An 89805-nucleotide genomic window follows, 5' to 3' on the forward strand; every position below is an offset into this window, starting at 1 on the left:
CATGAATTAGAACAAGAGTTTAACGATTTGAAACAAGCTGGATATCAGCATGACATTCGACTACTCGATAAAGATCATACCAGTGAAGTCATTCAATCGGATTTTTATCAAGGTGCACTCATCGACATGGGCAGCGGCCACTTACATCCGCTCAATTTAGTATTAGGTGAAGCGCGTGTCGCTCGTGAAATGGGCGTACAAATTTTTGAAAATAGTCCAGCAGAGCATATTTACAAAGGAGATAAACCTGTCGTAAAAACCGCTAAAGGCGAAGTGCACTGTCGTTTTCTAGTACTTGCTGGCAATGCTTACATTGGCCATAAACTTAATGATTATGTAGGCGGTAAAGTATTACCCGCGGGGAGTTATTTATTAGCCACTGAGCCGCTAACCCCAGAGCAATGCCAGGCTATCATTCCACAAAACATGGCCTTTGCCGACATGCGGGTAGCATTAGATTACTTCCACTTATCAGCAGATAACCGCTTATTATTTGGCGGGTTATGCACCTATTCTGGCAAAGATCCACGTAATATCGAAGCGGCACTACGACCTAATTTAGAGCATGTTTTTCCGCAGTTGAAAGGGGTTAAAATTGATTATCAGTGGGGAGGCATGATTGGCATAGGCGCAAATCGAATGCCGCAAATTGGCCGATTACCCAATGCTAAGAATATATTTTATGCTCAAGCGTATTCTGGCCATGGCGTCAATGCCACACATATGGCTGCCAAACTGATAGCAGAGGCGATTACAGAGCAAGCTGAACGCTTTGATATTTTTGATAAAATAAAACACATGACTTTTCCTGGAGGGCCGCACTTTCGCTCGCCAATGCTCGCTGCAGGGATGCTTTACCATAGATTTAAAGACATCTTTTAATATTGACGGCTCCTGCTTCACCGCACTTGGTAAGAATGCGCTAGTGAAGTAGGAGTGAGTACTGCGCCTAGTTCAAGGTTGTCCTCTAGTAATAGGCAGTGTTTCACAGGATCCCCACTCCGCCCAGGAACCGTCATATAACATGACATTTTGAACACCAGACACTTTAGCCGCAACAAGCAAAATACAGGCTGTAATCCCTGAGCCACAGCTAAAAATAAGCTGCTCGGCATTACTCTGTATTGTTCGCTCAAATAGCGCGGATAATTCCACTGATGATTTTAATTTATAACCATCAAGTACCTGTGCAAAGGGCAAATTTACCGATCCTGGAATATGGCCGCTTCTCACCCCTGCCCTCGGCTCAGAAACCTGCCCCTTAAATCTTCCCTCAGCCCTAGCATCAATGATAGTGAAACCTTGTTTGTCAAAGTTACATAACATAAATCGACTATCACACACGCCCACATTTTGCGGTATGGCCTTAGCATTACCTAATCTGAGTGGCGCAATATATTGATCCGCTGTGGGTAAGCTTTCAGCCATCCATTGTGGTAAACCACCGTCAAGGATAAACACTTTTTCAAACCCCATGGTTTTAAAAGTCCACCAAGCTCTGGGAGCGGAGTACATTCCTTGATTATCATATATCACCACCACACTATCCTGATTAATCCCCAGTTTTTGCGCGGCCTGTGTAAATTGCTCTGCTGTTGGCATAGCATGCGACATAGATGATTGATGATCAAAAAAGTCCTGCTCTAAGTGCATATTTAGCGTGTTTGGAATACACCTAAACTGTTCATAAACTAAAGGCTCTTTACCTAACACCACGTCCATACTGGCATCCAGCAAAATAAAATTGGAGTCATCTAAATGCTCGACTAACCAGGCTGTTGAAACAGTAATGTTATTCATGATTTTTTCCTTGAGAAGAGGACTGTATAAATCTGTGGGTCAACCAACTGAAATAGCTAAATAAGGCAATACCAACGCCATCAGCCAGTAAATCGGCACCATCTAAAGTACGGCTTGGAATAAAGCCCTGACTCATTTCTTCTACCAGCACAAACACAGCGACCAAGGATGATCCAAGATATAAACTGATGCTACCCCATTTGATGGTTTTAAACTTTAAAGTTAAATTAGCCAAAAAGGTTAAGGTGCCAAATAATAAACAATGCCCAACTTTGTCACCATAAGGTATATGTTTGATTAAGTCGAAAAAGACACTGGCCCCTCCGGTATTGGCAAGATAAATAATCCACACAATAAAGCCTAGAAAAGCGCCTGCCGTTAATGCCGATAACAAATAAAACCGTGATGAAAGCATTCTGAACGCATCCTGTATCATAAGATGATGTCTATCCTAGTATACGAAAAGCAAAAATGTGCATGAATCTTAATAAATATAACCTCATTCTGATTAAAATATAAACAAACCATATCCATTCAAAATCTTTTATCTTGATACAAAGCCATATTCATAGCCCAAAAGCCTAGCGTTTGCTAAAACTCAAGACCATTGTTTAATATAAATTTATCCTAAGATAGATAACAAAAAGCCCTATGATGAAAGATCATAGGGCTTGTTTTATATTTAATTAATCACAAGGTGGTATTGAGCAACTTACAAAGCAATCCAAGTGGCTTTAATTTCCGTGTACTTGTCGAAAGCATGTAACGATTTATCTCGGCCATTTCCAGATTGCTTGTAACCACCAAATGGCGCTGTCATGTCGCCGCCATCATAATGGTTTATCCATACCATTCCGCTGCGTAACGCTTTGGCTGTCTTGTGCGCTTTAGATAGGTTTGATGTCCACACACCGGCAGCTAGACCGTAAATGGTGTCGTTAGCAATTTGAATAGCTTCATCCATACCATCAAATTCAATCACAGATAAAACCGGCCCAAATATCTCTTCGCTAGCTATGGTCATTTTGTTATTCACTTCAGAGAATATGGTTGGCTGCACGTATACACCGCCCGTATCCGCCATCACCTGTTTACCACCTTGTACTAAGGTTGCGCCTTCATCTTCACCGGCTTTGATATAACCTAAAACGTTTTCCATTTGCTGAGTATCAACCATCGCGCCCGTAACCGTATTAGGATCTAATGGATGACCTGGTTGCCAAGATTTTAATTCGTCAGCAATAAGTTGAATCAATTCATCTTTGATGCCTGATTCAACCAGTAAACGTGAGCCTGCGGTACAAACTTCACCTTGGTTAAATGCAATAGCAGATGCGGCAGCCTGCGCCGCCGCTTTTAAATCCGGTGCATCATTGAAAACGATATTAGGGCTTTTTCCACCCGCTTCTAACCACACACGCTTCATATTAGATTGCCCAGCATAAATCATCAGCTGCTTGGCAATTTTGGTGGAACCAGTAAATACCAAAGTATCGACATCCATATGTAAGGCTAATGCTTTACCAACTGTATGACCAAAACCGGGCAAAACGTTGAGCACACCTTTAGGAATACCCGCATCCAACGCAAGTTGCGCCATTTTAATCGCAGTTAAAGGTGACTTTTCAGAAGGTTTTAATACCACACTATTACCCGTCGCTAACGCTGGACCTAACTTCCAACACGCCATAATCATCGGGAAGTTCCACGGCACAATAGCGGCCACAACACCAACAGGCTCACGGGTGATCATGCCTATCTCATTGTGTGCAGTAGGGGCTATTTCATCATAAATTTTGTCGATGGCTTCGCCGCACCATCTGATTGCTCGGGCTGCGCCAGCTACGTCAACCGCTTTAGCAAACTGAATAGGTTTACCCATATCGAGGGTTTCAAGTAAAGCAAGCTCATCTGCATTTTGCTCTAAAAGCTCAGCAAAACGGATCATTACGGCTTTACGTTTTACAGGAGGAAGTTGCGACCAAGTACCGGCTTCGAAAACGGCTTTAGCATTGGCCACGGCCATATTGGCATCTTGATAATCGCAACTGGCGACTTTAGCTAGCATGCGGCCATCAACGGGGCTAATACAATCAAAGGTTTCACCTGATTGTGCAGATTGATACACACCATTAATCATGGCGTTGCCATTAATAGTGAGACTTTTTGCGAGTTGTTCCCATTCGCTACGATTTGTTGGAGAGCTCATTGCCACCTCGACATCCTATATGTGCATGTTTGGCTGTAATCAAAATCAATTAGCCAAACAACCTGACTGTAATTACAGAGTGTAATTGATGCTTCAAATTATGCTGAACCGATGAAAATTTCAATATATTTTACAAAAATGTCCAATTTACTTTAATTTTTTACTAAAACCTCTTCCATGTTCATTATATTTGATATAGCGTAGCAAATATTGACCATCAATAGATGTATTGACTACAAAAAAGTGTGCTGAATGACACCATTTCAGTGCGATTAAGAACAAGGAATTAGCAATGCAACAACAGCCACCGCAATCAAACAGTTCATCGATATCCAAGCCAGACATGGCAAACTATTGGATGCCGTTTACTGCCAATCGACAGTTTAAAACAAACCCAAGGTTACTGACACAAGCAGAGGGTATGTACTATACCGATGATCGTGGTCAAGCTGTGTTAGATGCGACTGCCGGTTTATGGTGTTGTAATGCGGGTCATGGTCGCAAAAAGATTTCTGAGGCTGTAAGCAAACAAATTAGTCACATGGATTACGCCCCTTCATTTCAATTAGGCCATCCATTGGCATTTGAATTGGCCCATAAACTCACCCAACTTAGTCCTGATGGCTTAGATAAAGTGTTTTTCACTAACTCAGGTTCTGAATCTGTTGATACCGCATTGAAAATGGCCCTGTGCTACCACCGTGCGAATGGTCAACCTTCGCGCACTCGCTTTATAGGCCGAGAGCTAGGTTATCACGGTGTAGGTTTTGGTGGGATCTCAGTGGGTGGTATTGGTAATAATCGGAAAACTTTTAGTGGCCAGTTATTACAAGGAGTCGATCATTTACCCCACACCTTAGATATTGCTAACAATGCGTTTTCAAAAGGCCTACCGAAAAATGGCATTGAAAAAGCTGAAGTGTTAGAGCAACTGATTACCCTACACGGCGCAGAAAACATTGCCGCCGTTATTGTTGAACCCATGTCAGGTTCAGCTGGGGTTATTTTACCCCCTGATGGTTATTTAAAACGCTTACGCGAAATCACCCAAAAACACGGGATTTTATTGATATTTGATGAAGTCATTACCGGATTTGGTCGATTAGGTGCAGCGTTTGCCAGTGATTTTTGGCAAGTTACACCAGATATCATCACCACAGCTAAAGCGATTAACAATGGTGCTATTCCCATGGGCGCGGTGTTTGTTAGCAACACGATTCATGATACCTGCATGCAGGGCCCAGAAAGCATGATTGAGTTTTTCCATGGTTACACATACTCGGGTCACCCTGTTGCAGCCGCTTCAGCATTAGCCACTTTAGAAATATATCAAGAAGAGCAACTTTTTGAGCGCGCTAAAAACCTTAGCCAATACTTTGAAGATGCGGTTCACAGCTTAAAAGGCTTACCTAACATCATCGACATTCGCAACATTGGCTTAGTTGCCGGTATCCAGTTTGCCCCCAGCGAAAAAGGGGCTGGTAAACGAGGGTATGAGATATTTGACCACTGCTTTAGAAATGGCACTTTAGTGAGAGCCACCGGCGACATTTTGGCTCTCTCGCCACCGCTAATTGTCGAAAAATCGCAAATTGATGACATGGTGAATAGTCTTTCAGATGCGATCCTCGCAGTGGGTTAACTCTTACTGATTAGATCACTAAACAGCACAAACACAAATACATTTACACTATTAATAGAAAGGTTTTTTATGCTCACTTTATCTCATTACGTCAATGGCAAGCACACAGAAACAAGCCAACGCCAGCAACCTATTTATGAACCCGCTAGTGGTGAGCTTCGCGGCCATGTGTCGTTAGCATGTAAACAGGAAGTGAGCCATGCCGTTGAGATTGCAAAACAAGCATATCAAACATGGTCGCAGGTTACTCCGCTCAATCGCGCGCGTGTGCTATTCAAGTTCAAAGCATTAATGGAACAAAATATTGATGAGCTAGCAGAGCTAATCACTCGCGAGCACGGTAAGGTATTAGAAGATGCAAAAGGCGAATTAGTCCGTGGTTTAGAAGTGGTTGAGTTTGCTTGTGGTATTCCACACTTACTAAAAGGTGAGCATACCCAGCAGGTTGGCGGCGGCGTAGATTCATGGTCGGTGAATCAATCTTTAGGGGTTGTCGCGGGAATAGCGCCATTTAACTTCCCAGTGATGGTGCCTATGTGGATGTTCCCTATTGCCATAGCTTGCGGTAACACCTTCATTATGAAGCCTTCTGAAAAAGATCCAAGCTCGGTAATGCGCATGGCGGAGTTACTCACGGAAGCGGGTTTACCTGATGGGGTATTTAACGTCGTCAATGGTGACAAAGAAGCTGTTGATACGCTGCTTACTCACCCAGATGTTCAAGCTGTTAGCTTTGTCGGTTCAACGCCAATTGCCGAATATATTTACAGTACAGCATCAGCGCACGGTAAACGCGTACAAGCATTAGGTGGCGCTAAAAACCACATGCTATTGATGCCAGATGCAGATTTAGATCAAGCGGTTAAAGCGCTTATGGGCGCAGCTTATGGCAGCGCAGGTGAACGCTGTATGGCCATTTCAGTGGTGTTAGCGGTTGGCAATAGCGGTGATAAGTTAGTTGAGGCCTTACTGCCTCAAATTGAAAACCTTAAAGTCGGTAACGGCTTAACGCCAGAAATGGATATGGGACCGTTAATTTCAGCTCAGCACCTACAAAAAGTACGCGACTATGTTGCAACAGGTGTCGCAGAAGGGGCTACACTGATTGCCGATGGCAGAAATTTATCGGTAAAAGATCAACAACAGGGTTACTTTTTAGGGGCATGCTTGTTCGATAACGTCACTCCTGAGATGACCATTTACCAACAAGAAATTTTTGGCCCCGTATTAGCCATTGTGCGTGTAAAAGATTATGCGCAGGCGCTTAACCTCATTAACAAACACGAATTTGGCAACGGCACTGCTATCTTCACTCAAAATGGTGAAGCTGCAAGACATTTTTGCCACCATGTTGAAGTTGGCATGGTTGGGGTTAACGTACCTATTCCTGTCCCAATGGCATTCCATAGCTTTGGCGGTTGGAAACGCTCACTGTTTGGCCCTCTGCATATGCATGGACCAGATGGCGTTCGTTTTTACACCAAACGTAAAGCCATTACGGCAAGATGGCCAAAAGCATCGGTTACCACTGAAGGCTCGGCGTTTATTATGCCAACAATGAACTAAACTTGAGACCATAAACATGACAAAACTGATCAGTGATATCGAGAGCTTTGCAACCTCATCAGCTGAAATAGATCAATACCATTTACCTGATGAAAAAAGACTTAAAGGCAACCCATTGCAAAGCGTGCAAAATCATTATGCTAGCCCATGCGCACAATTTAATGTGGGTATTTGGCAAAGTGATATTGGCTGCTGGAATATTAGCTATACTGAGCATGAATATTGCGACATTTTGGAAGGTACTAGCATCATAACCGATGTTAATGGCACCAAGCTGACTGTCAATGTGGGTGACAAGTTTGTCATTCCCGCAGGTTTTAAAGGCACATGGGAAGTGGTAGCCCCTTGCCGAAAGGTTTATGTCATTTTTGAAGCTCAATAAGCACTTACCACGCATATTTAGTTTTTTAACGCAAAGAATAGCTTGCAAATTGCACCAATACGGTTCAAAAATAGTACAAATTAAAGATGATGATGTAACTGTAACACCCGCCACGGAGTATAAAACCAAAACCTGTGTTTTTGGAAAAGTTGGCACCACCAGTTTTACCCTACGAAAACTGAGTATATAACTATAATTGGAGAAGATATCGTGTCTAAAACATTCACAAAAACAAGACTAGCGCTATTGGCCGGCCTTACCCTTTCAGCTTCAGTGCTTTCAAGCTCTGCAATGGCTGAATTCTCGGGTGAAGTTTCAGTAACAAACGACTATCGCTTTCGCGGTGTATCTCAAACCGCTGGTGATCCAGCATTACAAGCAGGCGTAGATTGGAGTGCTGAAAGCGGCTTCTTCGTAGGCGCTTGGGCAAGTAACATCGACTTTGATGAAGAAGATTATAATGGCCCAGATATCGAGTTAGATATCTATGCCGGATACTGGGGTGAAATTAACGATAATGCTAGCTGGGATGTCACCTTATATCGTTATAACTACCCAGGTGAAAGTGATTTAGATTACCTAGAAGCAACTGTGGGAGTTGACTTTTTTGGTGCTAGAGCCGCTTACTGGTATACCAATGATTACGGTGGAAGTGATTTAGACTTGCACTATATCGACTTAAACTATGGTTGGGAATTTGCGGAAAACTGGAGTTTAGACTTCCATTACGGCTATAACTTCGGTGATGCACTCGACGATGGTGAGGGCTTTGATAGCTACTCTGACTACTCTGTCGGCGTATCGACTGAAGTTGCAGGCTTTGGACTGTCACTGGCTTATCTAATGACCGATTTAGACGGTGATTATCAAGTTGATGATGGCGTGTTCAAAACTAAAGACACCTTCCTTGCGTCTGTAAGCTACGCATTCTAAAAAACCATGTTACTTATAAAAAAGCTTACTCAATTGAGTAAGCTTTTTTTTCAGATAAACTTTAAGCCATGATTATTTACGGCTGGTGTAATCGCCCCAAGCAAGCCATTTATAAGTGGTTAAAGCATCCAGTGCCATAGGCCCTCTGGCATGCAGCTTTTGGGTACTTACCGCCACCTCGGCACCTAAACCAAATTGAGCGCCATCAGTAAAACGCGTGCTAGCATTAACATATACCGCGGCTGAATCCACTTGATTCATAAAGTAACTTGCCGCGTGAATGTCATCGGTTAATATTGCTTCAGAGTGCCCGCTTGAATGCTGACGAATATGAGCAATAGCCCCATCAATATCGGCAACCACTTTAATGCCTAAGGTTAATGATAACCACTCGGTAGAAAACGACTCATCGTCGGCAGGTGTGATATCAAACCCTAATCCACTTAAATACCCCTGTGATTGCTCGCACACATAAAACTTCACCCCAAGGCTATGTAGATGTGCTGCCACCTGAGGCACAAATGCTGCTGCAACCTGTTGATCGATTAACAAGGTGTCCAGTGCATTACACACGGTTGGACGTTGCACTTTAGCATTGGCAATCACTTCGACGGCACGGTTCAAATCAGCTTTTTTATCAACCAATAAATGGCAAATACCGATACCACCAAGAATGACTGGAATACTTGATTGTTCCGCGCATAAGCGTTGTAACGTCTGGCCGCCGCGAGGAATGATCATATCGACATATTTATCTAAGCGCAGCAAACCACTTACAATCGCCCGCTGTGGCGATTCAATTAATTGCACCGCATCTTGCGGTAAGTTCAAGCTATTAAGCGCGCCCCGAATAACATCACTGAGTACTTTATTCGACTCTATGGTTTCTTTACCACCGCGTAAAATAACCGCATTACCGGTTTTTAGTGCTAATACCGCAATATCAACAGTCACATTCGGGCGGGCTTCGTAAATCACGCCAACGACCCCAAGAGGAACGCTTCGCTGGGTCAGTCGCAATCCATTATCAAGTATCTGGCTGGCCGCTTCTTTACCGATAGGATCGGCAAGGGCTATTACATTATCAATATCGCCAATAATGCCGGCTAATCTAGCTTCATCAAGCAGTAAACGGTCAATCATGGCATCTGTTAAACCATTGGCTTTGGCAGCAGCAACATCTTTAGCATTGGCAGCTAAAATGGCACTGGCATTATCAGCTAAACGTTCACTGATGGTACTCAATAAATTATTTTTCTGGGTAGATGTTAACGTGGCAAGGGTAAAACTTGCCGCTTTCGCACGTTGACCTAAACCTAACAAATATTGATTGATTTGCGCTTGGCTGGCGTCATCCTGATTAACTGACATGAGTTTTCTCCTTGTTTTCTAATACAACCATGTCATTGCGGTGCACAGCAGCATCCCCATAGTCATACCCTAAAATGTCTTCGATTTCATTGGAATGTTTACCGCTGATTTTACGTAAATCAGCGGCGCAATAACGGCTTATGCCCTTACCCAAAACTCGCGCATCTGTATTAACAATTAAAATGGTAGCGCCTCGGTCGAACTCCCCGTCAATGCGGGTTATCCCTTTAGACAATAAACTGCGTCCACTTTCAACAACTGCGCGAGCGGCACCAGCATCGACAACCAACTTACCTTGGCTAGCAGGGCCAGCTAATATCCACTGTTTGCGGCTTTCTAATGGCGAATCAATCGCACTAAAGTGGGTACCTACCGACTCTCGTAGGGCAACTTTATTGATGACATCGGGATGATGACCTGACGCTATCACCACCTCAATTCCCGCACGTCTGGCAATATCTGCCGCCTCAAGTTTAGTGGCCATTCCGCCTGTACCTAAACCAGAAACCGAACCACCCGCTAATAAGCGTAAGCTGTCATCAATATTAACCACTTGTTTGATCAACTGCGCATCGGGATTTGTGCGAGGGTCTGCATCAAACAAGCCTTTTTGATCGGTAAGCAAAATCAAGAGGTCTGCATCACACAACAACGCCGCACGAGCCGATAAATTATCGTTATCGCCGACTTTGATTTCATTGGTTGCTACGGCATCATTTTCATTAATGATAGGAATAATATTGTTATCTAACAAAGCATTTAACGTATCACGTGCATTGAGGTAGCGCTCTCTGTCTTGCAAGTCAGCACGGGTTAACAGTAGCTGACCCACATACAAACCATATAAACTAAACAGTTGCGACCAAGCGAGAATTAATTGGCTTTGTCCCACAGCGGCAAGCAATTGTTTGTGCGCCATGGTATCGGGCAAAATGGGGTATTGCAGATGTTCACGTCCCGCGGCAATTGCACCTGAAGTGCATAACACAACTTCGACACCAGACTTCATTAAGTTAGCCATTTGTCTGGCTAATTCAACCATATGTGCCTTGTCTAATTTCTTGCTGCCAGAAGTCAGTACACTGGTGCCCAACTTCACTACCACGCGGCGATAACCCATTTAGCCTTCTCTCTAATTTGATTGATAATATTCCGAACTATTTTTATACCCAATTCAACATTGAATTCCTAGATAAAGCTGCAATCAAATGGGTTTTAGTGAGTTTTATTTGTGATCTGCCATAAAAAAGGGTTATGCATTGCATAACCCTTAATTAAATAGCGCTAATCTAGTGACATTAGCCGTAAATAAACTTCACTAAGAACAACAAGGCAATAAATACCACTCCGGCATTTAAATCTTTAATACGACCCGTTAGCAGCTTTATCACTAAATAAGAAATAAACCCGAAACCAATGGCGTTCGCAATAGAGAATGTCAACGGCATCAATAAACAGGTCACTACGACAGGGGCCGCTTCAGTCAAGTCATCCCAATCAACATTGATAAGACCAGACATCATTAAAATGGCGACATAAAATAACGCACCCGATGTTGCATACGCGGGCACCATTCCAGCCAGTGGCGAAATAAACAATGCCGCTAAAAATAAAATACCCACGACAACTGCGGTTAAGCCTGTACGTCCACCAGCACTCACACCCGCTGTACTTTCGATATAACTAGTGGTGGTTGATGTTCCTAATACCGCACCGGTAATGGTGGCTACACTGTCTGCGGTTAATGCACGTTTCACGCGTGGTAAACGACCTTTATCATCCAAGAAACCACCACGTTGAGCCACAGCAACTAACGTACCCGATGTATCGAATAAATCGACAAACAGGAACGCAAAAATCACTGAAATCATACTAATTTCTAATACGCTAGATAAATCCATTTTCATGAATGTTGGCGCAATAGAAGGCGGCACTGACATTAAGCCATTATATTGCACATCACCAAAAAGCAATCCTAATACAGTCACTATCATAATGCTTAAGATTACCGCTGCTTTCCAGCCACGTTGCACCATAGCAATGATCAAGAAGAACCCGAGTGATGCCATCACAGCCGGAAACGAAGTGATGTCGCCCATAGTGACTAACGTGGCAGGACTTGCCACCACAATGCCCGCACTTTTTAAGCCAATTAATGCTAAAAAGAGACCAATACCCGCAGCAATACCAAATCGCAATGACATTGGAATACTGTTTACAATCCACTCACGAATTTTGACCAGAGACAACACAAGGAAACAGACACCTGACATAAACACCGCGCCTAATGCGGTTTCCCAGCTGTAACCCATCTCGCCTACTACTGTGTAAGTAAAAAAGGCATTCAGTCCCATACCTGGCGCTAACGCGATAGGGTAATTTGCTAACAATCCCATGATCAAACAGCCAATCGCCGCAGCTAAACAGGTTGCTACGAATACGGCGCCATGATCCATCCCTGCATCAGCAAGCATCATAGGGTTAACAAAGATAATATAAGCCATAGTTAAAAACGTAGTCAGTCCGGCAACCACTTCTTGTTTTAACGAGGTATTGTTTTGTTTTAGTTTAAATAGTTTTTCTAACATGGAACCATGTTCCTTGGGTGAGGGTTAATTAATATTGTTATTATTTTTGAGCAGCTCCGATAAATGACCCCGAATGCTCAAAAGAGGGAGATTATATCCCCTAACATGCCATAAAATCACACTTTGGTGGTAAAAACACCTTATAAAGCCTGAAAACAGACTTTTGATGACAGATTAATCACAATGGTCAATTGTTGACAGAAAGCAGGAGTTAACGGGTTTCAGAACAAAATTGGGTTGGTAGGTATCTTTTTATAACAGTAATTAAAGCCTCATAGACGTTAGATTAACTTCAAGTGCAAATGATCCCGCGAGACGCAGCAAGCACCTCCCTGTGGGCTTAACCAAAACATCCTTGTTTTGGATACTCGCTGGCTCATCAGCACCTGAAATTTTGTTTCTTCGATTAAGCTTTATTGATGACAGTAGCAAAAGCTAAATCAGTAAAGCTTAGGTAACTTCAAGTATAGAAAATTCACTTAACACATTGTCTAAGCTGACTGATTCATATCAGTAAGACCTGCTCCTAAATACATTACCTGCTAGAATCGATAAACCTTTGTCTCGCTATCAGTAACATTGAAAAGCCCCTTTAATGTGAGCTAGGTTCGAGATGATTCTAATGAACTACAAATCAGCGCCAATGGTCCATTCATCATTTCAGTTTTGATCAAACTCGCATCATGACAACAACTGATAGAGAACGCGAAACCATGTAAGTAATCAGCCAGCAAATCTAAACCGTCTTTTTCCACTTTTTTGAGTAAAGCTAAAGGAGCAATAATAGTTTGATAACGCTCAGTAAACACTTGAGCTGGTCCGTGTGATGTCATACTCAGCATAGTTTGTAGTAGCCCGTTGTACTCACGTAACAGCTCGATATAACTGACACATAAACTTTTTAACTCGCCTTGCCAATTAAAACTTTCCTGAGGCTGATAGATCTCCGCCACAAGCGATGTGGTGAGCGCTTCCAACAAAGCATTCTTGTTTTTGAAGTAGTAATAAATCGCCATAGGATCCACGTTTAATTGCGTTGCTAATGAACGGATACTTGGGACTTTTCCATCCATTTTCATCAAACACTTAGCTGTTTCTAGGATGCTATCAGCACTTAACTGTGACATCTCCCCCGCTGGTCGTCCACGTTTTTTTTCATTGACAGCCATTTGTACTTCCCGATATACTCAAAATATTCTACATAGTAGAATTAATTTTAAACTATATTTTGACTTCGATCAACCACGACCAATTTAATGAGATACTTTTATGGCAAACATCGTTTTTATTGCAACCAGTCTTGACGGTTTCATCGCAGATAAACAAGGCAAACTCGACTGGTTAAATTCGGTACCAAATCCAGACAATATTGATACTGGTTTCTTTGCGTTGATGAAACGAGTTGACGGCTTGGTGATGGGACGCAATACACTCGATGTAGTTCTGAGTTTTGATTGCGATTGGCCTTACACAAAACCAGTGTTCGTATTGAGCAACACTATGACGAAAGTGCCACAAGGCTATGAAGACAAAGTATTCTTAGTCAAAGGTGAATTGAAAGACATTATCGCGGAGCTGAATACTAAGGGATTTTCTGATCTATACATCGACGGTGGCGTGACTATTCAAAACTTCCTCAAAGAAGATCTGATCGATGAAATGGTGATCACTCGCTTTCCTATCCTACTTGGCGGCGGCGCACCTTTGTTTGATGAACTAAAACAGCCATTGAACTTCAAAGTTACTAAGAGTGAAGTATTGCTAGAAACCTTAGTTCAAACCTCTTACATGCGAGAGAAATAATCTCAATTTCTGCATCTAAAAACGCCCTTCACAACAAAGTGAAGGGCTTTTGCCGTCTATTTGAGCAGCAGGGATCTGATATTGTCTTTTGCCTCACCCTTTAATTTATAAATTGAAAAGTTCTCTAATTGTCTAACTAACAATACTAGATGTAACTCATTTGGGGTCAAAAGTGAGTTAGTATCTAATAACTAAAGTGACTATTCGTATTATGATAAGTCTGGGTTAACGCTATAGTCACTTGTTGTATTTAATATACCGACTATTTAGTTGTAATATCATTTTTTACAAGTAGATCTTCATTCTCAACATTACTACAAGTTCTAAGCGTACCATTTAAAGCTGAATCAGAAGCTTGCTTTGTTGTTACTCGCGCGCTTAACTTATTACCTATTATTGATAGTTTACTCTCAATAATAGGTCTAATTTTATTACCGATGGGGGTTCCGATACATATACCAAGAAAAGCAGGTCCAAGGGCTGGGATTTGATAAATTAAAACAAACCATCCACCAACTTGACCAGAAATTGCAAAAAAAATAAATAATATAATGTTACCAATTACATATGTATACGCAACATGCCTAAATTTCAATAACATACTAAGAAGAATAAATAAAACTGTAACTCCTAAAGAAAACATAACCATTATTTAGACCCTCCGTGGATTCATATTAAACATAGTCACTTATTAACTGACTTTCCCAATGATTTAAGTTACTTGAATTATTGATTTATAGCACCTTACATTTCCTATAGCATTGATGTAAAGCGATAAATTGTCATTAAAACCCCAAAATAAACCGAAGTTTCCTAAATAGCATAAGTTAGTTTTTTATTGAATCGAACGTAAGCGCTTTTCATTAGAACTTTGGTTCTAAACACGCTTCGGGGGCGAACTAAGCTAGTATTTTAAGAATAATCTTATTCGACTCAATCTTGAAAACCTGCAGGCAAAAAAAAGCCTACTCATAGAGTAGGCTGACATGTATCAAGCATCCAATTGGGGAAAAGGAAAGCTAGTATCACTTGGGGGAGTGATAAGGGAATCAATCAAGTTGATCAATTACCCGAGTCAAAACGTCAAAACGACGAAAAAAGGTGGTGAATAGTCAAACGGAAATAAGTAAAGCGAGTTAAAACTTCATGGCGAATAGACCGCCACGCAAAACCTCTGGGTTAATCCAAGTGTTTTGCCAATAAATTTTGCCATTGCCTAAATAAGACATAATAAACTCTCCAAATTAAAGTTGTTAAACCTAGTAGTGGCTCTGGTCCGTGGAACTTACTTTTTCTCAATCCATTGAGACAACTTTCTTTCACTCGTTTCCTTGGAGATAACATCCATCCTGGATTTACTAGTATTGACGGCGTCACGCCAGCCAACGAGAGCAATTATACGAAACTGTAATTAAATTACAAGTATTTTTTGATCTTAATCATAAAAAACCTTTATTAAGTAATATCATTACGAAATAAAGGTTTTAACATTTCAAGATCAACTTATTAACAGTTATGTATAACACTGTTATTTAAATAGAATGTTGCAAATTTTTAATCTTTGGCAAAATGTAATAAAGCAACCAAAGGTTGTGCTGTCGGTTTACCGTATAACGGGTCACCTTCTGTCGCACTACCAGCAATGTCGATATGGGTATAACTCAATGGCAAATCACTTTGTAAGTGATGTAAGTCTAACCCTGAGGCCTTAAGCAAAAAGGCTGCCGGATATTGATGACCACGTGCAGTCACTGATGACGGACCATTATTGGAGGAGATCACATCAGCAGCGCCATTTTTATCTGCCACTTTATCGAAGTCTTCCGGGCGTAAATAAGACACTTCAAAAGGCTCTGCCCATTGTTGGCCAATCTGCTGAAGCTTTGCTGCCACACCTTGTTGCTTGGCCACGGCATTTTCAACTAACGCGCTATATCCGCCGTAAGCTCTTACCACATGGCCCGTTAATGTCGCCACTGAAAACAAACTCGGGGCAGTAGCTTGGTTAGCCTGAATACGTAAATGCGATAATAAGTCAGCTAATACTAGACGACCTTCGGCATCTGTATTTCCAATACGTACCCGCACTCCGGCATGGCTGGTAATAATTTCATCGGTGACAAATGCCTCGCTGCCTATGCTATTACGCACTAAACCCAATTCAGCAATCACTTTGATCCCTTTAGGTTTAAGCAGTGATAATGTTTTCATTAACCCCGCTACTGCAGCGGCGCCGCCTTTATCGCGACTCATTCCCGCCATACCGCCAGCAATTTTAATGTCTGCTCCGCCTGTGTCATACACCACACCTTTACCGGCAAATAATAACGTTCGGGTAATTTCACCTTCCCCGGTATAAGTGAGTTTAACAACACGAGGATGATGCCTAGCAACATCAAATGAACTGCGACCAACTGCACTCAGTAATGGGTAATCTTTCAGTAAAGTGGCTTTATCATCAACAACGGCAACCTCAAGACCGCTGTCTTTAAACGACGCAACACAATAATCGGCAAAATGAATCGCGCTCATGCGCTCAGGTTCGGTACCACATAAGTCTCGAGCCAACACTCTGCCAGCTTCGAGGGCATTTAACACATCACTTTTAGGTTGACTGCTCATTACGCCAATAGCATTAAACGCAGGTGATAATGACTGTGCTTCCCTTGTTTCAAGCGGTTGCCATAACGCTTGGCCGCAAGCCAGTGCCGCAACTTCGGTGGCAAAGCTGAATCTTTGATCTTTTGATACTGCCACTATCAACAAAGGTTTTTTAGCGCCAGCATCTTTGGCTATCGTAATACCTTCTTTGGCAGCTTTAGCATAAATACGCACGTCGGCGTAATCATCATCTCCGGTGACAGGCGAGATAATCAATCGACCTCCGGCTAAGCCTGGGGCAAATAATAACGTGGCTTGTTTACCTACTCGATGATCAATGTGTTTGGCATGCTCAGCCAACAAAGTAATTTCTTGTTGGGCAACATCATTAAGATCAGGTGTGACTACCACTACGGCATCAAAACCTTCTCCGTCAAAAATCGCTTGATCGTTATTTACATCAATTACAGGCACCTGAAACATGATTTATCCTTATTCTTGTGGTCACTATGGCGATAGCAGCAGGTGAACTTTTTTAAGATCACGTCAGCTTTTAAAGTTAATTAATATTTACATAATAGCGTTTATACGTCGAAGAAAAACCCACTGTGTCACAATGGCATTTAAACAGCCTATGGTAGAATAATGTCATATTTATTCAAATTGAGGACGTTCCGTGACCGCATTAAACCAATTATATCCACAACCTCTATGGCAATGGTTCGAACAAATTTGTGCTATTCCCCACCCTTCTAAGCATGAACAAGCATTATCAAATCACATTCAACAGTGGGCAAAAGGTAAAGGCCTGAGCGTTGTTGAAGACAAAGTAGGTAACCTGATTATCCGTAAGCCAGCAACACCTGGAATGGAAAACCGTAAAATTGTTGTGCTACAGGCTCACATTGATATGGTGCCGCAAAAAAATGCTGACAAAGTGCATGACTTTGAAAAAGATCCGATTGAAGCCTATGTTGATGGCGACTGGGTAAAAGCAAAGGGCACCACCTTAGGTTCAGATAATGGCATTGGTATGGCGTCAGCTTTAGCTGTTTTAGCCAGCGATGACATTAAACACGGTCCTTTAGAAGTCTTATTAACCATTGATGAAGAAGCTGGCATGACTGGCGCTTTTGGCCTAGAAGCCGGTTATTTAGATGCAGAGATTTTGATCAACACTGACTCAGAGCAAGAAGGTGAGATTTACATGGGCTGTGCTGGCGGCGTGGATGCACAGATATCCGTTCCCCTGTCATGGCAGGCGCCTGAGTTAAGTAATCAATCATTTAAGCTGACATTGTCAGGCATTAAAGGCGGTCATTCAGGGGTAAATATTCACCTTGGTCGCGGTAATGCTAACAAATTACTGGCGCGTTTCTTATTTAAATATAGCGATGAATTAGCCCTTGAACTCGTTGATTTCACTGGTGGTTCGCTGCGCAATGCCATTCCCCGTGAAGCCAGCATTAGCTTTATGTTACCAAGTGAAAATGTTGATGCTTTAAAACACGCTATCAGTGATTTTCAAGCCGTAGTCCGTGCAGAGTTAGCCATTGCCGATCCAAGCATGTTACTGACCCTCGCTGCAATTGACGCCCCAGCTAAAGTGATGGGAGAAGATGCGCAAAACTGTTTAATCGATTTCTTACATGCTTGCCCCAATGGCGTGATGCGCATGAGCGATGAAGTTGAAGGCGTAACAGAAACATCATTAAACGTTGGTGTGATAAATACTGAGCAGGAAAGCGTTGAAATATTATGCTTGATCCGCTCATTAATTGATTCTGGTCGAGATGAAGTGCAAGGCATGTTAAATGCTTTAGCCAATCTTGCCGGTGCCAGCATTGAGTTTAGTGGCGCCTACCCAGGATGGAAGCCAGATAACAGCTCGCCGGTTATGGCCATAGTACGTGACACTTATAACGATATTTATAAAAAAGACCCAACCATTATGGTGATCCATGCAGGTCTTGAATGTGGCTTATTTAAAGAGCCCTACCCAAGCATGGACATGGTATCGATTGGCCCAACGATTCGCTACCCGCATAGCCCTGATGAAATGGTTAACATTGAAACCGTTGGTCAATACTGGCAGTTACTGTTAGCCGTATTAGAGCGCATTCCAGAAAAGGCTTAAACGGCTTTTTATCGCTAACAAGATTTTGATATTCAAAATCAGCCTGAGTTAGCAAAATCTTAGAACTGCAAATCGAGTTGGGTAACTGACTTAGTTTGCAGTTTTTTTTCATTTGATTCCCCCACATCAGCCAAGCCAACACTGACACCTAATAATCTTATGCCTCTGCCATTAGTGCGAGATAATGCTTGTGCTAATAAATCATAAAACAAATTGACCGACATTTCTGCGCTGCGATGCTCTATGGTGGTTTGCTTAAAATCATTAAATTTAATCTTTACCACTTGCTTATTTATCTGCCTACCTTTGGCGCTACGGCTAACTCGGCTATCTAATTCTTGGATCAATTGCGGCAATACTTGATGGCATTGCGCTAGGGTAAAAATGTCTTTTGCGAGAGTGGTTTCTACCCCTACAGACTTGCGCACACGATTGTGACTAATAGGCCTTAAATCAATCCCATTAGATCGTTCAATCAATACACCACCAAACTTGCCAAAGGCTTCAAGTAATTTGTTTTTGGGATACTGCTGCACATCGGCACAGGTTTCTAATCCCAATAGCGACAGCTTTTGTGCCGTCACCTTGCCGACACCCGGAATTTTCTTTAGCGGCAAAGTGCGAACAAATTCAGGAATATCATCAGGGGTTATCACATACTGACCATTAGGTTTATTTAAATCGGAAGCTATTTTGGCAAGAAACTTAATTGGCGCGACGCCCGCCGATGCTGTTAATCCGGTTTCAGCTTCAATGTCTGCTCGAATAGCTTTTGCGATTAAGGTCGCACTGCCGTGGTGTAATTGGCAATCAGACACATCAAGAAATGCCTCATCTAAGGATAAAGGTTCTATTACATCGCTATATCGGTTGAATATCTCTCTTATCTGCTGCGATACCTCTTTATAAACCTGCATGCGGCCGGGCACTAATACCAAGTTAGGACATAACTTTAATGCGTGATAGCTAGACATGGCTGAACGAACACCAAATTGACGAGCAGCATAATTGCAGGTACTGATCACGCCACGCCGATCACTGCGTCCACCGACGGCAATCGGTTTATCACGCAATTCAGGAAAATCACGCATTTCAACAGCGGCAAAATAACAATCCATGTCGATATGAATAATTTTACGCATAGTGGTATCAACAGTAATCAGAGTGGTTTCAATAATACTGTATATAAAAACAGTATTCAATGGCGATGTATCAGATGGGTGAAAAGTTCATACTATGTCGATGTAACACCTATATAATATAAAAAATCAACATATTACATAGGACGTTTACGGATGTATGTTCCAGAAAAGTGGAAAATGGAAGCCACCAGTGACATTCAGCAATTTATTCAACAACATGGTTTTGCCATGATTGTTTCAAGCGATTTAGAAGCATCACACTTACCGCTTATTCTTGAGCCTAACACTGCGAAACAAGGTGTTTTATATGGCCATTTTGCACGCTCAAACCCACACTGGAAAAACATCGTCGGCCGCTCTGTGTTATGTGTATTCAATGGTCCGCACGCGTATATTTCACCAACTTGGTATGACGCCTATCCAGCTGTGCCGACTTGGAACTACATTACAGTTCATGCCAAAGGAGTGGTTGAGTTAACCGATGAAGCGACTACCCTAAAGATGCTCAATGCCACCATCAGTAAGTATGAGCCCAGTTTGCTTGAAGCGACTGATGAGAGTGAGGGTTTTATTCCCAAAGCATTCGAAGAAAAATTAGCTAAAGGTATTGTCGGGTTTAAAATTGTGATTAACGAATTACAAGCAAAACAAAAGCTAGGACAACATAGAAGTAATGCAGATCAACAAGGCGTGGCGAATGGGTTAGCAAACTCAACTGATTTAGATGCTCAGCAGCTATTTAACTACATGAAAGCGAATAATATTGGCATCGGCTGATATGGTACAAAGTGACTGCTACAAGTGCGCTATTGATTCTAAATAAAAAGCCCACCATCTTGCGATGTTGGGCTTTAATTTGAAATGTAGATTTAAGCTATTACATTTTAGTTTGCAAATAGTTTTGTAAACCAACACGTTCAATTAAACGGAGTTGCTTCTCTAACCAGTACATGTGATCAGACTCAGTATCATCAAGTAAAACCTCTAAGATTTCACGGGTTTGATAATCGCCTTTTTCTTCACATAGCTTGATCACTTTACGTAAATCATCAGCAACTTTGTATTCATACTGTAAGTCATTTTTCAGCATTTCAGTGACATCTTTACCGATGTTTAATGCTTCACGGCTAGCAACATCTGGTGTGCCTTCTAAAAACAGAATGCGTTGTACTAATTTAGCTGCATGGACTTTCTCGTCGTCAGACTCATGAAGAATACGAGTATATAACTCATCAAATCCCCAATCTTCGTACATATGAGCATGGACAAAATATTGATCCATTGCTGATAGTTCGCCGGTTAATAAACTGTTTAGTGCGTCAATGACTTCTTGATTGCCTTTCATAATCTTGTCCTATTCATCTTAAAATTGTGATTGAAGTGACGGTTTAATACTGGTTGAGTCATCAATACAGGTACTTCAACCCAATCTAAATGTCTTGCTTCATCTCCACCTTTAAGTAGCTGTTCAAGCTAATCGAGGTGACATAATTTTGTGCTATTAATCTTTAATCTGGGATTGAAGATAATTTTGGATGCCCGTTTGGCCGATAAGCTCTTGCTGAGACTCAATCCAATCTAAATGCTCTTCTTCATCTTCAAGTAAGTCTTCAAGTAAATCACGTGTCACGTAGTCTTGTTCTGTTTCACACAATTTGATCACGTCACGTAGTACCGCAATTTGCTCTGTTACCGCTTCTTTGTCGCAGCTCAACATCTCTTGCGCTTCTTCACCAATGCGCAGCTTATCGAGTTGTTGTAAATTGGGTAATCCTTCAAGAAACAACACTCGCTCGATCAGTTTATCGGCATGTTTCATATCCTGAATCGATTTTTTATATTCTTTTTCGTTAAGCTTTTCTAAACCCCAATGCTTAAACATACGCGCATGTAAGAAGTATTGGTTAATCGCTGTCAGTTCGAAGGTTAATACGCGATTTAACTGACTAATGACTTTTGGGTGACCTTTCATAATGATGTCCTTGATAGAAAACTTGATCTGGATCAATGTCGAACAGGATAGTGCAACAGACCATTAATTGCAAATTTTCCTTTAAATTCATACACATAATATTGATAACCATTATCATTATAACTTAGGTTTGTAACTTAAGTTAAATCTCGGCCATAAAAAAAGCCTTCAAAATGAAGGCTCTTTACAATGTATGCTCGCTAAAATTTAGCCAGTGATACGTTTATGTAACTCTTGCACCGAGTTTACATTGGTACGGTCATCGGCAGCATGTGCAAGACATGTTGCAAACGCAGCATTCAATGTTGTGGTGTAATTCACTTTATAACGTAATGCACCGCGACGAATTTGACGTGAGTCTTCAATCGCTTGACGACCTTCAGTGGTGTTAACAATGTAGGTGTATTCATCATTCTTGATACGGTCAAGAATATGTGGACGACCTTCATGTACTTTGTTCACCAAACGAGGGTTTATACCCGCTTCACCTAAAACGACTGCAGTGCCGTGGGTTGCATCAATCTCGTAACCCAGCTCAATTAACTTCGCGGCAAGAGCTGCGACACGCTTTTTATCACTGTTACGAACAGATAATAAAGCACGTCCAGATTTAGGCACTTCAGATGTCGCACCTAACTGAGCTTTGGCATACGCTTCAGCGAAGGTCTCACCCACACCCATCACTTCACCTGTTGAACGCATTTCAGGCCCTAATAAAGGGTCAACGCCAGGGAATTTATTGAAAGGTAGCACCACTTCTTTTACTGAAAAGAAGGGTGGGATCACTTCTTGAGTGAAGTTTTGCGATTTCAAGCTTTGACCAGCCATCACTCGTGCAGCAATTTTAGCTAATGGTACGCCAGTCGCTTTAGACACAAATGGCACGGTACGCGCTGCACGTGGGTTAACTTCAATCATGTAGATTTCGTTATCTTTGACAGCAAACTGTACGTTCATTAAGCCAATCACGCCTAACTCAAATGCTAACTTAGACACTTGCTCACGCATTTGCGCCTGAATCTCAGCGCTCAAGCTGTATGGCGGTAATGAACAACCAGAGTCGCCAGAGTGAACGCCTGCTTGTTCAATGTGCTCCATGATTGCGCCAACCACGACAGTTTCACCATCACATACCGCATCGATATCCACTTCAATCGCATCATCTAAGAAGTGATCAAGTAATACTGGTGATGCGTTAGAAACTTTAACGGCTTCTTTAAAGTAGCGTAGTAAATCTTGCTTGTCGTAGACGATTTCCATCGCACGGCCACCGAGTACATACGATGGACGAACCACTAGCGGATAACCAATTTTTTCAGCTTCAATAACCGCACTTTCAACGGTTGTTACCGTTGCGTTTTCAGGTTGTTTCATGCCAAGACGTTGAATCGCTTGTTGGAAGCGCTCACGGTCTTCTGCGCGGTCAATAGCATCAGGGCTAGTACCAATGATGGGTACGCCTGCGGCTTCTAATTCACGGGCTAACTTAAGTGGAGTTTGGCCACCATACTGGACGATAACGCCCTTTGGCTTTTCGATACGAACGATTTCTAATACGTCTTCAAGTGTTACTGGCTCGAAGTATAAACGATCTGAAGTATCGTAGTCGGTTGAAACCGTTTCAGGGTTACAGTTAACCATGATGGTTTCATAACCGTCTTCACGCAAAGCTAACGCCGCATGAACACAACAGTAATCGAATTCAATACCTTGACCGATACGGTTAGGACCGCCACCTAATACCATGATTTTTTCACGGTCAGATGGGTTCGCTTCACACTCTTCTTCATAGGTTGAGTACATGTACGCGGTATCGGTTGAGAATTCCGCCGCACAGGTATCTACGCGCTTATAAACAGGGTGAATTTCATGACGTTGACGTAGCTTACGAATTTCGCTTTCATTCACGCCAAGTACTTCTGCCAAACGCGCGTCAGAGAAGCCTTTACGCTTTAATTGGCGTAAGAAGTTTTGCTCTAAACCAGACATGCCTAGCTCGGCTACCTTAGCTTCTTGGGCTACCAAATCTTCGATTTGAATCAAGAACCAGTGGTCGATATTCGTTAGGGTGAAAATATCATCACGGCTTAAGCCTGCACGAAATGCATCAGCTATGTACCAAATACGGTCACAACCTGGCTCTTTTAATTCATGACGAATTGTTTGCATGGCTTCTGGCGATTGTAAATCGACAATCGGGTCGAAACCACTACGTCCAACTTCAAGGCCACGTAATGCTTTTTGCAATGACTCTTGGAAAGTACGGCCAATGGCCATAACTTCACCCACAGACTTCATTTGCGTGGTTAAACGGTCATTCGAACCGGCAAACTTTTCAAAGTTAAAGCGTGGAATTTTAGTCACAACGTAATCGATGGCAGGCTCAAACGATGCTGGTGTTTTACCGCCAGTAATATCGTTACTTAGCTCATCAAGGGTAAAACCAACCGCTAACTTAGCCGCAATTTTAGCAATCGGGAAACCCGTTGCTTTTGAAGCTAATGCCGATGAACGCGATACACGCGGGTTCATCTCAATAATCACCATACGACCCGTGTTAGGGCAAATACCAAACTGTACGTTTGAACCACCGGTTTCAACACCAATTTCACGCAGTACTGCTAACGAAGCATTACGCATTAATTGGTATTCTTTATCGGTTAAGGTTTGCGCTGGAGCAACAGTGATTGAGTCACCGGTATGAACACCCATTGGATCGAAGTTTTCAATCGCACACACGATAATACAGTTATCGTTGCGGTCACGAACCACTTCCATTTCGTATTCTTTCCAACCAATTAATGATTCATCAATCAATAACTCGTTTGTTGGCGACAAATCTAAGCCTTGAGAACAAATCTCTTCAAACTCTTCTTTGTTATATGCAATACCGCCACCGCTGCCACCCATGGTGAATGATGGACGAATAATACACGGGAAACCTACCATATCAAGAACGCCATAGGCTTCGTCCATGTTATGGGCAATGCCCGCACGTGGACATTCTAATCCGATAGATTTCATGGCTTTGTCAAAACGGCTACGGTCTTCAGCTTTATCAATCGCGTCAGCTGTTGCACCAATCATTTCAACGTTAAATTCTTTTAGTACGCCTTTCGCTTCAAGCTGAAGTGCGCAGTTCAGTGCTGTTTGTCCACCCATTGTAGGTAGAATGGCATCTGGACGCTCTTTAGCAATAATGTTGCGTACGACTTCCCAGTGAATTGGCTCGATATAGGTTGCATCGGCCATTTCAGGGTCAGTCATAATAGTGGCTGGATTAGAGTTAACCAGGATCACACGGTAGCCTTCTTCACGAAGGGCTTTACAGGCTTGAGCACCTGAATAATCGAATTCACACGCCTGACCAATTACAATTGGACCGGCACCTAGGATAAGAATACTTTTTATATCGGTACGTTTTGGCATTGCTTCTCTCTTCTCCCAGATAACTACTTAGCGTGCTGACGATATTGTTCAATAAGCTCGATAAAATGATCGAACAGTGGCGCGGCATCGGTTGGCCCAGGGCTAGCTTCTGGATGTCCCTGGAAACTAAATGCAGGCTTGTCGGTTAAATGGATACCTTGTAAAGAGCCATCAAACAGAGACTTGTGTGTCACTTTGATATTGGCTGGCAATGTGGTTTCATCAGCAGCAAAACCGTGGTTTTGACTGGTGATCATCACGTTACCTTTTTCGATATTGCTCACTGGGTGGTTTGCACCATGGTGACCAAATTTCATCTTTAAGGTTTTAGCACCTGAGGCAAGTGCAAGTAACTGGTGACCTAAACAGATACCAAATACTGGGATCTCTGTTTTAAGGATTTCTTGAATCGCGCTGATGGCATAATCACATGGTTCTGGATCGCCAGGACCATTTGACAAAAACACCCCATCAGGGTTCATTGCGAGTACGTCTGCAGCAGGTGTTTTAGCCGGAACAACGGTAACATCACAACCACGGTCAACTAACATACGTAAAATATTACGTTTTACGCCGTAATCATAAGCAACAACTTTGTATTTCAATGCAGATTCTGGCGTGTCAGAGGGTAAACCACCCACTAACTTCCAACTACCGTTACGCCATTGATAGGCTTTATCGGTAGTCACTTCTTTGGCTAAATCCATGCCTTTTAAGCCAGGGAATGCTTTTGCTTCCGCTAGGGCTTTTGCTTCGTCTAGGTCACCCACCATAATACAACCGGCTTGGGCACCTTTTTCACGCAGGATACGGGTTAACTTTCGGGTATCGATATCCGCTATACCAACGACATTGTGCGCTTTTAAGTAATCACTTAAAGATTGTTGGTTACGGAAGTTACTAGCAATTAACGGCAAATCGCGAATGATTAGACCACAAGCATGAACCGAGTCCGATTCAGTGTCTTCATCATTAGTACCGGTGTTACCGATATGCGGATAGGTTAAAGTTACTATTTGGCGTGAATATGATGGATCCGTTAATATTTCTTGGTATCCGGTCATTGAAGTGTTAAAAACAACTTCACCAACTGAAATACCTGATGCACCAATTGCAGTGCCAGAAAATACGGTTCCATCTTCGAGTACGAGTAAGGCAGACTGTGTCAACGCGACCTCCAGAAAAGAGCCAAGCCATTGAAATTATTTGATTTTATTTTGCACTAAGATACCAATTTCCGCTGTTTTACGAAATTTTGACAAATTTCGGCGATTTTACAGGAATTCCATAAAGTCGTCTATAGCGGTAAAACTGTTTTTCAAAAAAAACCACCATATCAATGGTGGTTTTTAATTTAATCATTTAGTCCAAGGACCTGCTGCATATCATACAGACCCGGATTTTGATCATTTAGCCAATACGCTGCACGCATAGCGCCATTTGCAAATGTCATACGACTTGATGCTTTATGAGTAATTTCTAAACGCTCACCAATATCGGCAAACATTGCAGTATGTTCACCGACTAAATCGCCAGCGCGAATCGTCGCAAAACCTATGGTGTCACGCTCACGCTCACCAGTGATCCCTTCGCGGCCATAAACAGCACACTTTTCAAGATCTCTGCCCAGCTTTTTAGCAATGACCTCACCCATTTTAAGCGCTGTACCAGAAGGTGCATCTTTCTTAAAACGGTGGTGACCTTCAATGATTTCGATATCGGTGTAATCACCCATCACTTCAGCAGCAAGTTCTAGCAACTTCCACATCAAGTTAACGCCAACAGACATATTTGGAGCAAATACCACAGGAGTTTGCTCAGCATATGCGCCAATCAGCTCTTTTTGAGCATGATTAAAGCCAGTTGTCCCTATGACCATGGCTTTGCGATTACGCGCACACCAGTCAAGATGAACAATTGACGCTTCAGGCGATGTAAAATCAATGAGCACATCAAAATCATTAATCACATTGTCTAATGAATCCGTAATAGCAACATCCATTGAACCAACACCTGCTAGTTCTCCTGCATCAACACCAATTAAGGTGGAGCCTGAGCGTTCTATGGCTGCGCCAAGATGGATCACTTCTTGATGTTTAGCGGATTCAATTAACGTGCGACCCATACGGCCACTGGCACCCACAACGGCGACTCTGACTTTTGCTGTCATATGTTCTCCCAGTGAAAGTCTGCTAAGCATCTTACACTTGTGATTTAAGCTAAATACAAAAATTGGCTATATACAAAAACGCCTAAGATATCTTAGGCGTTAATTAACTATTAGATAATGTCTAACAATTCAACTTCAAACACTAATGCAGTGTAAGGAGGAATAGATGCACCAGCACCACGCTCGCCATAAGCTAAGTGATGTGGAACGAATAACTTAAGCTTGGTACCCACTGGCATTAATTGTAAAGCTTCTGTCCAACCAGCGATAACACCAGAAACAGGGAACTCAGCAGGTTGACCGCGAGTCACTGAGCTGTCGAATACTGTACCGTTTAGGAAAGTACCGTGGTAGTGAGTACGAACTGTTGAGTCAATTGTTGGCTTCTCGCCATCACCTTGAACAAGAACTTCATATTGAAGACCTGATTCAGTTACAGTAACACCATCACGTTTAGCATTTTCAGCTAAAAATGCATCAGCTTCAGCAGTTGCATTTTCTGCAGCCGCTTCTTGTGCAGCTTGTAAACGACGACTAATTTCAGTGAAAGCAGTTTGTAGGTCTTCCATAGACACTTGGCTTTCTTTACCTGAAAAAGCATCTGCTAAACCAGCTTGAACAGCAGGAATATCAATTCCTTCAAAAGGGTTGGCGGCTAATTGCTCACCCATTTGACGACCTACACCATAACTTGCATGCTGCTCCATTGTGCTGAACACATCTGACATAATTTCTTTCTCTCATTTGAACAATTAAAAATTTCACGGAGTTTATCACATTTAAACTGTGCTTGCTGTGAAAATGCCGAACAATATGACTATTTTCAGCCGTTGATTTTACATTCAGTCAAAGACTGTTTTCTAGCTTGAGTATAAAGCGGCATAACTTGCATTTGCGCCGCTTGTAAATCTTCAATTCGATGGCTGTGTGATGGATGGGTTGAAAGCAACTCTGGCCCTTGGCTACCACCCGCTTTTGCCATATTCTGCCAAAGTGTGACACTTTCTTGTGGATTAAAGCCTGCTTTAGCCATTAACTCTAAACCGACCATATCGGCTTCACTTTCTTGACTACGACCAAAAGGTAAAATAATCCCAACTTGAGACCCTAACCCTAAACCTGCCATATATAAATCTTTGTTGGCTACCCCACTTGCGCCTAACGCCGCATCAGCGACTTGCATGCCGATCCCGGTAAGTTGTGAGCGCGAGACTTGTTCATTGCCATGCTGTGCCAATACGTGAGCAACTTCATGGCCCATTACCGTGGCCAGTTGATCTTGATTCACAGCGACATTCAATAAACCGGTATACACCCCAATATGGCCACCAGGTAATGCAAAAGCGTTAACCTGATCCGATTCAAATAGCACCACTTCCCATTGCTGACCTTGATCGGGTAATACCGCGGTGATCCGCTTGGCAATGCAATTCACATAAGCGGTTTTGCTTTTGTTCTGGCTAATCTTTTGATCTTTTTTCATTGCTGCAAAAGATTGCGCGCCCATTTGTTGCATCTGCGCATCGGAGAATAATAAGGTTTGGCTTCTTCCTGTGGGCGATTTAGTGCTAACACAACCAACTAATAACCCGCTAATACACAGTGATAACAGCAATTTGTTCATTGTTTGTCCTTAAAAAATAATCGTTAATCTAAGGTCTACTTTATCTAGACCTTGTGCGTTTGGCAAAATCACTCATGCTCTTTTTATTGGCCGTTCGGCGATTGGCCTGCTTGTCCCGAGGAGGCCGCTTACTGTCGGCTGCACTAGGTTTATCGGTAACCGGATAATCAGCCAAAATGTGCAGTGGTAAAGCATGACCAGTTAATTGCCTAATAGCCTCTAAGCTTGGTAATTCTGCATGGCTGACTAAAGATACCGCGATGCCGCTTAAGCCTGCACGGGCAGTACGGCCAATACGATGCACGTATACGGTTGCTTGAGGCGGCAACTCAAAATTAATCACTACGGGCAAAGCCTCGATATGAATTCCTCTAGCCAGCACATCGGTTGCAATCAATACCGTCAATTGTTGCTGCTGAAACTGAGCCAAGGTTTGCGCCCGAAGCAACTGCTGTTTATCACCGTGCATGGCTGCGGTATTGATCCCCGCTTTTAACAGCTTTTTACACAGAGCATCAGCATCATCTTTGGCATTAACAAATACCAACACTTGCGACCATTGATGCAACTTGATTTGCTCAATAAGCACTTTAGCCTTACTACCTTTGTTCACATGATAAATAGTTTGGGTAATATCATCGACGGGTGAATTGATTGGACTTACTGCAACCCGCGTATAGGGCTTAGATAAAATCTTGCTGGCCAATTCAGCTAAGGGTTCTGGCATGGTGGCTGAAAACAACAGGGTTTGCCTTGTCGGCATTAACGCCAGTAAGGCATTTAAATCATTAATAAACCCCATATCCAACAAACGATCGGCTTCATCTAGCACTAATGCCTGTAAATCTGCGAAGTGAAGCAAATTTTGTTGTGCTAGGGCTAATAATCGCCCTGGTGTAGCGACAATAATATTAACTTGTGTTGTTAGACGCTCGACTTGTACGGCGATATCCTCACCGCCACACAGTACCTCAAGTTTAAGATTAACAGCCTGTGCGAGTGGTATTAAGCTTTGACCCACTTGTGAGGCCAACTCTCGAGTTGGCACAATAATCACCGCAGACAAACAGTGGGCCTTTACCTGCTGATTGATGCGATGCAGTAAAGGCAAACCATAGGCGTAGGTTTTACCACTGCCTGTTTGCGCTAATGCCAATACATCCTTACCAGACAACACTGCGGGAATAGCTTGTTGTTGTATGGGACTTGCCACTGCCACGCTAGCGGGTAACGCATCTACTAGACCAGAGTGAAGTGAAAATACCGTCAATGTCATCGAATTGCGCCTACAAACAAGAGAAAGGAATTGCCAACAATGGCCAGATTATAACATTCACTTAAACAAAAAAGGCTGCTCACTTAAGTAAACAGCCTTTCTATTGATGTTTCTTTAGCCTAGCGCGTTGCTATTAGCTGTTTAAGTCTTGAAAGAATTTTTTCACGCCATCAAAAAAACCTTCCGCTTTTGGGCTGTGCTTTTTTGATTCGCCAGTTAACGTGGCTTCAAATTCACGTAATAATTCTTTTTGCTTTTCGTTTAGGTTAACCGGCGTTTCCATAACCACTTTACACAATAGATCACCTACTGCATGGCTACGCACTGATTTAACCCCTTTACCACGTAAGCGGAACATACGACCCGTCTGGGTTTCTGTTGGAATTTTCAGACTGACTTTACCATCAAGTGTAGGCACTTCAATCTCGCCGCCCAATGCTGCTTTACTGAATGAAATTGGCACTTCACAGTAAAGATTGTTGGCATCACGGGTGAAAATGCTGTGCTCACGAACACTAACCTGAACATATAAATCACCTGGAGGCGCGCCAAACTCACCCGCTTCACCTTCTCCGGTTAAGCGAATTCTGTCACCGGTATCAACACCAGCTGGTATTTTCACTGACAACGTTTTGCTCTTTTCAACTCGGCCTTCACCATGACACTTGCTACAAGGATCTTTGATGATTTTGCCGCGGCCATGACACGTTGGGCAAGCCTGTTGTACGGCAAAGAAACCTTGACGCATTTGTACCTGGCCTTGACCATGACAAGTGCCACACGTGGTTGCTTGAGTGCCTTTTTTCGCGCCACTACCATCACAAAGATCACACGCTGCCAATGTTGGGATACGTAATTCTTTGGTTAAACCGCGAACCGCTTCTTCAAGTGATAACTCTAAGTTGTAGCGTAAATCACTGCCGCGTGCGGCTTGTCGCTGACCGCCTCGACGTCCACCGCCAAAGATATCACCGAATACATCACCAAAAATATCACCGAAATCGCCTTGTCCACCATGACCGCCACCACGGTTTGGATCGACACCCGCATGACCAAATTGATCATAAGCGGCTTTTTTATCGCTGTCGGTTAAAATTTCGTAGGCTTCTTTAACTTCTTTAAAGCTTGCTTCTGCCGCTTTATCACCAGGATTGCGGTCAGGGTGAAATTTCATCGCTAAACGCTTGTAGGCTTTTTTAATTTCACGTTCACTGGCATCGCGACCGACACCGAGAACTTCGTAAAAATCACGCTTTGACATAGTGTTTTGCTTCTCGAAGGTTTGCTTAAAATTGATTAAGTATGATTGTGCAAACGGGCGTTAGAGGTAAGCCTCAACGCCCGCTTTATAGTAACTAGTTGCTTTTTCTATAAAAAGTAACTAATTATTTTTTGTCGTCTTTCACTTCTTCAAACTCAGCGTCAACAACATCGTCAGCAGGGTCAGCTTGCTTGCCAGCATCAGTTGCTTGCTCTGCGCCGCCTTGTGCTTTAGCTTGAGCAATTTCCATCAACTTAGCAGAAGCTTCGATTAATGCTTGGGTTGCTTTATCAATTGCTTCCTTGTCATTGCTCTTCACTGCAGCATCAACTTCAGCCATTGCAGCTTCGATTTTCTCTTTGTCTTCAGCTGGTAAATCATCACCGGCTTCAGTCACTTGTTTCTTAGTAGAGTGAACTAAACCATCAGCTTGGTTGCGCGCTTGAACTAACTCTTCAAACTTGGCATCTTCATCTGCGTTAGCTTCAGCATCACGTACCATTTGCTCAACTTCTTCATCTGACAAACCTGAGTTAGCCTTGATGGTGATGTTTTGCGCTTTACCGGTTTTCTTATCAGTTGCAGACACTTTTAAGATACCGTCAGCATCGATGTCAAAAGCAACTTCAATTTGTGGTTGACCACGTGGCGCTGGCTCAATACCTTCTAGGTTAAATTGACCTAAAGATTTGTTGTAGCTAGCTTGCTTACGCTCACCTTGAAGTACGTGAATGGTCACGGCACTTTGGTTGTCGTCAGCTGTAGAGAAGGTTTGGCTCGCTTTAGTCGGGATAGTGGTGTTCTTCTCGATAAGCTTAGTCATTACGCTACCCATGGTTTCGATACCAAATGATAACGGTGTAACGTCAAGTAGTAGTACGTCTTTCACATCACCTGAAAGCACACCTGCTTGAATGGCAGCACCGACAGCAACGGCTTCATCAGGGTTAACGTCTTTACGTGGCTCTTTACCGAAGAAGTTAGTTACCGCTTCTTGTACTTTAGGCATACGTGTTTGGCCACCAACTAAGATAACCTCGTTGATGTCTGAAACCGATAAATCAGCATCAGCTAAAGCCACTTTTAACGGCTCTAAAGAACGTTGAATTAAGTCTTCAACTAATGACTCTAACTTAGCACGAGTGATTTTAACCACTAAATGCTTAGGACCTGTTGCATCAGCAGTGATGTAAGGTAAGTTAACTTCAGTTGAGTTGGTGCTTGATAATTCGATTTTCGCTTTTTCAGCCGCTTCTTTAAGACGTTGCATTGCTAAAGGATCTTTACGTAGATCTAAGCCTTGGTCTTTTTTGAACTCATCTGCTAAGTAGTTAATTAAACGGTTATCAAAGTCTTCACCACCTAAGTGAGTGTCACCATTAGTTGCTAATACTTCGAATGTTTGGTCACCGTCATTGCTGTCGATTTCGATGATAGAGATATCGAATGTACCACCACCTAAATCGTATACTGCAACAATGTTGTCGCCTTGCTTCTTATCAATACCATAAGCTAACGCTGCTGCTGTTGGTTCATTGATAATACGCTTAACTTCAAGACCCGCGATACGGCCAGCATCTTTCGTTGCTTGACGTTGTGAATCGTTAAAGTATGCAGGAACAGTAATTACCGCTTCGGTAACTTCTTCACCTAAAAAGTCTTCTGCGGTTTTTTTCATCTTTTTCAAGATTTCAGCAGACACTTGTGGTGGAGCCATTTTGTTACCACGTTGTTCAACCCATGCATCACCATTATCGGCTGCGATAATTTTGAAAGGCATGATATCAACATCGCGTTGAACTTCGTCATCTTTAAAACGACGACCAATTAAACGCTTAATTGCGAAGAAAGTATTTGCAGGGTTTGTCACTGCTTGGCGTTTTGCAGGTTGACCTACAATTGTTTCATCATCGGTATAAGCAACAATAGAAGGGGTTGTACGATCACCCTCAGCGTTTTCAATTACGCGTGCTTTACCGCCATCAAGGACAGCCACACATGAATTTGTTGTGCCTAAGTCGATACCAATAATTTTGCCCATGAGGTCCTCCGAAAATTGACGATATTCGTCATAAATTTGTTGTCTGATATTGATATGGGGGGCGTTTAGATTTTTTCAAGCAACTTGTTGCGTTAAAATCTTAGCTTTTTATCCACCCAAATCTTTCTTACCAATGTATATAGGGGCAGGAATTTCATTTACAAGGGGCAAGCCTAAAAATTTATGCTGATTTACTTACATGGGTTACCGAGAATACATAACTAGATATGGTATGCCGTTTTTGTGTTTTTTGATTTCACCTGCTCAGTTGTTTTATTGCTGCTTTATTTAAGGCTCAAAGCTGCAGTAAACTCACGTAATCTGTGTGTGCGTTCGGTGGCGATGTGATTCATTATGCTCAAAAATAATCAGATAATGAAGGTAGCCGTGGCGTGTTCTCCCCTTTTAACATACTGCTAGTCATCTAAGTATTGGGCGTAACTCTCCTACTCTTGTTTATGCAAAAGTGATTTGCCTTTGTTGTCTACAAACTTATTTGCAGACAATAAAATCATCATGAAAAATTGAAAAAACAACCAACTCTCACTATAACTAATTAAATAAACTGATCTAATCAGTAATGGAGAGGTGAAGGCGATGGGATTGCCAAGATGGAACTTATCAAAAAAGGCTGAACGTTTATTTCGGATCACAGTGCTGACAATCGTCGGTGTGATTTTAATTTATGAAAAAATTTATGGTTCAAGCTCATCTCAATACGCCGCTATGTATTTGTGCGTATTTTCTTTAATCGGCACGTTATTATCAAACGCCGTTCAAAAACGTTATTTCAGCTCGGTTATGGAATATGCTCAGGTATTTAGAATCGTCTCATTACTAATGATGATTTGCTTTTTACTGATTTGGCTGTTCATCACCATTGAAAGTGGCCATCAAGGGATACCAGGAGACACTTCTCTCTAGGGATTATAAGGATAGAAGTAAAAGCGTGAATGCCCCAATCAACAAATGAGGCATTTTAAAAACATTAACCCCGTTGCTTGAACTCAACTTAGGTTAATAGACGAATAAACAAGATTTAACGCATTGGTATTTAATTGCTTACAGACAAATTTGAACTTTGCACTGATAACAAGGTGAATTGATGGGTCAATAGCAGGTCTATTGCAACAAATTCAACGCCGTTAGCGGTGCAAAGAGCAGTTTGATATGTATTTAATATCCCAAGCAGAGGTTACTTCAGCGATGGGACTTTGTTTTGCAATAATTGCTGCTGCATACTGCGCCAGCCATTAGATATGTTAGCAAGGTGTTCACGACGCTCAGGAAACTGATTAGCAAGATTACTCATTGTCATAATTTGCAATTCACATAAATCATTCCAACGCTTAGCATTTGATATCAACATAACATTATCCTTAATGAGATAAAAATCCATTTACAGCGCCCTAGTGCAGATGTAATAAAAATGTAGCACGCACTTTTGTTTTGCGCTAATGAGAAAAAATAAAGCTGGTAACTTTATCACATTTTTCACTAAAAAAAGATTGCACCAATGATAATCAAGCGTATCTTAACTATAAGAATAACAAAGCTTAAAAGGTAGCCACTATGACAGAAACTGTATTCAAAATTTTATTTATCGCGGTGTTATTTTTTTTGGCTTACAAGCTGATCTTTTCAGGTAAACGTGGGTTAACTCTATTTGAAATGCATTTCAAACAGGGACGTTTAAATAAGCATAAAGGTAAAATTCCGGAAAAATTTGAGAGAGAATGTCGCGCCTTTGCCAAAGAGCATAAACTGACATGTACTGTTCGCGCAGAAAAAGATAACCAAGTTAGGTTGCACGTTTCTGCTAATGTCGGTGACAACTTAATCCAGCAAATCAGAAATATATTTCCATTTGAATATTATGATAAAAAGCACACCGACAACTCGAAGCTTAAAGGATAACTTCCCTAAGCTTACAGCAGACCATTTTTATTGTTTAAATTCATAAGTTTAACCTGGATTTGGTACAGGTATCAATTTCAGGTTACTTTTTTTGTATCACTAAGGTCACTTCAGCGACTTTAATTCCAAACTTATTGATATCACTTTTATTAATAATGGTTTTGTTATCAACTAAAAACATCCAATCGTCAAATTCAACCTCATACTCTGTGCCATCAACCAGCAATTTCATATCATAGCGCCAACGCAGGGCACTACCATTTGCTTGGCCTTCGGCTACGCCTAAAATATCATCTGCACGCCCTTCAAACTTACCATTACCTAAATCAGTTAAGTACCAAATACGAGTTTGCTTTTCACCGTCGTCATAAATAAACCATTCTTTTAACTCACCTTTATTACCTTGCCAACTAGCATCCATGGTAACGGTAAACTTTCGAGTGACCTTGCCTGAATAATCTTGCACTATGCCTGCAGCAGTCAGTTCACCATCAAAAAACGAGGCTAGATTCAACGACGGTGATGTATTCGTGTAATCATCAATCGATGCTGAAGAACAAGAAAATAAGCTTATACAAGCCGCAATAAGCGCCAATTTTTTAAGCCACTGAACGCGATATGCAGTCAAAATTGAATATCTATTGATGGCCGAGGAAAGTTGTTTTAATACCATGTTCATTATTATTTCGCTCCAATTAACTGTTGACGTAATTTAGGATGAGTGGTTTTTTCTGACAACCAGATCCCGATAAAAGCGTCACTAAAGCGCTGGTCTGCTAGTTGATAAAAGGGTTTATCATTAAACAAAAACTCGGCTTGTTGCTCATTATGAATAATAAAACTTAAACGATCATTTTGTTTCACATCAGGCCAAGCTGACATCAAGTGCGATTTAATGGTATTAATTTCAGCTGCAGAAATACCATTTTCCTGCCATTGCTCAATGGTGGCATCAATGAGCTCTTGTGCTGAAATATCGCGGTGATACTCAATATCAAGCATCAATGGAAAACGTCTTGGTTGATAAATACCATCAACTGAGTATAACTTTGCCAGATAAACATCAAACCACAATACGTTCATATCAGCTTCGCCAACTTTGATAAGTTTTGATGGCATACTATTCGTTTTTGATAAATCTATCGGCTGTGGATTTACAGGCGCTTGCAGCCGTTCAGATTGCTGCTGGTTAAATTGTTCAGGGTTTGGCTGTTCAGTATTCGCAGCATCATTGTTTGCTGATGCCAACAGAGGCACAACAGACAAGGTGAGTAATAATGTGTGTGCTAAAAGCCATCTAGTATGAATTTGCATCTCATTGCCCCGTAAACTGAAGGAGGATTATGTCGCTGTCAGGATTACTTAAATCGGGCAGCTATAGTCATAGATACGGGAAACAACGCGCTCCAGATCACTGCAAGTATGATGGCCGAATAAATAGTGCCAAACGGAAGCACCACAGCGCCAAAATTCGCTCCGGCCAGATAACTTAAACTCCCTGACACTCCGCCTAATATCAGTTGCAAAGGTAAGCGTAACTTGTGTGCAAAAGCCAGACTAGAGTTTAAAGTCAGTGCAAAAAAGCACCACAACAATCCAAGCCACCAGGGAGCAGTCGCAAACTCAAAAACACCAAAATGAATAAGGCTGATGTCGACAACAATGCCTAATGTACTTACGCCTAACAGTACTAATAAATCACTTTTTTTGTTTTTTGAGAGCGCAAAATGAAATAATACTAAGAGTACCGATATGGCAATAAATTGGTTTTGATACAACACCCCAAGCCACCAAATACATTGGAAACTTAGGGCGTTAAACACTAAAGATAATGTCGATGGGGATGAGTCAGACTTCATCTTTAATCCTTCATATGAGCCATGGTGAGTCATATTGCTGGTTAGCATCGATAGCTTGGTCTTACCGCTGTTAAATGAACAGTGCTGGTTGTACGCTCTAAAAAACCACCTTCACAGTAGCTTAAATAAAACTTCCACATCCTGATAAAATCATCGCCATAACCTAACTCAGTGATAGTTTCTTTGGCGTGATCAAAATTATCATGCCAGTGCTTCAAAGTACGTGCGTAGTCTAGGCCAATATCATCAATCGACCATATCACCATATCGGTTTTGTTAGCGATATGACGTGACATCTCACTAATCGAGGGTAAGCAACCACCCGGAAAGATATAACGCTGAATGAAGTCGACACTTTTGCGATAACTATTGTAACGTTGATCGGCAATAGTAATCGCTTGAATAAGCAGCTTACCTTCTGGCTTTAGTAAGTGCTGAAGTTTTTCAAAAAATCCAGGGAGATATTCATGCCCAACGGCTTCAATCATTTCAATCGATACAACACGATCATATTCGCCTGTGAGTTCTCGGTAATCTTGCTTTAATAAGGTCACTTTATCCGCTAAACCTTCGCTGTTAACTCGCGCAACGGCATAGTCATACTGAGCATCTGAAATCGTAGTCGTGGTCACAGTAACGCCGTAATGCTTGGCAGCATAAATGGCTAACGCGCCCCAACCTGTGCCCACCTCTAAAAGGGTTTGTCCTGGTTGTAAATCTAAACGCTGACAAATGGTATCTAATTTGTGTAATTGCGCTTCAGCAAGACAAGCATCATCAGTTGGATAAATCGCACTCGAATACATCATTTCGGGGTCTAGGAATGTTTGGTACATGTCATTGCCCAAATCATAATGTGCCAAAATGTTTCTTTTCGAACCTGACTGGGAGTTTCGATTAAACACGTGTTTAATCCGATTAATACCATTACTCAACCAAGAGAAATAGCGTTCAATATTATCTAACAGCGCTAAGTTACGAGCAAAAACTTGCACAACTTTAGTCAGATCAGGGCTACACCAATGCCCTTGAATGTAAGCTTCACCTGCGCCAATCGACCCACCAAATACGACCTGACGATAAAAGCTTGGGTGCTGAACTTGCATGGTGGCATGCAACGGACTGTTATGATCACCAAACACATGGGATTGAGTGCCATCAACTATCGTCAATTGCCCCTGAGCCAGATGCGCTAAAGCACGCAGTAAAATCTTTTTAGCCAAGCTGTCAGATAACGAGGCTTGAGCAATACTGCTTTGGGTTGCGATGTTGTCCATATCTGGGCTCCATTTAAATACAAGGTACTTTTTAATTATATTGACGACCAATACGCGCATGAAAGAATTTTGGATTCATTTTTGATGCTAAATCAGTGTTTAAGTTGGCAGCTTCACTTTTGGTTTACCGACAAAAGGGATCCGCTTAACAAATAGCTTCATGGCCTGCCAATAAATGCCCATGACTATTTTTGCGGTCATTAAAGGATAGGCCAATACAAAACGCTGAATATTTTTAGGCGTAAAAGGTAAGCGTTTTAGAGTGATAGTGGCATCAAATAATTTAGCATTTTGATCATTACGGTTCTCGATAGTCACTTTTAAATGCTTCTGTGGCGGCACAATGCGCCATAAATAGTGCATATCTAAGGTCATGAACGGAGACACATGGAATACTTTATCGGTATGTGTGGTGTTCGCTAAATCAACCAAATAGCAATGGCGTTCGTTCCAAGGGGTATTGCTTACTTCAGCTAACATGTATAACGGGGTTTCGTCTTGATAACAAAAAAAGAAGTTAACTGGACTAAAATAAAATCCGAAGTGACGAATTTGGCCGCAAAACACCACTCGGTTGCAGGCGTTTTTGGCGCCCAAATGCTTGATGGTGGTCAGCGCTCGCAATTTTAAGGCTTCTACCGAACGCAGATGTTTTGATTTGAATTGCAACGCAAAATCTTCACCAAATTGCTTATCTATGCAGTTGAGATAATCTTCGGCTTTAAAGGTTAATAATGCTCTGTTTTCGTCAAATAATTTAGATGAACTGAGTAACAGCGGCAGTTCATCTAAATCTAATGCCATCATGGCAATATCGTAACCAAAACTGTGGCGCTTGGGTGTATATCTTCTATGGCTGACTTTGCCATAATAAATACCGCTATTTAAGCCCGTGGCTTGCGCCGAAAGCTCGGTCATAAACTTATCCCAAATTGATTGCACACATCGACAGCACTTCTAACCCCATCTTCATGAAACCCGTTATACCAATAAGCACCCGCAAAATAGGTGTGACGCTTTCCTGATATTAAAGTACGTTTTAACTGGGCCTGCATGCTGGCTTCATTAAACACAGGATGAGCATAATTGAATTTACGTAATATTTTGCTTTCATCGATTAAATCGGTTTGATTCAAGGTAACGCAAAATGTCGGTGCAGATTTGGGTAAGCGCTGCAAGATATTCATATTATAGGTCACGCTTGCAGGTCTATCGGCAATCGCGACATCGTCATCACCGTCTAAACGGTAATTCCAGCTTGCCCAAGCCGCACGTCGTTTAGGCAATAAACTAATATCCGTGTGCAACACGACTTCATTATTTTGATATTCCATAGCCGATAAAATTTGTTGCTCATCTTCGCTAGCATCGCTCAACATCGCTAGGGCTTGATCGCTATGGCAGGCTATAACAACATCATCAAAATGTTGCCACTCACCATTAGCAATTTGTACTTTTACCCCTTCATCGGCACGCACAATTGAGGTAACAGGGCTATTTAATAAAATATTATTTTTAAACGGTTCAATTAATGCAGGTATATAACTTCTCGAACCGCCTTTTAACACCGACCACTGAGGACGGTCACTGATATTCAGCAAACCATGGTGTTGAAAGAAACGGATGAAAAAGCGTAATGCAAACGCCCGCATATCGTTGATACTTGAAGACCAAATTGCCGCTCCCATAGGCAAAATGTAATGCTCACAGAAAAAGTCACTAAACTGATGCTTGTCTAGGTATTCGCCTAAGCTAATTTCGGGATAGTTATCAGATTCATAAATGGCTTTACAGCTGTTATTAAAACGCACTATCTCAGCTAGAAACCGATAAAAACTGGGACGGAATATATTGCGTTTCTGGGCAAATAAACTCCACAGTGTATGACCGTTATATTCAAGACCAGTAAGGGCATTGTGAACACTAAAGCTCATTTCTGTTGGCAGAGATTCTACAGCCAATTTTGCCATCAACTTTTCGAAACGAGGATAAGTTCTGTCGTTAAATACGATAAAGCCTGAATCTATCGCATAGCTTTTACCACCGACTTCAACATCCACTGTGGCAGTATGCCCGCCAATATAGTCATTCGCCTCGAATACAGTGACATGATACTTACTGCTCAGTAAATGCGCGCAGGTTAACCCAGAGACACCGGTTCCTACTACGGCAATTTTTTTCATTGTTGTTTTTCTCCACTATCCCATTCACGCTAATACGGGTTATACGTATTTTATTGCACATGGGATCGTTGTTATTTTGTCGATTTCTCAGCGAGCATGTTAATTAATAACTTTTCCGGCAACCAAGATAAACACTTCAATATAAAGGTGAACCTTTTGGGGAAATGGATCTCGAAATGACGTTTTTCCATACCAGCAAAAATTCGCTGTGCGGCTTGCTCGCTGCTCACTCGCATCGGCATGGCAAAATCATTTTTGTCTGTGAGCGGTGTTTTAACAAAACCCGGACAAATGACACTCACACCAATAGCTTGATTCGGTTTTGCAGCCAAATCCATACGTAAACTGCGGCCTAAATAAGAAATCGCAGCTTTAGATGCCCCATAAGCTTCCGCCCGAGGAAAAGGCAAATAAGTGGCGCTTGAACTCATTAGCCCCAGCTGCCCACCTTTTGCCATTAACGGCAAAAATGCCTCAATACAATAACCAATAGCAATTAAATTGGTGGTAATCACTCGACTGAATAGCGCCGCATCGAATTCGAAAACATTTTCGATGTATTCGCAGGTTCCTGCGTTCAGAATGACCTGCGTTAGCTGTAAATCGTGTTGCGATAAGTGTTGCTTTAAAGCAATGCTAGCGGCAGTCACTTGCTCAGCTGAAGTAATGTCAAATGTCAAAAAATGCTTCGTATTTAAACCATTGAGAATGGATTCATTTCTGCCACATGCAATGACATGAAAACCTTGGGAAGTGTAGTAATTGGCACAAGCTAACCCAATACCCGATGTTGCTCCGGTGATCAGTATGGCTTGTGATGATGCACTGTGCGAATTCATAACTTCAACCTATGCGCTTTTTAAGCATCTGGATTAACCCACCTAATAAAGGTACATGTTGGTAAAGCATCTGACCTGCATCGAAATAATCTCGATGAAAATAAATTTTGTCATTGAATTTAAGCAAGCTTGAACCATCAACGTGAATCACTTGGCCTTTATTTAATTTGGGATGTGAGTAGCTCATCACCCAATATAACGCAGCCTGGTGCTGACATTCACTCAGGACTATTTGATGAATATCAAATTCAATATGAGTAATATTCTGATATAAATTGGCAAAGTAATTCGTTAATGCCGCCATTCCATTGACCTGATGTAAAGGGTCTTGAAAATGCACATCTGCACTATAGATTTCTGTTAATCGTTGCAAATTGTCTTTATTCAGCTCTTGGTAAAGTTGCATAAATTGGCCAACAATTTCAGGCGTATTGTCATTAGGTAACGATAGTTCGGTTACATTTGACGTGTTTTGCATGCTCTGCTCTCTTGTATCGTTCGCATATTAACCATAAAACGCATTGCAAGTAATTACAATGCCTTATATGACAACAACATATATTATCTTTAACCAGATGATATATGAGTTATTTCACTTACAAAAAATACGGTAATAAGCAGAAAATAGATCAAAAAAAAGCGCTTAATATTTTAAGCGCTTTTTTATCATGCAAAATCTTAGGTTAATTGGCTTATCTGTTAATTTTCATAACCATGACGGGTGACTGGATCCCAGTGTTTATTAACTTCATCCTTAATGAACATGACTTTAGCAGCTTCTGCGGCACCTTTATCAAAACCAATAACAGTATGGGCTTTTTCTTTACTGCTGATATCAGGATAATCAACTTTTTCAACATCTAGCTGCTTTAAAACCATAGCGAGCAAAGTCCGTGACAAGGTGACTTGTTCAATCGCTTTGTCCAATAATGCATTACCTTCTTCTGGATTATGAGCGTATAAACCATGGGAAGCCATGGCAAAATCCCAGCGCCATTGACCATGGCGTATGCCCATTATGGAGTCATTCATTAGCGGCCATGTTGCTCCAGCATCCCAAGCCGCCTTCGCCTCAAAGTGTGCTTTCACCAATAAGTCTTCCACTTGGCGGGCTTTAGCATTAATTTGCTGCTTGTTTTTAGCTAATGTTTTGGTAATCGTCTGCTGACTAGAGTGACAAGCCTTACATGTACTATCAAAGTGCGCTAGCGCATTGCCAACTTTATGATCAGTAAACTCATTGCCTTTATCATCGGTTGCTGGCGGCATATGACAGGTTATACAGGTGACTCCTGTTTCAGCGTGTTTACTGCGGCTCCAATGCTCAAATTCCGGATGGCGCGCCTTTAACATCGGCGTTTTTGAAATAGGATGGATCCATTCATAAAAACGACGAGTGTCATAATACTTTTCAATATCATCGGCGGTACTGCCAAAAATCCATGGGATATTCACTTTATCACTGCGCTCAGGCTGAAAGTAATACGTCACATGGCATTGACCGCAGACTTGGGCACCTTTCATACTGGTATTTTGTTTATCAAAAGGCAGTTTTATTTTGGCCATTGCGTCCTGTGCATGGGGGCGAGGTAACGCCAATTTTGCGCTGCCGTCTTCATGGCAATCGCTGCAATACACCACAGATTTAATTTCAGTGCCTAAATTAGCAAAGTTGGCACCAGAAAATCCCTCTATGCCCATTTCGTTGATTAATCTTGGTGCATCAGGTGTTTTACAGGTCCAGCAACTGGCTGAAAGTCCTTTTTTGCCGGCGTCTACCGACACTCCTGTACGTAAGATATGAGTTACATCCGCTACGGCAAACTGATGCCCTCGAGGACTATTATACTCTTTAGCAAAAGATGAACCCGCCCATAAAATGATGTTAGCAGGGTATGCAGCCAACATGTCTTCTTTATCATTTTGCTCTGATGTGGCTAACCAAGTTTGATATTGGTTAGGGTATTTAGCCTGATTAGTGTCATCGACATTGGCCATCGCGGGCAAAGTAGATAGCGCCCCTAAGCCAGCAAAGATTGACACTAATATTGGGTGTTTACTTAATAACATAACTCACTCTTTTAAAATTTACCCAGGACGACCATCTATTCTAGGTTGCGTTAAAATAGGGGCGTAGTACCACACAAACATACCGAAGCTAAAAAACCAGCACGCCCCAGCCAACCATAACCAAGTGGAGGTATATTGCGGCGCGATTAAAGGCATAATCGCGCGTAATATTGCCGCTAACGGCAAGCAAGCAAAGGCTAATACCATGTTCGGGCCTTGGTAAATGTTACGACTTGTATGACCTAGTGATACCCGCGATATCATCGATAAACATAAGGATGCGATGCCACCAACAGCAAATAAATGCAGTAAAGTACGATATGCAAACTCATTGTTGATATTCCAGGCCATCGCAAGCAAGGTTACTGGTAAAGCCCAGTATGAAACATGTAAAGACCACAGCATGGGTTGTTTAAATGTTTTGTGTCCTTTCCAACGTAATACTCTAATCAGTTGCAATAGTCCGGCACTAAACAAAATACCTTGTTCAATTTCTCGGGGAAAAATATGAAATACTGACTGAACAAACAAAATACCCATAACGAATATTAACGTTAATTCAAGTGCTTGTATGGGATCTGGCTTTGAATGTTGTAACTTCATCGCAGTAAAAAAGGGAATAACTCGGCCACCAACTATGGTAATCACCATTGCTAACCACCAAATCATACCTTGCCATAGCTGAGTCGATAGCGAAAAATTTCGTTCATATAGGGCGTAATAACTGACTAAGTTAACCACTAACGCCAACATAATCATTATTGGAAAACCAATATTTCGCCACTGTTTTACTTTATAAATACAGCGCCATAGGGTTGCTGCTGTGATACCTAAAAATAAGGTATCAAATAATGCAGGTAACCAAATAGGAATATCAAAAGGCATTAATAACAGCAAACGAGCGGCTAACCAGCAGCTGAATGTTACGGCTAACAACCGCCCTTTCATTGTCGGTTGGTTGGTCCAAGTTTGCGCTGCGGTGAGTAAAAAACCGCTTACAATTGCCAATGCAAAACCAAATAACATTTCATGGGGATGCCACCATAACGGCAATACATTAGCCCAAAATTCACCATTAAATAGACTGTACTGCGGCGTAAACCAGCCCATCAACCAAAGTGGAATATATAAGGCTGCAACCACAGCTCCGCCCAAAAAGAACGGCCTAAAACCTAAACGCCATATAGCGGGTGTTTGTTCAATCTCACGGGGGTCATCAATGTTTAACATTTACCATCGCCTTAAACATGTATAAAAAATAAATCTTTAATGTAGTTTAAGCCCATCAAGACTTTTGTTCAATAGTTATAGCGCTGTGTGATCAGCAATTACATAAAAACTGTGATCTACACATTGTCTTGCACTTTTAGGATGTTGCCAGAAAATAGCATGTGAAAAGGTTAGTACTGCTTATCTTAACCTCAACTCAGGTTAAGATATGAATAAATGACGTTTAAAACATTAATATTCAATAGCTTAAATATAAAATGGACATTATCCACATAGTAAGGGGGATTTACGCGTCAATAGTGGGTCTGTTGCTAGTCAATTAAACACAGTTTGCACTGCAAAGAGCGGTTTGATATCAATTTATTATCCCTAACTGAGGTTATATTCACCTCTTATAAAGGCGATAAACCCCTTGATAAAACTACCCGCGCTTTAATGCCCCTAACACTTCAATTGCCCGCTTCCTAGCAAAGCTATGCTCAACGATGGGCGCGGGATAGTCAGCTTGCAGCTTAGCGCGTTCAGAAAATAAATCGGCCATCAAATTGCCCTGCTGTGCTTTAAGGTGTGGCTCGTGTATGTGTTTCAAACTCCAACCAGCCACTTCGGGCACAAACTGTTTTATAAAGCTTGCGTCGGGGTCGAATTTACTGCTTTGGGTCATAGGATTAAACACCCTAAAGTAAGGCTGGGCATCACACCCTGTGCCCGCTGACCATTGCCAGCCACCGTTGTTAGCCGCTAAATCGCCATCAATCAGTTGCTGTCTAAAATATTGCTCACCCCAGCGCCAATCTATCAGTAAATGTTTGGTTAAAAAACTCGCCACTACCATACGTAATCGATTATGCATCCAACCAGTTTGATTGAGCTGTCGCATTGCGGCGTCAACAATTGGATAGCCAGTCAGTCCCTGACACCAGGCTTGAAACTCATCATTGTCATTGCGCCATTGAATATACTGACCCAGCTCATTAAAGCTTTGAGATCTGGATAATTTGGGAAACGCCACCAGCAGATGACGGTAAAACTCTCGCCAAATTAGTTCGTTTAACCATGTTTTAGCCGGACTTGCCTCATTCACTAGCGCATCTGGATAGTGAAATAGAATGGCGGCAACACACTGACGCGCGCTTAATACACCAATAGCAAGATAAGGTGACAGCTTGCTGGTTCCTGCAATCGCAGGAAAGTCACGATATTGTTGATAATCAGTAATATCACTCTCAATAAACTGTTTCAGCAGCTTTCTGGCACAATCCTCGCCAGCCGCCCACTGCTCACTGCTCACGCGATGGGGATAAAACTCATCACATTTAAATTGGCATAGCACAGGCAAAGGTATCGGTTGCCTAAACGTAGCAATACCTAACGGCATAATAGATTGACTTGCCGCTATTTTTTTCCAGGCTTTTGAAAACGGCGTGAACACTTTATACATCTGCCCGGATAAATTATTAACGCTGCCAGCGGCTAACACGCAATCTTGCTCGATTAACCTTAGTGGTAAACCAGCACTGATAAGCTTTTGGTCGCGTTGCCGCTCATTGAACTCTGGCTCATTAGCAGCAAATATTTGGCCTATATGATGCTCAGCACAATACGCTTGCAGCCAAGGTAAAATATCACCAAAGCAGCTTAAATTAACCACGGTTAACTCAATACCAATGGCCGCTAAACTTTGATTTAATAGTCCAACATGCCTTTCGATAAAATCAATTTGAATAGCCGCAACGTCGTGTTGAGTCCATTGTTTAGGCGTAACAAAATAAATCGCTGTCACATTTGCATTATGCTCCAGCGCGTAATCACAGGCTTGGGTTAACGCCGGATGATCATGAATACGTAAATCTTGTCGAAACCACACGACACTATTGTTAGCTAATTGCATGCTGTGTTTTTTACCTTGTGATCCATCAATAGGCCCTAGTAGGCATAACGTAATTTAAGTGTTTCCGGATGTGGATTTAAGTACACTTGGTCTGCAATGTAAGGCACTTCAAACTCATTAAGGTAATGATTAATTAGCGTAATTGGCACTAGCAAAGGAAAAAGCCCTTGACGATATTTCATAATCGACTCGGCTAACTCTTCTTTTTGACGGGCACTCAAGTGTTTCTTAAAATAGCCCTGAATATGCTGCAAGGTACTGGTATGGTTTTTACGGGTCGCTTTGACTTTCAATGCACTCATAAAACCTTCAAAGTAACTGTCCGCTGTTGCAGCTAAGTCTTGAATATCCGCCAACAACGGCCCCAGTTCACGATACCATTTAGGGCTATGGGCCATTAACAAATACTTATAGCGAGAATGAAATTGGATCAGCTTGTGCTTGGTAAGGCCTGATGCGAGCATTTTTCGCCAATCGTCATAGGCATACACACGGGTAAAGAAGTTTTCACGGATCACCATATCATTTAGGCGACCTTCTTCCTCTACGGGCAAGTGAGGGTAAGCATCCATTAACGCTTTTGCAAAAACACCAACACCCGTTTTAGTGCTGTTATTGGTGCCAATTTTATATTCTAAAACACGCTCCATACCGCAAGTCGGTGACTTTGCGCAAAGCACATACCCACCAAGGTAACCAAGTTCAGTAACCTTCTGTTGGCTAAACTGAGACAATTTTTCTGTTACATCCAAGGTGCCATCCGCACTTTGAATTAACAGTACATCACCATCTCGGATCTGGCGGATACTTTTTCTCGGCGCGCCCATACCTATGGCCATTTCGGGGCAAATGCTGGTGTATTCAAAAAATGATTCAATTTCTGTGGCACAGTAGTAAGAATTCTTATGACCACCATCAAATCGAACCTCACTTCCAAGTAAACAACTGCTAATACCGATTTGAATTTTTTGTGGTACAAATGCTTGAGGTTCATTCATAAAAGCGCACTCCTGTGGCGGGTAAATTTTTTCATCAGTCTGCTCATATAACCTACTATACGAGAATCCTTTAAAACTAGTTCATTTGAAACAAAAAAACAGAACCTAAGTTCTGTTTTTTTGATTAATCATGTTGAAAGTTACTTTTGGGGTTGTCTATGGCCAAAGTGTTCTAACGACCACACCAATCCAATACCTAAAAATGCACAGGCTATAGCGGCAACAAGTTGGTGTGAGTCACCTGTGATGGTTTGAAAATCAAACGGGCTTAAGTTTTTCTCTAACAAAGGCACTTGTTGACCACTAGAGTTTTCACGCCAACTAACCACTTGTTTCCATGGCCAAATTTTACCTAACGTACCTAGCATCAAACCAATCAAAAACATTAACGTTGCATCGTGAAACTTACGCAATAAGGCCGACAATAAATGACTAAAACTCAGTAAACCCAATACACAGCCCGTTGCAAAACAAGCCAATAAAGCGATATCAAAACCTTTAACCGCCCCTAAAACCGCAGGATACAACCCCATCAACAGCAAAATAAAACTGCCTGAGATACCTGGTAAAATCATCGCGCAGATTGCAATTGAGCCAGCAAAGAAAAAGGTCAAATAGTTCGCTTCAATAGCGATAGGGTTTAACACAGTAATGCCCCAAGCAAATAATACACCTAGCGCAAATAACACCACCCGAGCCACAGTGAACTGACTGACCTGTTTAAGCATATGGATGACAGAATATAAAATCAGCCCAAAAAAGAATGACCACACAGGAATAGGATGAGTCACAATTAACCATGAGATTAATTTAGCAAAGGCAAAAATACTGGTTAAAATACCGCCAAACACACACACAAGGAAAGGACCGTTAATGTGTAAAAAAGCGGCTTTAACACCTTGCTGACGCACAATACCAAATAAACTCGGGTTAATCTTACGGATCCCATCTAATAAAGGGTCTAATAGTCCTGTGATAAAAGCAATGGTTCCGCCTGATACACCGGGAACAACATCAGCGGCTCCCATGGCCATACCTTTTAAATACGTTATAAATAACTTCAAAATTAACCCTAATCAGTAATTTGCACACGATAATCTAGCTGGCGATTATACCCACTTGCTGATAGGCAAACCACTGGCAGAGTGGTAACAATAATGCTAATCTCATCCGACCAGACAAATAATCACCAGTTATGGATTATGAATAACAACAAACCTAATAAAGTCATGGCGTTATACCACAAGGTTACTCGCTACCCTTTCGGCGATAAAATTTTCTCTAAAATGGTATCCCGTATGGCGCCATATTTCGGCACAATTCACCCTCACATCACTTCACTGAAAGAAAATCGCTGTGAATGCTTAATTAAAAAGCGCAAGATTGTTCAAAACCATATTGGCACAGTGCATGTTATTGCCATTTGTAACGGTCTTGAAATGGCGATGGGCACTATGGCTGAAGCTTCTATTCCTAAGCATCTTCGCTGGATCCCTAAAGGTATGTCAGTAGACTATACCGCTAAAGCTGCTAGCGATATTTTGTGTGTCGCAGAGGTAAAACCAGAAGAATGGCAAGTCGGTGATATGTTAGTCGACGTAAAAGCCTATGACACTAATGGTGTTGTGGTGGTTCAAGGCCATATCAAACTATGGATTTCTGAAAAACCACAAAAATAAATTTTGTTCAATTATGCTAGGGAAGCACAATGTTAAAAAATGGTCTAACAACAGGCGACAATCATTTAAGTAAAATCATTCCAGGGGTCATCTTTATCAGTTTGCTGACGGGTCTTTATGGCAGTTGGTATACGGTTGATCAAGGTGAGCGAGGTGTTTTACTGCGCAATGGTAAAATTATCGATACGGCTGAACCTGGCTTAGGTTTTAAAATTCCGTTAATCGATACGGTCGTAAAAATTTCGACTCAAACTCATACCGCCAGCTATCAAGCTCTGCAAGCTTATAGTCGCGATCAACAGCCTGCCACGCTTCGAGCGTCCGTCACATTTAGTGTGCCACCAGACAGGGTTGAAGAAGTTTATGCAAACTTCAAGGGCATTGATTCTATGGTGTCACGATTGTTAGACCGCCAGGTGCCGACTCAGGTTGAGAATATCTTCGGTAAATACACTGCCATTTCTGCGGTGCAAGAAAGGGTTAAGTTTGGTATTGATGTCACAGATGCCATTACAAAATCGATAAAAGGGCCGGTGACGATTAGCTCAGTGCAAATCGAAAACATTGATTTTAGTAATGCCTATGAAAAATCAGTAGAAGACAGAATGCGCGCCGAAGTTGAAGTGCAAACCCAGTTACAAAATCTTGAAAAAGAACGCGTCAGTGCGCAAATTGCTGTGACTCAGGCACAAGCTGAGGCTGACTCACAATTGGCTAGGGCGATTGCTGAAGCTGAAAGTATTCGAATTAAAGGCGATGCTGAAGCGTCGGCAATTAAAATCCGTGCAGAAGCCTTAGCCCAAAATCAGAATTTAGTTGAACTGACGAAAGCCGAACGCTGGGATGGAAAGTTGCCAACCACCATGTTGCCAACAGGGACAATTCCATTTTTAGAAGTGCAAAAAAATAAGTAGCAAATCGCGTATTTGGTTACCAATAACCATAGTCAAAAGATTTACTTTGCCTTTCAAAGCAATTTTTTAGGCAAAGTAAATCTTATTGATGACGTGATTAACATCAATGATAAAAAGGAATTCAATCATTAATCGTTATCCCCTTTCCAACGAGCCCAAACCACCTGAAAATCAGGTATGCATTGCCACGCCCACAATAACAACACCCCCTGAAAGATTAGCTAACTTAGATGCTATTCGAGGTTTTGCTTTACTGGGTATTTTGTTTTTAAATATTTATTTTATGGCGAATAATTTTTACGGTTATGCCCCACATCAGCCAGAGATTTTATCCGATATAATCATCGAAATACTGAGTAACTTTATATTTGAAGGACGCTTTATCAGTTTGTTTTCAATGCTGTTCGGTGCAGGTTTATGGCTCCAATTTGGTAAAGCTGGCATAGATAAACATGCGCAACACACCATCAATAGACGATTGCATTGGCTTATCGTGTTTGGACTGGTTCATGGGGTGTTTATTTTCTCTGGCGACATCTTACTGACCTACGGTTTATGCGGATTACTGGCTTATCGATATTGCGCGTTAGCACCTAAAGCCTTGTTAGCCAAGTCGGCAAAATTTATCTTGCTCGCAATGGTTGTGATGGCATTAATATCAATAACCATTGAGGATGACCCCTTTTATCGTGGCTCAGCCTATTATTTACAACAGTTAGATATCTGGACCGGCAGTTACACCACACAAGTGATGATGCAAGGCATGATGGTGGGTTACATGCTTGTGATCATCCCCATTAGTATTTTATGGTACGGCGCAGGGTTAATGCTTATTGGCATATACCTGATGAAACAAGGTTATTTTAAGCGCGGTTTTAGCGCAAAACAGCTAGCAACATTTACCATAACAGGGATAATATTTGCGGTATTAGACAGTGTATTAAGCCAGTCTAGCTCGGCGGTGATAAAAGAAATATCGGCTATTTTTATGATGCTTGGCGCCATACCCACCGCACTGATTTATTGGCATATTATTGTTAAACTCTGTCAAAACAACCCGCTAAAATTAACTTTATTGCAAAACCTAGGGCGAGTTTCCTTAAGCTTTTATATTCTACAGTCTATTTTAGGTGTGCTGTTATTGCGACATTGGATGCCACAATGGCAAATATCATTTGATCGTATCGATTACATGCTACTGGTTATAGTGCTAAGCGTGTTACAACTAGGTCTGGCTGCAATATATGTGCGCTTTTTTAACCAAGGCCCCTTGGAATACTTAATGCGAGTGCTGTCTAAGCGCATAAATAGCTAAAAGACTTGATGTTTCAATCCAGCAATCACTTAATCAGTTGGCTCAAGGAGTATTTGTTGCAAACAACAATCGGTAAAATTTACAGCCAATACCTCCATTTATTGGGGATATTGTTTATCCTAATTAGCCTTTCAGCTTGTATCAGCTGGGTTACGCCGTCTGTCACACCAGAACTGACTCAACTTCAAGCCGGTGAATTTACCTTAGACCCTAACCATGCGGCATTAATTTTTAAAGTGTCACATTTAGGCTTATCCACCTATGTAGGTCGTTTCAATCAATTTGATGCTCAACTGCGTTTTGACCCCAATAACATGCAGGCAGCATCACTTGAAGCCAGCGTGCAAATCAGTTCAATCGACGTCAACAATGACAAACTGGCAACCACCCTGCAAAACAGCACTTGGTTTGATAGTAAAACGTTTCCCCAAGCGCTGTTTAAAAGCCAAAAAGTCACCCCGATTAACGCTGACGGTACTGATAATCAATTTGCCTTTGAAGGTTTGCTAACCTTGCATGGCGTGACTAAACCAGTGACTTTTAGCGCGACTTTTCATGGCGCTGCCGACAACTGGATGACAGGAAAATACACTTTAGGGTTTAGCGCGGTAGGCACCATTAAACGGTCTGATTTTGATATGAGCAGTTACATCCCAATTGTGGGCGATGACATAACCTTAGAGATTTACGCGGAGTTCTTAAAACAATGATGATATTTGCGTTATTCATGCTGGTTATCTGGCTGGTATTTTTGCTTATTGGTTATGGGTTTTATGCACTTTCACCTTGGATTATTGGCATATTTATTGGCATTAACCTGTTGAGTTTCATAATAACTTGGTATGACAAGCGTATTGCAACTCAAAACCAAATATCACCCCATACTCAACGCAATCGTGTCAGTGAAAAAACCTTATGCGTTTACGCCTTAATCGGCGGCTGGCCAGCGGCGATTATTGCCCAGCAATACTTTCGCCATAAAACCCAGAAAAAATCCTTTAAATATCAATTTTGGTTATCGATATTTATCAATATTCTTCTCACTGTTGGGAGCAGTTATTTATATCTACTGTATACCCTTTAAGTCTTTAAATCAGTTCACTATGGGTGACTGTTGCCATTGCATAAACTAGGGTAAACTGACGCGTCATTTTAACCCATATTAACAAAGAGAATTTTTCATGCGCATGCTCATTGCTGTTTCTGTCATTGCTTTAATTATTTTTTATTTTTTTAGTCAAATGAATAACCAAAAAGCCGCCAAAGAAAACATTGCTAAAGGCAGTGCTTTTTTAGCTGAAAACGTCAAGCGTGATGGGATAATTCAAACCTTGTCTGGCTTACAGTATGAAGTGCTCACGAAAAGTGACAACACCGAGCACCCAACCGCCAAAAGTAATGTCACTGTGCATTACCACGGTACTTTGATAGATGGTACGGTTTTCGACAGTTCAGTCGAACGCGGTCAAACCATCGCGTTTCCGCTTAATCAAGTGATTAAAGGTTGGACAGAAGGTGTGCAGTTAATGACAGTTGGCGATAAATTCCGTTTTTACATTCCAAGCCAACTTGCCTATGGCAACCGTTCAACGGGTAAAATTGTCGGCGGGTCTGTGTTGATTTTTGATGTCGAGTTATTTGAAATTAACTAACCTCAACTCGGGTTAATAGGTGAACCAAAAGCCATTAGATCCTATTAAATCTTCATAAGATTGACTTCAAGTGCAAATGAGCCAGCGAGACTCTGGCTTTTGGTTTTAAAATCAGCATCCATGTGGGCTTAACCAAAACCAATAACATCCTTGTTAAATAGCCAGTTCGGCATCCATGCCTCTCGCTCAAAAAAGGTTTCACTGAGTGAAACTTCGCCCTGTTTTGGATACTCGCTGGCTCATCTGCACCTGACTTTTTTGTGTCTTCGAGTTAGCTTCATTGATAGCTGTTGCAAAAGCTAAATCAGAACAGGAGTTAACTCGTTATTGGACAGTATTTGGTAGGAAGGTGACTTCAAGTGCAAATGATCCCGCGAGACGCCGCAAGCACATCCATGTGGGCTTAACCAAAACATCCATGTTTTGGATACTCGCAGGCTCATCAGCACCTGAATTTTTGTCTCTTCGATTAAGCTTCATTGATGACTGTAGCAAAAGCTAAATCAGATCAGATCAGATGTTAACTCACTTTTGGACAGAAGTGAGTTAGAAATTTAGGTCTAGTTAAGAGGGTATGGATTAGTAGATGTATGGCCAAAGGCCAGACATGACCCTGTTGACTCCTATAATGCAGTACGGTGTTTCAATAAGTACAGTGAAGACCTGCAATCTAGAGCGAATCATACTGAATTATGTATGCTTTTTATGTGTACCTGTGCATTATTTAATTCACTTACTCCAAGCTAGCCTACTACTGAGCGACTTGGCATATATCTTTAAAAGCATTAATCAGCTCTACTTCGTCTAGAAAGTGGCCTTGTGCAAATTCCCTCATCAGTTGCGTGATTCTGGAAGCATAACGCTCTGATTGTTTGTGGTGATAACGAGATCTCGCATATTTCCTGATTAAATAAACACAAAATAGCGCAAGTCTATGTTCTGCTGTTTTCCAATCTAGTTCTTGAATAGCTATTTGGCAGCAATGGTAAAATACGTGATTTGTGTATCTGAGGTTTGTTCCATTCGATACAAAACTACGTCCAAATAAGTGTCCCCCCTCAAACTCTCGAGCGATAACTATTCCAGCAATATCAGTAATAAACTTTAGTGTTTGATTAGATTCTCGAATATGATTGAAACGGTGAAGGGTGTTTGGACGCTCAAGGTTAGCGATCAAAAGAAAGATAATCTTGGCACATTAACACAGTGGAGCATTCAGTTTGATTAAGTTAAGAATGTTAGAGGCGTTGTGTTCGCTATTATTCAGCGCTGCACTGTTTTACAGTACAGCGCCGGGGGGTGGAGGTGCCTCTTTTTTCCCTATATTGCTGGATTTGGAGCCGCTTTACATATGCTTTGCTATCTGGCTGATTTTATCCGGGCTTGTCGCTTGGTATTTTGAGCCTGCTAAATGGCCGAATATGTTGATTTTTGGGACCATAGGCATGTTAGCTGTTGTCGTGTTATATCCTGTTGAAAAAAGAATCTATCAGCCCCCAAGCAAGATAGTTGCCGCCGCGACACAGTATTTGGATGACAACAATGTCTTATATAGCGATTTCAGGGCAGTTCGACGGAAAAGAAGCTGGTTTGATCCATTTAGACCTCATTATTGGACTTTTTATGTTCACGCCGATAGAGTACCCAGTGAAGTAGAAACTGATGTTTCCTGGGATCTAGAAAAGTATGGGCGGTTTGAGGTGTCTGTTAGAGAATCATTTTGCGGAACTCTGGATATTAAAAGTGGAACATGGGGATTTGTAAGATGGGAATAAAGTCTCATACTAATCGCTACTCCCAAGCCTGAATCACGCTGGAACTGAGTATTAAAAGTATCATACTGACAGTTTACACACTGGAAGTTCACCGCGTTGATACGTTTCTGGACAGAAATGAGTTAGGTGCTTTGCTTGATTAGCGCTTTAAGGATTACTTTATATATGGCAAAACTTCTAAACTAGTGGCCAAATTCACTCATCCTCAACACTCTTTGGCATCCCTGCCACCGTGACATTTATGAATCCATTTACTTCAGATACCTATCGGAAGCGTTAGACAATTTTGTATTAGGTGACAATGGCCGAAGCGGACAGCAAATGAGGTTTACAGCTGGATCGTTCCCCGATCGAAAATGATGCGCTTTCAGCATTTTCGTCTGGGGCCTGAGGGTTTCAAAGGGCTTATTTTGTAAAAAAAGCGTGCGTTTTGCCCCTTTGGTCTGATGTGCGTGATGCCACGACGCTGTTTTTCAAAAATAGAAAATATGGACACACATCTACCGCTGCTGTACCTATAGAATGTTGCTATTGAACTCAACCCAACTAACCTTATCCGCAAATAAATTATAATGTGCAAAATAATGGTTTATAAAAATACTATAACCAACACCTCTCATCATAGTGAGCTAAGATAGTTTATCTTTAAGCATTTTATTTTTGTTATGTTGAAATAAATATCAGCTTTTACCTTTCTTTACCCAATACCAAGTAAACGAATCAATAGGATTACTATGCAAGCTTACACACTTTCAATGCTGATCAAAGCAAGTCTGTTTACAGCCATTCCAATGCTTATATTACCCGCCGCAGCCACAGAAAAAACCATCTCTGAATTAGTGGATGCGGTTAATGGCACGCCTGATAGCATCAGCCGCGATGCGGGTAAAAAAGTGAAGTTACGCAATCATGCCAACGGTTTTTGTACTTCAGGCGTGTTTAAGCCCAATCCCCAAGTCACAGAGACATTGGCAATCCCGTTTTTCACCCAAAGCAATATTGATGTCCTTGCCCGTTTTTCATTAGGTGGCACCAATCCACAATCATCAGATAAAACCGCTGGGCGCTTTATGTCGCTTAAGCTAAATGGTGATACTGAAAGTTTGCATTTTGTTACCTCAAATGCCGAGGTGTTTTTTGCCAGTAATCTTGATGATTTTTTTACGTTTCAAACCAAAGTAAAACAAGGTAATGAAGGCAAACAATGGCTGATTGACAATAAACCAGATGCTAAAGCTTTTTTTGAATATATTAAAAAGCTCCCGCCAACAAGCAGTTATGCAGACAACCGCTACTTTGGTGTCAATAGCTTTATGTTCACCTCAAATAATGGCGAGACCGTTGCGGGCAGATGGATTTTTGAGCCCGTAAATGGCGTGATAGCCGCATCAGCAGCAGAGTTTGCTCAAAAGCCGGATCATTTTTTACAACAAGAATTGACTGATCGAATCGCCACTGCACCAGCCACCTGGGATCTATATGTTCAACTTGCTGATAAAGACGATAAAGTAAATGATCCAACCATTGTTTGGCCAGCCTCTCGACAACGTCAATTAATCGGTCAGGTGATTATCAATGGTCAGCATGACGATGCCAAAGCGACTCTAGAGTGCGATAAAGGTATTTTTAATCCATTACAATTACCTAAAGGCATATCTGCATCGGCTGACCCAATATTAAATGCTCGCTCTGCAGCTTATATCGAATCCTTTATCAGACGTAACTAACATCAGCCGTGACTAATGCACACTTAACGCTGCACAGCTAACGCACATAAATAAAGGGATAAAGCGCGATATCAAAAAGCCTCCATCAACTTAAGCTGATGGAGGCTTTTATCACAAAGAAATGTTATCTATGGCTATCCGAGGTAAAACGGATCGTCAATGGATTTGGCCGGCAAGGTAAACCACTTAGCGCCCTCTGCGGTCATGTAGAAATGATCTTCATGTCGAATGCCAAATTCACCCGGCACACATAGCATAGGCTCGTTACTAAAACACATTCCCGTGGCTAATGGCGTGCGATCGCTTGTCACCAAATAGGGCCATTCATGAATATCTAAACCAATACCATGGCCTGTACGGTGTGGTAATCCTGGTACAGCATAACCTGGACCAAAACCCGCTTGTTCTAATACCTGTCTTGCTGCGGTATCAACATCGCCACAGGGTAAATCAACTTTAGCAATATTAAATGCCGCTAACTGAGCTTGTTGCTCTAATTGCCATAATTCACGCTGGCGCGCACTGGGCGTGCCAAATACGTAGGTGCGAGTGATATCTGAGTTATAGCCTTCTAATTGGCAACCGGTATCAATTAGCACAGTATCATTCTGGGATAAGGCTTTAGGCGATTTCACCCCATGTGGATATGCGGTATCTTCACCAAATAACACAATGCAAAAATAAGAACCACGAGCCGCGCCCACTTTACGGTGCGCCGCATCGATAAACGCTGTAACCTCATCGGTTGTAATGCCTTCATGCAATATACTGGCCGCCGCTTTATGCACCTCAAGGGTCATATTCATCGCCTGTTGGATCAACGCAAGTTCAGTGGATGACTTAATCATCCGGCAACCTGCGGTAACCGTTTTAGCATCAACCAGAGTTAATTGCGGCGCAGCTTTAGCAATACCATTACTGATAAAATAGGAGGTTGACTCATCTATGGCTAATTTTGCCCGAGTAATGTCCAATCCCATATATTCAAGTGTTTTAGCGACAAGTACATAAGGGCTTTCATCTTCAAGCCAAGTGTTCACCTCGCCCTTTACCACCATGAAGCCCTGCAATGTATCCAGTTCAAACGCTGGTGCAATATATTGCACTTTTCCCGTTGCCGGTAAAATGGCACCCACTAAGCGCTCACTGGCGTACCATCGCGTGCCAGTAAAGTAATAGAGATTGGTACCCGCATTGAGGTAAACCGCATCAATACCTTGCTGCTGCATAATAAGCTGTGCTTTGGCTATACGAGCCTCATACTCTGATAAAGCAATAGGTTCAACACCTTGAGTCATATTTTTTAAGCCTTCAAGGGCTTGCTGTGGGCTTACGCCGCCAATACCTATTGTCATTTTTGCTCCAATAATAAGTGAATGATTAACTCATAGCCTCGGTTCAAATTACCATAAACTGGCATTTTGGGAGGGTAATAATACTAGGTGTAGTATGATTGAAATTGTATACAATATAAAGTTACAATTGATTAGGTCAAGTTAAAGTACAGTTAACTTGCAACATCACAGCCGAGCTTGAGATAATCAGGCCATGTTACTTTCTTGCTCAACCCTATCACTGGAGTCGACTATTTATGTCCCAATCAGCTGTTATTGCAGAACGTTTAAGCGCTATTCGCCAGCAACTCACCCTCGAAAATATTGATGCTTTTATTATTCCACGCGCGGATGAGTACCTTGGTGAATACGTTCCAGCGAGAAACGAACGACTTCATTGGGCCACAGGTTTCACCGGCTCTGCAGGCATGGCTATTGTGTTAAAAGACACCGCCGCTATCTTTACCGATGGCCGATATACGGTTCAAGTTCCGCAGCAAGTCGACGGCACCTTGTTTCAATATTTAAGCCTAACTGACGACCCTCAGATTGAGTGGTTAGTTGACACATTAGGCGCGGGAAGCAAAGTCGGTATTGATAGCCGTTTACATACTTTAGCTTGGTATCAGCAAGCTAAAGCCCAATTTGATAAAGCTGACATTGAGTTAATCGATGTAAAACAAAACCCTATTGATGTGCACTGGCAAGACCGTCCACAACTGCCAACGTCTGCTTTTACCCTTTTCAGCCATGAAGCCGCTGGAAGAAACAGCTTAGACAAACGCCAACAAATAGGCGCTTTAGTTAAAAAACAAGGTGCTGATGTCGCACTCATCGCTGCGCTAGACTCTTTTTGTTGGTTACTGAATATTCGTGGTAACGACGTGCCTCGCCTACCGGTTATCTTAGGTAGCGCATTACTTGCTACAAATGGCGACATGACCTTATTTACCAACTTAAGCAAAGTGCCAAGCGGTTTTGCTGAGCATGTGGGCCAAGGCGTAACGGTAAAAGATGAAGCTGAACTAGCAACAGCATTAGCCTCATTAAAGGGGGTAAAATTACTGGCTGATCCGCATTCAGCTAACGCATTTTCACAACTTCAAGCTCAAGCTGCTGGCGCAAAACTGATTGCCGGACTTGATCCTGTCGCATTACCCAAAGCGCAAAAAAATGCTGCTGAGTTAGCCGGTATGAGAGCTTGTCATGTGCGTGATGGTGTTGCCGTTTCACGCTTTTTAGCTTGGTTAGATAACCAAGTTGAACAAGGTATTATGCATGATGAAGCGGTATTAGCGGCACAATTAGAAAGCTACCGTTTACAAGACTCACTGTACCGTGAGCCAAGCTTCGATACGATTTCGGCCACAGGCCCGAACGCTGCGATGTGCCATTACAATCATAATAATGGTACGCCAAGCACCATGACCATGAACAGCATTTACTTAGTAGATTCTGGGGCACAATACTTAGATGGCACAACGGATGTAACCCGTACCATTGCGATTGGCGATGTCTCTGACGAACAACGCAAAATGGTCACCTTAGTGCTAAAAGGCCATATCGCATTAGATTTAGCTCGCTTCCCTAAGGGCACTTCTGGTCAACAACTTGATGCCTTTGCCCGCCAACATTTATGGCAACATGGTTTTGATTATGATCACGGCACTGGGCATGGTGTGGGTCACTTTTTAAGTGTGCACGAAGGTCCACAGCGTATTGGTAAAAATGTTAACAATGTGGCTTTACTTCCTGGCATGGTGTTATCAAATGAGCCTGGTTACTACCGTACTAATGGTTTTGGTATTCGTCTAGAAAACTTAGTGATAGTGCAACATTGCGCAGCATTAAAAGGCAGCGAGCGTGAAATGTATGAGTTTGATGCCATTACATTGATCCCTATGGATGCACGTTTAATTGACAAGTCATTACTCACAACCGCTGAAATTAACTGGTTTAATCAATATCACGCCAAAGTACGTGAAACCTTAACGCCATTTATGCAAGGTGATGATTTAACATGGTTAAATAAAGTAACCGTGGCAATTTAAGCTAATAAAATATACCGACACAACACGGCGATCATCATAAGATCGCCGTTTTTATTTGATAAAGCGCAAGAACTATACAAACTCTATACAAAAGTTTGGTATACTCCGCGCCCGTCAAAACGAACCGCTAATGCGTGAATATGCCTCAGCGTGGCGTTGAAATAGACCCAAAATGCCAAATCCCCGCCGAAATAGACTGTCGGCTTGATGCTTAATTAGGAACTGAAACCATGAAATTTGAATCTTTTAGCTTCGCACCTGAACTACTCCGCGCGATCGCTGAATGCGGTTATCAGACAATGACCCCTATTCAACGCCAAGCTATTCCAGCGATTCGTCGTGGGGAGGATGTGTTAGCCAGCGCCCAAACGGGTACGGGTAAAACCGCTGCGTTTGCTTTACCAATCTTACAAAAAATGATGGAAAAGCCTAAAGATAGAATTGCCTCTAACACCCGCGTATTAATTTTAACGCCAACGCGTGAATTAGCGGCCCAAGTTGCTGACAACATTACCGCCTACGGTAAATACATGGATATCAATGTACTGACCATTTATGGCGGCGTAAAAATGGACAGCCAAGCCGTTAAAATGAAACGGGGTACCGACGTGATTGTGGCAACTCCGGGGCGTTTACTTGAACATATTTTATCGTGTAATTTAAGTTTATCCCACGTCGACTTTTTAGTCTTAGATGAAGCCGACCGCATGTTAGATATGGGCTTTAGTGCCGATATTGAAAAAATCATGCAAGCGGTTAATAAAAATCGTCAAAATTTATTGTTTTCGGCTACTTTCTCTACCGCGGTTAAAAAGCTGGCTAATGAGATGTTAAACAAGCCTAAAATCATTGCCGCTAACAATCAAAACAGTACTGCAGATACCATTAGCCAAGTGGTTTACCCTGTAGAACAGCGCCGCAAACGTGAATTGTTATCTGAACTGATCGGCACTAAAAATTGGCATAAAGTCATGGTTTTTAGCGCCACACGCGAAGACTGTGACCGCTTAGTCACTGAACTTAATTTAGATGGTATTCCTACCTCGGTTGTACACGGAGAGAAAGCCCAAGGCAGTCGACGCCGTGCATTACGTGAGTTTATGGAAGGTAAAATCCGCGTTTTGGTTTCAACCGAAGTAGCGGCTCGCGGCCTAGACATTCCTGATTTACAATATGTTGTAAACTACGACCTACCTTTCTTAGCCGAAGATTATGTTCACCGTATTGGCCGTACAGGTCGTGCTGGAAAATCAGGCATTGCCATTTCATTTGTCAGCCGTGAAGAAGAACGTACTTTAGCCGATATTGAAAAGCTGATTGGTCAAAAGATTCGCCGCATTACCGTACCAGGCTATGAAGTGAGTAACCGAGAGTTATTACTAAAGCAGATTCAAAAACGCCGTAGCTTTGCAAAAAGTAAGCAACGTGATGATGGTGCCAGCGCCCAAATGATTGCAGAAAAAAGTATGCAAGGTCGCCGAGTAACCGTTGGAAAAACAAAAGACGCTGTCAAATATAAAAAGATTAAGTAACTTCAATCTTGGTTGAATTTGCCCATAAAGCGCGACCTTCTGGTAGCGCTTTTTTATTATCCGTATCGGATTAGCTCATAAAAGTTACCCGTCGGATAAGGCCATTTTCAACTTCATACGCAGCAATCACTTTGACACTTCTATCAATCTTGTCTTTATCTTCACTAGCAGACTCAGCTAGCTCATGGTCAACCAAATACTGGCCTTGTACAATCCGAGTCAGTGATCTGGCATGCAAGTATTTAAGCTCAGCAAATTTAGCCCCGTATTTTGCCGTTAAATTGTCCTTACCTTGGTATTGAAGCCCACCAGCCAAAGTAAACACTTCAATATCATCATGATATGTAGCAGCAAAAGCGGCAATATCTCTAGCATTATAAGCCTCTAGCTGTTGGTCTATCAGTGAGATAGTGGCGAGTTCTTCGGCGGTATAATCACTGGGCATAGATCATTTATCCTTAATTATTAAGTCATTTATATGGCTCTAATTATTTTCCGTCTTGCACCATAGCGATAATCTTTACCGCCTTTTCAAAATGGTCCAGTTGATGTGTTTGTATCCACCAGGTCGCGACTTCCATTAACAGTTCAGGTTGATCATTTTTATTGGCAAAGAACGCATAAAAAGATAAGCCGACATTGTCACCTTTTTGCTCGATCTTGCGCTGGCAAACAGCAATCACGTTTTGTCTTAATGTTTGACGCATTTGACTTCCTTGTTGTCATCAATTTTTATCACAGATGAAATTTTTTACTCCACCTTCAGGTCTATACCTTTAATTCCAAATCTTACATTTTCAGGACACTTCATGTTTACTAAATTAATCATCAGCGCCGCAATAGTGCTTTCGAGCTTTACGGCAATCGCTAAACCCATCGCCTTAGATGAAAACAATATCAGCCCGTTACTCAATGGTCATGAGATCCCAAACATCAACTTACACACCATTGACGGTGAAGATGTTAATTTAAAAGAGTTAGTTAGCCGTAAAAATACCATGTTTTTTTTCTACCGTGGCGGCTGGTGCCCGTTTTGCAATGTTCAAATGGGACAACTGCAAGCCATTGAATCTAAGTTAGTGGCGATGAATATCCAATTAGTGGGCATTTCTCCAGACTCACCAGAAAAGCTCAAGGCTTCCATAACCAAAAATAAGCTCAATTATCTTTTGTTATCCGATGAAAAAATGCAAGCCGCTCAAGCATTTGGTTTAGCTTTCTTTACCAGTGACGAAGTCACTAAAATGTACCAAGCAAAGTTAGGGGTTTCTAATACCCTATTTAACATGCCGACTGGGGAAACTCGTTTAGTTTTGCCTGTCCCTGCAATTTATATGAGCGATAAAAGCGGACTGATCCAATTTATGTACGCCAATCCAAATTACAAAGTGCGCCCCGCGCCAGAGCTCATTTTATCTGCTGCCAGTTTACTTAACTAACCTGAAATTACACCTTACTTCCATGCTCCACTTTGGGTATAACAATACGCTTTGTTATACCTTTTTTTTGGGTTAATTTTATTCGTTTTTACATATACTTTGCTACACTTAAGCCATTCAATATACAACAAATATCGCTATGGCTCGCAAATCAATCCTGACTCAGCTAAACAAAGTGTTTATTTCAATTACCTTACTGGTCATTATTATCGCCAGCATTTTTGCATTTACTAGTCAAAAAATGCTGGCCACCAGCAATGCTATTTTACGTGCCGATTTGCCTTTAGAAATGGCCATCGAATCGATGAACTCAACACTAAAAGCCATGCAAACCAATGCTGCCTTATATTTGCTGGGTTATGCAGATCAAAAACAGCAATACCAAGTTAACTTAGCCCAACTTCAATCGATTAAAGATAATATTTCCCATCGCAAGCTGTTAACCAATGATGAACAGAACAATGCTTTTCACCACGTTAATCAATTAAGTAACGTCCTTAATCAGCAGTATCAAACCCTTATTTTTAATGTTTATTTTCCTGAGGATGAGGAAGCCGCAAAAAGAATTGCCACAAATCTATTGGAAAACAATGCCAAACCACTCGAGAAAATTATTGATTTCAGGGCTCAAGATGAAATAAAGGGCTCCCAGGAAAGCTCTGATGAAGAGGAATTACGCCATGATGATATACCGGCCATTCGCTATTACTTGCAACTGGTAGATGAAGCTGGTGACATGCAAAATGCATTAGCTAGCTACCTACTAAATGATAAAAATGCTAAACAGGAATTTGATCAAAACGGGGAAGAATTTATTAAATGGCTTAAATTATTAGAGCCCTTAGAGCAAGATGAGGATGAAGTTGCTGACATTGCTAATATCAAACAGCTTTTTGAGCAATTACTTGATGAAGGGCATCAATTATTTGCAATATATAACCCGGAGTCATTAGCATCAGCGACCCATGCTTTTAATAAATTGAAGCAAACACAAATAGAGAATATTGAACAGCAAATGTCAGTGCTACTTCGCAGCACCTCTAACCAAGTGATTAGCCAACTGGAAGAGTTAAAAAGCACCAATGTGAGAAGCATTATTTTGATCTCATTGTGCACCATGATCACCATTGTTCTATTAATATCATTAAGTTTTTACACTAAACGGACCATTTATTTTCCGATAGAAAAATTGGCAAAAGCAGTGGATGCACTTCGCCTTGGTGAGCGAAACATTCAATTTAACCATAATGATGACGAACTCGGCGAGGTATTCAGTAACGTCGAAAAATTTCAGCATGACTTATGCCATCTTGACGAATTGCAATTCAATGAAACTCAATATAAACAGCAGTTAGAGCTTGAGCGAGACAAATTACAACAGGCGTTAGATACCTTGCAGCAAGCGCAGAAAAAGCTAATTAATAGCGAAAAAATGGCCTCCCTCGGTGCGTTAGTGGCTGGCATAGCGCACGAAATTAACACCCCGGTAGGCATTGCCGTAACCATTAGCTCAACCTTTGAGTCTCGAATCAAAGAGTTTATGACTCAAGCAAAAACAGGGCAATTAAATCTATCTGATTTAGAATTGTTTGAGCAAGAAAGCCTAGAAGGTTTAGTCATCATGCAGCGGGCACTGAATCGCGCGGCTGAACTCATTCATAGTTTTAAACAAGTGGCTATCGATCAATCTAGCAATAAACGTCGGGTGTTTTTACTCGATGAAATGCTTAACGAAGTGTTCAATACCTTAAAGCATCAAATTAAGCGCTCAACTTATACCATCTCAATAGATTGCCCATCTGACATTGTGATGGACAGTTATCCAGGGCCTTTTGGTCAGGTCATCACCAACTTATTTAATAACGCCATTATTCATGGATTTGATGGCGTCAAAAATGGCGATATCAGAGTCAAAGTTACCCTTGAAGAGCACAATAAAATTAGGCTGCAATTCAGTGACAATGGCCTCGGAATATCTGCTCTACACATAGAAAAAATATTTGATCCCTTTTTCACCACCAAACTCGGTCAAGGTGGTTCTGGACTCGGTATGAATATTGTCTATAACATAGTCAATAATATTTTAGGTGGCGATATTGCTGTGAACAGCCACAATGGCACCACATTTACCCTTATCATCCCCATCAGTGCGCCCAATTAATTACAGCACAAGGAGCGTGAGTAATGAGCGATTTTTTCCTAAAAATCATCAACGATAAACCGGCTAGTACTGATACTCAGACGACCCAAAAACAAGATGACTTGCCAACTTCAACTAAAGTTGAACCTTGGATTATTGGGATTATTGATGATGAACCCGGTATGCATGAGGTGACTAAGCTGGCGCTCTCTCGCGTAGAAATATTAGGCAGGCCTTTAGCCTTTGTAAGTGCTTATGATGCAACCGAAGGCTATAACATCATTAGGGATAACCCTAACATGGCATTAGTGTTTCTTGATGTTGTTATGGAAACAGAAGATGCAGGCTTAAAGCTGGTAAAACGTATTCGACAAGAGCTTAAAAACAAATTTGTGCAAATCATTTTACGTACTGGCCAACCTGGTTTTGCCCCTGAAGAAAAAGTCATTATTGATTATGAAATTAATGCCTATAAAACCAAAAGCGAACTTACACGTGCCAAACTATTCACCGCATTAGCCACTGGTATTCGCAGCTTTAGACAGATCACCGCATTAGAAAAAAGTCGTCAGGGTTTACGCGCAATTATTGATGCATCATCAAATTTACTTCAAGAGCGCTCTGTGTTTGACTTCTCTAGCGGCGTATTGAATCAAATTGGAGCCTTGTTTGATATTGAGGCTGAAAGTATTTTTTGTGTATCTCAACGCCCACAAAATGGTCCGTCAGCCATTATTAGCAGCCAAAGCGATGATTATGTAGTCGTGGCTGCCAACCATAAATACCAACCACTGTTTGGAAAAGGTCTGACAAAACTGGATAGTGAAGATCGCGCTATTCAAGCCGTTCATCAAGTGCTAAAACAAAAATCACATCTTTTTAATGACGATTTTAGCTGCCTGTATTTATCCACCCCTTCACTTTGGGAAGGCGTGATTGTTGCCGAGAAAGCAGACAAGCTCAAATTCGTTGACCAAGAACTATTGCAAGTTTTTTGTATGAACGTTGCTGTTGGTTTAGAAAATGCCAAATTTTTTAACTATCTGAATAAAGCGGCTTACTATGATGATGTAACCGGTTTACACAGTCGTGCAGGTTTTATCGATTATGCCCGTTCATTCCATCACCAACATGGTGATGATATTTGTCTGTATTTAATTGATGTGGATTACTTTCACAACATTATTGAAAGTCTCGGCTATGAATTTGGCAATAAAATACTCAAACGCATCGCTACCCATCTATTATCATCGTATGGTGATGAAGTGTTACTGGCTCGGTTACACTCAGATGTATTTGCCTTACTTCTGCCAAACAGTCGAACCAAAGCGCAGGATATCGCCCTAAGAAGTTCATTTCCCTTCAATATTGAAGAGCACTCTATTCGATTAGGCGTAACGGTTGGTGCTGCGCAGTATTCTAATGAGTACATCCAACATCCACCGCAAGATGGTAACCACCACCATGAATCAAGCTTTGATGCTGGCTTACTACTTCGTCATGCTGAAATTGCCTTAAAGGTAGCCAAAGAAAACCGCCGCGGCTCAGGTGAGTTGTTTGATTCTGGCTATGAAATTGACTCCTACAACCGCATGAATCTATTGAATGATTTACGTAATGCGATTACCCATCAAGAACTCTTCTTAGTTTTACAGCCTAAAGTACATACCACAGATGAAACCATCATAGGCTATGAAGCGTTACTGCGTTGGAATCACAAAGAAAAAGGCGCTATTCCACCAGGGGCATTTATTCCGGCGGTTGAAAAATCAGGTTTATACTATGATGTTGATTTATATGTGGCTAAAGCAACCTGCCAACTACTTAACGACTACCCTCAAATCACCCATCCGATTTCAATTAATTTGTCAGCAAATTCACTTAATCATGAAACCTTTGTTGATGATCTCTTCGCTATTTTCAAACAGGCGAATATTGGATTAGACAGAATTGAGTTAGAAATCACTGAAAATGCATTAATTCATTCTGACTCCGCCATCAGGGAATTAGATAGACTTGCTGATTATGGCTTTACAGTGTGTCTGGATGATTTTGGTGCTGGTTACTCGTCTTTGGGGTATTTACTGAGATTACCTTTAAATACCATCAAAATAGATCGCGCTTTTGTGTCTCATTTAGTCGATAACAACAATGCTCAAATCGTTTTAGAGGGCATTATTCATATGGGCACCAAACTTGGCAAAGAAATGATTGTTGAGGGAGTAGAAACAGAGCAACAACTTGCCGTGGTTAAAAAGATGGGCGTCAATGTGATCCAAGGTTTTTATTTTTTCAAACCTCTGACCATTGAACAAGTACTCAATTTATCAACACAATATCAGATATAAGCATGTCAGAATTAACTCACTCAAAGTACACTATGCCCGATTAACTAAAACGACTATGTATTTTTGCTAAAGCACCTGCATTGGAATAGATAAAAGCATGATTGAAACGTATAACGCAGCAATACTCGAATTGGCTCTAGCGGGTATGCAAGATTTAACTGAATCCAATAAATCGCATAAAGGGCAACGTACTTTGGCACAAGAAAGCCACTTTTTATGCAGTTGGATGGTAGATGCACTTAAAACAAAACGCTTTTCCAAATTAGTGGCGGATGATTTAACGCAATGGATCCGTCTCGGTCGCAGCCAAGGTGCTGGCGCGCAACTAAAACAGCTTCTTGAACGCATTATAGTGCAATACCAAACAGCGAAAACATCTGAACTCGGCACGGCACTAGACGCTATGATTGAAGATTTTAAACAGCAAAATTGGTTAGTGATTACAGACACCCCCTTATCGACTAAGTTAAAGCTAGAAGGTGATGGTCAATCCAGTATCGTTATTTGTGCCGAACAACTGCTAACCCATCGTAAAGATAAGGAAATCGTCAAACCCGTTGCTATTTATGTGCGAGGAGATGAAAACACGTTAGCTAAAAATGCGTTGGCGCAGGGATTGTTGCTAAGTCAGGCCAATAAAAAGAACAGTCTGATAAAGCACCATAAGACCTATATGGTTACCCCGAAAAACTTACACCAAAGCCTTTGTTTATTAGCCATTGAATAAGACTAAAGTTACTCAGCCCAGCCACTAAAAAGGTTGAATATTTCAATTTAAATGATATACCTAATATGTAGTTTGTTTCCAAAAAAGGATAATCATTGAAATCTCTATCATATGCCTTAGGGGCGTTTTTACTTATGACGTTCTGCAGCTGTGCATCTGCAGACGTCGTGTTAAAGTATAATATCAACGGCTCTAGCGGTTGGGTGCCTTACTACATTCCTTACCAACCTGAAAATCCAGGCATTTTGGCTGAACTTGTCCCGAAAATTTTAGTGTTAGCTCAAATTGAAAATGAAAAACATAACTATCCACCTAAGCGAACCAATCAAGCGTTAGAAACTGGCTTGTTGGACTTTGATCTCGTCAGTCCTAGCTGGTTTCCAAATGAAGATATGGGAGAGCTTTTCGTTCAATCCGATGCCATTATTCAGATAAAAGAAAATATTATTACCCTTGAAGAAAATGCTCAAAAATGGTCTGACATCAATACCATTAAAAAACAGTCAATAGGCACTGTTAGAGGATATCTATACCACGATGACAGCTTATTCACTCGGGTTGACTTCACCTCAGAAAGAGAGCTTATTAAAGCTTTACACAAAAACAGAATTGAGGCCGCTATTTCAGGCGACCTACCTGCGCTTTATTGGAGTAACAAACTTGATCAAAAAATCGCCCTAGCCGCAGTGCATTCTAACGGGGTGTTAGTCATGCGTTTACGTAAAGAGCACCATTTATTACTGCCTCAAATTAACGCAGCTATCGCGCATCTTAAGGCTGATGGTACCATTAACGCCATTATTGATAAGTACACCAAACCAATAGTGCGAACCCAATAATCGGGGCTTTGTTAGCTAAAATGGGTTTAAGCTATAGCCTTGTTGAGCCAGTAGAGCATGTGCGCTCAGTGCTGACAGCGCCATCTCTACACCAGGTAGTAAATCCTCTACACCAATTCCATAATAAGCTGCCGTTTGTCCACAAACATAAAATTTAACCTGATGCGGAGTTAATGCTGCAATCAAAGCCTCATTTGCATTGACGGCCCCTTTATTCAGTTTTTGATAAAGTGCCCCTGTCATATCGACAGCGGCTTTACCATGTACAACCATAGCTAACTCTATGTTTTCCAATTTAACCCCATTAGCAACATGCATATTAATAAAACGCGCTAAGGTATCTATTTGACGATTTATTTTTCCCTCATCAGCAGCCCGACCTAAATCGAACGCTACCTTGAACCTGACGTTTTCCGGAATAGGTAGCTGATTATTGACTTCCGCTATATTGCCAAATTCTTTTATCACAGGGCCTGACTTAAATGCCGCTAATCCAGATTCCGCATGACTGGCTGTACTCAAGATTAAAAAAACTAAGCAGGCAATATTAAGGGTGTAATTAATGGCTTGGGGGATAATTTTCATAGTATTCCTTCATTGTGTGTTAGGCCTGTTGAATGTTAAAGGTTTTAACTTGCACAAACTTCAACCAGAAAAGTTCGACGGGCCCTAGTTGTTTATCCGTTCTCATCAAAGATATACTAGCAGCTGATTTTTTGATGTGTAGTCTGAAATGAGCATAAGACAAATTACTGCCAATGATTGGCCAGCGATAATGGCGATTCAACAGAGTTGCTATCATGATATTACTCCTGAATCACTTGAAAGCATGCAGAGCAAATGGCGAGTCTCACCAAACTCTTGCATGGTCTATGAATATCAAAACCAAATTATGGCTTATATATTGACTCACCCCTGGCAAAAAGGTGATGCACCAAAACTAGACAGTGTTTTGAGCTCAATTAAAGAAACCAAATCGCTGTATATTCATGACATGGCAGTATCGCCTTCGGCCCAAGGTTTAGGCGTTGCCAAAAAATTGGTTAACCAGGTGATTACCATTTCAACTAATTCAGATTTCGCTGGTATAGGTTTAATCGCCATTCAGGGTGCTAGAACATTTTGGCAAGCTTTCGGCTTTCAGCCTTTTGACAATATTAGCGGTTCATTATCAGCGTCATTAGCCAGTTATAGTGATGATGCATGCTACATGTACCTGCAAGCAGATAAGGCTAAATAAGACATGCACCCCACTGTAATAACCATAGGGTTACTTTGTTTAAGCAATATTTTTATGACATTTGCTTGGTACGGTCACCTCAAAACGATGAATAGCAAGCCTTGGATTGTTGCTGCATTAGTTAGCTGGGGAATTGCGTTATTCGAATATTTATTACAGGTTCCAGCAAATCGTATTGGTTATACGGTTATGAACGTGGGACAATTAAAGATTCTGCAAGAAGTAATCACCTTAAGTTTATTTGTCCCCTTTGCGGTCTGGTACCTCAAAGAGCCACTTAAACTAGATTACCTTTGGGCAGGTTTGTGCATTCTCGGTGCAGTTTATTTTATTTTTAGAAGCGACATGTGATCGCGTGAGGATTGTTAATGGCACGCCAAGTGATTTATACCTACAAAGGCAAAACCAAAACCATCGCCTTTAGTTACGACAAACACCATGACCTATATGAAGCCGCTGCAGAGGCTGAAGGTATTGATTTAACCGGTTTTCTTGCAATGGAAAAGCAAGTGGCATTAACCTCTAAAAAAGGTGCAAAAGCGGAGAAAGAGTTTCGACAAACCGAATTTAGCCGTTTTGGTTTCACCAGCATCAAGTTTGTTCGCGATGAAGATGAAACGAAATAAGGCAGAGTAATATGTTGAATACAGAACATGCCAACTTCCCTCGCGCAGGCTTTTTTCGCCGCTTAGGGGCTATGATCTACGACTTACTGCTTGCTGTAGCGGTTTATATGATTGCTGGAGCAATAGGTTTTGGCATTTTTTACGGTTTACATACCATGGGATTGATTTCACTGGGCGGCTTTGAGCATATCTCTGACACCTTGAATAATACGCCAATCTACAAAGGAATTTACCAGTTGTGGTTAGCGCTATGGGTATGCGGTTTTTACGCACTATTTTGGAGTAAAGGCGGTCAAACCTTGGGAATGCGAGCTTGGCGATTGAAAGTGCAACATCCTAATGGACAAAACCTCAGTTTCATTACCGCTTGTGCGCGTGTGGTATGGTCTTTAGCGGGGGTTGGTAACGTGTTTATTCTGCTAAATAGTGACAAACTGGCGTTGCAAGATAAGCTAACCCGCTCTGAAGTGGTGGTGTTGTCGGTTGAAGCTAATCAAATGCGGAATTGGCGCGGAGCTTAACCCGAAAGCTGAAACTGATGGCTACCAGCTGCTGGTTACCAGGATCATAAATATCAAAAAACGCGCAGTAAGCGCGTTTTTTATTCTATCAAAAGCTTAATAGGTTAACGTTTAAAAATATCGATAATTTCACGAGTGTTTTCCATTACCTGAATGACTGTTCCATCGACATTTACCGATACTCTTCCATCTTTATCTCGAGGAGAAATAATTTCACCACGAGAGAAAATATCACGGCTTAAAATATCCCCTTTAGCGAGTTTTTTTTGCCAACCAGGAGGCAATGGCTTACCTTCAGCAACCTTTTTCTGCAGCCCTGGAGGAAGTGATTTATTGTTGTCGTCATATCTATCGTTATACGCTTCTCTGTCTTTGTCTTTCTTTTTGTCGTTATGTTTTTCGCTATATTTTTCGTTATGTTGGTCGTTTTGCTTGTCGTTTTTAGCAATAGCGGCAGGCATTATTAGTGACGCGATAACAACAGCTAAACATGAATAAAATGTTTTCATTCTCATTTCCCTTTGTTTACAACTTGAACAGGTGCGAATAAGTTAAGACTACTTTCGTATGTAATACAAAGCTACGCCAGTAAATAAAATACTCGGCGCAATAGCCCCAACCATTGCGGGTAAGTTATATACCATGCTCATTGGACCAAAAATTTGGTTGCTGATGTAAAAACTGAACCCAGCAACCACACCGAGTAATACCCTCGCCCCCATGGTAACAGTGCGTAATGGGCCAAATACAAACGACAAGGCAACCAGCATCATCACCGCAACTGTGACTGGCTGCATAATTTTACGCCACAGGGCTAACTCATATCGACTGGCGTCTTGTTGGTTGACTTCTAGGTATTCTAAATATCCTAGTAGCCCTTGAATAGATAATGCTTCTGGTTTTACGGATACGACACTGAGTTTGTCAGGCGTTAAGGTTGAACGCCATTGCTCAGAAGGTGTCTCAACCAATTCAATGCGCTCATCTGATAATAATGTGGTGGTGACATCGGTTAAACGCCACTCATCATTTTCATGTTCAAACTGAGCTTTTTTTGCTTGGGTTAATTGTACTAATTTCGATTGTGAATCAAATTTATATAAGGTGATATTATTTAATTTATCAATATCTTGTACTTCAGAAATATTAACAAACAAATCGCCATCTTTAGCCCAAATCCCGCGTTGTGACTTAATTAAACTGCCACCCGATATTTTTGTTGCCTGCAGTTCTTTGGCAGATTGCTCCGCTACAGGAGCGCCCCACTCGCCTAATGCCATCACCATAATCATCAATGGAATAGCCGTTTTCATAGCTGACTGAGTGATTTGTAACCTGGACATGCCGGACGCCTGCATTACCACTAGTTCTGAATTTGACGCTAACATCCCCATACCAATTAAGGCTCCAAGTAACACCGCCATAGGGAAGAACATCTCAACATCACGAGGGATTAAATACAGTACATAAACGCCAGCGTCCATCATGCTATAACTGCCGCGGCCAACTAATCTAAGTTGATCTACCCACTTAATAATCCCCGACAATCCTGTCAGCACGAGTAGACATAAAGCAGAGGCACTCAAAATGACTCTAGAAATGTATAAATCAATTATGTTCATAGCTGTACCTGCTTATTGGTTTTAAACAGGCTACGGAATTTAAATCTTGCAGGACGCTCTTTGCCGAGTAACAAAATGCCCATAATCAATGCACAAGCATGGATCCACCACATACCGAGATAAGCAGGAACAACCTCATCTTGTAAGGCTTTGCGACCCGCAACCATCAATCCAAAATAACCTAGGTATAACAATATCGCAGGGAACATTTTGGCAAATTTCCCCTGACGAACATTCACTCTTGCTAGGGGTACGGCAATTAAGGTCAATAACGGAATTGATAAAGGTATAGCTAAACGCCACTGAAATTCAGCAACGGCTTCAGGGCCTGTAGAATCCAGTAACTGCTCAATCGGCATCGCGGAAAGCTTACGGCCGCGTTCGTCGACTTCTTGCTCTTTAATTTCCATTTTATAACCACCAAACTCAATAATTTGATAGTTCATGGCATTAGGACTGCCTTGATATCGCAAGCCACTTTCAAGTTGTAACTGTTGACTACCATATTCATCTTCAATCACTTTACCTTGTTGAGCGACAACAATATTCGTTAAACCATTTTCATCATTTGCATCTGGCAGCTGGGCGACAAAAACTTTATCTAGCTTATTATCTTTGCTGATTTTCTCAACAAAAAGAACCGCGCGGCCGTTAGGGCTGGTTTGAAAACGGCCTTGAGTTAATGCTGCTAACCCCGCTTCAGATTGTGCCTGCTCAAGCACTTGGTTTTGCCTTTCTTCAGCCCAGGGGGCAACATAAAGCGCTAAATATGCTGTGAACAGCATATTTACAACAGCAAGGATTAATGTCACACGAGTCACATACCACTCGCTGACACCCACACCATGCAATACCACCATTTCATTTTCGGCATACATTCGCCCGTGGGCCAATAAAATACCCAAAAAGAAACTTAACGGTAAAATTAATACAGTAAGTTGAGGCAGATTTAGCCCCAATAATGTCATCACTAATGATGCCGGAAATTCGCCATCTGAGGCATCGCCTAAAACACGGACAAATTGTTGGCTAATAAAAATAGTTAACAGCACGGTAAGTACGGCTAATTGTGCTTTTAAAACTTCGCCAATCAAGTATCTAAATACAATCACAAATAGGATCCAAGGGCTAAACGTATCTTTTTACTGGTATCAGAGTTACTTTCATGTAAACTGTCTACTTTTAGCAGTTTTGATAGTTTTCTGACCAGCTCGGAAGGTGCTAAACAGCTAAGGTTCAGGCCAATTAAGTCGTCTCAGTTATAACGCTTATTTTGCCTACATGCCAGTAGCTTATCACTTTAAAGTTGATCTGCGGCCATTCGGCCCGAAAGCAAACATTATCTTATAAATATAAAAATTTGTCTTTAAGAATCTAGGAGTGCTCATGGAGTTTAGCGTAAAGAGCGGTAGCCCCGAAAAGCAACGTTCAGCGTGTATCGTTGTTGGTGTATACGAACCTCGCCGTCTATCTGGCATCGCAGAGCAGTTAGATAAAATCAGTGAGGGTTACATTAGTAATCTTCTTCGTCGTGGCGACCTAGAAGGTAAGCCAGGACAAATGTTATTACTACACCACGTACCTAACGTGTTGAGTGAACGTGTATTATTAGTTGGTTGTGGCAAAGAGCGTGAGCTAGACGAGCGCCAATACAAACAAATTATCACTAAGACCATTAATACATTAAACGAAACAGGCTCTATGGAAGCCGTGTGCTTTTTAACTGAACTGCACGTTAAAGGTCGCGACACTTATTGGAAAGTGCGCCAAGCGGTTGAAACCACTCATCAGAGTTTGTATACCTTTGATGCATTAAAAACACGCAAAGGCGAAACCCGTCGTCCGTTACGTAAAATGGTATTCAATGTTCCTACTCGTCGTGAATTAACCATAGGTGAAAAAGCGATTGAGCATGGCGCTGCGGTATCACAAGGCATGTCATTATGCCGTGATGTGGCAAACATGCCGCCAAACATCTGTAACCCAGCCTACCTTGCTTCTCAAGCCCGTCAAATGGCAGAGACTTACGAAACACTAAAAGTGTCAACCGTAGGTGAAGAGCAAATGGCTAAGTTAGGTATGAACTCATATCTTGCTGTAGGTCGCGCCAGTGCCAATGAATCCATTATGACCATTATGGAATATCAAGGCGCTGTCGACAGCACTCAAAAGCCCATTGTACTTGTCGGTAAAGGATTAACCTTTGACTCAGGCGGTATCTCATTAAAGCCTGGCGAAGCCATGGACGAAATGAAGTACGACATGGGTGGTGCTGCAGGTGTTATCGGTGCGATGAAAGCCCTGTGTGAAATGAAATTGCCTATCAATGTTATCGGTGTACTCGCGGGTTGTGAGAACATGGTTTCAGGTAGCGCATACCGTCCTGGTGATATTCTGACCACTATGTCAGGTCAAACCGTTGAAGTATTAAATACTGATGCAGAGGGCCGCTTAGTATTGTGTGACGTATTAACCTACGTTGAACGTTTTGACCCAGAGTTAGTTATCGACACAGCCACGTTAACCGGTGCGTGTGTGATTGCCCTTGGTAAACATGCTTCAGGTTTATTCAGCTCACATAACCCACTAGCCCACGAAATTTTAAATGCGGGCGAGCAAAGTGGTGACCGTGCATGGCGTATGCCGTTATGGGATGAGTACCAAGATTTGTTAGACAGTCCTTTTGCTGACATGACTAACTTAGGTGGCCGTCCAGCGGGTTCAATCACCGCAGCTTGTTTCTTGTCTCGCTTTGCTAAAAAGTACAACTGGGCACATTTAGATGTGGCTGGTACGGCTTGGAATAGCGGTGCAAACAAAGGTTCAACCGGTCGCCCAGTGCCAATTTTGACTCAGTTCCTAATTAACCGTTCAGGCATTGAAATCAACGAATAAGCTGATTCAACTAAAGCGATATATTCTTTAAGGCGAAGAGCTCACTCTTCGTCTTTTTTATTGCCTTAAAAAGCATGCCGTTTGCCCCATTAACCCCACTCCATTTTTAGTGTAAACTCACCCTTACCTTATTCACCTGTAAAAGCATCAACACAATGTCACAAACCGTGTTTTACCTTATGCCTGATAATCATAATCAAATGAGTGCATTAGATGCGGTCTATTTAGCAGCCTGCCAATTAGCAGAGCAACATTATAGACAACAAAAACAGGTATATATTCATTGCCAAACAAAACAACAAGCCTATGCCATTGATGAACTTTTATGGCAATTTGAACCAAGCTACTTTGTACCGCACAACTTAAAGGGTGAAGGCCCGGTGACAGGAGCTCCTGTTGAAATTGGCTTTGATACCCTTGGCCCGAATAAAAGTCGCCAAGTTCTGATTAATCTTGCAGACCAAGTGCCCCAATTTGCGGTAAACTTGGCGCATATTATCGATTTTGTGGCTAATGATGACACATTAAAAGGCATCGCAAGAAAGCGCTACCGTGATTATCAAACACTTGGGTGCCAGGTAACAACCCAAGCTTTAGCCGAATAAACACTAAATTTAGATTGAGATAAAACGCCCCCATGGAAAAAACATACGATCCTAAGTCTATCGAACAAACGCTTTACCAAAACTGGGAAGAGCAAGGTTACTTCAAGCCACACGGTGATGAATCACAAGGCAATTATTGCATCATGATCCCGCCGCCAAATGTGACAGGTAGCCTGCACATGGGCCATGCATTCCAAGATACCATCATGGATACCCTCACCCGCTATCAGCGTATGAAAGGTAAAAATACCCTATGGCAAGTAGGTACTGACCATGCGGGTATTGCGACTCAAATGCTGGTTGAGCGTAAGATTGAAGCTGAAGAAGGCAAAACCCGTCATGACTTAGGCCGTGATGCGTTTATGGATAGAGTTTGGGACTGGAAAAAACAGTCTGGCGGAACCATTACTAAACAGCTTCGTCGTATGGGCGCATCTGTTGATTGGGATCGCGAGCGTTTCACTATGGATGAAGGCTTATCAAAAGCGGTACAAGAAGTATTTGTGCGCTTGTATGAAGACGACCTAATTTATCGTGGTAAGCGCCTAGTGAACTGGGACTGTAAGTTGCACACGGCTATTTCAGATCTTGAAGTTGAAAACAAAGAAAAACAAGGCCATATGTGGCACTTCCGCTACCCATTAGCGGAAGGTGCATTAACGGCTGATGGTAAAGACTATTTAGAAGTTGCCACCACACGTCCAGAAACCATGCTAGGTGACAGCGCGGTTGCCGTGCATCCAGATGATGAGCGTTATCAGTCATTAATTGGCAAATTTATTTTATTGCCAATCGTAAACCGTTTAATTCCGATTGTAGCGGATGACTATGTCGACATGGAATTTGGTACGGGCTGCGTAAAAATCACCCCTGCGCACGACTTTAACGATTATGAAGTCGGCAAACGTCATGCATTACCTATGTACAACATCTTTACCTTAGATGCTGCGGTACGTGAATATGTTGAAGTGATTAACACTGACGGCACACCAAACAAAGATATCGAAATCGCTTTACCAGAGCGTTATGTCGGCCTAGATCGTTTTAAAGCTCGTACCGCAATTGTGGAAGAGTTTGAGACCTTAGGTTTACTTGAAAAAATCGCCCCACATGGTTTGAAAGTTCCTTATGGCGATCGCAGCGGCGTGGTGATTGAGCCACTGCTAACCGACCAATGGTATGTTGCGGTTGCCCCAATGGCAAAAACCGCATTAGAAGCCGTTGAAAATGGCGACATCAAGTTTGTACCACAGCAATACGAGAACATGTATTACTCGTGGATGCGCGACATCAATGACTGGTGTATTTCACGTCAGCTATGGTGGGGACACCGAATTCCTGCTTGGTACGACCAAAATGGCAAAGTGTATGTGGGTCGCGATGAAGCAGAAGTGCGTAGCAAACATAACCTTGATGATGCTATCACTTTACGCCAAGACGATGACGTATTAGATACTTGGTTTAGTTCGGCCTTATGGACCTTCTCAACTTTAGGTTGGCCTGACAACTTAGAAGATTTAAAAACCTTCCACCCAACAGATGTGTTGGTTACTGGTTTTGACATCATTTTCTTCTGGGTTGCCCGAATGATCATGATGACAATGCACTTCATTAAAGATGAAGACGGCAAGCCACAAGTCCCTTTCAAAACCGTTTATGTGACAGGACTTATTCGCGACGAAGCCGGTAACAAGATGTCTAAATCAAAGGGTAACGTTCTTGACCCGTTAGACATGATTGACGGTATTGATTTAGAAAGTTTAGTGAGCAAGCGCACTGGCAATATGATGCAGCCACAATTGGCCGCAAAAATTGAAAAAAGTACCCGTAAAGAATTTAGCGAGGGCATTGAAGCCCACGGTACCGATGCACTGCGCTTTACCTTAGCGGCAATGGCCTCAACAGGACGCGACATCAACTGGGACATGAAACGTCTCGATGGTTACCGCAGTTTCTGTAACAAGTTATGGAATGCATCACGTTATGTGCTAATGAATACCGAAGTTCAGGCCGATCCTGAAAGCAATCTTGCGGGAGTTCCACTCGATTGTGGCCAACTGTTGGTTGATGGCAAACCCGGTGAAATGACACTTTCATTAGCAGACCGCTGGATTATTGGTTTATTTAACCAAACGGTTAAAACCTTTGAAGATCACATGGCGGCATACCGTTTCGACTTAGCAGCGAATACCTTATATGAGTTCACATGGAACCAATTCTGTGACTGGTATTTAGAATTAACTAAGCCCGTAATGCAAAATGGCAGCGAAGCCGAGCAACGTGGTACTCGTCATACTTTGGTTACCGTGCTTGAACAAATGCAACGTTTAATGCACCCCATTATGCCATATATTACCGAAACCATTTGGCAACGGGTTAAGCCGTTGGCTGGTGTGACAGGCGACACCTTAATGCTAGCAAGCTTTCCAACATATCAAGCGGATAAAGTTGATGCTGCAGCAATGGCTGATCTTGAGTGGGTTAAGCAAGTGATTGTCGCTGTGCGTAATATTCGTGCTGAATTGAATATTGCCCCATCAAAGCCACTTAATGCCTTATTACGTGGTGTGAGCTATGAAGACCGTATTCGTCTTGAAGCGAACCAACCATTCTTTGCTAGCTTAGCCAAATTAGAGTCTATGACGATTCTGAATGAAGGTGAAACTGCGCCAATGTCGACCACCCAGTTAATCGGTAATATGGAATTACTGATCCCAATGGCAGGTTTAATTGATGTAGCAGCCGAAATGGCACGTATCGATAAGCAACTTGAAAAGTTAAGCCAAGAAGTTAGCCGTATTGAAGGCAAATTATCAAACCAAGGTTTTGTGGCAAAAGCGCCAGCTGCGGTGATTGATAAAGAGCGTGAAAAAATGACCAGTTTAAGTCGTGATATTGAAAAATTAAACGAACAAAAAACGGAACTGGCTAAACTAGAAGCTTAACAATAACCTGTAGTTATCCCTAAGCCTGAAGCCAGTACATTTGTACTGGCTTTTTATTTAGCTAAACAAATGTGACAAGTTGTAACGCACTAAATTAATTAGCTATTTATTTTTGCACTCGATCCCCCCAAGCGGCATAATGCTGCAAACATGTTAAAAAAGATGGCCATATGAAACAAAAATACTCATTCATCACCCCAGCTCTATTGTTGTTATTAACGGCATGCGGAGGTGGAGGAGAATCATCTGAGCCACCAGTGACACCACCTACTGTCACGCCACCCGTCACTCCGCCTCCAGTAGAAACGACTGCACCCACCATTGCTGCCATCCCTCCATTAACCGAATGGAATGAACAAGCAATTACTATTAGCGCGAATGTGACCCTTGATCCCAGTGTGACAGCGACTTATCAATGGCAACAAACCGCAGGTGCGGAAATCATTCTCAATGATGCTGATAAGCAGACTGTCATTATTGATGCTTCACAATTAGAAAGTGACGCTGCTGTCACCCTTAAACTAACCGTCACAGACAGTAAAAACAAAACCGCGTCGACTCTAGTTAATATCAGCCTTAACGATCGTATTTCTGCAGCGATGAAAACTGGCGATGCCAGTGATATTAATGGCCCACTAGTCACGACCTTGATTAAGCGCCTTGATAAGGACTTTATTCAATCTCAGCAGTTGCAAAGTAGTTTTTTGAACAGCATTTTTAGCACTGATGCCATCGTATTTGAACCGGGTCAGCACTCACAATTGATTGAGATTAATAATGCGATTCATGGTTACCCTCATAATCCAACATTTGAATTACTCAAAGGCAATCAAGGGCGTATTTTCGCTGCAGCCAGCATACAACAGGGCGTTAATCATGCTGCATTTGGTACCGATATTTTTAATCGACTCAATGCTGGACACTTCGCGGAATTTGAAGCGAGTTTTAAGCGTTTATTAGCTTGGCAAATGCAACAAACATTAACTGATTCATCAACTAACCGCATCAGTATTTTTGGCCTAAATGAATCAGGTGCAAATCGGGTAAAAACCTGGTTTACAAGTCATTATCCTAATATGATCGTCACTCTTTGTGCCGATAGTGCGGCAACGGATGAGGCATTAACAAGTTGCGTTAATGACAGTGATTTAGTGGTTGTTGCCTCAGATGAAATTTTTACCGATCTGCAAATTAATACTGTATTAGATTCTGCGTTAACCCAGAAAAAGCCCTTACTTTATACCCACAGACATTCTTGGAATAGCAAACCACAAACCGCAATTGTGTTAGGTAAAATTCACTTTTCAATGCAAGCACCAGGTGGCCCTGGTAATTTTTTCAATACGGATAAAGCTAATTGGAATACCGTTACTGACATGCTGCAAGCCTCACCATTATTCAGTGATGAGCAAAAATGGGTTAAAGGATTTTTAAAGCAAGAATTTCCGTTTAATTTCAGCCTTTGCCAAACAGAATGTGATGCGTTGTATAGCGACAATTATCGCCCAAGTTTACAATTGATAAAGCAGCGAATTAACCTGTTAGACCAACAAAATGTGGCACTTTTTGAGCAAACTGATAGCCATGCTATTTATCAAAAAATGGTTCTACTTGGCGATGTATATCGTCAGGACATCAGCTATCCAATGAATGTCGCCAGTTTAGACAATTTAAGTTTCGCCAAAGCCTACTTTGCCGATCACAGTGTTGCCTACACTCGCTCATTTAGCATGGTACCTAATTCACTCGGTAACTTTAGCCGCACTGATTTTAGCCATGTGACACCTACAGACAAGCAAGTCAGCATGAGCAGTAAAAGTGGATTTCGCTCTACAGGGGTGTATCACATACCAGGTAAACCAATGCGAATCACGCGTTTGGACAATAGTGCTGTCCGCACTTGGGTATTTATCAATACCCAACGGTCAGCATCCACCAAAGAATTTGGCGAAAATACGTATAACAGACCTAAATATTTGCAGTCTCCTCAAATTGAACTCAAAAAAGGCGAAACTATCACCCTAACCAGCGCCTATGGTGGACCGGTTCAAATACGCTTTGACCAGTCAGATGTGAGTACACAGTTCAGCTTTAACAATATCGGCGAACATCCATATTGGCGTGATGGCTTGGATGCGAACACCTTTGCTACAGCGCTTGCTCAGGCTGATTATGATTGGGCCGAAATAGCCAGCCCGCATTTTGAAGTGCATTCGCAAACAGATAAAATGCAACAAACCATGACGCTTTATTCACGTTGGAACACCGCAGATACTATGGCTGAAGCCATGAACAACAACTTACATAATTTGCCGCATGTGTTAGCGGGATTTCAGGGCCCGAATATAGACAGTGTTGCTGAAATCGTTGACTTTGCGAGTAGCCACAACTTAGCGGTGACGCAGTTGAACACGGTAAAACATATGAATGCAGACCAAGCAACCTGTGGTTCTGGCTGCTCAGGTAACCCTTACGATGCATTTTGGCATTTTAATCCACTTGGTCATGGTGATATTCATGAACTCGGTCACGGGTTAGAACATTCAAAATTGCGTTTTGATGGTGTCGATGGTCATGCGTCAACTAACCCGTATTCTTATTACACTAAGTATATGAACTACTTATCTTTAGGTGAGCTACCAAACTGTCAGTCATTACCGATTAAAAATGAGTTTGATTTACTGCAGCAAAGTGTTCAAACCGCTGATCCATCGGCCTTTATGAAAGCCGCCAATCTAAATGGTTGGAGCCAAGGTATGTCAATTATGGTGCAGATGTACGCCACAGCACAAAAGCAAGGTGCCGTATCTAATGGCTGGCATTTATTGCCTAGATTGCACATCATTTTGCGCGAGTTTGAAGCGAGCAAAAATGAACTGAATAAGTGGGATGGGATTAAAGCTCAGCTTGGCTTCAGTCTTTTTGATCAAAACGAGGCTAAATCAATCAGCAATAATGATTTTCTGGTCGTTGCCATGAGCCATGCCACTCAACTCAATTATCTGCCACTGTTTGATATGTGGGGATTAGCGGTTTCAGATAAAGCCAAGTTACAAGTGAACCAATTTGGCTATCCAGCAACCATAAAACAGGTTTTCGCATTTGAAAAAGATGGTTATTGCTACGGCTTAGATATGCCAACCCTTGCCATTGATGGTATTCAAACTTGGCCTTTTAATTAGTGCTGTAAAATATCAACTAAGACAGCAAGAGGGTTAATATGTTTAGCCCTCTTGTTTTCTTTAAACACAAGATCACTCATCCGCGCTGCCGTTAATTAAAAAAGCTATAACAGAATATTTTGGCTAAAATTACCAATATTACTGGTCAAACAACGCTGATTACTGTAAAAGCTTCAGCCAAAATCATCCTCCAATCGAACGGTATACCACTATGTCAGATAAATTCTTTTTTAAAGGTCGCAGAACCCCAAAACCGGCCTATGGCGAAAGTGGATATAACACCAAACGCCAAACAAAAATTGGCACTGAAGCCAGCCCGCTTCAGCTATCGGTTCAATCCGAAGAGCGCAAGCAAGCGGTGCAAGCCATTGCCGATGAACAAGGATTATTTGCCATTATTACCATTAACGCTGACATTGAAGAAAACATCGTTCAGCTTGAGAGCATTTTAAACAAACCTAAAGCGGTTGTTGCAGAAGCGAAAATAAATCGCAATGACCCATGCACCTGCGGTAGTGAAAAGAAATACAAAAAGTGTTGTGGTCAATAAGCTTTTTTATCCTGATTCTATGCCAGTCTGAACCATTGGCATAGATAGCTTTCAATAGGGTATTGAAAGCAAACTTCCTGCATTCAGTCACACATATTGGCTCCCCTCTTTTAAGGTAAAATAGACACTTCACTGATAGCTATCGCACATCTGTAAATCACTTTCATTCAGTAATAAAAACCACAAATAGCGATCGGCTTTCCGTTAGCAAGTAAGTTAGCAAGTATATTAGTAAACAAGGATGTAGCCCGCTAAATAACCATAACCACATTGACCTTGGTTTTTCACACCAAAGTTAGGTAAAGTGTCTGCCAATTTCGCTAAACAATCATAACAAAAGGGTAACTTATGAGTGCTAATTCACACTCAGGCAATGACCTAAGTGAAGTAAAACAACTTGGCATGTGGGCTTCCATCACCAGCCTTGGCTATATTTTCTGGCTGGTGGGCGGTATGGAGCTGGTAGAACGTATTGCCTATTACGGCGTAAAAGCCAGTGCGGGCTTGTATGCTAAATCCCCCGTTTCGGAAGGCGGTTTAGGGATCGATCTACACGACTACGGCATCATCCTCGCTGCCTGGGCCTTATTACAAACTTTCATTCCCGTATTAACGGGTGGCATATCCGATCGCGTCGGCTATAAAGAAACCATTTTTGTATCCACCATCATCAAAATCAGTGGTTATTTAACCATGGCATTATTCCCAAACTTCTGGGGTTTTTTGATAGGTGCAATGTTACTAGCTGCAGGTACAGGGGTGTTTAAACCTGGGATCCAAGGTACCTTAGTATTGTCGACAAAACGCGAGAACACCTCTATGGCATGGGGAATATTCTATCAAGTGGTCAACATTGGTGGATTTCTCGGCCCATTAGTTGCTGTACATATGCGTCAGTTATCCTGGGACAATGTGTTTTATGCTTGTGCAGCCATTATTTCATTAAACTTTTTGTTTTTATTGGCCTACAAAGAGCCCGGTAAAGATGAACGGATTGAGCGCGCGCGTAAAGTTAAATCTGGGGAAATCCAACAGGAAGCATTGTGGAAAGATGCCCTGCATGAGCTGAAAAAACCTGTAGTAATTTACTATATGCTGGTGTTTGCAGGCTTCTGGTTTTTATATAACTCACTGTTTGATGTGCTGCCTATTCATATCGCAGAATGGGTGGATACCAGCATTATTGTCACCTCATTATTTGGCCCTGAAGGCACCAGTAACGGTATTTTACAATTCTGGCTGGGGCTAAATAACGACGGTACCAAGGTCATGCCTGAAGGTATGCTTAACTTGAACGCAGGTATGATCATGACCACCTGTTTTTTAGTGGCGGCTTTTACAGCTAAATACCGCATTACCACCGCCATGCTGGTAGGATGTATTTTAAGTATTGTCGCCATAATGTTGGTGGGGGCATTTAATGCAGCATGGATGATGGTGTTAGCCATTGCGATGTTTTCTTTTGGTGAAATGATGATTAGCCCAAAGAAAAATGAGTTTATGGGTAACATAGCTCCTGAAGGTAAAAAAGCCATGTACTTAGGTTTTGTGATGTTACCGCAAGGGATTGGTTGGACATTAGAAGGTTACTTTGCACCTAAGCTTTATCAAATCTATGCATCAAAAGAAATCATCTCTCGTAATGAGCTAGTGACTCGCGGCATGAGCCAATCCGATGTTGATGCCATTCCTCAAGGTGAAGCCTTTATGCGCTTAGTTGATTTTACCGGTATTGAAGCACAACCATTAACCCACATGCTTTATGAAGCGAATAACATTGGTATGGCTTGGTATATTATTGGCGCGATTGGCATTATCTCTGCTGTGGGTATTTTTATCTACGGCAAATGGCTACTACAAATGCAGCGCCAGCAAGCATAACGATATTAATGGTTGTTTCAACCAGTCAAAGCCACCTCAACAGGCCCCAATAATAAAGGGAGATGCATATGCATCTCCCTTTCAGTTTGGTTGAAGTATTGAGTGGCTATTTAGATAGCATGGCAATGATAAAATATGACTTCATTGCTTACCTGTATACTTCGTAGATTGTTTAATAAGTCATTCTTATCTTACATAGTGCGCTGTTCTGGATTAATGTGCACCTCCCATATGGACCTTATCGATACCATAAGTTTTACCTTCTGCGTGACAAGTCGCACATGATTCAACAGGTAAATTAGCGGTTGTTGCAGGATTACCTTCTACATATGCGCCATTACTTTCAAAGTGAGCTAATGCAGAACCTTTAATGTGACAAGAGCGGCAAGATTCAGCAATTGGCGAAATATACTCAGTCGCACTCACTTGAATAGAACGTTTACCAGAAGTTAAACCACCATCATCAGCAAATAAGGTTGCGCCTTCTTTATGACACGCCTGACAATCTGTTGCTAAGGCAGGATAACCTACTGTGTTCATGTTTTTATCAAAGTATATTGCCCCACCATCCCATGAACCGCTATGGAATCTGTGCGCGACAGTAACAAGGTCTCTGTTACTAAAGCTTAGGCCATCTACATTGGCGAAAATCGGTTTACCATCAGCATCAACCTCACCTGTATCGTAGGCTACATCACCATGGTAAGAACCAGGATAACGGTTATTGTGACAATCCATACATTGTGTAAACTCGGTTGCTCCGTGAGTACCTTTAACATGGGTAAGATTACCATGACAGGTGTTACATTGAGCTTCGCTAACCGTGATACGTGCAGGGTCATCAACGCGAGCTATGACTTCATCTGCTGTTGGGTCTGATAAATTGAAGTACTTGATTGGTGCATTATTCGCCACACCAAGTTGTTCAATATCGCCATCGGCATTTTTAGTACATTTGACAATTTTGTCTGCTTCAGCACACACCTGAACTTCTGCCGTGACATATATTGGTCCCATTAAACGACTAGTACTAAAGTTTTTAGCTAAAGTCATTACTCCACCAGTAAGACTTTGAACATTAGAGACTACTGACATACCTAAGCCACGAAGTGGAGTACCATCAGCTTCTAAGTTACCAATCAACAAGCCACGATTACTAGCAGTCATGTACTCACTTAAATTAGTACCATCGGCAATGGCTACCCCATTTAGCATCACTTTAGCGGTAATCGTTAAGGTAGAAATTAAAGGGTCAGCTGTGGTAGTTGCTACGGCAGAGGTAAAGTCAAAGGTTAAGCCTTCAGCGACTCTGTCTCGCTCACCCACTTTATGCGCTTGCATAGGACTTAAAACACCTGCGCCATGACAACCTGAACACACAGCATCACTGCCAGGAACAATACCACGGTGGTTTTCACCCGTTACTAAGTCAACATTGACGTGACACGACAAACAAGCTTCGGCATAAACATTATCATTCCATGCAGTACCGTTATCATGACAAGTGGTACATTGGCTAAGCTCTGCTGGGAAACCGATTTCACCAAACATTTCTTTGGCTTCGCCGGTTAAATCATCCGCAATATGATGACCCGCGTGAATGGTGTGGATCATCGCATTAAAGTTAGCATTAAAGCCTTTTTCAGGATCGTCCTGTCCACCCGCATAAGCTGGATTATGACACGCGACACAGTTTTCTACTTTTTGGTAATTATGGTGAGCACCGATATTTGCAATTCGCAGATCGGTAGCAGCATAACCATCCATTGGGCTATGACACTGAATACACGCCGCATTCGACACAGTATCTTTAGCTGAAATAGCTAACTCGCCGGTTGCAGGAATAAAATCCACTGGAGTAGACATTATCTTATCTGATACGCCAGTACCATCAGCCATGGTAACGTCATAGGCGCGAATAAATACCCGCACAAGATCGTTGGCATCGCCAGCCGCTAAGACAACAGGCGCATTACCATCGTGGGCCCAAGTACCGGTATAGGTGCCAGGGTTAGCTTCATCTTCAACTAAGGTACAAGCATCAACTTCAGCACCACCTCGGGCGGCGGCTTTACCTGTTGGCGTACAATACATGCTACTACCGAATTCATTTGCTAACGTATGGTTTACCCACAACATTGGCGCGCCGGTATCTGTGGTATTTTCAGATTGACTCATGACATACAGCGCCACTTTCTCTAAACCAGAGAATGCTTTTGCATTACCCGCTGCATTTTTACCTGTTGCAGTAAATTTAAGGGTAAATGGGCTGTCACCAACCACAACAATATCTTCAGGCATAACAGAAACAACTAAATCAGCTGCTGAACTCACAGTAGTCACAACATCACCTGCGGGTGTGCCGGGAGTACCGGGTTGACCTGGTTGACCTGGGGCGCCAGGTGCTCCAGGGGCACCATCTGAACCGTCAGAACCGCATGCGGCTAAGCCGAATGCGGAAATGAAGGCGATGGCGATTAACGATTTATTATAGGTTTTCATTTTAAATCCCCCGATTTAATGAAATATGCTTTTGCATACTTAAAATATAATGAAAACCTTACTGTTTGCGCGGATTACGTATCGAAGATGTGAACGAAGGTTAAAATTTCGTTAAATGAAATTTACAATTTCGAATTTGCGGATTGCAGATCCTCTAATTGGTGATTTCCACTTTTGAAATTGATGACACACTAAATTGTTATTCAAACACGCGTCAAATATCACTAATTAGGTATAAGATTAAATATTTCATTGTAAAACAATGTTATACAAAGGCTAAAGTTCCTTCTTTATCTTTATCTTTTGAGGAGGTATAAGTGTTTTATTTACGAAACAGTTAAAAATAACTTATTAATGAGAGTAATTATTATTTGCTTGGACTCTTCAGAATATCGGCGATATTGCTCATCACCTTCAAAAAAACAATAAACCGGGAAGTTCATCACCTTCTTTAATTTGTTTAGCTCTTTGGTTGGTAAAGGTTGCGAACATACCCTAGGTATATCATTTGCTATCAGCCCCTCAGGCATTATCGTTAATGACACACTGCCCATGGTCATTAGATGCCAATACCAATCATCTAATCCTGAAACATATTCGATATTTGTTAAGAAATGGCCACTTTCTTGGCAATACAACTCTAACGGATCAATACGGTGGTTATAGCCATGACATTTTAAATACACATAATCAAACTCAGCAATATCTTCTATCGAAATAGGGCTTGGGCATTGCCAGATAGGATGATCTTTATTAGCGACAACATAGAGGCTGCTGACCTCAATAATGGGAGTCACATTCAGCCCATGTTGGTTTTGTTCATCAAAGCCAATCCCAAAATCTATTTCACCTTTATGAATTTTTTCTTCCGTGTCATTTTGCCAAGGATGTAAGCGTAAAGGCCCAAAATGATTAAAAAACTCAGGTAAGCTCAGCGACATAGCCAAGCTGGTTATAATACTGGGTGACACAGCCACATTGAGCACGGGCTTTAATGGGTTGCGCTTGGTTTGTTGTGCGACAGATTCAATTTGATCAATGGTATCGCTGAACTGACAGATAGGCTGATAAAGCTGTTCGGCTAAAGGTGTCGGCTTTAACCCTTGCTGGCGGCGATAAAATAACTCATCGTCAAATGTATTACGCAACGAGGTTAAGCAGCGACTGACCTTAGGTGCGGAAACCCCTAACGATTTAGCTGCAATATTGGCGTAACCCGTTTCATAAATGGTTTTAAAGACTAATAAACAAAAAACATCTAACTCGCTAATTTTTTTTATTGCTTGAGTATCCACATTTCTTCTCAGTGTTAGGCCAATTCATTAAAACTAACACTTCACTCAAGTTAAAAAATTGATCTATCTCGCTAAATGAGCATCTACTTATTTAATCGTCAATATAAACAAAGGTGACATGCAACAGCATCAAAATGACCAGTTGATTTTAAATTAGACCCGTTATATTTCAGGTGCATACCCAAACAACCTGAAGATGCTCGATTTCAGCAAGAATTTACACGCGTTTAGGCAAGGCATTGATTGCGGGTAATGGTT

Annotated in this window: 79 protein-coding genes (1 of these 79 running past the window's edge); 36 read left to right on the forward strand and 43 right to left on the reverse strand. The window is 41.8% G+C overall.

Going from position 1 to position 89805, the window contains the following annotated elements:
* Nucleotides 1-882 carry the 3' portion of an NAD(P)/FAD-dependent oxidoreductase gene (locus IEY03_RS10710; RefSeq protein ID WP_188841418.1) on the forward strand. Its footprint begins 426 nt before the window's first position, so 882 of the gene's 1308 nt are visible here — the last part of the coding sequence; the start codon falls outside the window, past its left edge; it ends in the stop codon at nucleotides 880-882.
* 72 nt (nucleotides 883-954) lie between these two features.
* Here IEY03_RS10710 and IEY03_RS10715 read toward each other — a convergent pair whose 3' ends face one another.
* The 3 genes from IEY03_RS10715 to IEY03_RS10725 all read right to left on the reverse strand — a co-directional run bounded on the left by IEY03_RS10715 (nucleotide 955) and on the right by IEY03_RS10725 (nucleotide 4009).
* Nucleotides 955-1800, reverse strand: coding sequence for a sulfurtransferase (locus IEY03_RS10715; protein WP_188841420.1), 846 nt, complete (start codon nucleotides 1798-1800; stop codon nucleotides 955-957).
* Complete coding sequence (locus tag IEY03_RS10720) at nucleotides 1793-2215, reverse strand: VanZ family protein (protein ID WP_188841422.1); 423 nt, start codon at nucleotides 2213-2215, stop codon at nucleotides 1793-1795. Before IEY03_RS10720 ends, IEY03_RS10715 begins: the two co-directional genes overlap by 8 nt.
* Before the next feature lie 297 nt (nucleotides 2216-2512).
* Nucleotides 2513-4009 (reverse strand): aldehyde dehydrogenase, encoded by a 1497-nt coding sequence (locus IEY03_RS10725; RefSeq protein ID WP_188841424.1) that lies wholly within the window; start codon nucleotides 4007-4009, stop codon nucleotides 2513-2515.
* A gap of 292 nt (nucleotides 4010-4301) precedes the next feature.
* Here IEY03_RS10725 and aptA point away from each other — a divergent pair, with 292 nt between their 5' ends.
* From aptA to IEY03_RS10745, 4 genes are all read left to right on the forward strand, one after another.
* A complete protein-coding gene (gene aptA, locus IEY03_RS10730) occupies nucleotides 4302-5651 on the forward strand; it encodes an omega-aminotransferase AptA (RefSeq protein WP_188841426.1) in 1350 nt (449 codons plus the stop codon).
* A 69-nt stretch (nucleotides 5652-5720) separates the two neighbouring features.
* Nucleotides 5721-7217, forward strand: coding sequence for a CoA-acylating methylmalonate-semialdehyde dehydrogenase (locus tag IEY03_RS10735; RefSeq protein ID WP_188841428.1), 1497 nt, complete (start codon nucleotides 5721-5723; stop codon nucleotides 7215-7217).
* Nucleotides 7218-7233: 16 nt separating this feature from the next.
* Complete coding sequence (locus IEY03_RS10740) at nucleotides 7234-7599, forward strand: cupin domain-containing protein (RefSeq protein ID WP_188841430.1); 366 nt, start codon at nucleotides 7234-7236, stop codon at nucleotides 7597-7599.
* Between the two features lie 210 nt (nucleotides 7600-7809).
* The gene (locus IEY03_RS10745; RefSeq protein ID WP_188841432.1) at nucleotides 7810-8532 is read left to right on the forward strand and encodes a TorF family putative porin; all 723 of its coding nucleotides are present in this window, start codon (nucleotides 7810-7812) and stop codon (nucleotides 8530-8532) included.
* 72 nt (nucleotides 8533-8604) lie between these two features.
* Here IEY03_RS10745 and IEY03_RS10750 read toward each other — a convergent pair whose 3' ends face one another.
* The 4 genes from IEY03_RS10750 to IEY03_RS10765 form a co-directional block, all read right to left on the reverse strand.
* Nucleotides 8605-9903 carry a glutamate-5-semialdehyde dehydrogenase gene (locus IEY03_RS10750; RefSeq protein ID WP_188841434.1) on the reverse strand — a complete coding sequence of 433 codons (1299 nt, stop codon included), beginning with the start codon at nucleotides 9901-9903 and terminating at the stop codon, nucleotides 8605-8607.
* Nucleotides 9893-11023 carry a glutamate 5-kinase gene (gene proB, locus IEY03_RS10755; protein WP_188841436.1) on the reverse strand — a complete coding sequence of 377 codons (1131 nt, stop codon included), beginning with the start codon at nucleotides 11021-11023 and terminating at the stop codon, nucleotides 9893-9895. Before proB ends, IEY03_RS10750 begins: the two co-directional genes overlap by 11 nt.
* Before the next feature lie 178 nt (nucleotides 11024-11201).
* The gene (locus IEY03_RS10760) at nucleotides 11202-12491 is read right to left on the reverse strand and encodes an NCS2 family permease (RefSeq protein ID WP_188841438.1); all 1290 of its coding nucleotides are present in this window, start codon (nucleotides 12489-12491) and stop codon (nucleotides 11202-11204) included.
* Nucleotides 12492-13093: 602 nt separating this feature from the next.
* Entirely contained in the window at nucleotides 13094-13660 is a 567-nt protein-coding gene (locus IEY03_RS10765; protein WP_188841441.1) for a TetR/AcrR family transcriptional regulator, read from the reverse strand.
* A 100-nt stretch (nucleotides 13661-13760) separates the two neighbouring features.
* On the opposite strand from IEY03_RS10765, the gene IEY03_RS10770 reads away from it, so the two are divergent.
* A complete protein-coding gene (locus IEY03_RS10770) occupies nucleotides 13761-14294 on the forward strand; it encodes a dihydrofolate reductase family protein (RefSeq protein ID WP_188841443.1) in 534 nt (177 codons plus the stop codon).
* A 262-nt stretch (nucleotides 14295-14556) separates the two neighbouring features.
* Here IEY03_RS10770 and IEY03_RS10775 read toward each other — a convergent pair whose 3' ends face one another.
* Together IEY03_RS10775 and IEY03_RS10780 are read right to left on the reverse strand one after the other, a co-directional pair.
* Nucleotides 14557-14943, reverse strand: coding sequence for a hypothetical protein (locus tag IEY03_RS10775; RefSeq protein WP_188841445.1), 387 nt, complete (start codon nucleotides 14941-14943; stop codon nucleotides 14557-14559).
* 905 nt (nucleotides 14944-15848) lie between these two features.
* Entirely contained in the window at nucleotides 15849-17378 is a 1530-nt protein-coding gene (locus IEY03_RS10780; protein WP_188841447.1) for a M17 family metallopeptidase, read from the reverse strand.
* A 193-nt stretch (nucleotides 17379-17571) separates the two neighbouring features.
* On the opposite strand from IEY03_RS10780, the gene IEY03_RS10785 reads away from it, so the two are divergent.
* The gene (locus tag IEY03_RS10785) at nucleotides 17572-19032 is read left to right on the forward strand and encodes an aminoacyl-histidine dipeptidase (RefSeq protein WP_188841449.1); all 1461 of its coding nucleotides are present in this window, start codon (nucleotides 17572-17574) and stop codon (nucleotides 19030-19032) included.
* 59 nt (nucleotides 19033-19091) lie between these two features.
* Here IEY03_RS10785 and dinB read toward each other — a convergent pair whose 3' ends face one another.
* The gene (gene dinB / locus IEY03_RS10790; RefSeq protein WP_188841451.1) at nucleotides 19092-20174 is read right to left on the reverse strand and encodes a DNA polymerase IV; all 1083 of its coding nucleotides are present in this window, start codon (nucleotides 20172-20174) and stop codon (nucleotides 19092-19094) included.
* Nucleotides 20175-20327: 153 nt separating this feature from the next.
* On the opposite strand from dinB, the gene IEY03_RS10795 reads away from it, so the two are divergent.
* On the forward strand, nucleotides 20328-20951 hold the full coding sequence (locus IEY03_RS10795) for an FMN-binding negative transcriptional regulator (RefSeq protein ID WP_188841453.1): 624 nt from the start codon (nucleotides 20328-20330) through the stop codon (nucleotides 20949-20951).
* A gap of 100 nt (nucleotides 20952-21051) precedes the next feature.
* On the opposite strand, the gene bfr (IEY03_RS10800) is transcribed toward IEY03_RS10795, so the two are convergent.
* The 10 genes from bfr (IEY03_RS10800) to dnaK form a co-directional block, all read right to left on the reverse strand.
* Nucleotides 21052-21519 (reverse strand): bacterioferritin, encoded by a 468-nt coding sequence (bfr, locus tag IEY03_RS10800; protein ID WP_188841455.1) that lies wholly within the window; start codon nucleotides 21517-21519, stop codon nucleotides 21052-21054.
* Between the two features lie 156 nt (nucleotides 21520-21675).
* Nucleotides 21676-22146, reverse strand: coding sequence for a bacterioferritin (gene bfr / locus IEY03_RS10805; protein WP_188841457.1), 471 nt, complete (start codon nucleotides 22144-22146; stop codon nucleotides 21676-21678).
* Between the two features lie 207 nt (nucleotides 22147-22353).
* On the reverse strand, nucleotides 22354-25575 hold the full coding sequence (carB, locus tag IEY03_RS10810; RefSeq protein ID WP_188841459.1) for a carbamoyl-phosphate synthase large subunit: 3222 nt from the start codon (nucleotides 25573-25575) through the stop codon (nucleotides 22354-22356).
* 23 nt (nucleotides 25576-25598) lie between these two features.
* On the reverse strand, nucleotides 25599-26756 hold the full coding sequence (gene carA / locus IEY03_RS10815) for a glutamine-hydrolyzing carbamoyl-phosphate synthase small subunit (protein ID WP_188841600.1): 1158 nt from the start codon (nucleotides 26754-26756) through the stop codon (nucleotides 25599-25601).
* A gap of 173 nt (nucleotides 26757-26929) precedes the next feature.
* Entirely contained in the window at nucleotides 26930-27745 is an 816-nt protein-coding gene (dapB, locus tag IEY03_RS10820; RefSeq protein WP_188841461.1) for a 4-hydroxy-tetrahydrodipicolinate reductase, read from the reverse strand.
* Nucleotides 27746-27855: 110 nt separating this feature from the next.
* Nucleotides 27856-28473 (reverse strand): BamJ family beta-barrel-assembly machinery protein, encoded by a 618-nt coding sequence (gene bamJ, locus IEY03_RS10825; RefSeq protein WP_188841463.1) that lies wholly within the window; start codon nucleotides 28471-28473, stop codon nucleotides 27856-27858.
* Nucleotides 28474-28568: 95 nt separating this feature from the next.
* Nucleotides 28569-29369 (reverse strand): M48 family metallopeptidase, encoded by an 801-nt coding sequence (locus IEY03_RS10830; RefSeq protein ID WP_188841465.1) that lies wholly within the window; start codon nucleotides 29367-29369, stop codon nucleotides 28569-28571.
* Between the two features lie 40 nt (nucleotides 29370-29409).
* Nucleotides 29410-30645, reverse strand: a complete 1236-nt coding sequence (locus IEY03_RS10835; protein ID WP_188841467.1) for a DEAD/DEAH box helicase — start codon at nucleotides 30643-30645, stop codon at nucleotides 29410-29412.
* A 133-nt stretch (nucleotides 30646-30778) separates the two neighbouring features.
* Nucleotides 30779-31906, reverse strand: coding sequence for a molecular chaperone DnaJ (gene dnaJ / locus IEY03_RS10840; RefSeq protein ID WP_188841469.1), 1128 nt, complete (start codon nucleotides 31904-31906; stop codon nucleotides 30779-30781).
* Nucleotides 31907-32030: 124 nt separating this feature from the next.
* Nucleotides 32031-33947, reverse strand: a complete 1917-nt coding sequence (gene dnaK / locus IEY03_RS10845) for a molecular chaperone DnaK (protein WP_188841471.1) — start codon at nucleotides 33945-33947, stop codon at nucleotides 32031-32033.
* A 597-nt stretch (nucleotides 33948-34544) separates the two neighbouring features.
* Here dnaK and IEY03_RS10850 point away from each other — a divergent pair.
* Nucleotides 34545-34871: a hypothetical protein gene (locus tag IEY03_RS10850; protein WP_188841473.1), complete on the forward strand. Its 327-nt coding sequence runs from the start codon at nucleotides 34545-34547 to the stop codon at nucleotides 34869-34871.
* Nucleotides 34872-35142: 271 nt separating this feature from the next.
* Here the strand turns inward: IEY03_RS10850 and IEY03_RS10855 are convergent, their stop codons facing one another.
* The gene (locus IEY03_RS10855; RefSeq protein WP_188841476.1) at nucleotides 35143-35316 is read right to left on the reverse strand and encodes a hypothetical protein; all 174 of its coding nucleotides are present in this window, start codon (nucleotides 35314-35316) and stop codon (nucleotides 35143-35145) included.
* A gap of 203 nt (nucleotides 35317-35519) precedes the next feature.
* Between IEY03_RS10855 and IEY03_RS10860 the strand changes: the two genes are divergently transcribed.
* The gene (locus IEY03_RS10860; RefSeq protein ID WP_188841477.1) at nucleotides 35520-35864 is read left to right on the forward strand and encodes a DUF3634 family protein; all 345 of its coding nucleotides are present in this window, start codon (nucleotides 35520-35522) and stop codon (nucleotides 35862-35864) included.
* 82 nt (nucleotides 35865-35946) lie between these two features.
* On the opposite strand, the gene IEY03_RS10865 is transcribed toward IEY03_RS10860, so the two are convergent.
* From IEY03_RS10865 to IEY03_RS10925, 13 genes are all read right to left on the reverse strand, one after another.
* Nucleotides 35947-36543, reverse strand: coding sequence for a DUF3833 domain-containing protein (locus IEY03_RS10865; RefSeq protein ID WP_229778283.1), 597 nt, complete (start codon nucleotides 36541-36543; stop codon nucleotides 35947-35949).
* Between the two features lie 2 nt (nucleotides 36544-36545).
* A complete protein-coding gene (locus IEY03_RS10870; protein ID WP_188841479.1) occupies nucleotides 36546-37178 on the reverse strand; it encodes a chalcone isomerase family protein in 633 nt (210 codons plus the stop codon).
* Between the two features lie 44 nt (nucleotides 37179-37222).
* Complete coding sequence (locus IEY03_RS10875; RefSeq protein ID WP_188841481.1) at nucleotides 37223-37723, reverse strand: DUF2878 domain-containing protein; 501 nt, start codon at nucleotides 37721-37723, stop codon at nucleotides 37223-37225.
* A 41-nt stretch (nucleotides 37724-37764) separates the two neighbouring features.
* Nucleotides 37765-39000: an SAM-dependent methyltransferase gene (locus IEY03_RS10880; protein WP_188841483.1), complete on the reverse strand. Its 1236-nt coding sequence runs from the start codon at nucleotides 38998-39000 to the stop codon at nucleotides 37765-37767.
* A gap of 99 nt (nucleotides 39001-39099) precedes the next feature.
* The gene (locus IEY03_RS10885; RefSeq protein WP_188841485.1) at nucleotides 39100-39918 is read right to left on the reverse strand and encodes a DUF1365 domain-containing protein; all 819 of its coding nucleotides are present in this window, start codon (nucleotides 39916-39918) and stop codon (nucleotides 39100-39102) included.
* Nucleotides 39915-41183, reverse strand: coding sequence for an NAD(P)/FAD-dependent oxidoreductase (locus tag IEY03_RS10890; RefSeq protein WP_188841487.1), 1269 nt, complete (start codon nucleotides 41181-41183; stop codon nucleotides 39915-39917). Before IEY03_RS10890 ends, IEY03_RS10885 begins: the two co-directional genes overlap by 4 nt.
* A gap of 71 nt (nucleotides 41184-41254) precedes the next feature.
* Nucleotides 41255-42022 (reverse strand): SDR family NAD(P)-dependent oxidoreductase, encoded by a 768-nt coding sequence (locus tag IEY03_RS10895; protein WP_188841489.1) that lies wholly within the window; start codon nucleotides 42020-42022, stop codon nucleotides 41255-41257.
* A gap of 4 nt (nucleotides 42023-42026) precedes the next feature.
* Nucleotides 42027-42500 carry a nuclear transport factor 2 family protein gene (locus IEY03_RS10900; protein ID WP_188841491.1) on the reverse strand — a complete coding sequence of 158 codons (474 nt, stop codon included), beginning with the start codon at nucleotides 42498-42500 and terminating at the stop codon, nucleotides 42027-42029.
* A gap of 221 nt (nucleotides 42501-42721) precedes the next feature.
* Nucleotides 42722-44020, reverse strand: a complete 1299-nt coding sequence (locus IEY03_RS10905; RefSeq protein ID WP_229778287.1) for an ammonia-forming cytochrome c nitrite reductase subunit c552 — start codon at nucleotides 44018-44020, stop codon at nucleotides 42722-42724.
* Nucleotides 44021-44110: 90 nt separating this feature from the next.
* Nucleotides 44111-45322 (reverse strand): NnrS family protein, encoded by a 1212-nt coding sequence (locus tag IEY03_RS10910; RefSeq protein ID WP_188841496.1) that lies wholly within the window; start codon nucleotides 45320-45322, stop codon nucleotides 44111-44113.
* Between the two features lie 421 nt (nucleotides 45323-45743).
* Nucleotides 45744-47213, reverse strand: coding sequence for a deoxyribodipyrimidine photo-lyase (gene phrB / locus IEY03_RS10915; protein ID WP_188841498.1), 1470 nt, complete (start codon nucleotides 47211-47213; stop codon nucleotides 45744-45746).
* Between the two features lie 35 nt (nucleotides 47214-47248).
* A complete protein-coding gene (locus IEY03_RS10920; RefSeq protein ID WP_188841500.1) occupies nucleotides 47249-48211 on the reverse strand; it encodes a YbgA family protein in 963 nt (320 codons plus the stop codon).
* A gap of 140 nt (nucleotides 48212-48351) precedes the next feature.
* The gene (locus tag IEY03_RS10925) at nucleotides 48352-49275 is read right to left on the reverse strand and encodes a polyprenyl-phosphate transporter (protein WP_188841502.1); all 924 of its coding nucleotides are present in this window, start codon (nucleotides 49273-49275) and stop codon (nucleotides 48352-48354) included.
* Between the two features lie 138 nt (nucleotides 49276-49413).
* Between IEY03_RS10925 and IEY03_RS10930 the strand changes: the two genes are divergently transcribed.
* The 9 genes from IEY03_RS10930 to IEY03_RS10970 all read left to right on the forward strand — a co-directional run bounded on the left by IEY03_RS10930 (nucleotide 49414) and on the right by IEY03_RS10970 (nucleotide 57273).
* Nucleotides 49414-49890 carry a hotdog fold domain-containing protein gene (locus tag IEY03_RS10930; RefSeq protein WP_188841504.1) on the forward strand — a complete coding sequence of 159 codons (477 nt, stop codon included), beginning with the start codon at nucleotides 49414-49416 and terminating at the stop codon, nucleotides 49888-49890.
* A 29-nt stretch (nucleotides 49891-49919) separates the two neighbouring features.
* Nucleotides 49920-50804 (forward strand): prohibitin family protein, encoded by an 885-nt coding sequence (locus IEY03_RS10935; protein WP_188841506.1) that lies wholly within the window; start codon nucleotides 49920-49922, stop codon nucleotides 50802-50804.
* Between the two features lie 106 nt (nucleotides 50805-50910).
* Nucleotides 50911-52119 carry a DUF418 domain-containing protein gene (locus IEY03_RS10940; protein ID WP_188841508.1) on the forward strand — a complete coding sequence of 403 codons (1209 nt, stop codon included), beginning with the start codon at nucleotides 50911-50913 and terminating at the stop codon, nucleotides 52117-52119.
* 56 nt (nucleotides 52120-52175) lie between these two features.
* Nucleotides 52176-52829 (forward strand): YceI family protein, encoded by a 654-nt coding sequence (locus tag IEY03_RS10945; RefSeq protein ID WP_229778285.1) that lies wholly within the window; start codon nucleotides 52176-52178, stop codon nucleotides 52827-52829.
* On the forward strand, nucleotides 52826-53203 hold the full coding sequence (locus tag IEY03_RS10950) for a DUF1294 domain-containing protein (RefSeq protein WP_188841513.1): 378 nt from the start codon (nucleotides 52826-52828) through the stop codon (nucleotides 53201-53203). The genes IEY03_RS10945 and IEY03_RS10950 overlap by 4 nt, the downstream gene beginning before the upstream one ends.
* A gap of 97 nt (nucleotides 53204-53300) precedes the next feature.
* The gene (gene bamJ / locus IEY03_RS10955; RefSeq protein WP_188841514.1) at nucleotides 53301-53771 is read left to right on the forward strand and encodes a BamJ family beta-barrel-assembly machinery protein; all 471 of its coding nucleotides are present in this window, start codon (nucleotides 53301-53303) and stop codon (nucleotides 53769-53771) included.
* A 1129-nt stretch (nucleotides 53772-54900) separates the two neighbouring features.
* Nucleotides 54901-54999, forward strand: a complete 99-nt coding sequence (locus tag IEY03_RS17160; RefSeq protein WP_101031468.1) for a proprotein convertase P-domain-containing protein — start codon at nucleotides 54901-54903, stop codon at nucleotides 54997-54999.
* A complete protein-coding gene (locus tag IEY03_RS10965; RefSeq protein ID WP_188841516.1) occupies nucleotides 54992-55546 on the forward strand; it encodes a hypothetical protein in 555 nt (184 codons plus the stop codon). The genes IEY03_RS17160 and IEY03_RS10965 overlap by 8 nt, the downstream gene beginning before the upstream one ends.
* 734 nt (nucleotides 55547-56280) lie before the next feature.
* A complete protein-coding gene (locus IEY03_RS10970) occupies nucleotides 56281-57273 on the forward strand; it encodes a catalase family peroxidase (protein WP_188841518.1) in 993 nt (330 codons plus the stop codon).
* A 134-nt stretch (nucleotides 57274-57407) separates the two neighbouring features.
* Here the strand turns inward: IEY03_RS10970 and IEY03_RS10975 are convergent, their stop codons facing one another.
* The gene (locus tag IEY03_RS10975) at nucleotides 57408-58628 is read right to left on the reverse strand and encodes a M24 family metallopeptidase (RefSeq protein WP_188841520.1); all 1221 of its coding nucleotides are present in this window, start codon (nucleotides 58626-58628) and stop codon (nucleotides 57408-57410) included.
* Nucleotides 58629-58864: 236 nt separating this feature from the next.
* Between IEY03_RS10975 and IEY03_RS10980 the strand changes: the two genes are divergently transcribed.
* Nucleotides 58865-60658 carry an aminopeptidase P family protein gene (locus tag IEY03_RS10980; RefSeq protein ID WP_188841522.1) on the forward strand — a complete coding sequence of 598 codons (1794 nt, stop codon included), beginning with the start codon at nucleotides 58865-58867 and terminating at the stop codon, nucleotides 60656-60658.
* 230 nt (nucleotides 60659-60888) lie between these two features.
* Nucleotides 60889-62190, forward strand: a complete 1302-nt coding sequence (locus tag IEY03_RS10985; RefSeq protein WP_188841524.1) for a DEAD/DEAH box helicase — start codon at nucleotides 60889-60891, stop codon at nucleotides 62188-62190.
* Nucleotides 62191-62260: 70 nt separating this feature from the next.
* Here IEY03_RS10985 and IEY03_RS10990 read toward each other — a convergent pair whose 3' ends face one another.
* Entirely contained in the window at nucleotides 62261-62635 is a 375-nt protein-coding gene (locus tag IEY03_RS10990; protein WP_188841526.1) for a nuclear transport factor 2 family protein, read from the reverse strand.
* A gap of 43 nt (nucleotides 62636-62678) precedes the next feature.
* Nucleotides 62679-62897: a DUF6500 family protein gene (locus tag IEY03_RS10995; protein ID WP_188841528.1), complete on the reverse strand. Its 219-nt coding sequence runs from the start codon at nucleotides 62895-62897 to the stop codon at nucleotides 62679-62681.
* Between the two features lie 102 nt (nucleotides 62898-62999).
* Between IEY03_RS10995 and IEY03_RS11000 the strand changes: the two genes are divergently transcribed.
* The 5 genes from IEY03_RS11000 (at nucleotide 63000) to IEY03_RS11020 (ending at nucleotide 69683) form a co-directional block, all read left to right on the forward strand.
* A complete protein-coding gene (locus tag IEY03_RS11000) occupies nucleotides 63000-63629 on the forward strand; it encodes a peroxiredoxin-like family protein (protein WP_188841530.1) in 630 nt (209 codons plus the stop codon).
* Between the two features lie 139 nt (nucleotides 63630-63768).
* Nucleotides 63769-65790, forward strand: a complete 2022-nt coding sequence (locus IEY03_RS11005; RefSeq protein WP_188841532.1) for a sensor histidine kinase — start codon at nucleotides 63769-63771, stop codon at nucleotides 65788-65790.
* A gap of 23 nt (nucleotides 65791-65813) precedes the next feature.
* Complete coding sequence (locus IEY03_RS11010; protein ID WP_188841534.1) at nucleotides 65814-68117, forward strand: bifunctional diguanylate cyclase/phosphodiesterase; 2304 nt, start codon at nucleotides 65814-65816, stop codon at nucleotides 68115-68117.
* A 97-nt stretch (nucleotides 68118-68214) separates the two neighbouring features.
* Nucleotides 68215-68844: a DUF2913 family protein gene (locus tag IEY03_RS11015; protein ID WP_188841536.1), complete on the forward strand. Its 630-nt coding sequence runs from the start codon at nucleotides 68215-68217 to the stop codon at nucleotides 68842-68844.
* Nucleotides 68845-68978: 134 nt separating this feature from the next.
* Nucleotides 68979-69683: a substrate-binding periplasmic protein gene (locus tag IEY03_RS11020; protein ID WP_188841604.1), complete on the forward strand. Its 705-nt coding sequence runs from the start codon at nucleotides 68979-68981 to the stop codon at nucleotides 69681-69683.
* 15 nt (nucleotides 69684-69698) lie between these two features.
* Here IEY03_RS11020 and IEY03_RS11025 read toward each other — a convergent pair whose 3' ends face one another.
* On the reverse strand, nucleotides 69699-70268 hold the full coding sequence (locus IEY03_RS11025) for a DsrE family protein (RefSeq protein ID WP_188841538.1): 570 nt from the start codon (nucleotides 70266-70268) through the stop codon (nucleotides 69699-69701).
* Nucleotides 70269-70416: 148 nt separating this feature from the next.
* Here IEY03_RS11025 and IEY03_RS11030 point away from each other — a divergent pair, with 148 nt between their 5' ends.
* Genes IEY03_RS11030 through IEY03_RS11045 form a run of 4 tightly spaced genes read left to right on the forward strand, consistent with a single transcriptional unit; the run spans nucleotide 70417 to nucleotide 72070 of the window.
* Nucleotides 70417-70923 (forward strand): GNAT family N-acetyltransferase, encoded by a 507-nt coding sequence (locus IEY03_RS11030; protein ID WP_188841540.1) that lies wholly within the window; start codon nucleotides 70417-70419, stop codon nucleotides 70921-70923.
* Nucleotides 70924-70926: 3 nt separating this feature from the next.
* Entirely contained in the window at nucleotides 70927-71274 is a 348-nt protein-coding gene (locus IEY03_RS11035) for a DMT family protein (RefSeq protein WP_188841542.1), read from the forward strand.
* A gap of 17 nt (nucleotides 71275-71291) precedes the next feature.
* The gene (locus IEY03_RS11040) at nucleotides 71292-71549 is read left to right on the forward strand and encodes a DUF2960 domain-containing protein (protein ID WP_188841544.1); all 258 of its coding nucleotides are present in this window, start codon (nucleotides 71292-71294) and stop codon (nucleotides 71547-71549) included.
* An 11-nt stretch (nucleotides 71550-71560) separates the two neighbouring features.
* Complete coding sequence (locus IEY03_RS11045; RefSeq protein ID WP_188841546.1) at nucleotides 71561-72070, forward strand: RDD family protein; 510 nt, start codon at nucleotides 71561-71563, stop codon at nucleotides 72068-72070.
* A 104-nt stretch (nucleotides 72071-72174) separates the two neighbouring features.
* Here the strand turns inward: IEY03_RS11045 and IEY03_RS11050 are convergent, their stop codons facing one another.
* Genes IEY03_RS11050 through lptF form a run of 3 tightly spaced genes read right to left on the reverse strand, consistent with a single transcriptional unit; the run spans nucleotide 72175 to nucleotide 74804 of the window.
* Entirely contained in the window at nucleotides 72175-72579 is a 405-nt protein-coding gene (locus IEY03_RS11050; protein WP_188841547.1) for a hypothetical protein, read from the reverse strand.
* 48 nt (nucleotides 72580-72627) lie between these two features.
* The gene (gene lptG / locus IEY03_RS11055; RefSeq protein WP_188841549.1) at nucleotides 72628-73692 is read right to left on the reverse strand and encodes an LPS export ABC transporter permease LptG; all 1065 of its coding nucleotides are present in this window, start codon (nucleotides 73690-73692) and stop codon (nucleotides 72628-72630) included.
* Nucleotides 73689-74804 carry an LPS export ABC transporter permease LptF gene (lptF, locus tag IEY03_RS11060; protein WP_188841551.1) on the reverse strand — a complete coding sequence of 372 codons (1116 nt, stop codon included), beginning with the start codon at nucleotides 74802-74804 and terminating at the stop codon, nucleotides 73689-73691. Before lptF ends, lptG begins: the two co-directional genes overlap by 4 nt.
* Nucleotides 74805-75078: 274 nt before the next feature.
* Here lptF and pepA point away from each other — a divergent pair, with 274 nt between their 5' ends.
* The 6 genes from pepA (at nucleotide 75079) to IEY03_RS11090 (ending at nucleotide 85750) form a co-directional block, all read left to right on the forward strand.
* On the forward strand, nucleotides 75079-76587 hold the full coding sequence (pepA, locus tag IEY03_RS11065) for a leucyl aminopeptidase (protein ID WP_188841553.1): 1509 nt from the start codon (nucleotides 75079-75081) through the stop codon (nucleotides 76585-76587).
* A gap of 155 nt (nucleotides 76588-76742) precedes the next feature.
* Nucleotides 76743-77192: a DNA polymerase III subunit chi gene (locus IEY03_RS11070; protein ID WP_188841555.1), complete on the forward strand. Its 450-nt coding sequence runs from the start codon at nucleotides 76743-76745 to the stop codon at nucleotides 77190-77192.
* 32 nt (nucleotides 77193-77224) lie between these two features.
* A complete protein-coding gene (locus tag IEY03_RS11075) occupies nucleotides 77225-80137 on the forward strand; it encodes a valine--tRNA ligase (protein ID WP_188841557.1) in 2913 nt (970 codons plus the stop codon).
* Nucleotides 80138-80307: 170 nt separating this feature from the next.
* Nucleotides 80308-83319: an ImpA family metalloprotease gene (locus tag IEY03_RS11080; protein WP_188841559.1), complete on the forward strand. Its 3012-nt coding sequence runs from the start codon at nucleotides 80308-80310 to the stop codon at nucleotides 83317-83319.
* Nucleotides 83320-83530: 211 nt separating this feature from the next.
* The gene (locus tag IEY03_RS11085; protein WP_188841561.1) at nucleotides 83531-83869 is read left to right on the forward strand and encodes a PBPRA1643 family SWIM/SEC-C metal-binding motif protein; all 339 of its coding nucleotides are present in this window, start codon (nucleotides 83531-83533) and stop codon (nucleotides 83867-83869) included.
* 348 nt (nucleotides 83870-84217) lie between these two features.
* Nucleotides 84218-85750 carry an MFS transporter gene (locus IEY03_RS11090; RefSeq protein ID WP_188841563.1) on the forward strand — a complete coding sequence of 511 codons (1533 nt, stop codon included), beginning with the start codon at nucleotides 84218-84220 and terminating at the stop codon, nucleotides 85748-85750.
* Between the two features lie 213 nt (nucleotides 85751-85963).
* Here IEY03_RS11090 and IEY03_RS11095 read toward each other — a convergent pair whose 3' ends face one another.
* Together IEY03_RS11095 and IEY03_RS11100 are read right to left on the reverse strand one after the other, a co-directional pair.
* Entirely contained in the window at nucleotides 85964-88252 is a 2289-nt protein-coding gene (locus IEY03_RS11095) for an OmcA/MtrC family decaheme c-type cytochrome (protein WP_188841565.1), read from the reverse strand.
* A gap of 326 nt (nucleotides 88253-88578) precedes the next feature.
* Entirely contained in the window at nucleotides 88579-89547 is a 969-nt protein-coding gene (locus IEY03_RS11100) for a LysR family transcriptional regulator (RefSeq protein WP_188841567.1), read from the reverse strand.
* Nucleotides 89548-89805: the final 258 nt, after the last annotated feature.

Origin of the sequence: Shewanella aestuarii, from assembly GCF_014647215.1 — a bacterium.
Classification (GTDB): domain Bacteria; phylum Pseudomonadota; class Gammaproteobacteria; order Enterobacterales; family Shewanellaceae; genus Shewanella; species Shewanella aestuarii.

What these genes read in the sequence shown, in the direction of transcription:
- IEY03_RS11015 (WP_188841536.1), top strand. Translation starts at nt 68,215, where the DNA reads ATGATTGAAACGTATAACGCAGCAATACTCGAATTGGCTCTAGCGGGT.
- IEY03_RS10795 (WP_188841453.1), top strand. Translation starts at nt 20,328, where the DNA reads ATGTATGTTCCAGAAAAGTGGAAAATGGAAGCCACCAGTGACATTCAG.
- IEY03_RS11070 (WP_188841555.1), top strand. Translation starts at nt 76,743, where the DNA reads ATGTCACAAACCGTGTTTTACCTTATGCCTGATAATCATAATCAAATG.
- IEY03_RS11050 (WP_188841547.1), bottom strand. Translation starts at nt 72,579, where the DNA reads ATGAAAACATTTTATTCATGTTTAGCTGTTGTTATCGCGTCACTAATA.
- IEY03_RS10905 (WP_229778287.1), bottom strand. Translation starts at nt 44,020, where the DNA reads ATGGCCAATGTCGATGACACTAATCAGGCTAAATACCCTAACCAATAT.
- IEY03_RS10975 (WP_188841520.1), bottom strand. Translation starts at nt 58,628, where the DNA reads ATGACAATAGGTATTGGCGGCGTAAGCCCACAGCAAGCCCTTGAAGGC.
- IEY03_RS10995 (WP_188841528.1), bottom strand. Translation starts at nt 62,897, where the DNA reads ATGCGTCAAACATTAAGACAAAACGTGATTGCTGTTTGCCAGCGCAAG.
- aptA (WP_188841426.1), top strand. Translation starts at nt 4,302, where the DNA reads ATGCAACAACAGCCACCGCAATCAAACAGTTCATCGATATCCAAGCCA.
- bfr (WP_188841455.1), bottom strand. Translation starts at nt 21,519, where the DNA reads ATGAAAGGCAATCAAGAAGTCATTGACGCACTAAACAGTTTATTAACC.
- IEY03_RS17160 (WP_101031468.1), top strand. Translation starts at nt 54,901, where the DNA reads ATGATTGAAACGGTGAAGGGTGTTTGGACGCTCAAGGTTAGCGATCAA.
- IEY03_RS10760 (WP_188841438.1), bottom strand. Translation starts at nt 12,491, where the DNA reads ATGTTAGAAAAACTATTTAAACTAAAACAAAACAATACCTCGTTAAAA.
- IEY03_RS10780 (WP_188841447.1), bottom strand. Translation starts at nt 17,378, where the DNA reads ATGTTTCAGGTGCCTGTAATTGATGTAAATAACGATCAAGCGATTTTT.
- IEY03_RS11090 (WP_188841563.1), top strand. Translation starts at nt 84,218, where the DNA reads ATGAGTGCTAATTCACACTCAGGCAATGACCTAAGTGAAGTAAAACAA.
- IEY03_RS11035 (WP_188841542.1), top strand. Translation starts at nt 70,927, where the DNA reads ATGCACCCCACTGTAATAACCATAGGGTTACTTTGTTTAAGCAATATT.
- IEY03_RS10775 (WP_188841445.1), bottom strand. Translation starts at nt 14,943, where the DNA reads ATGGTTATGTTTTCTTTAGGAGTTACAGTTTTATTTATTCTTCTTAGT.
- IEY03_RS10880 (WP_188841483.1), bottom strand. Translation starts at nt 39,000, where the DNA reads ATGGACAACATCGCAACCCAAAGCAGTATTGCTCAAGCCTCGTTATCT.
- IEY03_RS10740 (WP_188841430.1), top strand. Translation starts at nt 7,234, where the DNA reads ATGACAAAACTGATCAGTGATATCGAGAGCTTTGCAACCTCATCAGCT.
- IEY03_RS11000 (WP_188841530.1), top strand. Translation starts at nt 63,000, where the DNA reads ATGTTTACTAAATTAATCATCAGCGCCGCAATAGTGCTTTCGAGCTTT.
- IEY03_RS10855 (WP_188841476.1), bottom strand. Translation starts at nt 35,316, where the DNA reads ATGTTGATATCAAATGCTAAGCGTTGGAATGATTTATGTGAATTGCAA.
- IEY03_RS10875 (WP_188841481.1), bottom strand. Translation starts at nt 37,723, where the DNA reads ATGAAGTCTGACTCATCCCCATCGACATTATCTTTAGTGTTTAACGCC.
- IEY03_RS11025 (WP_188841538.1), bottom strand. Translation starts at nt 70,268, where the DNA reads ATGAAAATTATCCCCCAAGCCATTAATTACACCCTTAATATTGCCTGC.
- IEY03_RS10935 (WP_188841506.1), top strand. Translation starts at nt 49,920, where the DNA reads ATGTTAAAAAATGGTCTAACAACAGGCGACAATCATTTAAGTAAAATC.
- IEY03_RS10765 (WP_188841441.1), bottom strand. Translation starts at nt 13,660, where the DNA reads ATGGCTGTCAATGAAAAAAAACGTGGACGACCAGCGGGGGAGATGTCA.
- pepA (WP_188841553.1), top strand. Translation starts at nt 75,079, where the DNA reads ATGGAGTTTAGCGTAAAGAGCGGTAGCCCCGAAAAGCAACGTTCAGCG.
- IEY03_RS10950 (WP_188841513.1), top strand. Translation starts at nt 52,826, where the DNA reads ATGATGATATTTGCGTTATTCATGCTGGTTATCTGGCTGGTATTTTTG.
- dnaK (WP_188841471.1), bottom strand. Translation starts at nt 33,947, where the DNA reads ATGGGCAAAATTATTGGTATCGACTTAGGCACAACAAATTCATGTGTG.
- IEY03_RS10870 (WP_188841479.1), bottom strand. Translation starts at nt 37,178, where the DNA reads ATGCAAATTCATACTAGATGGCTTTTAGCACACACATTATTACTCACC.
- IEY03_RS10885 (WP_188841485.1), bottom strand. Translation starts at nt 39,918, where the DNA reads ATGACCGAGCTTTCGGCGCAAGCCACGGGCTTAAATAGCGGTATTTAT.
- bfr (WP_188841457.1), bottom strand. Translation starts at nt 22,146, where the DNA reads ATGAAAGGTCACCCAAAAGTCATTAGTCAGTTAAATCGCGTATTAACC.
- IEY03_RS10750 (WP_188841434.1), bottom strand. Translation starts at nt 9,903, where the DNA reads ATGTCAGTTAATCAGGATGACGCCAGCCAAGCGCAAATCAATCAATAT.
- IEY03_RS10770 (WP_188841443.1), top strand. Translation starts at nt 13,761, where the DNA reads ATGGCAAACATCGTTTTTATTGCAACCAGTCTTGACGGTTTCATCGCA.
- bamJ (WP_188841514.1), top strand. Translation starts at nt 53,301, where the DNA reads ATGCGCATGCTCATTGCTGTTTCTGTCATTGCTTTAATTATTTTTTAT.
- IEY03_RS10865 (WP_229778283.1), bottom strand. Translation starts at nt 36,543, where the DNA reads ATGAACATGGTATTAAAACAACTTTCCTCGGCCATCAATAGATATTCA.
- IEY03_RS11020 (WP_188841604.1), top strand. Translation starts at nt 68,979, where the DNA reads ATGACGTTCTGCAGCTGTGCATCTGCAGACGTCGTGTTAAAGTATAAT.
- IEY03_RS10900 (WP_188841491.1), bottom strand. Translation starts at nt 42,500, where the DNA reads ATGCAAAACACGTCAAATGTAACCGAACTATCGTTACCTAATGACAAT.
- bamJ (WP_188841463.1), bottom strand. Translation starts at nt 28,473, where the DNA reads ATGTCAGATGTGTTCAGCACAATGGAGCAGCATGCAAGTTATGGTGTA.
- dnaJ (WP_188841469.1), bottom strand. Translation starts at nt 31,906, where the DNA reads ATGTCAAAGCGTGATTTTTACGAAGTTCTCGGTGTCGGTCGCGATGCC.
- IEY03_RS10835 (WP_188841467.1), bottom strand. Translation starts at nt 30,645, where the DNA reads ATGACATTGACGGTATTTTCACTTCACTCTGGTCTAGTAGATGCGTTA.
- IEY03_RS10890 (WP_188841487.1), bottom strand. Translation starts at nt 41,183, where the DNA reads ATGAAAAAAATTGCCGTAGTAGGAACCGGTGTCTCTGGGTTAACCTGC.
- IEY03_RS10920 (WP_188841500.1), bottom strand. Translation starts at nt 48,211, where the DNA reads ATGAATGAACCTCAAGCATTTGTACCACAAAAAATTCAAATCGGTATT.
- IEY03_RS10940 (WP_188841508.1), top strand. Translation starts at nt 50,911, where the DNA reads ATGATAAAAAGGAATTCAATCATTAATCGTTATCCCCTTTCCAACGAG.
- IEY03_RS10930 (WP_188841504.1), top strand. Translation starts at nt 49,414, where the DNA reads ATGAATAACAACAAACCTAATAAAGTCATGGCGTTATACCACAAGGTT.
- IEY03_RS11030 (WP_188841540.1), top strand. Translation starts at nt 70,417, where the DNA reads ATGAGCATAAGACAAATTACTGCCAATGATTGGCCAGCGATAATGGCG.
- IEY03_RS10970 (WP_188841518.1), top strand. Translation starts at nt 56,281, where the DNA reads ATGCAAGCTTACACACTTTCAATGCTGATCAAAGCAAGTCTGTTTACA.
- lptG (WP_188841549.1), bottom strand. Translation starts at nt 73,692, where the DNA reads ATGAACATAATTGATTTATACATTTCTAGAGTCATTTTGAGTGCCTCT.
- IEY03_RS10720 (WP_188841422.1), bottom strand. Translation starts at nt 2,215, where the DNA reads ATGCTTTCATCACGGTTTTATTTGTTATCGGCATTAACGGCAGGCGCT.
- IEY03_RS11075 (WP_188841557.1), top strand. Translation starts at nt 77,225, where the DNA reads ATGGAAAAAACATACGATCCTAAGTCTATCGAACAAACGCTTTACCAA.
- dapB (WP_188841461.1), bottom strand. Translation starts at nt 27,745, where the DNA reads ATGACAGCAAAAGTCAGAGTCGCCGTTGTGGGTGCCAGTGGCCGTATG.
- IEY03_RS10725 (WP_188841424.1), bottom strand. Translation starts at nt 4,009, where the DNA reads ATGAGCTCTCCAACAAATCGTAGCGAATGGGAACAACTCGCAAAAAGT.
- dinB (WP_188841451.1), bottom strand. Translation starts at nt 20,174, where the DNA reads ATGCGTAAAATTATTCATATCGACATGGATTGTTATTTTGCCGCTGTT.
- phrB (WP_188841498.1), bottom strand. Translation starts at nt 47,213, where the DNA reads ATGCAATTAGCTAACAATAGTGTCGTGTGGTTTCGACAAGATTTACGT.
- IEY03_RS10990 (WP_188841526.1), bottom strand. Translation starts at nt 62,635, where the DNA reads ATGCCCAGTGATTATACCGCCGAAGAACTCGCCACTATCTCACTGATA.
- IEY03_RS11005 (WP_188841532.1), top strand. Translation starts at nt 63,769, where the DNA reads ATGGCTCGCAAATCAATCCTGACTCAGCTAAACAAAGTGTTTATTTCA.
- IEY03_RS10735 (WP_188841428.1), top strand. Translation starts at nt 5,721, where the DNA reads ATGCTCACTTTATCTCATTACGTCAATGGCAAGCACACAGAAACAAGC.
- IEY03_RS11080 (WP_188841559.1), top strand. Translation starts at nt 80,308, where the DNA reads ATGAAACAAAAATACTCATTCATCACCCCAGCTCTATTGTTGTTATTA.
- IEY03_RS11045 (WP_188841546.1), top strand. Translation starts at nt 71,561, where the DNA reads ATGTTGAATACAGAACATGCCAACTTCCCTCGCGCAGGCTTTTTTCGC.
- IEY03_RS10895 (WP_188841489.1), bottom strand. Translation starts at nt 42,022, where the DNA reads ATGAATTCGCACAGTGCATCATCACAAGCCATACTGATCACCGGAGCA.
- IEY03_RS11040 (WP_188841544.1), top strand. Translation starts at nt 71,292, where the DNA reads ATGGCACGCCAAGTGATTTATACCTACAAAGGCAAAACCAAAACCATC.
- IEY03_RS10980 (WP_188841522.1), top strand. Translation starts at nt 58,865, where the DNA reads ATGTCCCAATCAGCTGTTATTGCAGAACGTTTAAGCGCTATTCGCCAG.
- IEY03_RS11010 (WP_188841534.1), top strand. Translation starts at nt 65,814, where the DNA reads ATGAGCGATTTTTTCCTAAAAATCATCAACGATAAACCGGCTAGTACT.
- IEY03_RS10850 (WP_188841473.1), top strand. Translation starts at nt 34,545, where the DNA reads ATGGGATTGCCAAGATGGAACTTATCAAAAAAGGCTGAACGTTTATTT.
- IEY03_RS11095 (WP_188841565.1), bottom strand. Translation starts at nt 88,252, where the DNA reads ATGAAAACCTATAATAAATCGTTAATCGCCATCGCCTTCATTTCCGCA.
- IEY03_RS10715 (WP_188841420.1), bottom strand. Translation starts at nt 1,800, where the DNA reads ATGAATAACATTACTGTTTCAACAGCCTGGTTAGTCGAGCATTTAGAT.
- IEY03_RS10910 (WP_188841496.1), bottom strand. Translation starts at nt 45,322, where the DNA reads ATGTTAAACATTGATGACCCCCGTGAGATTGAACAAACACCCGCTATA.
- IEY03_RS11085 (WP_188841561.1), top strand. Translation starts at nt 83,531, where the DNA reads ATGTCAGATAAATTCTTTTTTAAAGGTCGCAGAACCCCAAAACCGGCC.
- IEY03_RS10860 (WP_188841477.1), top strand. Translation starts at nt 35,520, where the DNA reads ATGACAGAAACTGTATTCAAAATTTTATTTATCGCGGTGTTATTTTTT.
- carB (WP_188841459.1), bottom strand. Translation starts at nt 25,575, where the DNA reads ATGCCAAAACGTACCGATATAAAAAGTATTCTTATCCTAGGTGCCGGT.
- IEY03_RS10830 (WP_188841465.1), bottom strand. Translation starts at nt 29,369, where the DNA reads ATGAACAAATTGCTGTTATCACTGTGTATTAGCGGGTTATTAGTTGGT.
- proB (WP_188841436.1), bottom strand. Translation starts at nt 11,023, where the DNA reads ATGGGTTATCGCCGCGTGGTAGTGAAGTTGGGCACCAGTGTACTGACT.
- IEY03_RS10985 (WP_188841524.1), top strand. Translation starts at nt 60,889, where the DNA reads ATGAAATTTGAATCTTTTAGCTTCGCACCTGAACTACTCCGCGCGATC.